At 71.7% G+C, this 102,585-nt stretch carries 100 protein-coding genes and 1 pseudogene; 59 read left to right on the forward strand and 42 right to left on the reverse strand.

All coding sequences use genetic code 11. The features are described from left to right. The 4 genes and pseudogenes from ACIGFK_RS35880 to ACIGFK_RS35895 form a co-directional block, all read left to right on the forward strand. A pseudogene (locus ACIGFK_RS35880) lies at window positions 1-111 on the forward strand (dTDP-glucose 4,6-dehydratase); the annotation flags it as partial. Further along, on the forward strand, window positions 108-1,448 hold the full coding sequence (locus ACIGFK_RS35885) for a lipopolysaccharide biosynthesis protein (RefSeq protein ID WP_386472949.1): 1,341 nt from the start codon (window positions 108-110) through the stop codon (window positions 1,446-1,448). The pseudogene ACIGFK_RS35880 and the gene ACIGFK_RS35885, both read left to right, overlap by 4 nt. A gap of 61 nt (window positions 1,449-1,509) precedes the next feature. Beyond that, a complete protein-coding gene (locus ACIGFK_RS35890) occupies window positions 1,510-1,740 on the forward strand; it encodes a hypothetical protein (RefSeq protein WP_376662376.1) in 231 nt (76 codons plus the stop codon). Window positions 1,741-1,903: 163 nt separating this feature from the next. After that, a complete protein-coding gene (locus ACIGFK_RS35895) occupies window positions 1,904-3,370 on the forward strand; it encodes a flotillin family protein (RefSeq protein WP_376662375.1) in 1,467 nt (488 codons plus the stop codon). A gap of 205 nt (window positions 3,371-3,575) precedes the next feature. Here ACIGFK_RS35895 and ACIGFK_RS35900 read toward each other — a convergent pair whose 3' ends face one another. After that, complete coding sequence (locus ACIGFK_RS35900; RefSeq protein ID WP_376659227.1) at window positions 3,576-4,595, reverse strand: WD40 repeat domain-containing protein; 1,020 nt, start codon at window positions 4,593-4,595, stop codon at window positions 3,576-3,578. A gap of 76 nt (window positions 4,596-4,671) precedes the next feature. Here ACIGFK_RS35900 and ACIGFK_RS35905 point away from each other — a divergent pair, with 76 nt between their 5' ends. Beyond that, window positions 4,672-5,340: a GDSL-type esterase/lipase family protein gene (locus ACIGFK_RS35905; RefSeq protein ID WP_376659228.1), complete on the forward strand. Its 669-nt coding sequence runs from the start codon at window positions 4,672-4,674 to the stop codon at window positions 5,338-5,340. 9 nt (window positions 5,341-5,349) lie between these two features. On the opposite strand, the gene ACIGFK_RS35910 is transcribed toward ACIGFK_RS35905, so the two are convergent. Next, complete coding sequence (locus ACIGFK_RS35910) at window positions 5,350-5,562, reverse strand: hypothetical protein (protein ID WP_376659229.1); 213 nt, start codon at window positions 5,560-5,562, stop codon at window positions 5,350-5,352. A 107-nt stretch (window positions 5,563-5,669) separates the two neighbouring features. Then, the gene (locus ACIGFK_RS35915; protein ID WP_376659230.1) at window positions 5,670-6,035 is read right to left on the reverse strand and encodes a hypothetical protein; all 366 of its coding nucleotides are present in this window, start codon (window positions 6,033-6,035) and stop codon (window positions 5,670-5,672) included. A gap of 146 nt (window positions 6,036-6,181) precedes the next feature. Between ACIGFK_RS35915 and ACIGFK_RS35920 the strand changes: the two genes are divergently transcribed. The 5 genes from ACIGFK_RS35920 (at window position 6,182) to ACIGFK_RS35940 (ending at window position 11,639) form a co-directional block, all read left to right on the forward strand. Continuing rightward, complete coding sequence (locus ACIGFK_RS35920; protein WP_400055218.1) at window positions 6,182-7,180, forward strand: LuxR C-terminal-related transcriptional regulator; 999 nt, start codon at window positions 6,182-6,184, stop codon at window positions 7,178-7,180. A 596-nt stretch (window positions 7,181-7,776) separates the two neighbouring features. Then, entirely contained in the window at window positions 7,777-8,931 is a 1,155-nt protein-coding gene (locus ACIGFK_RS35925) for a DUF692 family multinuclear iron-containing protein (protein ID WP_376659232.1), read from the forward strand. Next, complete coding sequence (locus tag ACIGFK_RS35930; RefSeq protein ID WP_376659233.1) at window positions 8,931-9,749, forward strand: DUF692 family multinuclear iron-containing protein; 819 nt, start codon at window positions 8,931-8,933, stop codon at window positions 9,747-9,749. The genes ACIGFK_RS35925 and ACIGFK_RS35930 overlap by 1 nt, the downstream gene beginning before the upstream one ends. Continuing rightward, complete coding sequence (locus ACIGFK_RS35935; RefSeq protein ID WP_376659234.1) at window positions 9,688-10,230, forward strand: hypothetical protein; 543 nt, start codon at window positions 9,688-9,690, stop codon at window positions 10,228-10,230. Before ACIGFK_RS35930 ends, ACIGFK_RS35935 begins: the two co-directional genes overlap by 62 nt. Further along, on the forward strand, window positions 10,227-11,639 hold the full coding sequence (locus tag ACIGFK_RS35940) for an MATE family efflux transporter (protein WP_400055220.1): 1,413 nt from the start codon (window positions 10,227-10,229) through the stop codon (window positions 11,637-11,639). The genes ACIGFK_RS35935 and ACIGFK_RS35940 overlap by 4 nt, the downstream gene beginning before the upstream one ends. Here ACIGFK_RS35940 and ACIGFK_RS35945 read toward each other — a convergent pair. After that, window positions 11,581-11,868, reverse strand: coding sequence for a hypothetical protein (locus ACIGFK_RS35945; protein ID WP_400055222.1), 288 nt, complete (start codon window positions 11,866-11,868; stop codon window positions 11,581-11,583). The two genes, ACIGFK_RS35940 and ACIGFK_RS35945, sit on opposite strands and share 59 nt — an antisense overlap. 261 nt (window positions 11,869-12,129) lie before the next feature. Between ACIGFK_RS35945 and ACIGFK_RS35950 the strand changes: the two genes are divergently transcribed. Then, the gene (locus ACIGFK_RS35950) at window positions 12,130-14,718 is read left to right on the forward strand and encodes an NACHT domain-containing protein (RefSeq protein WP_400055224.1); all 2,589 of its coding nucleotides are present in this window, start codon (window positions 12,130-12,132) and stop codon (window positions 14,716-14,718) included. Window positions 14,719-14,746: 28 nt separating this feature from the next. Further along, complete coding sequence (locus ACIGFK_RS35955; RefSeq protein WP_376659238.1) at window positions 14,747-15,736, forward strand: aldo/keto reductase; 990 nt, start codon at window positions 14,747-14,749, stop codon at window positions 15,734-15,736. A 149-nt stretch (window positions 15,737-15,885) separates the two neighbouring features. Here ACIGFK_RS35955 and thpR read toward each other — a convergent pair whose 3' ends face one another. From thpR to ACIGFK_RS35970, 3 genes are all read right to left on the reverse strand, one after another. Next, on the reverse strand, window positions 15,886-16,485 hold the full coding sequence (thpR, locus tag ACIGFK_RS35960; protein WP_400055226.1) for an RNA 2',3'-cyclic phosphodiesterase: 600 nt from the start codon (window positions 16,483-16,485) through the stop codon (window positions 15,886-15,888). A gap of 282 nt (window positions 16,486-16,767) precedes the next feature. Next, the gene (locus ACIGFK_RS35965) at window positions 16,768-18,120 is read right to left on the reverse strand and encodes an MFS transporter (protein WP_376659240.1); all 1,353 of its coding nucleotides are present in this window, start codon (window positions 18,118-18,120) and stop codon (window positions 16,768-16,770) included. A gap of 25 nt (window positions 18,121-18,145) precedes the next feature. Beyond that, window positions 18,146-18,583, reverse strand: coding sequence for a MarR family winged helix-turn-helix transcriptional regulator (locus ACIGFK_RS35970; RefSeq protein WP_376659241.1), 438 nt, complete (start codon window positions 18,581-18,583; stop codon window positions 18,146-18,148). A gap of 129 nt (window positions 18,584-18,712) precedes the next feature. Here ACIGFK_RS35970 and ACIGFK_RS35975 point away from each other — a divergent pair, with 129 nt between their 5' ends. Next, window positions 18,713-18,895 (forward strand): hypothetical protein, encoded by a 183-nt coding sequence (locus tag ACIGFK_RS35975; RefSeq protein ID WP_030156886.1) that lies wholly within the window; start codon window positions 18,713-18,715, stop codon window positions 18,893-18,895. 30 nt (window positions 18,896-18,925) lie between these two features. On the opposite strand, the gene ACIGFK_RS35980 is transcribed toward ACIGFK_RS35975, so the two are convergent. Continuing rightward, window positions 18,926-20,392, reverse strand: coding sequence for an NCS2 family permease (locus ACIGFK_RS35980; protein ID WP_376659242.1), 1,467 nt, complete (start codon window positions 20,390-20,392; stop codon window positions 18,926-18,928). A gap of 128 nt (window positions 20,393-20,520) precedes the next feature. Between ACIGFK_RS35980 and ACIGFK_RS35985 the strand changes: the two genes are divergently transcribed. Then, on the forward strand, window positions 20,521-20,793 hold the full coding sequence (locus tag ACIGFK_RS35985; RefSeq protein WP_386472927.1) for a DUF2530 domain-containing protein: 273 nt from the start codon (window positions 20,521-20,523) through the stop codon (window positions 20,791-20,793). A 167-nt stretch (window positions 20,794-20,960) separates the two neighbouring features. Next, window positions 20,961-23,429, forward strand: a complete 2,469-nt coding sequence (locus tag ACIGFK_RS35990; RefSeq protein WP_376659244.1) for an HAD-IC family P-type ATPase — start codon at window positions 20,961-20,963, stop codon at window positions 23,427-23,429. Window positions 23,430-23,459: 30 nt separating this feature from the next. Here ACIGFK_RS35990 and ACIGFK_RS35995 read toward each other — a convergent pair whose 3' ends face one another. Continuing rightward, window positions 23,460-26,600, reverse strand: coding sequence for a sacsin N-terminal ATP-binding-like domain-containing protein (locus ACIGFK_RS35995; protein WP_400055229.1), 3,141 nt, complete (start codon window positions 26,598-26,600; stop codon window positions 23,460-23,462). Window positions 26,601-26,804: 204 nt separating this feature from the next. After that, window positions 26,805-27,923 carry a phosphoserine transaminase gene (serC, locus tag ACIGFK_RS36000; protein ID WP_400055231.1) on the reverse strand — a complete coding sequence of 373 codons (1,119 nt, stop codon included), beginning with the start codon at window positions 27,921-27,923 and terminating at the stop codon, window positions 26,805-26,807. A gap of 200 nt (window positions 27,924-28,123) precedes the next feature. Here serC and ACIGFK_RS36005 point away from each other — a divergent pair, with 200 nt between their 5' ends. Next, window positions 28,124-29,074 carry a DMT family transporter gene (locus ACIGFK_RS36005; protein WP_376659247.1) on the forward strand — a complete coding sequence of 317 codons (951 nt, stop codon included), beginning with the start codon at window positions 28,124-28,126 and terminating at the stop codon, window positions 29,072-29,074. 1,604 nt (window positions 29,075-30,678) lie between these two features. Then, window positions 30,679-30,951 carry a DUF1876 domain-containing protein gene (locus ACIGFK_RS36010; protein WP_376662120.1) on the forward strand — a complete coding sequence of 91 codons (273 nt, stop codon included), beginning with the start codon at window positions 30,679-30,681 and terminating at the stop codon, window positions 30,949-30,951. A 45-nt stretch (window positions 30,952-30,996) separates the two neighbouring features. On the opposite strand, the gene ACIGFK_RS36015 is transcribed toward ACIGFK_RS36010, so the two are convergent. Both ACIGFK_RS36015 and ACIGFK_RS36020 read right to left on the reverse strand, forming a co-directional pair. Next, complete coding sequence (locus tag ACIGFK_RS36015) at window positions 30,997-31,749, reverse strand: ABC transporter permease (RefSeq protein WP_376662119.1); 753 nt, start codon at window positions 31,747-31,749, stop codon at window positions 30,997-30,999. After that, on the reverse strand, window positions 31,746-32,684 hold the full coding sequence (locus ACIGFK_RS36020; protein WP_376662118.1) for an ATP-binding cassette domain-containing protein: 939 nt from the start codon (window positions 32,682-32,684) through the stop codon (window positions 31,746-31,748). Before ACIGFK_RS36020 ends, ACIGFK_RS36015 begins: the two co-directional genes overlap by 4 nt. A 122-nt stretch (window positions 32,685-32,806) precedes the next feature. On the opposite strand from ACIGFK_RS36020, the gene ACIGFK_RS36025 reads away from it, so the two are divergent. Continuing rightward, window positions 32,807-33,598, forward strand: coding sequence for a TetR/AcrR family transcriptional regulator (locus ACIGFK_RS36025; RefSeq protein WP_376662117.1), 792 nt, complete (start codon window positions 32,807-32,809; stop codon window positions 33,596-33,598). A 2-nt stretch (window positions 33,599-33,600) separates the two neighbouring features. On the opposite strand, the gene ACIGFK_RS36030 is transcribed toward ACIGFK_RS36025, so the two are convergent. Next, entirely contained in the window at window positions 33,601-34,560 is a 960-nt protein-coding gene (locus ACIGFK_RS36030; protein WP_376662116.1) for a hypothetical protein, read from the reverse strand. 124 nt (window positions 34,561-34,684) lie between these two features. Then, window positions 34,685-35,080 (reverse strand): hypothetical protein, encoded by a 396-nt coding sequence (locus ACIGFK_RS36035; protein ID WP_376662115.1) that lies wholly within the window; start codon window positions 35,078-35,080, stop codon window positions 34,685-34,687. 187 nt (window positions 35,081-35,267) lie between these two features. Here ACIGFK_RS36035 and ACIGFK_RS36040 point away from each other — a divergent pair, with 187 nt between their 5' ends. Next, on the forward strand, window positions 35,268-35,765 hold the full coding sequence (locus tag ACIGFK_RS36040; RefSeq protein ID WP_400055235.1) for a hypothetical protein: 498 nt from the start codon (window positions 35,268-35,270) through the stop codon (window positions 35,763-35,765). A gap of 113 nt (window positions 35,766-35,878) precedes the next feature. Here ACIGFK_RS36040 and ACIGFK_RS36045 read toward each other — a convergent pair whose 3' ends face one another. Continuing rightward, the gene (locus ACIGFK_RS36045) at window positions 35,879-36,400 is read right to left on the reverse strand and encodes a DUF3995 domain-containing protein (RefSeq protein ID WP_376662113.1); all 522 of its coding nucleotides are present in this window, start codon (window positions 36,398-36,400) and stop codon (window positions 35,879-35,881) included. A 171-nt stretch (window positions 36,401-36,571) separates the two neighbouring features. After that, on the reverse strand, window positions 36,572-38,341 hold the full coding sequence (argS, locus tag ACIGFK_RS36050) for an arginine--tRNA ligase (protein WP_376661832.1): 1,770 nt from the start codon (window positions 38,339-38,341) through the stop codon (window positions 36,572-36,574). Window positions 38,342-38,520: 179 nt separating this feature from the next. On the opposite strand from argS, the gene lysS reads away from it, so the two are divergent. Beyond that, complete coding sequence (gene lysS / locus ACIGFK_RS36055; RefSeq protein WP_376661833.1) at window positions 38,521-40,260, forward strand: lysine--tRNA ligase; 1,740 nt, start codon at window positions 38,521-38,523, stop codon at window positions 40,258-40,260. Window positions 40,261-40,336: 76 nt separating this feature from the next. Here the strand turns inward: lysS and ACIGFK_RS36060 are convergent, their stop codons facing one another. The 3 genes from ACIGFK_RS36060 to ACIGFK_RS36070 form a co-directional block, all read right to left on the reverse strand. Next, the gene (locus tag ACIGFK_RS36060) at window positions 40,337-41,680 is read right to left on the reverse strand and encodes a DUF2637 domain-containing protein (RefSeq protein WP_376661834.1); all 1,344 of its coding nucleotides are present in this window, start codon (window positions 41,678-41,680) and stop codon (window positions 40,337-40,339) included. Between the two features lie 151 nt (window positions 41,681-41,831). Then, on the reverse strand, window positions 41,832-42,644 hold the full coding sequence (locus ACIGFK_RS36065) for a DUF3558 family protein (RefSeq protein ID WP_400055238.1): 813 nt from the start codon (window positions 42,642-42,644) through the stop codon (window positions 41,832-41,834). Between the two features lie 114 nt (window positions 42,645-42,758). Beyond that, a complete protein-coding gene (locus tag ACIGFK_RS36070; RefSeq protein ID WP_400055240.1) occupies window positions 42,759-43,613 on the reverse strand; it encodes a DUF3558 domain-containing protein in 855 nt (284 codons plus the stop codon). Window positions 43,614-43,771: 158 nt separating this feature from the next. Between ACIGFK_RS36070 and ACIGFK_RS36075 the strand changes: the two genes are divergently transcribed. Continuing rightward, window positions 43,772-44,965, forward strand: coding sequence for an RtcB family protein (locus ACIGFK_RS36075; RefSeq protein ID WP_376661837.1), 1,194 nt, complete (start codon window positions 43,772-43,774; stop codon window positions 44,963-44,965). Between the two features lie 58 nt (window positions 44,966-45,023). Here ACIGFK_RS36075 and ACIGFK_RS36080 read toward each other — a convergent pair whose 3' ends face one another. Then, window positions 45,024-45,842, reverse strand: coding sequence for a hypothetical protein (locus tag ACIGFK_RS36080; protein ID WP_400055242.1), 819 nt, complete (start codon window positions 45,840-45,842; stop codon window positions 45,024-45,026). 269 nt (window positions 45,843-46,111) lie between these two features. On the opposite strand from ACIGFK_RS36080, the gene ACIGFK_RS36085 reads away from it, so the two are divergent. From ACIGFK_RS36085 to ACIGFK_RS36100, 4 genes are all read left to right on the forward strand, one after another. Beyond that, window positions 46,112-47,329: an NAD(P)/FAD-dependent oxidoreductase gene (locus ACIGFK_RS36085; RefSeq protein WP_400055244.1), complete on the forward strand. Its 1,218-nt coding sequence runs from the start codon at window positions 46,112-46,114 to the stop codon at window positions 47,327-47,329. Between the two features lie 32 nt (window positions 47,330-47,361). Next, window positions 47,362-48,258, forward strand: a complete 897-nt coding sequence (locus tag ACIGFK_RS36090; protein WP_376661670.1) for an RNA polymerase sigma-70 factor — start codon at window positions 47,362-47,364, stop codon at window positions 48,256-48,258. Between the two features lie 221 nt (window positions 48,259-48,479). Beyond that, window positions 48,480-49,445 (forward strand): hypothetical protein, encoded by a 966-nt coding sequence (locus tag ACIGFK_RS36095; protein ID WP_400055246.1) that lies wholly within the window; start codon window positions 48,480-48,482, stop codon window positions 49,443-49,445. Window positions 49,446-49,501: 56 nt separating this feature from the next. Next, entirely contained in the window at window positions 49,502-50,218 is a 717-nt protein-coding gene (locus ACIGFK_RS36100; RefSeq protein ID WP_400055248.1) for a polysaccharide deacetylase family protein, read from the forward strand. 5 nt (window positions 50,219-50,223) lie between these two features. Here ACIGFK_RS36100 and ACIGFK_RS36105 read toward each other — a convergent pair whose 3' ends face one another. Then, window positions 50,224-50,991: an SDR family NAD(P)-dependent oxidoreductase gene (locus ACIGFK_RS36105; RefSeq protein ID WP_386470051.1), complete on the reverse strand. Its 768-nt coding sequence runs from the start codon at window positions 50,989-50,991 to the stop codon at window positions 50,224-50,226. 92 nt (window positions 50,992-51,083) lie between these two features. Next, on the reverse strand, window positions 51,084-51,419 hold the full coding sequence (locus ACIGFK_RS36110; protein ID WP_376661674.1) for a YnfA family protein: 336 nt from the start codon (window positions 51,417-51,419) through the stop codon (window positions 51,084-51,086). 130 nt (window positions 51,420-51,549) lie between these two features. Here ACIGFK_RS36110 and ACIGFK_RS36115 point away from each other — a divergent pair, with 130 nt between their 5' ends. After that, window positions 51,550-52,026, forward strand: a complete 477-nt coding sequence (locus tag ACIGFK_RS36115; protein ID WP_376661675.1) for a hypothetical protein — start codon at window positions 51,550-51,552, stop codon at window positions 52,024-52,026. A 35-nt stretch (window positions 52,027-52,061) separates the two neighbouring features. Here the strand turns inward: ACIGFK_RS36115 and ACIGFK_RS36120 are convergent, their stop codons facing one another. Further along, window positions 52,062-52,826, reverse strand: a complete 765-nt coding sequence (locus ACIGFK_RS36120; RefSeq protein WP_376661676.1) for a Mut7-C RNAse domain-containing protein — start codon at window positions 52,824-52,826, stop codon at window positions 52,062-52,064. Window positions 52,827-52,867: 41 nt separating this feature from the next. Continuing rightward, complete coding sequence (locus ACIGFK_RS36125; protein ID WP_376661677.1) at window positions 52,868-53,293, reverse strand: winged helix-turn-helix transcriptional regulator; 426 nt, start codon at window positions 53,291-53,293, stop codon at window positions 52,868-52,870. 137 nt (window positions 53,294-53,430) lie between these two features. Between ACIGFK_RS36125 and ACIGFK_RS36130 the strand changes: the two genes are divergently transcribed. Further along, window positions 53,431-54,327, forward strand: coding sequence for an NADP-dependent oxidoreductase (locus ACIGFK_RS36130; protein ID WP_376661680.1), 897 nt, complete (start codon window positions 53,431-53,433; stop codon window positions 54,325-54,327). 132 nt (window positions 54,328-54,459) lie between these two features. On the opposite strand, the gene ACIGFK_RS36135 is transcribed toward ACIGFK_RS36130, so the two are convergent. Then, on the reverse strand, window positions 54,460-55,005 hold the full coding sequence (locus ACIGFK_RS36135) for a potassium channel family protein (RefSeq protein WP_376661678.1): 546 nt from the start codon (window positions 55,003-55,005) through the stop codon (window positions 54,460-54,462). A 111-nt stretch (window positions 55,006-55,116) separates the two neighbouring features. On the opposite strand from ACIGFK_RS36135, the gene ACIGFK_RS36140 reads away from it, so the two are divergent. Together ACIGFK_RS36140 and ACIGFK_RS36145 are read left to right on the forward strand one after the other, a co-directional pair. Beyond that, the gene (locus ACIGFK_RS36140; protein WP_376661679.1) at window positions 55,117-55,506 is read left to right on the forward strand and encodes an SHOCT domain-containing protein; all 390 of its coding nucleotides are present in this window, start codon (window positions 55,117-55,119) and stop codon (window positions 55,504-55,506) included. 219 nt (window positions 55,507-55,725) lie between these two features. Continuing rightward, window positions 55,726-57,573, forward strand: a complete 1,848-nt coding sequence (locus ACIGFK_RS36145; RefSeq protein ID WP_376656880.1) for a protein kinase — start codon at window positions 55,726-55,728, stop codon at window positions 57,571-57,573. Here the strand turns inward: ACIGFK_RS36145 and ACIGFK_RS36150 are convergent. Continuing rightward, window positions 57,539-57,958 carry a hypothetical protein gene (locus ACIGFK_RS36150; protein ID WP_400055252.1) on the reverse strand — a complete coding sequence of 140 codons (420 nt, stop codon included), beginning with the start codon at window positions 57,956-57,958 and terminating at the stop codon, window positions 57,539-57,541. The genes ACIGFK_RS36145 and ACIGFK_RS36150 overlap by 35 nt on opposite strands. Window positions 57,959-58,092: 134 nt before the next feature. Between ACIGFK_RS36150 and sigJ the strand changes: the two genes are divergently transcribed. Next, the gene (gene sigJ, locus ACIGFK_RS36155) at window positions 58,093-59,049 is read left to right on the forward strand and encodes an RNA polymerase sigma factor SigJ (protein ID WP_400055254.1); all 957 of its coding nucleotides are present in this window, start codon (window positions 58,093-58,095) and stop codon (window positions 59,047-59,049) included. Window positions 59,050-59,076: 27 nt separating this feature from the next. On the opposite strand, the gene ACIGFK_RS36160 is transcribed toward sigJ, so the two are convergent. Next, on the reverse strand, window positions 59,077-59,514 hold the full coding sequence (locus ACIGFK_RS36160; RefSeq protein WP_329390718.1) for a hypothetical protein: 438 nt from the start codon (window positions 59,512-59,514) through the stop codon (window positions 59,077-59,079). A 310-nt stretch (window positions 59,515-59,824) separates the two neighbouring features. Between ACIGFK_RS36160 and hemL the strand changes: the two genes are divergently transcribed. From hemL to ACIGFK_RS36200, 8 genes are all read left to right on the forward strand, one after another. Beyond that, window positions 59,825-61,147, forward strand: coding sequence for a glutamate-1-semialdehyde 2,1-aminomutase (gene hemL / locus ACIGFK_RS36165; RefSeq protein WP_386470066.1), 1,323 nt, complete (start codon window positions 59,825-59,827; stop codon window positions 61,145-61,147). Next, window positions 61,144-61,833, forward strand: coding sequence for a histidine phosphatase family protein (locus tag ACIGFK_RS36170; RefSeq protein WP_376656884.1), 690 nt, complete (start codon window positions 61,144-61,146; stop codon window positions 61,831-61,833). The genes hemL and ACIGFK_RS36170 overlap by 4 nt, the downstream gene beginning before the upstream one ends. Before the next feature lie 148 nt (window positions 61,834-61,981). Next, window positions 61,982-63,202, forward strand: a complete 1,221-nt coding sequence (locus ACIGFK_RS36175; protein WP_386470144.1) for a hypothetical protein — start codon at window positions 61,982-61,984, stop codon at window positions 63,200-63,202. Window positions 63,203-63,279: 77 nt separating this feature from the next. Further along, window positions 63,280-63,918: a TlpA family protein disulfide reductase gene (locus tag ACIGFK_RS36180; protein ID WP_376656885.1), complete on the forward strand. Its 639-nt coding sequence runs from the start codon at window positions 63,280-63,282 to the stop codon at window positions 63,916-63,918. A 10-nt stretch (window positions 63,919-63,928) separates the two neighbouring features. Next, window positions 63,929-64,666, forward strand: coding sequence for a cytochrome c biogenesis CcdA family protein (locus ACIGFK_RS36185; RefSeq protein ID WP_376656886.1), 738 nt, complete (start codon window positions 63,929-63,931; stop codon window positions 64,664-64,666). Window positions 64,667-64,679: 13 nt separating this feature from the next. After that, a complete protein-coding gene (locus tag ACIGFK_RS36190; RefSeq protein WP_376656887.1) occupies window positions 64,680-66,389 on the forward strand; it encodes a cytochrome c biogenesis protein ResB in 1,710 nt (569 codons plus the stop codon). Next, window positions 66,386-67,495 (forward strand): c-type cytochrome biogenesis protein CcsB, encoded by a 1,110-nt coding sequence (gene ccsB, locus ACIGFK_RS36195; protein WP_386470070.1) that lies wholly within the window; start codon window positions 66,386-66,388, stop codon window positions 67,493-67,495. The genes ACIGFK_RS36190 and ccsB overlap by 4 nt, the downstream gene beginning before the upstream one ends. Window positions 67,496-67,565: 70 nt before the next feature. Next, window positions 67,566-68,078 carry an SRPBCC domain-containing protein gene (locus ACIGFK_RS36200; RefSeq protein WP_376656889.1) on the forward strand — a complete coding sequence of 171 codons (513 nt, stop codon included), beginning with the start codon at window positions 67,566-67,568 and terminating at the stop codon, window positions 68,076-68,078. A gap of 74 nt (window positions 68,079-68,152) precedes the next feature. Here the strand turns inward: ACIGFK_RS36200 and ACIGFK_RS36205 are convergent, their stop codons facing one another. After that, window positions 68,153-68,620, reverse strand: a complete 468-nt coding sequence (locus tag ACIGFK_RS36205) for a MarR family winged helix-turn-helix transcriptional regulator (RefSeq protein WP_400055258.1) — start codon at window positions 68,618-68,620, stop codon at window positions 68,153-68,155. Between the two features lie 91 nt (window positions 68,621-68,711). Here ACIGFK_RS36205 and ACIGFK_RS36210 point away from each other — a divergent pair, with 91 nt between their 5' ends. Together ACIGFK_RS36210 and ACIGFK_RS36215 are read left to right on the forward strand one after the other, a co-directional pair. Next, entirely contained in the window at window positions 68,712-69,077 is a 366-nt protein-coding gene (locus tag ACIGFK_RS36210; protein WP_386470074.1) for a cupin domain-containing protein, read from the forward strand. Between the two features lie 121 nt (window positions 69,078-69,198). Beyond that, window positions 69,199-69,639, forward strand: coding sequence for a hypothetical protein (locus ACIGFK_RS36215; RefSeq protein ID WP_400055260.1), 441 nt, complete (start codon window positions 69,199-69,201; stop codon window positions 69,637-69,639). Window positions 69,640-69,646: 7 nt separating this feature from the next. Here ACIGFK_RS36215 and ACIGFK_RS36220 read toward each other — a convergent pair whose 3' ends face one another. Next, window positions 69,647-69,940: a PLD nuclease N-terminal domain-containing protein gene (locus ACIGFK_RS36220; protein WP_376656893.1), complete on the reverse strand. Its 294-nt coding sequence runs from the start codon at window positions 69,938-69,940 to the stop codon at window positions 69,647-69,649. An 89-nt stretch (window positions 69,941-70,029) separates the two neighbouring features. On the opposite strand from ACIGFK_RS36220, the gene ACIGFK_RS36225 reads away from it, so the two are divergent. The 4 genes from ACIGFK_RS36225 to ACIGFK_RS36240 all read left to right on the forward strand — a co-directional run bounded on the left by ACIGFK_RS36225 (window position 70,030) and on the right by ACIGFK_RS36240 (window position 74,706). Then, window positions 70,030-71,487, forward strand: a complete 1,458-nt coding sequence (locus ACIGFK_RS36225; protein ID WP_386470078.1) for a menaquinone biosynthesis decarboxylase — start codon at window positions 70,030-70,032, stop codon at window positions 71,485-71,487. Further along, on the forward strand, window positions 71,484-71,954 hold the full coding sequence (locus tag ACIGFK_RS36230) for a hypothetical protein (RefSeq protein ID WP_400055263.1): 471 nt from the start codon (window positions 71,484-71,486) through the stop codon (window positions 71,952-71,954). The genes ACIGFK_RS36225 and ACIGFK_RS36230 overlap by 4 nt, the downstream gene beginning before the upstream one ends. A gap of 31 nt (window positions 71,955-71,985) precedes the next feature. Continuing rightward, on the forward strand, window positions 71,986-72,909 hold the full coding sequence (gene mqnP / locus ACIGFK_RS36235) for a menaquinone biosynthesis prenyltransferase MqnP (RefSeq protein WP_386470084.1): 924 nt from the start codon (window positions 71,986-71,988) through the stop codon (window positions 72,907-72,909). Window positions 72,910-72,981: 72 nt separating this feature from the next. Then, entirely contained in the window at window positions 72,982-74,706 is a 1,725-nt protein-coding gene (locus ACIGFK_RS36240) for an FG-GAP repeat domain-containing protein (RefSeq protein ID WP_376656897.1), read from the forward strand. Here ACIGFK_RS36240 and ACIGFK_RS36245 read toward each other — a convergent pair. Next, entirely contained in the window at window positions 74,703-75,332 is a 630-nt protein-coding gene (locus ACIGFK_RS36245) for a rhomboid family intramembrane serine protease (RefSeq protein ID WP_400055266.1), read from the reverse strand. The two genes, ACIGFK_RS36240 and ACIGFK_RS36245, sit on opposite strands and share 4 nt — an antisense overlap. A gap of 86 nt (window positions 75,333-75,418) precedes the next feature. Between ACIGFK_RS36245 and ACIGFK_RS36250 the strand changes: the two genes are divergently transcribed. Further along, window positions 75,419-76,090, forward strand: a complete 672-nt coding sequence (locus ACIGFK_RS36250) for a UbiX family flavin prenyltransferase (RefSeq protein ID WP_376656899.1) — start codon at window positions 75,419-75,421, stop codon at window positions 76,088-76,090. Here ACIGFK_RS36250 and ACIGFK_RS36255 read toward each other — a convergent pair. After that, window positions 76,087-76,221 carry a hypothetical protein gene (locus ACIGFK_RS36255; RefSeq protein ID WP_365170129.1) on the reverse strand — a complete coding sequence of 45 codons (135 nt, stop codon included), beginning with the start codon at window positions 76,219-76,221 and terminating at the stop codon, window positions 76,087-76,089. The two genes, ACIGFK_RS36250 and ACIGFK_RS36255, sit on opposite strands and share 4 nt — an antisense overlap. Window positions 76,222-76,342: 121 nt before the next feature. Between ACIGFK_RS36255 and ACIGFK_RS36260 the strand changes: the two genes are divergently transcribed. The 5 genes from ACIGFK_RS36260 to ACIGFK_RS36280 all read left to right on the forward strand — a co-directional run bounded on the left by ACIGFK_RS36260 (window position 76,343) and on the right by ACIGFK_RS36280 (window position 80,748). Continuing rightward, complete coding sequence (locus ACIGFK_RS36260) at window positions 76,343-76,798, forward strand: Lrp/AsnC family transcriptional regulator (RefSeq protein ID WP_030009228.1); 456 nt, start codon at window positions 76,343-76,345, stop codon at window positions 76,796-76,798. A 58-nt stretch (window positions 76,799-76,856) separates the two neighbouring features. After that, entirely contained in the window at window positions 76,857-78,020 is a 1,164-nt protein-coding gene (mqnE, locus tag ACIGFK_RS36265; RefSeq protein WP_376656900.1) for an aminofutalosine synthase MqnE, read from the forward strand. A 97-nt stretch (window positions 78,021-78,117) separates the two neighbouring features. Further along, the gene (locus ACIGFK_RS36270) at window positions 78,118-78,642 is read left to right on the forward strand and encodes a GNAT family N-acetyltransferase (RefSeq protein ID WP_400055269.1); all 525 of its coding nucleotides are present in this window, start codon (window positions 78,118-78,120) and stop codon (window positions 78,640-78,642) included. An 84-nt stretch (window positions 78,643-78,726) separates the two neighbouring features. Further along, window positions 78,727-79,038, forward strand: a complete 312-nt coding sequence (locus ACIGFK_RS36275) for a DUF4229 domain-containing protein (protein WP_376656901.1) — start codon at window positions 78,727-78,729, stop codon at window positions 79,036-79,038. Window positions 79,039-79,419: 381 nt separating this feature from the next. After that, the gene (locus tag ACIGFK_RS36280; protein WP_376656902.1) at window positions 79,420-80,748 is read left to right on the forward strand and encodes a dicarboxylate/amino acid:cation symporter; all 1,329 of its coding nucleotides are present in this window, start codon (window positions 79,420-79,422) and stop codon (window positions 80,746-80,748) included. Between the two features lie 328 nt (window positions 80,749-81,076). On the opposite strand, the gene ACIGFK_RS36285 is transcribed toward ACIGFK_RS36280, so the two are convergent. From ACIGFK_RS36285 to ACIGFK_RS36300, 4 genes are read right to left on the reverse strand one after another with little or no spacing between them, the layout of a single operon-like run. Next, on the reverse strand, window positions 81,077-81,391 hold the full coding sequence (locus ACIGFK_RS36285) for a hypothetical protein (RefSeq protein WP_400055271.1): 315 nt from the start codon (window positions 81,389-81,391) through the stop codon (window positions 81,077-81,079). Next, on the reverse strand, window positions 81,388-81,708 hold the full coding sequence (locus ACIGFK_RS36290; RefSeq protein WP_400055272.1) for a hypothetical protein: 321 nt from the start codon (window positions 81,706-81,708) through the stop codon (window positions 81,388-81,390). Before ACIGFK_RS36290 ends, ACIGFK_RS36285 begins: the two co-directional genes overlap by 4 nt. Continuing rightward, the gene (locus ACIGFK_RS36295) at window positions 81,705-83,093 is read right to left on the reverse strand and encodes a hypothetical protein (protein WP_400055273.1); all 1,389 of its coding nucleotides are present in this window, start codon (window positions 83,091-83,093) and stop codon (window positions 81,705-81,707) included. The genes ACIGFK_RS36290 and ACIGFK_RS36295 overlap by 4 nt, the downstream gene beginning before the upstream one ends. Next, window positions 83,090-83,530 carry a hypothetical protein gene (locus ACIGFK_RS36300; RefSeq protein ID WP_400055274.1) on the reverse strand — a complete coding sequence of 147 codons (441 nt, stop codon included), beginning with the start codon at window positions 83,528-83,530 and terminating at the stop codon, window positions 83,090-83,092. The genes ACIGFK_RS36295 and ACIGFK_RS36300 overlap by 4 nt, the downstream gene beginning before the upstream one ends. 142 nt (window positions 83,531-83,672) lie before the next feature. On the opposite strand from ACIGFK_RS36300, the gene ACIGFK_RS36305 reads away from it, so the two are divergent. Continuing rightward, window positions 83,673-84,320, forward strand: coding sequence for a hypothetical protein (locus ACIGFK_RS36305; protein WP_400055275.1), 648 nt, complete (start codon window positions 83,673-83,675; stop codon window positions 84,318-84,320). Between the two features lie 16 nt (window positions 84,321-84,336). On the opposite strand, the gene ACIGFK_RS36310 is transcribed toward ACIGFK_RS36305, so the two are convergent. Beyond that, the gene (locus ACIGFK_RS36310) at window positions 84,337-84,528 is read right to left on the reverse strand and encodes a DUF397 domain-containing protein (protein WP_386470107.1); all 192 of its coding nucleotides are present in this window, start codon (window positions 84,526-84,528) and stop codon (window positions 84,337-84,339) included. Then, entirely contained in the window at window positions 84,525-85,382 is an 858-nt protein-coding gene (locus ACIGFK_RS36315; protein ID WP_386470110.1) for a helix-turn-helix domain-containing protein, read from the reverse strand. Before ACIGFK_RS36315 ends, ACIGFK_RS36310 begins: the two co-directional genes overlap by 4 nt. Before the next feature lie 154 nt (window positions 85,383-85,536). Between ACIGFK_RS36315 and ACIGFK_RS36320 the strand changes: the two genes are divergently transcribed. The 7 genes from ACIGFK_RS36320 to ACIGFK_RS36350 all read left to right on the forward strand — a co-directional run bounded on the left by ACIGFK_RS36320 (window position 85,537) and on the right by ACIGFK_RS36350 (window position 93,944). Then, complete coding sequence (locus tag ACIGFK_RS36320) at window positions 85,537-85,944, forward strand: ATP-binding protein (protein ID WP_386470113.1); 408 nt, start codon at window positions 85,537-85,539, stop codon at window positions 85,942-85,944. A 325-nt stretch (window positions 85,945-86,269) separates the two neighbouring features. Further along, window positions 86,270-87,052 (forward strand): helix-turn-helix domain-containing protein, encoded by a 783-nt coding sequence (locus tag ACIGFK_RS36325; RefSeq protein WP_386470116.1) that lies wholly within the window; start codon window positions 86,270-86,272, stop codon window positions 87,050-87,052. A gap of 213 nt (window positions 87,053-87,265) precedes the next feature. Continuing rightward, complete coding sequence (locus tag ACIGFK_RS36330) at window positions 87,266-88,645, forward strand: hypothetical protein (RefSeq protein ID WP_400055276.1); 1,380 nt, start codon at window positions 87,266-87,268, stop codon at window positions 88,643-88,645. Window positions 88,646-88,773: 128 nt separating this feature from the next. Further along, window positions 88,774-89,121: a GntR family transcriptional regulator gene (locus ACIGFK_RS36335; RefSeq protein ID WP_376656913.1), complete on the forward strand. Its 348-nt coding sequence runs from the start codon at window positions 88,774-88,776 to the stop codon at window positions 89,119-89,121. After that, a complete protein-coding gene (locus ACIGFK_RS36340; protein WP_400055279.1) occupies window positions 89,118-90,104 on the forward strand; it encodes a DUF1648 domain-containing protein in 987 nt (328 codons plus the stop codon). The genes ACIGFK_RS36335 and ACIGFK_RS36340 overlap by 4 nt, the downstream gene beginning before the upstream one ends. Before the next feature lie 135 nt (window positions 90,105-90,239). Then, window positions 90,240-92,093, forward strand: coding sequence for an AMP-dependent synthetase/ligase (locus tag ACIGFK_RS36345; protein WP_376656915.1), 1,854 nt, complete (start codon window positions 90,240-90,242; stop codon window positions 92,091-92,093). A 330-nt stretch (window positions 92,094-92,423) separates the two neighbouring features. Next, complete coding sequence (locus ACIGFK_RS36350; RefSeq protein WP_400055281.1) at window positions 92,424-93,944, forward strand: alpha/beta hydrolase; 1,521 nt, start codon at window positions 92,424-92,426, stop codon at window positions 93,942-93,944. A 30-nt stretch (window positions 93,945-93,974) separates the two neighbouring features. Here the strand turns inward: ACIGFK_RS36350 and ACIGFK_RS36355 are convergent, their stop codons facing one another. After that, the gene (locus tag ACIGFK_RS36355) at window positions 93,975-95,132 is read right to left on the reverse strand and encodes a lipase family protein (RefSeq protein ID WP_386470132.1); all 1,158 of its coding nucleotides are present in this window, start codon (window positions 95,130-95,132) and stop codon (window positions 93,975-93,977) included. Window positions 95,133-95,554: 422 nt separating this feature from the next. Between ACIGFK_RS36355 and ACIGFK_RS36360 the strand changes: the two genes are divergently transcribed. Further along, window positions 95,555-98,992 (forward strand): hypothetical protein, encoded by a 3,438-nt coding sequence (locus ACIGFK_RS36360; protein WP_400055283.1) that lies wholly within the window; start codon window positions 95,555-95,557, stop codon window positions 98,990-98,992. Between the two features lie 59 nt (window positions 98,993-99,051). On the opposite strand, the gene ACIGFK_RS36365 is transcribed toward ACIGFK_RS36360, so the two are convergent. From ACIGFK_RS36365 to ACIGFK_RS36380, 4 genes are all read right to left on the reverse strand, one after another. Continuing rightward, window positions 99,052-100,062, reverse strand: a complete 1,011-nt coding sequence (locus ACIGFK_RS36365; RefSeq protein ID WP_400055284.1) for an AraC family transcriptional regulator — start codon at window positions 100,060-100,062, stop codon at window positions 99,052-99,054. A gap of 64 nt (window positions 100,063-100,126) precedes the next feature. Next, window positions 100,127-101,044, reverse strand: coding sequence for a hypothetical protein (locus tag ACIGFK_RS36370; RefSeq protein ID WP_400055286.1), 918 nt, complete (start codon window positions 101,042-101,044; stop codon window positions 100,127-100,129). Further along, a complete protein-coding gene (locus ACIGFK_RS36375; RefSeq protein ID WP_376656921.1) occupies window positions 101,041-101,964 on the reverse strand; it encodes an ABC transporter ATP-binding protein in 924 nt (307 codons plus the stop codon). Before ACIGFK_RS36375 ends, ACIGFK_RS36370 begins: the two co-directional genes overlap by 4 nt. Before the next feature lie 137 nt (window positions 101,965-102,101). Further along, the gene (locus tag ACIGFK_RS36380; RefSeq protein WP_376656922.1) at window positions 102,102-102,377 is read right to left on the reverse strand and encodes a hypothetical protein; all 276 of its coding nucleotides are present in this window, start codon (window positions 102,375-102,377) and stop codon (window positions 102,102-102,104) included. Window positions 102,378-102,585 lie beyond the last annotated feature (208 nt).

The raw sequence follows: 102,585 nt of genomic DNA on the forward strand, positions 1-102,585 counted from the left end.
TACGCCCCGCAGGTCACCTTCGAGGACGGCATCACGTCGACCATCGCGTGGTACCGCGAGAACCGCGCCTGGTGGGAGCCGCTCAAGGCGAAGGCCGCACAGCAGTCGTGAACGCCCCGGACGCCGCGGCGACCGCGACGGTGAAGCGGTCGCCGCTGTCGAGGATCCTCAGCACCCTGCCCCCCGGCACCACACTGGTGATCAGCGGCACGGTCGTGCTCGGAGCCGCCTCGTACATCCACCTGATGGCGGCCGGCCACAGCCTCGACACGGACGGCATGGCCGCCCTCTCGGTGCTGTGGACGATCCTCATGTCCGTCGGCATCGGCCTGTTCTTCCCGGTCGAGCAGGAACTCACCCGGATCGTCGCCGCCCACCGCGTCGCCGGCACGGGCGTCTCCGGCGTCCTGCGCCAGATCGCCGGACTCACCCTCGGCATCATCGCCCTGATGGCGGCCGGGATGGCGTGGGCGACCCCGCTCCTCGCCGACACCTTCTTCTACGGCCACACCGAGATGGTCGGCGCCCTCGGCCTGGCCTTCGCCGCCATGGCCGTCAGCAACGTCTGCCGCGGCGTCCTGGCCGGCCTCGGCCGGTTCGGCCCCTTCGGCTGGCAGCTGGGCATCGACGGCGTCCTGCGCATCGGCCTCGCCGTGGGCTTCGCCCTCGCCGGGGTCCGCTCCCCGCTGGCCTTCGCGCTGATCCTCACCGTGGCCCCGCTCGTCGGAGCCCTGGCCACCTGCGGCCCCGTGGTCCGCGGGCTCGGCAGGGGCCCCCTGGACCGCTGGTCCGGACTGGTCGCCGGCCTCGCGCCGCTCATCGTGTCGACCCTGCTGTCCCAGGTCGTCGTCAACGCCGCCGTGGTCAGCACCAAGCTCCTGGCACCCCAGGAAGGCGCACTCGTCGCCGGCCTGCTGAACGCCATCGTGCTGGCCCGCGTACCGCTCTTCGTGTTCGGATCGCTCCAGGCCTCCCTGCTCTCGGGACTGTCCACCGCCGGCGCCGCCGGAGACCGGGCCGGCTTCTCCCGGCTGCTGCGCCGCACCTCCCTGGTCGTCACCGCGCTCGGCCTGGCCGGCGGCATCCCCGCCACCCTGCTCGGCCCGTGGCTCATCCAGGTGCTCTTCAAGGCCGAGGACGGGCTCGGCCACGCCGAGTTCTTCTGGATCTCCGCAGGCACCCTCTGCTACATGCTGGCCATGGTGCTCGGCCAGGCCCTCCTGGTCCTGCACAAGCACCGGCTGCAGCTGCTCGGCTGGGCCGTGGCCACCCTCGTGCTGATCGGGGTGACCCTGCTCCCCGGCGACGTCGCCACCCGCGTCTGCCTCGCCTACACCCTGTCGTCCCTGACGGCGGCCCTCGGCATGGCGGCGGCCCTGTGGCTGACCTTCCTGCGCCGGCCCGCGGCCACGCCCGCCGCCGCCGAATCCGCCCCCGCCCGCGTCTGAGCCGCACGCAGTCCGGTCCGGAACGGGTTTCCGGCCCGGCCCGGCGGCGTACCCTCCCGACATGGGGGACACCGACATGGACATGGTGGGGATGACCGGCCGGGTGACCGGGACGGTCGGGCCGGGCCTCGTGGGCGAGGTCATCGTACGGATCCGCGGCGGGGCGGAACACTTCCTCGCGCACCCGGTGCCGGGTGCGGGGCCGGAGCGGCTGGGCGTCGGCACGGTGGTCACCGTCGTGGAGTACCAGCCGCCGCGCACGGTGTACGTGATGGCCGCCTACGACGGCTGAGCCGCGGCCCGGACCGTGGCCGCCGAGTTGCGGCCGGGCCCCGGCCCACCTGTGTGTATCAAGATGGCGATAAGAATGCGCCAACGCCTTCCCGGCCGGACCGGGCAGGCGCAGACTCGCCCTCGTCGGTGCCGAACGGCACCGGAATAAGGGGGCGTTGCCGATGTCCATCGGCGTCGTGGCGGGAATCGTTCTCGCCGCAATCGTGGCTCTGATCGGCCTGTTCAAGCTCATGTGGCGGGTGGCCGAACCGAACGAGGCACTCGTCATCTCCGGCTCCACCCACAAGACCGAGGGACTCGGCGAGGGAATGGGGTTCCGGATCGTCACCGGGCGCGGAACCCTCGTCGTCCCGGGCGTGCAGGCCGTGCGGAAGCTGTCCCTGGACCTCAACGAGACGCAGCTCGTCGTCGACTGCGTCACGCACCAGGGCATCCCGCTGCGGGTCAAGGGCGTGGTCATCTTCAAGATCGGCGACGACCTCGTGTCCATCGCCAACGCGGCGCGCCGCTTCCTCGACCAGCAGAAGATGATGCCGGAGCGGGTGCACATCGTCTTCGCCGGCCACCTGCGGTCCATCGTCGGAGGGCTGACGGTCGAGGACATGATCCGCGACCGGGAGAAGCTGACCGGGCAGACCCGGGCGGCCTGCGGTACGGAGATGGAGAAGCTCGGCCTCATCGTGGACTCGCTCCAGATCCACGAGATCGAGGACCCGACCGGCTACATCAAGAACCTGGCGATGCCGCACGCGGCCGCCGTGCAGCGGGACGCGCGGATCGCGCAGGCCGAGGCGAACCGGCTGGCGACGGAGGCCGAGCAGACCGCGTTCGCGCGGATGGCGGAGGCCACCCGGGACAGCGAGATCCTCCAGGCCGGCTACCAGGCAGAACGCGACAAGGCGGCGGCCACCGCCCGCCAGGCGGGCCCGCTGTCGGAGGCGGCGGCGCGCCAGGAGGTCGTGGTCCAGGAGACCAAGGTCGCGGAGCTGGAGGCGCACCGGCGGGAGCAGCAGCTCCAGGCGGACGTCCGCAAGCCGGCCGACGCGAAGGCGTACGAGATCAGGACCCGGGCCGAGGCGGAGCGCGACGCGCGGATCTCGTCGGCGCAGGCGAAGGCGCGGGAGACGGAGCTGGCGGCGGCCGCGGAGGCGACCCGCGTCACGACGGCGGCGACCGCCGACGCGGCGGCCACGGAGGCCCGCGGTCTGGCGGCCGCGACGGCGACGCGGGCGACGGGTGAGGCGGAGGCCGCGGCGACGCAGGCCCGTGGTCTCGCGGAGGCGGCTTCGGCGAAGGCGCGGGGTCTCGCCGAAGCGGAGGCGATCAAGGCGCGGGCCGCCGCGCTGGCGGAGAACCAGGAGGCGGTGGTCGCGCAGCAGCTGGCGGAGAACTGGCCGGCGATCGTGGAGGCGGGCGCGGGGGCCTTCGGGAACGTGGAGCACATGGTGCTGCTGAACGGGGCGGAGGGCATGTCGGAGATGTTCGCGAAGGCCCTCTCCATGGGCGGCGCAGGTCTGGGCGTGGCCCGCCAGCTCCTGGCCTCCATGTCCCAGCCGCCGACGGCTGCCCCCGCCCCTGCCGAGGCGGCCCCGTCCCTGAACGGCCGGGTCCCGATCCACGAGGAGTGACCGCCCCCGGGTCTGGGCGGAGCCGAGCTGCCGCTGCGCGGCACCCTGGGCTCCGCCCAGACCCGCTCCTCAAACGCCGGAGGGGCTGGATTCGGCTGCTGCCGTCCGCCAGGTGCGGCTGGATTGCCCGGAGGCAAACCCAGCCCCGCCGGCGTTCGAGGCGCGGGGTCTGGGGCGGAGCCCCGGGAGGGCGGCCCGCAGGGGGTCAGGCGGCCGGGCCGCGGCGGCGGAGCAGGCGCTTCGCGGCGAAGACCAGGGCGAAGGCCACCGCCAGCACGGCGGCCCCCTTCGCGAAGCTGCCCGGCGGCTCCGCCGCGGACGACGCACCCGGCGCACCCGGTGCCGCGGAGGCCGAGGCGGAGGCCGAGGGCGACGGAGTCGCGGCCGGCACCGGGACGGCCACCACGCGGCTCCCCTCACCCTCCGCCCCGAACATCAGCGTCCGCCCGTCCGGCGTGTACGTCACCGACTCCGCCTGCCCCTGCCACGGCGCGTCCACCCGCTCGCCCTCGCCCTCCGGCCGCCCGTCCTTCCACGGGTACGTACGGGCCAGGAAGTACCCCCGCAGGGTCAGCCGGGTCCCGTCGGGGGAGAACGCCCCGTCCGTCACCCACGGCACGGCCGCGACCCGCCGGAACACGTTCGCCGAGCCGGTCGACAGCTCCGCGGGGCCCTCGTACAGGCCGCCCTTGCTCTCGTCCTTGCTCGCGATGTACACCCGGCCCGTCACCGGATGCACCATCAGTGCCTCCGCGTTCCGCGGCCCGTCCGCGTACCGCACGGTGAACTGGGTGGCCTTGACCGTGACATCGGCCAGTTCCTTCGGCTCCTCGAAGCGGTAGATCCACACGTGGTCCCAGGTGCCGTTCAGGTTGTCGCCGATGTCCCCGACGTACAACTGCCCGTCCGGGCCAAGGGAGATGGCCTCGACGTCGCGCGGCTTCCCGATGCCCGTCAGCGTGACCCGGGCCACCGTCCTACCGGTCGCCGAGTCCACGCCGTAGACGTACGGGCCGTCGTCGCTGTCGTTGTGCGTCCAGTACACGCCCGGGTGGATCCGGCTGGCCGCGAGCCCGCTCGACTCCTTGATCCGGGGGTCGGTGATGGTGAACGAGGACGCCCCGGGCGCCCCGGGCGTGCCCGAGGCGAACGCCGCCGGGGGCAGCACGGCGAGGGCGACGGCGGCGCCGGCGACGGCGGCGGATGACAACGGCAGCATGCGCATCCCCCCAGCGTGCCAGCCCGGGCCGCGTGTCCGGCATCACAGCTGCTCACGGCGGGCGATCCGCGATGATGACCGGATGCGTTTCATGTTCGTCGGCGACTCCATGACCATCGGACGCGCCGGCGATTACACCTGGCGCTACCGGATGTGGCAGCACCTCGACACCACCTTCGGCGGCCCCTACGAGATCGTCGGCCCGCGCCACGAGTTGTACGAGGGCTCCACCGCGTACGCCGGCCGGGCCTTCCCCGAGCACGCCCGCCGGCACCTCGCCGGCTGGGGCGAGGGCTGGCAGCACATGGCCCCGCTCATCGGGCCCGCCGTACGGGACTGCGGGGCCGACGTCCTGCTCGTCTCCCTCGGGCTGATCGACCTCGGCTTCTACACGAAGTCCGACGAGACCGCCGCCAACGCCCGCCGGTTCATCGCCGAGGCGCGCGCCGCCCGCCCCGGGATACGGATGGTGCTCCTGCCGGTGATCCCGAACGTCCGGGCCGAGGAGGACGAGCCGTTCGCGGCCGAGGTCGACCGCTTCAACGAACTCCTGGCGAAGGCGGTCGCCGACCTGACGACCGACGCCTCGCCCGTCCTGCTGGCCGCGCGCCCGGCCTCGTACGACATCCACAGCGACACCTACGACGGCACGCACCCCAACGCCTCCGGCGAGCACCGGCTGGCGGGGGAGTTCGCGGCGGTGCTGCACCAGGCCTGGGGCATCGGCGGTCCCTACCGGCCCCTGGCCTGACGACCGCCGTCAGTGGCCCCAGGTGACATCGGTGGGGTCGGACTTGTGCTGCGGCGCCGGGTCCAGCGGAATGGTCACCGAACCGAAGTCGACGGACGAGGCGGAGGAGTGGCGTGCCGCAGGCGGCTCCTCCGTGGTGAACGGGTGCGCCGCGCCCAGGGCACAGGCGGCGATGACGGCCGCGGCAGCGGTCTTGGCGATACGAGTGACGAGCGTGGACATCGGTCTCCCCCTGAGAGCGCAATCACTTCTGTCATGGCGCCGGGCACGTGCCCGGTTCCGGGTCCCGGCCGGTTCCCCCCGGCCGATGGCCCTACTCTGCTGGGCCGTCAGAACGGGTGGAAGAGGTTCGTGGTGGACGGATCCTGCATCTGCATATCCCGTCCATCGGATCGCAGGAGCGCGTTCCAGTGCTGCGGGACCAGGGCTGCACCGGAGGACACCACGTTCACCTCGGCCAGCGAGGGGTGTGCGAGGAGCGCACGGCGACAGACGGCCGACGCGGCCCGCTCCGCGAGGGCGAGCGAGGGCGCGTTCAGGTAGAAGCCCACGACCGGACCGCCCACCGCATCGCCGTGTGCACTGACGTGTTCCAGGCCTTCCCCGTCGAGGGCGCACTCCAGGAACAGCTGTGCCGCGTCCGGGGGAAGGGAGACGTGATCCGGGGCCAGAAGTCGGACATGCACGAGATACATGCGGCCATCCTGGGCAGCGCCCACCACAGCAGTACAGGCCACGGCAGGGGACTGTTTATGCCAAAACAGGAACCGACCAGGGGGCACTTCGTGCCTTCGTATGGTTCCCTGCAGGCGCACGTGTACAAATACCTGGGGGTATCGCCATGCTGGAACTGCTCGGACTCGACGCCGAGGCCGAACGCGTCTACCGGGCACTGCTCGTCCACCCCGGGGACGGGGTGACCGCACTCGCCCAGCGGCTCGGGCTTCCCGAGAGCGACCTGCGCGGCTGTCTCGACCGGCTGAGCGGCCTCGCCCTGGTCCAGCCCTCGTCCCGGGAAGGCGTCGGCTTCCGCGCGCTGAATCCCGAAGACGCCATGGAACTGCTGCTGGCCCGCCAGCAGGCCGAACTGGCCGCCCACCAGCAGAAGGTGGAAGCCTCCCGGGCCGCCGCCGCGCAGCTCATCGCCGAATGCTCGGCGATGCGGCCGCGGGGCGCCACCGCGGGGGCCGAGAGCCTGCAAGGGCCGGAGGAGATACGAGACAGGCTGGCACGGCTGGCCGCCAACACCCGCCACGAGATCATGACGTTCGCGCCCGGCGGGGCCCACAGCGCTGCCGACCTCGCAGCCAGCCGCGGCCCCAACGCCGCGCTCCTGGACCGGGGCATCACCATGCGGACCGTCTACCTCGACAGCGTCCGGAACCACCAGCCCACCCTCGACCACGTGGACTGGCTGCACCGCCACGGAGGACAGGTCCGCACCGCTCCCACCCTGCCGGTGCGGATGATCATCTCGGACCGTCGTGAGGTCGTCCTGCCGCTCGACACCAACGACGCCCAGAGCGGAGCGGTCGTCCTCACCTACGAGGGGACCATCGCCGCCCTGTGCGCCCTGTTCGAGAGCGTCTGGCAGAGCGCCAACCCGCTGGGCACCGCCGTGGAACGCAATATGGACGGACTGACCCGCCAGCACCGGGAGTCCCTGCACATGCTCCTCCAGGGCCTCACCGACGAGGCCATCGCCAAACGACTCGGTGTCTCCCCGCGTACCGCCCGCCGCATCGCCGCCGAACTCATGGAGGCCCTCGAGGCCCGCAGCCGCTTCCAGGCCGGCGCGCACGCCGTCCAGAACGGCTGGCTCCCCGCCACCCGCGTCTGAGCCCCGCTCCGGCCCCCGCTACGGCCCCCTTTCCGCCCCTGTTTTCACTCGCTGTACGGAAGCCGCGTCCCGACGGGACGCGGTTTTTCGTCGTTCAGTGGCCCTTTCCTCCGCTGCGCGGCAGGTGGAGGTGGACGGGATATGCCACTGCAGATTCCGTCCACCGGAAAACCCTTCCAGTGGTCTTGGGGAACCGGCAGAGTAGAGGCATCGGCAGGGGAAACCGGCCGGAAACGGAAAAGCCGGGGGCCGTAAAAGGAACCCCGAATGGTTTCGCTCCGCTCGTATGCCACAGCCGGAAAAGAGGTGAAAGAAATGATCGACATCCAGGACATCGAGGTCATGGCCGAGGCTCTGACCTGCGGCAACTACAACAAGGGCTGAGTCCGTGCAGGGTAATCCCTGCCGACACTCGTGCGCCCAGTACAGCGAATTCAGGTGAGGGGGTGAAGGAAATGATCGACATCCAGGACATCGAGGTCATGGCGGAGGCCCTGACCTGCGGCAATTACAACAAGGGCTAAGTAGTCGTGTGGGCGCGCTCCGGGTTCGGAGCGCGCCCGCGCCGTACGCGAAACAGGGGGAGAGGAAGAGAAATGCAGGCGACAGTTCAGCCGGTCCGCGACGACCTCCTGCGAGTGGGTGGGGCATTCACTCCGGGGCTCATCGACCCGGACCCGTCCAGGAGGCTCGCCCTCGTCGGCGAAAGCCCCTTCCTGGAGTTCGGGTTCAACGAGTGGCGGAAATGGGAGGGCCTCGACGACGTGCCCGAGATCCCGGAATTCTCCCTCCACCTCGGGCGTACGGCGATCTGCGAGGGCCCGCGCGAACAGGCCCGGTACATCGACTACGTGATGGACCAGTCGGCCACCCGCCGGAACAAGCCGACCTCCATCGGCGTGCACGTGACCGGCGACCGGGCCCTGGGCGGCGGTTCCTTCGGACTCCACTCCTACTTCGCCGGCACGAAGGAGGAGGAGGAGCGAGCCGTCCGGTTCCTCACCGACCTCCACCGGACCTCGGGCCTGCCCGTCTGGGTGGAGAACGCCAACTGCTACTCCGCTTCCCCCCGGGGCATCCTGGACGCCTGGCAGGCGGTGACGCGGATCTGCGAGAACACCGGCTCCGGCCTCATCGTCGACCTGGCCCACCTCTACATCGACGCCGTCAACTGCGGTGTCCCCGTGGAGGTGCTGCTCGGGGCGGTCCCCTGGTCCCAGGTGGTCGAACTGCACCTGTCGGGCGTCCGTACGGGACGGGACGGGACCCTCCACGACGGCCACTCCGTGGCGGTCCACGAAGGTGTGTGGTCGCTGCTGGACACCGTGCTGGACCAGCGGCTGATCACGGAGACCGAGCCCGTCACCGTGATCGTCGAACACGCGGACATCACCTGGACGGACCGGGCGGACCAGTACTACGCCGACTTCGCCCGGACGGCATCGGCCCTGGAACGCCACCGGCAGGCGGGCATCACGGGAGCCAAGGACAAGGAGCCGCACGACTACGGCGTCCCCTACTGCCGCGCCTACCTCCGCCAGCTGTGCAAGGGCTGGATCCCGCGCCTCGCGGAGGCATCCGAACAACGCGGCCTGTCCTACACCGACCTGTTCGACCAGTGGGTGGACGACGTCCGCGCCCGCGGCAAGCGCATCGTCCTCAGCCTCGACGAGGTCCCGCCGGCCGAGCGATCCGGCGCAGTCAGCGCCCCCGAGGACCTGCTGGCCTACGCCAAGGAGAAGCTGCGCTGATGCTGATCGGTGTCAACGTGACCTCGCCGGACACCCTCGAGATGGCCTGCCGGCTGCGCGACTCGGGGCACATCGACTTCGTCGAGGTCCTGATCGACGGCTTCGCCCACCTCGACCCGAAGGAGTTCCGCCGCACGGTCGGCGACGTCCCGGTCGGCTGCCACATCATGCTCTCCCGGTTCCTCGACCCGGACAGGGCACGCCTCGACCACTACCTGAACCTGGTGAACCGGTGGCAGGCGGACTGCGGTTTCCTCTACGTCAGCGACCACATCGCCCACTTCTCCCACAACGGCCAGCCGCTGCCCGTCGCCCAGGAGGTGGACTACAGCGACTGGCAGCCGGTGATCGACTCAGTGCGCGCGTGGCAGGAGGAGCTCGGCACCACCCTCGCCGTGGAGAACTTCCCGTCGCAGACGGCCTCCGGCATCCCGCAGGCCCGCGCCTACGCCGAGCTCACCGAAGCGACCGGGTGCGAAGTCCTCATGGACGTGTCCAACGCCGTGGTCGCCGAGCTCAACACCGGTCAGCCCGCCGCCGCGTGGGCCGACGTGCCGGGGGTGGGCCGCAGGTTCCACCTGGCCGGCTACAGCCCCTCCCCGGCCGCCCCCTCGCTCATCGTCGACAGCCACGACGCCCCCGTCAGCGACGACACCCTCGACCTGGTGGCGCTGTTCGCCGGCCGCGCCGCACCGGACGCCACGCTCGTCGTCGAACGCGACGCCAACCACGACCTGGACGAATGGAGAACGGACCTTGACCGCACGCGCGCCGCAGTCGTCGCGGCTCAACGCCTGCATCAGCCCCACCGCACGTGACTCCCTCACCCCGGGATCCCGTGACCGGCTGATCGCCCAGGAATCCCTCCGCATCCGCTGGCACCAGCTCTTCGACCGCATCCCGCACCTGGCCGAACGCCTGCCGGACACCACCGATCTCTACGAGGCCTTCCTGGAGCGGGCGGTGGCCGCGGGCAGGCGGCTGGACTGGCGCATGCACCTGCACTTCCTCGAATTCCTGGACGGCGAGGGCATCGCACTCCGGCCGCAGGACCACATCGAACTGCTCGCGGCCTCGGCCGCACGCTGGTTCGCCTCACCGGAGCACCCGCAACGAGGGCTGGCCGTCACCACCGGGACCACCGCCCCCAAGGTCGTCGTGGCACTGAAGGGGCGCTCGCCCCTGGAACGCGGCCGCGTGAAACTCGCCGAGGTGCCGGGGCTGGAGCCGGTACCGGGCATCCGGTGGTCGCTCTCCCGTTCCGGCGATTTCGCCACCCTCGACTGGAGCCCGCTGTGACCGCTGTGACCGGTGCGACCACCGCCGTCCCGTCGCTGGGCCGACGCGTCCTCGCCCTGATGGGCCCCATGGTGGTGGCGTCCGTCATGGGCCAGGCCATCGCCCAGACCGATCTGTGGGTGATCAGCACCCTGGGCGAACAGGCCGTGGCCGCCGCGGCCGTACCGCAGCGGCTGCTCCTCCTGGACTCGATCACCGCCATGGCCATGGGGCCCGTCGTCGGGCTGTCCGTGGCCGGGGCCGCATCCGCCCACGCCCGTCGGCGCGCGGTGCAGGGCGGACTGGTCGGTGCCACGGCCGCCGGGCTGCTCATCGCAGCCGTCGGCCTGGCCGTGCTGCCGTACCTCGTCGATGCCCTGGTCGCCGCACCGGGCATCCGCGACAACACGCAGTCGGCCCTCTTGTGGCTGTTGGTCGCCACCCCGGTGCGCCTCGCGCAGTTCGTCGGCGCCATGGCGCTCTTCGCGCTCCGCCGTTCCCGCCCGCTCCTCACCCTGTACGCCGTCGCCGTCGTCGCCAATGCCGCGCTCGACTGGTTCTTCGTCCACGGGGCCGGACTCGGGTTCGCCGGGGCCTACGCCGCGACCTCGGTCATCGCCGCCCTCGAATGCGCCGTCACCCTATGGCTGCTGCGTGATCACCTCTCCGTCTCCCTGCGCCTCCGCGACAGCGCACGCTGGCTGCGCCAGGTGGCGCGCAGCATGATCACGGAGTGGGGGCACATGCTCTCGGTGATCGGCTTCGAACTGCTCCTGGTCCTCGCCCTGACCCTCAACGCCTCGTGGGCGGACCGGCTCGCCGCGTTCTCCGCAGGGGCCGTGCTCACGGCGACGCTGCACATCCCCATCACGGCGCTCGTCAACGCCACCGGCATGGTCTGCAAGGACGGGGCCCCCTCCCCCCGGGAATGGCGGAGCCTGAGCGGAGGCGTCCTGGCCGTATCCGCAGCCGTCTGCGTACTCGTCGCGACCGCGTCCTGGACGGTGCTCCCCGGGCTCTACGACCTGCACGGCACGGCCGCGACGTGGTTCACCTGGCTGATGGCCGCACAGGCCGTCGCCTTCCCCTTCCGCCTCCTGGCCGCCACCGCCGAAGGCCGGCACAAGGCCGCCGACCGCTTCGGCGTGGTGCTGCGCCTGCGTCTGCTCCAGGAGTTCGGCATCGCCCTGCCCCTCTTCCTCGTGGGCCTGCTGACGGACAACGGGGCCCTCGCCTGGTCGGGCATCGCGCTGGGCTGTGCGGTCAACTACTGGCTGCTGCAGGTCCGCTGTCCCACACGGCTCCCGGCCACGCCCGCCCCGCCGGTGGCTCTGCCCTCCGGCGACGCCCGAAGCCACTCCGGCGGCGGTCCTAAACCGTCTCCTGCGCACCCGCCTCGGCGCCCGCCTCCGGCCGACGCGCCTGCCTGACCTCCCTCAGGTAGTCCAGGGCCTGCTTCCGGGACACCTCGCCCAGCAGCCGGTCCTCGTGCAGCCCGCGGCGCGCTTCGTTGCGGGCGTTGACGAGCGCCTCGGCCCGCACGACCAGCAGGCCGCCGAACACCAGGGTGCCGGTCACCCACCAGGGCGCGTCGGCGACGACGCCCAGCGCGGCGGTCGACAGGCCGCCGAGGGAGGCGAGAAGACGGGAAGCGGGCATCGGGGAACTCCTCGAAGGACGGGCGGGGCAAGGGACTTCGGCGGATCCGCCAACGCATCACTCGAACATGGCAGTTGGCCGTACAAGCGCGGCCCGGCTCGCCAAGATGGGTGTTCCGGGCAGCGGCGGAACCCCGGCAGCAAGGCCGGCGACGACTTCCGCCGAGAACGTTTCTATGCCCGCCACAAGCCTCTGACCAGGGGCTTCGGGCATCCGTGAACGCGTGAACGCCCATGAACGGTCCTTGAACGAGGAGTGTGAATGGCAGGAGCCGGAGGCAACCGCCCGAAGGGCCCGCAGCGCCCGGACCCGGTGGCGGCCGCACCCGACAAACGGCCCTGGGCGGTCCTCATGCGCCGGGTCTACGACGAGCTCTGGACGGCGCCGCCACCGGCCGAACGCCTGTCGGTCAGAGCGATGGCCCGCGAGGCGCACATGGCCGTCGGCACCGCGTCGCAGATCTTCTCCGGCAAGAAGGCTCCGGAGCTGGCGTACTTCCTCCCGCTGGTCGAGGCGCTCGGCGGCGACCCCGGCGAATGGGAACCGCGCTGGCACCGCGCCGCCGCCCAGGCGGCGGGGGCCGAGGCCGGGGAGCCGCCGTCCGAGCGGCTCCCCGGCGTCGAGGACGCCGACCCCGGGGCGGAGGTGGCGGCGGAGCCCCTGACCGGTCCCGGTACGGAGCTGCCCCGCTATCCGGTCCGCCGCTTCCTGCGGGCCGTGCTCGCAGGAGTGGCCGCGGTGTTCACCTTCCCGGGGCGCCTGCGCAGGGACAGGGCCGCGGTGAAGATGCAGCGCCGGCTGATCAAGAGGTTCATGGAGAGGGCGGCCAAGGACTTCCAGCGGGCCGGGGCCCACTACTACCTCGAACCGCGGTTCGTGATCCTGGAGGAGGCGGAGGAAGCGGCGGCCCCCCGGACCAGACGGCGGGCCAGGAGCGTGCGGCGGGCCGCGCCCGAGCGGGTCGAGACCGACGTGACCAACGTCCGTGCGCTGTACGGGGCCAGGGACGAGCTGGTGGTGCTGGGCAAACCCGGCATGGGCAAGACCACGCAGCTCGCCCGGCTCGCCCACGCGCTGGCCGAGGAGGCCCTGGCCGGCGGTGACGGCACGGACCCCGCCTGCATGCCGGTCTACCTGCGCCTCTACAGCTACCGCGGCGAGGCGATCGAGGACTGGCTCGCCGCCGAGATGAGCAAGATCCAGGGCGTCTCCGCGGTCCTGGTGCGCAGCTGGCTGGACCAGCACCTGCTGCTGCCGGTGCTGGACGGTCTGGACGAGGTCCCGCGGGTGCACTGGCGCAAGTGCGTCAAGGAACTGCGCCGGCTGCGGGAGCTCTGCCCGGGCATGGCCGTCGGCTGCCGCACGGACGAGGGCGATCTGCAACGTCTGGCCCAGAGCCTGCGCGCGCTGCGCTACGCCGAGATCCAGCCGCCTGAGCGGGAGGAAGTGGAGGCCTTCCTCAACGCCAACAGGGCGGCCCTCGCCGATGTCCGCGAGGCGCTGAAGGAGCGGCAGGACCTGTGGCAGCTGCTGCAGTCGCCGATGATGCTCAACATCATCTGCGTCACGTACGCCAACCGGTCCGCGGACGACCTGCGCCTGGAGGGCAGCCTCGAAGACCGCCAGAGCCGGATCTTCGACGCCTACGTGGGGACCTGCCTGCGGCGCGAGCGCCCGCGGCCGGACGACGCCCCGCACCGGACGCTGACCTGGCTGACGTGGCTGGCGCGGACGCTCACCGACCGCAAGGAGCAGGTCCTGTACCTGGACCGGCTGGACCTGAGCTGGCTGTCGCGCCGGGAGGCGATGCTGCCGAAGATCGTCCCGACCGTGGTCATGGCGTCCTGTTCCCTGGGGGTGCCCGTGCTGTGGCTGGCGGCGGCGAACCGGGCCGGGGTGCTGCACGCCGACGTGCCGGCCGCCGCGGTCGTGGCCCTGGCCATGGTGGCCAACACCGCGACGCAGGCGTACAAGTCGGAGGAGCACTTCCTGACGCTGCCGGAAGAGACGAGGGTCGGTGAGAAGCACCGAGGGGCCCTTGTGATCCCGATGGTGAACAACGGCGGGGCGATGATGCTCATCCTGGCTCTGATGCTGCTGACGGGCGTCAACCTGGCGTCGTCGTCGGCGTTCGTGGTGGGGCTCGCCTACCTGTGGGTCAGCACCACCCAGTGGGAAGGGGCGCTCACCGACGTGTTCTCGCCCGTGGAGCAGTTGCGGTGGACGTGGCGCAGGAGCGAGCGGGCGATGTCGGACGGCGTCATCCCCGTGAAGCGCATGATGCTGTCCGCCGTCATGTGGATGTCCATCGGGCTCCTGACCGGGCTCGTCGTCCACCTGGTCTGCCCGGAGCCCGGCTGGATCGCCCCCGTCGCGGCCTTCGTCCTGGGCACCTTCTACATCTTCGGCAACCAGTTCGAGCCCTCCTTGCAGGACCGGCGCCCCCGCCCCAACGAGGGCATCCGCCGGACGGTCCGCTTCTCCCTGGTCCACGGGTTCGCGGGCCTGGCCGTGGCGGCCGTGTTCGTGACGACGCTCATCGCGCTGGCCTCACCCGACCAGGACCTGCGCCGCGCGGGCTTCGTCGCCGGCCTGCTGGGCACGCTGGTCGCGGTGGTCCGCGGCTTCCGCTACGGGGGCCTGGCGGTCGTACGCCACTGGACGATCCGCGCGGTCCTCGCCCACCGGGGCCGTACCCCGTACCGCTACGGGCGCTTCCTGCACACCGCCGAGCAGCGCGTCCTGCTCTTCCGCACGGACAGCGGATTCTTCTTCCCGCACAGCCTCGTCCAGCGCCATCTCAACACCACCGCCGACAAGTTGATGGAGCGCGTGGGACCCTTGCCTTGAGTGCACTCGAAGCGTTTGTCTGGTGCCCATGAAGTACACGCAGCTCGGACGCACCGGACTCAAAGTCAGCCGACTCGTCCTCGGCACGATGAACTTCGGTCCCCAGACAGACGAACCGACGAGCCACTCGATCATGGACTCCGCGCTCGACGCGGGTCTGAACTTCTTCGACACGGCGAATGTGTATGGGTGGGGTGAGAACAAGGGCCGTACCGAGGAGATCATCGGCACCTGGTTCGCGCAGGGCGGTGGCCGGCGCGAGAAGACGGTCCTGGCCACCAAGGTCTACGGCTCCATGTCCCGCGAGGGCGAGACCTGGCCGAACGAGGACCGGCTGTCGGCGCTGAACATCCGACGGGCCGTCGAGGCCAGCCTCAAGCGACTCCAGACCGACCACATCGACCTGTACCAGTTCCACCACATCGACCGCCGGACCCCCTTCGAGGAGATCTGGCAGGCCGTGGAAGTGCTGATCCAGCAGGGCAAGATCCTGTACGCGGGCTCCTCCAACTTCCCTGGCTACAAGATCGCCCAGGCCAACGAGACCGCCGCCCGGCGCGGGATGCTCGGACTGGTCACCGAGCAGTGCCTGTACAACCTCTCCGAGCGGCGCGCCGAGATGGAGGTCATCCCGGCGGCCCAGGAGTACGGCCTTGGGGTCATCCCCTGGTCCCCGCTGCACGGCGGTCTGCTGGGCGGGGTCATCAAGAAGGAGACCGAGGGCGGCCGCCGCGCCTCCGGGCGGGCCGCGGAAGCGCTGGCCGACAGCAAGGCGCGGGCGCAGCTGCAGGCGTACGAGGACCTGCTCGACAAGCACGGCCTGGAGCCCGGCGAGACCGCTCTGGCCTGGCTGCTCACCCGGCCGGGCGTGACGGGCCCCATCGTCGGCCCGCGCACCCCCGGGCAGCTCGAGAGCTCGCTGCGCGCCCTGGAGCTGGAGCTGAGCGAGGAGCTGCTGGCCGCGCTGGACGAGATCTTCCCCGGTCCGGGGCCGTCCCCGGAGGCCTTCGCCTGGTGATCAGCGCGGGGGAGCAGGGGGCGTAGGGGTCGTGGCGGGCGCGCCGGCCGTCACTGGCCGACGGCGGCCGCCACGGCCACGACGACGAACATCAGCACGAGCACACCGGCCATCACACGGTTTCTGGTCTTGGGATCCACCCGTCGAGCCTAACCGCTCCCCTCGGGCCGTCCTTCCAGGGGCCAGGCCGCGACGGTCTCGTAGCGGGGCTGCTCACCGGGGATCCCGCTCGTGGGCAGGTTGCTGCGGACCAGGCTCAGCTCGGTGACCGGCCAGGCGGTCCCCTCGAAGGAGGCGAGTCCCTCCAGGTAGGGCCGCAGGCCGTCGCCGGAGCCCTGCTCGTGGTGGTCGCGCCGGATGTCGCGGCTGCGGCCCAGGGTGAGGTGCGGGGTGTACCGGTGGTGCTGCCCCATCGGCACCCCGGACCGCCGGGCGGCGGCCTCGGCCCGTTCGGAGAGCATCCGCATCGCGTCGATGCCCCCGGCGGCCCCGACCCACAGCGCCCGGTCCCCGAAGTGGCCGGCGCCGTGGAGGCGCAGCGAGAACGGGGCCGTGCGGTGGGCGGCGCGGGCGAGGCGGGTGTGCAGCTCGGGGAGCACCTCGTCCCGCACCTCGCCGAGGAAGGCGAGCGTGAAGTGCCAGCCGGCCGGGCCGGTCCAGCGCAGCCGGTCGTCCCGGAGGCCCTGGAGCGCCTCCTCGAGCTCCTCCGCCGCGGAGGCCGGCGGCAGCACGGCGACGAACAGTCTCATGGCCCGAGCGTAGCCGCGCCGCGGGCCCCGCTGAAGATGCCGCTGCGCGGCACCCCGGGGCTCCGCCCCGGACCCCGCACCTCAAACGCCGGCGGAGCTGGGTTTTCCCGGCGGGGCTGATCTCGCCCTTCGGGCAATCCAGCCGCACCTGGCGGCCGGCAGGAGCGAGATCCGGCCCCTCCGGCGTTTGAGGAGCGGGTCTGGGCGGAGCCCAGGGTGCCGTGCAGCGGCATCTCCGCCCGGCCGGGGGAGAGGCGGGGTCCCGGGGAGGTGGGCCGCAGGCTACGCCGCCGGGACCAGTTCGCGGCGGTGCGAGGAGGTCGGGACGAAGGCCACACCGTGGCGGGAGACGCTCAGCCGGAGGTTGCCCACCCGGGCCAGAACCACCGCGATGGCGACGGACGCGGCCAGCGACACCGCTCCGCCCGCCGCCATGCCGACCCGCGCGCCGTACGTGTCCGTGATCCAGCCCACGAGCGGCGCACCCACCGGCGTGCCGCCCGTGAACACCATCATGAACAGGGCCATCACCCGCCCCCGCATCTCCGGGTCGGTGGCCATCTGCACGCTGGAGTTGGCCGTGACGTTGACCGTCAGCCCGAACAGCCCGATCGGCACCAGCAGCGCCGCGAACAGCCAGAACCCCGGCGCGAAGGCCGTCACGATCAGCAGGACCGAGAACAGCGCGGCGGCCGCGGTCAGCAGCCGCAGCCGGGAGAGCCCCCGCCGGGCCGCGAGCAGCGCGCCGGCCAGGGAGCCGGCCGCGATCAGGGTGTTGAAGAGGCCGTACGTGCCCGCGTCCCCGTGGAAGACGTCGTCGACGAACGCCGACAGCCAGATCGGGAAGTTGAACCCGAAGGTGCCGATGAAGCCGACCAGCACGATCGGCCAGATCAGTTCCGGCCGCCCGGCGACGTACCGCAGGCCCTCGCGCAGCTGCCCCTTCGTACGGGGCTGCGGCTCGACCGGGTGCAGTTCGTCCGTGCGCATCATCAGCAGGCCGATGACGGGGGCGGCGAAGGAGAGTCCGTTCAGCAGGAAGGCCCAGCCGGAGCCGACGGCGGTGATCAGCACGCCGGCGATCGCCGGGCCGACCAGCCGCGCGGACTGGAAGTTCGCCGAGTTCAGGCTGACCGCGTTGGCCAGCTGCTTCTTGCCGACCATCTCGGGGACGAACGTCTGGCGCGCCGGGTTGTCGACGACGGTGACGAGGCCGAGCAGGAAGGCGGCGAGGTAGACGTGCCAGACCTGGACGTGGCCCGCCAGGGTGAGCGCGGCGAGCGCGATCCCGGTGAGGCCCATCGCGCTCTGGGTGCCGATCAGCAGCGGCCGCTTGGGCAGCCGGTCCGCGAGTACGCCTCCGTAGAGGCCGAACACCAGCATCGGCAGGAACTGCAGGGCGATGGTGATGCCTACGGCGGAGGCGGAGCCGGTCAGGGAGAGGACCAGCCAGTCCTGGGCGATGCGCTGCATCCAGGTGCCGGTGTTCGAGACGGCCTGGCCCGTGGCGAAGAGCCGGTAGTTCCGGATCCTCAGCGAGCTGAACATCGAGTTCCGGCCCGCGCGTGCATCTGCAGGGGTAGAGGGGGTGGATGTGTGGCCGGGTGCGGAGTCTGCTCCGTTTCCCGTACTCAAAAGCGTTCGCCTCCTGGCGTCGTCCTTATAGGTGCGCGAGCTTCTCCAGGACGGGTGCGGCCTCGCGCAGCTTGGCCCACTCCTCCTCGGTCAGCTCGGCCGCGAGCCCGGCCAGGAAGGCGTTGCGCTTGCGACGGCTCTCTTCGAGCATCGCTTCGGCCTCCTCGGTTTGGCGGACCACCTTCTGTCGGCGGTCGTCGGGGTGCGGCTCCAGCGTGACCAGGCCCTTGGCCTCCAGCAGTGCGACGATGCGGGTCATCGACGGCGGCTGTACGTGTTCGCGCCTGGCCAGCTCACCGGGGGTGGCATGGCCGCAGCGGGCGAGGGTGCCGAGGACCGACATCTCGGTCGGGCTCAGCGACTCGTCGACGCGCTGGTGCTTGAGGCGCCGGCCCAGCCGCATGACGGCGGAGCGGAGGTCGTTCACGGCGGCAGCGTCGTCGCCATGGGTAAGGTCACGCATGTCTTTAGAATAACTCATTACTCTCGCTAAGGAACACCGGGTTTCCCGTTCGGCCCCTCGTCACTCATAAGGGTGAGAGGGGCGCGGAAAGTGACACGCGTACACGCCCTCTGCCCCGACTCTTTCGGCATGGGGACACATGTGCTGAGCATGCGCATAGACGGGGAGCTCCTCGACAGGCTCCGGACTCATGCCGCCAAACGCGGAATGAGCGTCCAGGACTACGTGGTCCGGACGCTCATCCGCGATGACTTCGACGAGCGCTTCAAGGCGGCCGTCGACGAGACAGAGAAGTTCTACGGGCTGACGTGAGCCCTGTGCGGGCCCCGTGCGGGTCCTGCGTCAGCCCTGCGTGAGGCCCAGGGCGGGCATCGCGTAGTAGAAGACGAACACCGCCGACACGACGTACATCGCCACCGGGACCTCGCGGCCCCGGCCGGTCACCAGCCGCAGGACGCTGAAGCTCACGAAGCCGATGCCGATGCCGTTGGTGATCGAGTACGTGAAGGGCATCATCACCATGGCCAGGAAGGCCGGGACGGCGATGGTGAAGTCGCTCCAGTCGATGTCCTTGACCGAGCCCGCCAGGATCAGGAAGCCGACCGCCACCAGGGCGGGAGTGGCCGCCTGGGACGGGACCATCGTGGCGAGCGGGGTGAGGAACAGCGCCACGGCGAAGAGACCGCCCGTCACGACGTTCGCCAGACCCGTGCGGGCGCCCTCGCCGACACCGGCCGTGGACTCCACGAAGCAGGTGGTCGCCGACGAGGAGGTCGCGCCGCCCGAGGCGACGGCCAGGCCGTCGATCAGCAGGACCCGGTTGATCCCGGGGAACTCGCCGGTCTCCTTGTCGATCAGTTTCGCCTCGTCGCCGACGCCGAGGATCGTGCCCATGGCGTCGAAGAAGCAGGACAGCAGCACGGTGAAGACGAACAGGATGCCCGTCAGCGCCCCGACCTTCCCGAAGCCGCCGAAGAGGCTGACCTGGCCGACGAGCCCGAAGTCGGGGGCGGCCACGGGGTTGCCCGGCCACTCGGGGACGGTCAGGCCCCAGCCGGAGTCCGGCAGGCCCACGACCAGCTGGACGACGACCGCGACGACGGTCATCGCCACGATGGAGATCAGGATCGCGCCGGGCGTCTTGCGGATCAGCAGCGCGAGGGTGAGCAGCACGCCGACCGCGAAGATCAGGACGGGCCAGCCGTGCAGGTGGCCGTCGGAGCCGAGCTGGAGCGGGACCGTGGTGTGCGCGGCGTCCGGGATGCGGGTGACGAAGCCGGAGTCGACCAGGCCGATCAGCATGATGAACAGGCCGATGCCGATGGCGATGCCCTTGCGCAGGCCGAGCGGGACGGCGTTCATGACCCGCTCGCGCAGGCCGGTCGCGACGAGCAGCATCACGACGAAGCCGGCGAGGACCACCATGCCCATGGCGTCGGGCCAGCTCATGCGCGGGGCGAGCTGGAGGGCGACGACCGTGTTGACGCCGAGTCCGGCGGCCAGGGCGATCGGGACGTTTCCGATGACGCCCATGAGGAGGGTGGTGAAGGCCGCCGTCAGGACGGTCGCCGTGACCAGCTGGCCGCCGTCCAGCTGGTGCCCGTACATGTCCTTCGCGCTGCCGAGGATGATCGGGTTCAGCACGATGATGTAGGCCATCGCGAAGAAGGTGGCGAAGCCGCCGCGGATCTCGCGGCCGATCGTCGAGCCGCGCTCGGAGATCTTGAAGTAGCGGTCCAGGCCGCCGGAGGGTTCCCGGGGGGAAGGCTCCGGACGGATGGCTTCGGGGGCGGGGGCCGAGCTGTTCATACGGTCCTCAAATGGGGGTTCATACGAAGAAAATGGGCCTGGCCCAAACCGTTTCAGTATGAACACATGAACGAAGGGGCGTCCATCTCCGCGCGTAGACCCCGAATTGCGGCGCCTAGACTTGGCGCATGGCGAAATGGACTCCGAAGCACGAGGCACCCGAGCCCCTGGAGGGTCCGGTCGTCGCGACCATCGTCGGCGGCACGATCCTCTGGTTCGCCATGTTCCTCGCCCAGCTCCCCTTCTACGGCTGGTTCGCGGACCGGGGCCTGCTGTGGTGGGTCTGGACCTGCGCGGCCGGCGGCTTCCTCGGCCTCATCGGCATCTGGTACGTCCGTGGCCGCGACGCAGCGCTCAAGCGCCACGCGGCGGAAGCCGAGGCTGCTGCGCCGGAGGCGTGATCCAGCCCCGCCGGCGATTGGGGCGCGGTCCGGGGCGGAGCCCCGTGAAGCGGACCTGCACCCGGTCGCGAGCAAGGGCTACCAACGGACGATTCAGGTCATCCCGAAGTCGGATCTTCGATCCGCTCGGCGGGTAAAGCGTCCGAACCGCGCTTAACGTCGAAACCATGACGCAGCGGGCAGACATCGACCACGACGGGCCGGAGCGGCGCACCGCCGCCGTCGGCGGGGCCGCCATCGACGCGGGCGCCGAGCTCGACCCCGTGCACCCCGTGCGGCCCCCGGCCCCCCGGTTCAAGCCCGCCGGACTGACCACCGCCGAAGTCGCCGAACGCGTCGCGCGCGGCGACGTCAACGACGTCCCCGTCCGCAGCAGCCGCTCCACCGCCGACATCGTCCGCGCGAACGTCTTCACCCGCTTCAACGCCATCATCGGCGTGCTCTGGGTGGTCATGTTCATCGTCGCGCCGATCCAGGACACCCTCTTCGGCTTCGTGATCATCGCGAACACCGGCATCGGCATCATCCAGGAACTGCGGGCGAAGAAGACCCTCGACGGCCTCGCCGTCATCGGCGAGGCCAAACCCAGCGTCCGCCGCGACGGCCGCACCGCCGAGATCTCCACCTCCGAGATCGTCCTGGGGGACGTCATCGAACTCGGCCCCGGCGACAAGGTCGTCGTCGACGGCTCCGTCGGCGAGGCCGAGGGCCTGGAGATCGACGAGTCCCTGCTCACCGGCGAGGCCGACCCCGTCCTGAAGAAGCCCGGCGACCCGGTCATGTCCGGCTCCTTCGTCGTCGCCGGCGGCGGCGCGTTCACCGCCACCAAGGTCGGCCGCGAGGCCTACGCCGCCCAGCTGGCCGAAGAGGCCTCCCGCTTCACGCTCGTCCACTCCGAGCTGCGCTCCGGCATCTCCACCATCCTCAAGTACGTCACCTGGATGATGATCCCGACCTCGATCGGCCTGATCATCAGCCAGCTCGCCGGCAAGGACTCCAACCTCAAGGACGCCATCGCCCGCACCGTCGGCGGCATCGTCCCGATGATCCCCGAGGGGCTCGTCCTCCTGACCTCCGTCGCCTTCGCGATCGGCGTCATCCGCCTCGGCCGCAAGCAGTGCCTGGTCCAGGAGCTCCCCGCCATCGAGGGCCTCGCCCGCGTCGACGTGGTCTGCCTCGACAAGACCGGCACCCTCACCGAAGGCGGCATGGACGTCACCGAGCTCCGCCCGCTCGGCGGCGCGGAACCGGCGTACGTCAAGAAGGTGCTCGGCGCCCTCGGCGAGTCCGACCCCCGCCCCAACGCCAGCCTCCAGGCGATCATCGACGCCTACCCCGACAGCGCGGAGTGGCGCTGCACCGAATCGCTGCCCTTCTCCTCCGCCCGCAAGTACAGCGGCGCCAGCTTCAGCGAGGGCGACGGAGAGAACAACACCTGGCTGCTCGGCGCCCCCGACGTGCTGCTGCCCGCCGGGGACCCGGCGCTCGACGAGATCAACGACCTCAACGAACAGGGCCTGCGCGTCCTGCTGCTCGCCCGCTCCGCCCGCGAACTCGACGACGAGGCCGTCGCCACCGGGGTCAGGCCGACCGCCCTCGTCGTCCTGGAGCAGCGGCTGCGCCCCGACGCGGCCGACACCCTGCGCTACTTCGAGGACCAGGACGTCAAGGCCAAGGTCATCTCCGGGGACAACGCGATCTCCGTCGGCGCGGTCGCCGGGAAGCTGGGGCTGCCGGGCGCGGACAACACGGTGGACGCCCGCAAGCTCCCCACCGAGCAGGCCGGCATGGCCGAGGTCCTGGACGGGAACACGGTCTTCGGCCGCGTCACCCCGCAGCAGAAGCGGGACATGGTCGGCGCCCTCCAGTCCCGGGGCCACACGGTCGCGATGACGGGCGACGGCGTCAACGACGTGCTCGCCCTCAAGGACGCCGACATCGGCGTCTCGATGGGATCGGGCTCCGAGGCAACGCGCGCGGTCGCCCAGATCGTGCTCCTGAACAACAGCTTCTCGACGCTCCCCTCGGTGGTGGCCGAGGGCCGCCGCGTCATCGGCAACATCACCCGCGTCGCAACCCTCTTCCTGACGAAGACCGTCTACTCGGTCCTCCTCGCCATCCTGGTGGTCTGCTCACGGGTCGAGTACCCCTTCCTGCCCCGGCACCTGACCCTGCTGTCCACCCTCACCATCGGCATCCCGGCCTTCTTCCTGGCCCTGGCCCCCAACAAGGAACGCGCCAAACCGCACTTCGTGAGGCGCGTGATGCGGTACGCGATCCCCGGCGGCGTGATCGCGGGAACGGCCACCTTCGTCACGTACCTGATCGCCCGCGCCTACTACACGGGCCCCGACTCCCTCAAGGCGGAGACCAGCGCCGCCACCCTGACCCTCTTCCTCACCTCGATGTGGGTCCTGGCGATCATCGCCCGCCCCTACACCTGGTGGCGGCTCGCCCTGGTCGGCGCGATGGGCGGGGCCTTCCTGATCGTCCTGGTCGTCCCGTGGCTCCAGGACTTCTTCCAGCTGAAGCTGGTGGGCACCACGATGCCCTGGATCGCCGTGGCCATCGCCGCAGCGGCGGCCACCCTGATCGAATTCACCTTCCGCTGGGTGAACCGCAGGTTCCCGGCGTAGGGGGCCCGGCCCCGGGCCCCCGGCCGGATCTCAGTCGAACCAGCGGTCCCGGGCCAGTTCGGCGGTCCGGGACGGGTCCTCCAGGAGGGCTGCCACCTCGAAGCGGCGGGGCCACTGGCCCGCCGACCAGGCGAGGCCGGCGGCCACGCCTTCCAGGGTGGCGGCGTGGAGGGTGCCGTCGGGGGTGCGGCGCCAGTCGAGTTCGGTGCCGCCCGCGATCAGTTCCTCGTGCTCGAGGTACGTCAGCGGGGTGGCGGGGCCCAGGAGGATGCGGACCGATTCGGGTACGTCGTGCTCCTCGCCCGGCGTCGTGACCTCCGCCGGGACCGTCTCCGAGAGGCGGCGGACCTGCAGGAGGTCCGCCAGGTCCGCGGCCCGGGACGGGGGGACGGGCAGCAGCGGGAGGCCCGCCGTGAGGGGGAGGAGGTCGGGGGCGTCGGCGATGACCGCGTCGGCCGCGTCCACCACCACGACCTCGCCGTCCACCACCGCGCGCAGCTCGTCCGGGAGGGTGACCTGCTCGGGGTCCAGGTCGGCCAGCGCGCCGTACAGGCCGTGCAGCTGGCGGCCCGTCACCTCGCGGTCCGGGTCGGCGAGGCGGCCCAGGAGCTCGGCTGCGCCGCCGGGCTCGTCGAGGAGGGCCGGGACCGTGGTGCGTACGCCCAGGGCGCGCAGGACCTGCTCGTCCTCGAAGCCGGTGGCGTCGGCCGACGTGTAGAGGCCTTCGAGGAGCGGATCGCCGCCCGCCGCCCGCAGGCCCGCCGGGCGGCGGCCGTCGAGCACCGGGTGGTCGCGCAGCCACCAGGCGGTGTACGGGCGCACGGACTGCGTGGTGCCGTCCGGGAGGAGGATGCGCACGGGCTGGGTCAGGGCGTCGCGCAGCGGGGGCTGCGCCAGCATCGCGAGGGCCTGGGGCCAGCAGTCGTCGTCGACCAGGTCGAGGTCGCGGACGGCGACGATTTCCGTGGCCACCGGGGGGACGGGCAGGTCGGGGAGCTGGTCGAGGACGTCCTCGCACCACACGTCGACCGCGTCCAGCAGCCCCGCGTCGTCGGGCTCCGCGAAGTCCCCCTCGCGGGGCTCCAGTTCGTCCGGGTCGAGGACCACGTCGGTGGCGCGGACCAGCTGGAACGTGGCCAGGACCCCGCAGGCCGTGAGGGTGTCGGCGTCCCAGCGGGCGGCGAGCTCGGCGTCCACGTACGGGACCTCGTCCTCGCGGATGACGGAGGCCAAGGGGCTCCCGGGCAGCAGCAGTTCGCCCGCCGGGGTCAGCTCGCCGTCCTCGTCGGGCAGGGCCAGCGCACCCAGCCAGGGCTCGTCACCGGGGGCCAGCTCGGCGTCGCGGACCAGCGTCAGGACGATCTCGGCCAGCTCGTCGGCGTCCGGGGTGTCCGCGTCCTCGTCCCAGATCTCCCCCGCGTCCAGGGAGGCCGCGACGGCCGCCCGCACCTGCGGGGTCGTCAGCACGGCCCGCGCCGTGGCGGGGAGGGCGCCGAGCTTCTCCAGCAGCGGGTGCGCCGCGTCCGGGTGGGCCACCTTCAGCCCGAGGCGGGCCAGGTCCGCCGGGGTGTCCGCGTACGGCAGCAGGACGTGGCGCGGGCCGATGGTCGTACGGCCGTCGGCGAGCGGCACGGGCAGCCCGGACAGCCGGTCCGGGTCGACGCCGGCGAGGCTGTCGTAGAGCCGGTGCCACCAGTCCGGGGTCCGCTCGATGCCCGCGATCCGCTCGATGGCATCGCCCAGCGGGAGCCGGCCCACGCCCAGGGTGCGCAGCTCGGCGCGGCGCTCCAGACCCGCCGGGAGCAGCGTCGGCAGCACCTCCGCGAGGACCCGTACGGTGTCGGCGCCCGCGCCCTCCACCACCTCTGCCTCGAACGGGCGCAGCGCCGACAGCTCCTCGGAAGGGGCCGCCGGGGCGAGGAACGCGGTGCGGGGGAGCCGCTTCAGCACGGCCACGCGCAGGGCCCCGTCCAGCTCGCCCTTGCCGAGCGGGCCCGGTACGAGGTCCACGAGCCCGGGGCTCACCGGCTCCCACCCGCCGAGGAGTTCGGCGTACGCGTCCGCCGCGCGCTCCACGAGGAAGTCGGTCAGCGGCCCCGGGGCGGGGTGCCGGCGGGAGGTGTCCAGCGGCAGGGTCGCGATGAGCAGGGCGGGGATACCCAGCGGCTCGTCGGTCGGGGTCGGCGCGTGTACGACGGGCGCGGTGGCGGGGCGTACGGGCGCGCCCTCGGCGTCCACGGGCACCGCCCAGGACACCGCCCAGGCGGGCCGCAGCCGCTCCTCCACGGGCCGGTCGGCGAGCAGCGCCCGCTCGATGGGGCCGCCGTGGCGGACGGTGCGCCAGCGGTTGGTGGTCGTGGCACCGCCGAGCGAGTCCTCGATGACGGTGTACGGGCCCTCGTCGCGGCGGTACAGGGTGCGGGTGCCGCCGGCCGTGCTGCTCGACGGGGTCTCGACGACGACCTCGCGCAGCCCCGGCAGGGTCAGCAGCAGGGCGTCGTCGATGCCGGCCAGCAGCCGCTCGGCGAGGCCCTCGGCGGCGGCGTCGCGCAGCGGGAGGACGACCACGGTGTCGTAGCCCTCGGGCGCGGTGCCCTCGGCGGGTAGCGGGAGCCGCAGCAGCGGGACGTGCCCGTCGCGGCGGCGCAGTTCGTCGCCGAGGCCGGGGCTGCCGACGGCGGCGCCCCGCGCCAGTTCGCGGGCCTCGGCCAGGGACCAGCGGACGCCGCCGTGCCGGCCCAGCACCGCGGGCTCGTCGCAGACGGCCAGCACGGCGGCGAAGCCGACGCCGAAGCGGCCGACGCTGTCGTGCGCGGACTCCCGCTTGGCGGAGGCACGCAGGGTGGACAGCGACTCCACGCCCGTCGCGTCCAGCGGGGCGCCGGTGTTGGCGACGGCCAGCACGGCGTGCCCGTGCTCGCCCTCGCCCGGGTGCAGGGTGAGCCGCAGCCGGCCCGGCACCCCGGCGCGGGCGGCGGCGTCGGCGGCGTTCTGCGCCAGTTCGACGACGAGCCGGTCGCGGTAGCCGCCGAGCGCGAGGTCCTCCTCGGCGTTGGCGTCCTCGCGGAACCGGGCCGGGCCCGCGCCCCACGCGTCCAGCACCCCCCGCCGCAGGCGGGCCGTGCCGAAGGGGTCCACGCCGCTCTGGGCCGCCGTCACTCGCACGCTCACGCCGCTGCCTCCAAGTCGCTTCCCGGGGTGCTGACCCCGGAGCCCTGAAGGTATCGCGTACGGGGCTGCGCCTTGCCCGTGAGGTGGGCGAACACGAGGTTGGCGTCCCATTGACCTCCTCGCCCCATGAAATTGAGCGGGCTCCTCCGAAACACCGGAGCCCCCGACCACAGGTGGCCGGGGGCTCCGCGTCGTCAGGTCAGGTCAGAGCTGCTCGATGACGTAGTCGATGCACGCGGTCAGCGCCTGCACGTCCGCCGGGTCGATCGCCGGGAACATCGCGATGCGGAGCTGGTTGCGGCCGAGCTTGCGGTACGGCTCGGTGTCCACGATCCCGTTGGCGCGCAGCACCTTCGCGACGGCCGCCGCGTCGATGTCGTCCGAGAAGTCGATCGTGCCGATGACGGCCGAGCGCTTGTCGGCGTCCACGACGAACGGGCTCGCGTACTTCGAGGCCTCCGCCCAGCCGTACAGGTTGCGCGCGCTGGCAGCCGTACGGCCGGTGGTGAACTCCAGACCGCCCTGGCTGTTCATCCACTCCAGCTGCTCGTTCAGCAGGAAGAGGGTCGTCAGCGCCGGGGTGTTGTACGTCTGGTTCTTCAGCGAGTTGTCGATCGCCGTCGGCAGCGAGAAGAACTCCGGAATGTGCCGGCCCGACGCGTGCACGCGGGCGGCGCGCTCCAGGGCGGCCGGGGAGAACGCGGCCAGCCACAGGCCGCCGTCCGAGGCGAAGGACTTCTGCGGGGCGAAGTAGTAGACGTCGGTCTCGGTGATGTCCACCGGCAGACCGCCCGCGCCCGAGGTCGCGTCCACCAGGACGAGCGAACCGGCGTCGGCGCCCGCGACGCGCTTGATCGGCGCCGCGACACCGGTCGAGGTCTCGTTGTGCGTGTACGCGTACACGTCCACGCCCGCCTCGGCGACCGGCTCGGGGTGCGTGCCCGGCTCGGAGGAGATCACCGAGGGCTCGTCCAGCCACGGCGCGAGCTTCGCGGCCTTGGCGAACTTGGAGGAGAACTCACCGAAGGTCAGGTGCTGGGACTTCCGCTCGATCAGACCGGCGGTCGCGATGTCCCAGAAAGCGGTGGAGCCGCCGTTGCCCAGGATCACCTCGTAGCCCTCGGGGAGCGAGAAGAGGTCCCGGAGGCCCTGGCGCACCGAGCCGACCAGGTTCTTGACCGGGGCCTGGCGGTGGGAGGTTCCGAGCAGGGAGGTACCGGTGGCGGCGAGGGCGTCCAGCGCCTCGGTCCGCACCTTGGAGGGGCCCGCGCCGAAGCGTCCGTCGGCGGGCTTGATGTCAGCGGGAATCTGGATCTCAGCCACGGGCGGAGCGTATCGGGTCCACGTGGGCGCCACCGCCGCGCGTCCACCCGGTGAGACGCCGTGGCGGACACCCGGAGGCGTTTCGCGGGGTTATGCCACCACTACGGCACGTGAACATCACACGGCCCGGAACCGCTCAGCGAACACCCTGTAAGGAAAGACACGCGGCAACACTCCTTACCCCCGTCTACCCTGGGAAGATGACCGCGCCCGCGCCCTCCTCCACGAACACCGCCACCCCGGCAGCCGCGCCCGCCGCACCGACTGCTTCCGCCGCTTCCCCCGCCCGTGGCGGGGCGGCCCGTTTCGGGCCGGTCGCGCTGGTGATCTCGGCGGGCATCTCGGTCCAGTTCGGCGCCGCCCTCGCCGTCACGATCATGCCCAGGGTCGGCGCGGCAGGCGTGGTCACCCTGCGGCTCGCGGCCGCCGCCATCGTGCTGCTGCTCCTGTGCCGGCCCAGGCTGCGCGGCTACTCGCGCTCCGACTGGCGCACCGTGATCGCCTTCGGCATCGCCATGGCCGGCATGAACGGCCTCTTCTACCAGTCCGTCGACCGCATCCCGCTCGGCCCGGCCGTCACCCTCGAGGTACTCGGCCCGCTCGCGCTCTCCGTCATCGTCTCCCGCCGCCTGGTCAACCTCCTCTGGGCGGGCCTCGCCCTCGCAGGCGTCGTCCTCCTCTCCAGCCACGGCGGGGGCGGCTTCGGCGGCCTCGACCCGCTGGGCGCCGGCTTCGCCCTGGGAGCGGGCGCGATGTGGGCCGCGTACATCGTCTTCAGCGCGCGCACGGGCCGCCGCTTCCCGCAGGCCGACGGCCTGGCCCTGGCGATGGCGGTGGCAGCGGTGATCTCGCTCCCGCTCGGCGTCTTCGAGGCGGGCTCGGACCTGCTGCGCCCGAGCACCCTCGCACTGGGCGTCGGCGTGGCCGTACTGTCCTCCGTCCTGCCGTACACCCTGGAACTCCTGGCCCTGCGCAAGCTGCCGGCCCCCACCTTCGCGATCCTGATGAGCCTGGAGCCGGCCATCGCGGCCACGGCGGGCTTCCTCGTCCTGCACCAGGCGATGTCTGCCCTCGACGCCCTGGCCATAGCCCTGGTCATCGCGGCAAGCATGGGCGCGGTCCGGTCGCAGGTGGGGAAGCGGGGGGAGTAGGGGGCGGGGGTACGCCCCCCCCCGCGGGACCATCACCCCCTCGGGCCCCGCTCCCGGGCAGCGCCTGCCCACCCGCCCCCGGGTGCGGGTGGGTGGGTGCCGGCGCCCGCACGGGAGGGGGTCTTGCCTGTTCGGGCCCCGCTCGGGGGGGTTCTCGCGAGCCGTCTCCCCAGGTGGGCGGGGCCGGGGGAAGGCGGGACTTGCGCCGGGCGGAATCAGAGAGGCCTTGGGGGGTTCCCGGCTGTCCCATCGTCCTTCCGGTTCGGGCCGGTCCGTCAAGAGCGCTCCTTCGTCGCGTCGCTTCGCGATCGCCTACGGCGACCCTTGACCGACCGTCCCGACCCGGAAAGACAAAGGACAGCCGGGAACCCCCCAAAAGGACGGGCCGGTCCGAGGACAGAACACGGCCGTGTCGACGATGCCCGACCCCGCTCCGGCCCCCACTCTCCCCTCGGGCCCTCCCAGACCGCTCCCCGGACCGGCCGGGCGCAACAGATCGCTACGCGCTTCGCCCGTCTCGGCGTCTGCGACCCGTCTGGGGCTGGTCCGACGCCCCAGATCGCTACGCGCTTCGCCTTGACGGCGTCCGACGGCCGCCTGGGGCTGGTCACAGGCCGCCCAAGGCCCCAAGCGCTCCTCCAGGACCGCGTCTGACGGTCGCCGAGAGGAGAAAGGGACTCAAACAGCGGCTATGTCGAGCTGTACTCACGTCAGAGCCGGTGGGCGACCAGAATGCTTGGCGTTATGCCCCAATTGAGGGCATTTGGGGGTGGGTTTGTGGAGACGGTCTCGTCCTGACATGAATACACCTCAGCCAGGGCGAGCATTCGCCCCTTTGAGCCGCTGATCGGCCCCACTTCGCGTCTCTCAGCCCCAGGCGGGGGTCGGTCGCCGTCGTCGAGAAGCGCGTAGCGATCGTTGGCGGCTTGACCGGCCCCGGACGGCCGTCGGACGCCGTCCTGGAGGAGCGCGTAGCGATCTGTGGCGTCGGATCAGCCCCGGACGAGTCGCAGACGCCGAGACGGGAGGAGCGCGTAGCGATTTGGTGCGCCCGATCTGCCCCGAGGGTCTTGTGGTCGAGGTTCGGGGATGGGTGGCCGCCTGCCCGGTCCGGGGAGCGGGCTGGGAGGGCCCGAGGGGAGAGTGGCGGGCCGCAGCGGGGTCGGACATCGCTGACATGGCCGTTTGTCCTTGTCTCCCCCGGCCCGTTCTTTTGGGGGTTTCCCGGCAGTCCTTGTCTTTCCGGGGCGGGACGGCCTGTCAAGGGCGGCCGAAGGCCGTCGCGAAGCGACGCGACGACGAAGGAGGAGCGCCCTTGACAGGCCGTTTCGACACGGAAGGACTATGGGACTGACGGGAAACCCCCAAGCCCTCCCCGATTCCGGCAAGCGCAGATCCCGCCACCACCCCCACCCCGCCGTACCCGGCGGTCCGCCCCCGCCCCCACCCCCGTGAGAGGCGGGTGGGCAGCCGCCGGGTGCGGGCGGGGGTCGCGGGGGCGATGGCCCCGCACGCGCGTGAACCCGTACCCCCGCCCCCCGCTCGCGCTCCACCCCCCGCGGGCGCACCCTGGAAGCAGGGTGACCCCCTGGAGGTGATGCACCATGACCACACTCGTCGGGTGGCACGTGGAGCTCGAATTCACCGAGGAGGGCCACCGCACCAGTGCGGCGGCCCTGGTCAGGCTCGGGGACGGCTCCGAGATCAAGGCGCGCGGCTATGCCCTGCGCCACCCCTCCGACCCGGAGCAGCTGAGGGTCGGGGAAGAGATCGCGGGCGCTCGCGCGCTCATGGATCTCGCGTCGCAGATGCTGCAGAAGGCCCACAGCGAGATCGACGAAGCCACCGGCCGTCATTCCTATCCGCTCAATCGATGACGGACGGGCCCGCTGACGGGCTCCACGGGTTCAGCCCGGGGTTCGTCAGCGGGTCCGGCTGCGGAACAGGACGCCGGCCAGGGTCACGGCCACCGCCGTGATGCCGGCGCACCAGGCCAGGGCCACCCAGGGGGAGTTCCCCGCGGGCTGCGCCAGCAGCAGCGCGCGCAGGGATTCGATCACCGGGGTCAGCGGCTGGTGCTCGGCGAAGCCGTGCAGCCAGCCCGGCATGGTCCCGATCGGGACGAACGCACTGGACGGGTACGGCAGGAACATCATCAGGAAGGTGAACCCGCCCGCCGCCTCCGGCGACTTGGCCAGCAGGCCGAGGACGGCGGCCAGCCACGAGATCGCCGTGATGTACGCGAACAGCAGCCCGGCCGCCGCCAGGAAGGCGGACGGTCCGGCCTCGGGCCGGAAGCCGATGGCGAGGGCGACGGCGAGCACGAGGGCGGTGGACAGCAGGTTCCGCAGGACGGACGCCGTCACGTGTCCGGCCAGGATCGGGACGCCGCCGATGTCCAGGGAGCGGAAGCGGTCGACGACCCCGTTCTTCATGTCGTCCGCGACGCTGACGGCGGTGCTCGCCGCGCCGAAGCCCGCGCACAGCAGCATCGCGCCGGGAACCACGTACGTCACGTACTCGGTCCCGGTGTCGATGGCCCCGCCGAAGAAGTAGACGAAGATCAGCATCAGCATCACGGGGAGCATCAGCGCGGCGATCAGCGCGTCGGGGCTGCGGCGGCTGATGCGCAGGCTGCGCCCGGCCAGGGAGAGGGCGTGGGCGGCGGCGGTCATCGGTCGGCTCCCGTCAGGGCGAGGAACACGTCGTCGAGGGTGGCGGTGCGGACCGCGAAGCGGTCGACGGCGGTGCGGTCGGGGTCGAGTTCGTCGAGCAGCGCCCGCACGTGCGCGGCGCTCCCGTCGGTGGCCAGGCCCAGGGTCAGCTCGTCCGGGTCGAGGTGGACCGCGCGCGGGGCCAGCGCCTCGTAGGCGGCCCGGTCGGTGAGCGTGAGGTCCAGCCGGTGGCCGTCGACACGGGACTTGAGCTCGGCGGGAGTGCCTTCGGCGGCGATGCGCCCGTCCGCGAGGACGGCGACGCGGTCGGCGAGCCGGTCGGCCTCCTCCAGGTACTGGGTGGTGAGCAGCACGGTCGTGCCGTCCGTGCGCAGTTCCCGTACGAGGTCCCACAGGTCCTGGCGGCTGCGCGGGTCGAGCCCGGTCGTCGGCTCGTCCAGGAAGATCACCTCGGGTCGGGAGACGAGGCTCGCGGCGAGGTCGAGGCGCCGTTGCATGCCGCCCGAGTACGTCTTCGCCGTACGCGCGCCGGCCTCGGCGAGGCCGAAGCGGTCGAGCAGCTCGTCGGCCCGGGTGCGGGCCGCGCGCGGTCCCAGCCCGCGGAGCCGGCCCATCATGCGGAGCGTCTCGGCGCCGGTCTGCAGTGCGTCGACGGCCGCGAACTGCCCGGTGAGGCTGATGGCGCGGCGTACGAGAGCCCGCGCGGAGGCGGTGTCGTGTCCGGCGATCCGGGCGGTCCCGGCGTCGGGCTCGGTGAGGGTGGCGAGGATCCGGACGGTGGTGGTCTTCCCGGCGCCGTTCGGGCCGAGGAGGGCGAGGACGCTGCCGCGGGGGACGGCGAGGTCGATGCCGTCGAGGACGCGCAGGGCGCCGTAGGACTTGGTGAGGCCGGTGGCGTGGATTCCGAGGTCCGTGCCGGGGTCGTACGTGGTCATCACGGACCACGCTCCCTTCTGCGTATGGGTTACGCGCTACTGCGTAAGTAATACACAGAACTAGGATGTGGGTCAACGGCCCATGACGGAGCGGGCGGCGGACGCACGGAGAGGGGGCGGCCATGGCGGACGAGGAACAGGCGGCGGACGGCACCGGTCTCCCGGCGAGCCTCGAGGTGGCCTGGGGCCTGCGCGAGCGCCCCGGCAAGGGCCCGCGCCCCGCCCTCACCGTCCCGCGGATCGTGGAGGCGGCCGTCGCGCTCGCCGCCACGGAGGGGATGGAGGCCGTCTCCATGGGCCGGGTGGCCAAGGAGCTCGGCGTCTCGACGATGTCCCTCTACCGGTACGTCGCGGCCAAGGAGGAGCTGTACATCCTGATGTCGGACGCGGGAGTCGGCACCCCGCCACCGCTCCCCGCGGACACCGGCACGGACGCGGACGGCACCCGCTGGCGGGAGCTGCTGTCGGACTGGGCGTACGCGCAGCGCGCCCTGCTCATGGCCAAGCCGTGGATCCTGCGCATCCCGATCACCGCCCCGCCGGCCACCCCGAACCAGCTCGCCTGGATGGAGCGCGGGCTCGCCGCCCTCGCGGGCACCGGGCTGGCGGAGAGCGAGAAGCTCTCGACGATCATCCTCATCGGCGGCCTCGTGCGGAACGAGGCGACCATGGCCGCCGACATGATGGACGCCATCGTCAAGAGCGGCGTCTCACCGGACCAGGTCGTGGGCCAGTACGTCCGCACGCTGCGGCTGCTCACCGGCCCGGACAGCCACCCGGCGGTGACCAGGCTGCTGGAATCCGACGCGTTCACCGGCTCCGACGAGCCGGACTTCCAGTTCCGGTTCGCCCTGGCCCGGCTGCTCGACGGCCTGGCCGGACTCATCGACGGGCGGAGCGGGTCCGGCAGCTGACCTCAGGCCCCGGACGCCTGCAGGGTCGCCGCCAGCTTCATCCGCTCGTCCAGCTGCTTCTTCGCCAGGTCCAGCGTCTCCGCGTGCCGCTCGATCGCCCGCTGCTGGTAGGCGACTTCCACCGTGTACCAGACGCCCACCAGGTTGGTCTCCTTCTTGCAGGCCACGTCCTGGGTGGCCATGGTGATCGCCTGCGGGCTGCCGAAGCCGGTCTCGTCGAGGCCCGGCGGCAGGCCCGTCGGGTCGGCGAACGCGGCGTAGCCGTGCTTGGCCATGCACTCGCTCCACGACTTCGTCGCCGCGACGACCCGGCTGTCCTTCTGGGCGCGGCCGTAGGCGTCGAGTCCGTAGCCCTGCGCGACCATGGTGTCCACCGTGTCCTTGGTGGGCGTGAACAGCTTCAGGGCGCTCTCGCGCAGGCAGCCGCCCGCCGGGACCTTCTGGCCGCCGACGACGGTGGTCGCCACGTCGGACTTCTCGGCCTCCTCCTGGCTCATCGGCACCGGGAGGGACGGGTCCACCTCCAGGCCGAACAGCACGAGCTTCTCGTTGGGCCCGAAGGGCTGTTGAGGGGGCTTCACGGTCTGGCCGACCTGCGGGTTGGCATAGCCGACCCGGGCCACCTCGGCCGGGTCGGAGACCCCGTACCGGCGGTTCTCGTCCTGTTTGACGGCCGTGTCGGCCTTCCGCCGCTGCTGGTAGCGGAAGCCGTAGCGCTGCATGCACTGGTCGATGAGCACGTCCTGCGCCTCGTCGAGCACTGCGAGCTGCCGGTTGTCCGGCATGTAGCCGGCCAGCGGGAACGCGAGGCTCCGGCTTTCGAGGAGGGCCGGCACGGCGCCGATCCCGGGTTCCGCCTCGGAGTCCTTGCCGTCGCCCGACTGCGTGCACCCGGTCAGCAGGAGTGCCAGTACGGCTGCGGAGGCCGCCAGGAAGGGGCGGGGGGCGTGCGGCGAGGACATCGTGGCTCCGTGCGGGCTCGACGGGGGCGGCTGCGGTGCGGGCGCGACGCAGCCCCGCCCGGTTGCTGCGGGCGGAGCTGCGGCTGCGGCCGGGTGCGGGATCCGCGCGATCCCGCCGTCGGGCCTAGTTGAAGTAGGCCGAGGAGATCTGGTTGAAGAAGGTCGTGTTCAGGTTGCCCCTGGTGCCGACGCCGAGGTTGAGGTGGTAGCCCGCTCCGGCGGAGCCGGTGTGCACGTTCCACGTGTAGGTGTCCCGGTTCGACCAGGACTCCGTGTTGTTGTCGACGTAGTTGTTGGCGCAGCTCCGCGTTCCCGTGAAGTAGTCGTTCACGAAATTGCTGTCGCTCGCCCAGAGGTCGAAGACCGAGTTCGACTGGTCCTGCCAGCAGAAAAGGCCGAGTTCGCCGTCGGTGAGCCAGCCGTCCTTTCCTTCGGCGGAGGCCGAACCGGCGCCGAACGCGAGGGCGCCGAGTACCAGGCCGGCGGCCGCGACGGTGCGCAGGGAATTACGAAGCTTCATCAGTCACGCCTTTCGGGCAAACTGTCGCAATTTCGGGGGCGGGATCGTGGCCTGTGCGGATGGGGCTTCGACCGCCAAGGAGTGGATCACGTCACGGTGGGTCTGGCAACTGTCCGTGAGTACAGGAATTCGCTCTGCGGCTTGGCCTAGGGTGTCGGGCGATACGAGGTGCCCTAGGAGGAATGCCGTGCCCTTTCCGCGTGCCCGATCGCTTTCCGTACCCGTCACATTGGCGCTTTTGGCACTGGCCGGTTGCACAGGGGCGGATTCCGCTTCCTCGTCCGCCTCTCCGGGGACTGCTTCCTCCGTTCCGGAATCCGCCAAGAAAAAGGGGCGGATTGCCCCCGAAATGGCCGACTTTTTCCAGTGTCTCGTGGAGAAGGGGCTGCCGGTGCGGGGCAGCGCCGACGGGATTCCGCTCGTGGATTGGGACAATGCCGATCCGGCCAAGGCGAAGGACGCCAAAGCGGCTTGTGACAGCCGTCTTCCGGTTCATCCGCTGGACCCCGCGGTGCTCGCGCAGGCGCAGCAGTTCACGGCGTGCATGCGTGCGGAAGGCTTCGCGGACTTCCCCGATCCCGATCCGCGGACGGGCGATCACGAGGGCGCCATCGAAGGACTCGGCCTGAAGGAATCCCCGGAGGGCTTCGCGGCCCTGAAGAAGTGCGGCGGCAGATCCGGATAGCCGCGCCGAACGGCAGCAGCGGCAGCGGCGGCAGCGGCGAACGCCGGGCGGACGGCAACGGCCCCCGGCGGCCGCGTCGAGCGGCGGCACGGGGGCCCGGGGGTGCCGGTCCGTCAGACGGTGCGCGCGCGACGGCGGAGGCGCCGTGCACCGCCCGCGAGCGGTGCGGCTCCGCCGCCGGGCGTCTCCCCGCCGGCCGTCTCCCCGCCCGTCGCCGCCAGCCGGGCCGCCGCCCATCCGAGGCCCAGGCACACCGGCGTGTAGAGCAGCAGGTTGAGGGCACGGAACGGGCCGTCCGCCGGGGCGGCCACCAGCCCGGCCGCCCAGCCGAGCCCCACGATGCCCCGCACGCACAAGCCGGACGCCACCGCACCCGTGACCAGACGCCCCGCCCGGCCCCCGCGCCCCCGGGAGTGCGCCAGTACGGCCCCGGCCCCCGTCAACAGCAGGCCGGCCAGCGGGACCACCACCCGCGGGGTGAACGGCGCCTCCATGCCGAGGACGGCGAGCGACAGCGCCCGCACGTCGGCGGCGGGCCAGGTGGCCCCGGTCGCCCAGTACAGGTGCACCACCCCGTCGAAGGCGAGCACCCCCGCCACCGCCAACCCGCTCCGGCGTCGTGTCGTGGTCTTCATGTGAGCCCCCTCGGCCCTCGGTGCGCAAACTCCGTCACCGGAAGGAGCAGGGGCGCGGCGGGAACATTCCTGTGGGCTGCACCACACGCGCGGCGGCCGCGCATGCGCGAAGGCCCCGCCCCGGTGCGTGCGCCGGGGCGGGGCCTTCGTCCGTGTGGTCCTACGTGCGGGTCAGAGCTTCTCGGGCGTCCGGATGCCCAGGAGGGACATGCCCTTCGCCAGGGTGCGGGCCGTCAGGTCGCACAGGAACAGGCGGTTCTCCGCGACGACCTGCTCCGGCTCCGGCTTGATCACCGGGCACTCGGTGTAGAACGTCGTGAACAGCGACGACAGCTGGTAGAGGTACGCCGCCACCTTGTGCGGGGCGTACTCCGCCGCCGCCTCGGCGATCAGCTCGCCGAAACCGTCCAGGTGCAGACCCAGCGCACGCTCCGACGGCGCCAGCTCCAGCTCCGCGTGCGCGACCGGCTGCCGCTCGCCCGCCTTGCGGAGGATGGAGCGGATACGGGCGTACGCGTACTGGAGGTACACCGAGGTGTCGCCGTTGAGCGAGACCATCTGGTCCAGGTCGAACTTGTAGTCACGGGCCGCGGACGTCGACAGGTCGGCGTACTTCACCGCGCCGATGCCCACGTACTGGCCGTTCTCGACGATCTCCGCCTCCGTCAGGCCCACCTTCTCGGCCTTCTCCCGCACCACCGCCGTCGCCCGGTCCACGGCCTCGTCGAGCAGGTCCACCAGCCGGACCGTCTCGCCCTCACGGGTCTTGAACGGCTTGCCGTCCTTGCCCAGGACCGTGCCGAACGCCAGCTGGACTGCCTTGACCTCGTCGTTCAGCCAGCCCGCCCGGCGCGCCGTCTCGAAGACCATCTTGAAGTGCAGCGACTGCCGCGCGTCGACCACGTAGATCAGCGACGTGGCGCCCAGGTTCGACACACGGTCGCGGATCGCCGACAGGTCGGTCGCCGCGTAGCCGAAACCACCGTCCGACTTCTGCACGATCAGCGGCGTCGGGTTGCCGTCCGGGCCCTTGACGTCGTCGAAGAACACGCACAGCGCACCGTTGGAGCGGACGGCGACGCCCGACTCCTCCAGCAGCTTGCACGTCTCGACCAGCATGTCGTTGTAGCCGGACTCGCCGATCACGTCCGGGTCCTGGATGTCCATGTCCAGCTTGTTGAAGACGGAGTAGAAGTAGATCTTCGACTCGTCCACGAACCGCTGCCACAGCGCCAGCGTCTCCGGCTCGCCCGCCTGGAGGTCCACCACCCGCGCCCGGGCCCGCGTCTTGAACTCCTCGTCGGAGTCGAAGAGCGCGCGCGAGGCCTTGTACAGCCGGTTGAGGTTGGACATGGCCTCCTCGCCGGACGCCTCCCCCTCCGACTCGTGGTCCAGCTCGTGCGGGTGCTCCATCAGGTACTGGATGAGCATGCCGAACTGGGTGCCCCAGTCGCCGATGTGGTGACGCCGCACCACCTTCTCGCCCGTGAACTCCAGGATCTCCACCATCGCCGCACCGATCACGGCGGACCGCAGGTGGCCGACGTGCATCTCCTTCGCGACGTTCGGCTGCGCGTAGTCGATCACCGTCGTACCCGCGTTCGGGGCCAGCGGCACGCCCAGACGGTCGTCGCCCGCCCGGGCCGCGAGCGTCTCGACGATCGCCCGGTCGGTGATGGTGATGTTGAGGAAGCCCGGACCCGAGACCTCGATCTCCTGGATCAGGTCACCGGTCGGGATGCCCTCGACCACGGTCGTCGCCAGCTCGCGCGGGTTGGCCTTCGCCTTCTTCGCGAGCGCCAGGATGCCGTTGGCCTGGAAATCGGCCCGGTCGCTTCGTCGCAGCAGCGGGTCGGCGCCACCGGCCTCCGGCAGGGCCGAGGCGAGGGCGTCCGCGACGCGCTGATGGACGGAAGAAGCGAGGGAAGGGACCGAGGCCATGAGCTGCCGTTCCTGTGAGGTCGTGCCGGTGGGTGCACTTGGTTGTTCCGACAAGTGCCGAGTATCCCACGTGGGGCCCCTGCGTTTCGCGGCATATCACTGGACGGAAGCAACCCCGGAGTGGCCCGTTCCGTCTGGGAGAATGGCCCAAGCCAGCATTCGAGATAGAAGGACGTGTCGTGGCTCAGAGCGCGCAGAGCAGCACCGAGACCGACTGGGTCTCCCGTTTCGCGGACGAGGTCATCGCCGAATCGGAGCGCCGAGCCCCGGGCAAAGCGGTCGTCGTCGCCTCCGGACTCTCCCCCTCCGGCCCCATCCACCTCGGCAACCTCCGCGAGGTCATGACCCCGCACCTGGTCGCCGACGAGATCCGCCGCCGCGGGTACGAGGTCCGCCACCTCATCTCCTGGGACGACTACGACCGGTACCGCAAGGTCCCCAAGGGCATCCCCGGCGTCACCGAGGAATCCCACGCCCAGCACATCGGCCGCCCGCTGACCGCCGTGCCCGCCCCCGAAGGCTCCCCGTACCCGAACTGGGCCGAGCACTTCAAGGCCGCCATGGTCGAGTCCCTGGCCGAGCTGGGCGTCGAGTACGACCCCATCAGCCAGACCGAGCAGTACACCGCCGGCACCTACCGCGAGCAGGTCCTGTTCGCGATGAAGCACCGCGGCGACATCGACGCGATCCTCGACCAGTACCGCACCAAGCAGAAGCCGGGCGGCAAGAAGCCCCAGCAGAAGCAGGTCGACGAGGCCGAACTGGAAGCCGCCGAAGGCTCCGGCGCGGCCGCCGAGGACGACGGCAGCAGCGCCGAGGGCGGCTACTTCCCGTACAAGCCCTACTGCGGCGAATGCGGCAAGGACTTCACCAAGGTCACCTCGTACGACGACGAGACCACCGAGATGACCTACGTCTGCACCGAGGACGAGTTCACCGAGACGGTCAAGCTCAGCGAGTTCAACCGCGGCAAGCTCGTCTGGAAGGTCGACTGGCCCATGCGCTGGGCCTTCGAAGGCGTGATCTTCGAGCCCTCCGGCGTCGACCACTCCTCACCCGGCTCCTCCTTCCAGGTCGGCGGCCAGATCGTCGGCATCTTCGGCGGCGAACAGCCCATCGGCCCCATGTACGCCTTCGTCGGCATCAGCGGCATGGCCAAGATGTCCTCCTCGAAGGGCGGCGTCCCCACCCCGGCCGACGCCCTGAAGATCATGGAACCGCAGCTGCTCCGCTGGCTCTACGCCCGCCGCAAGCCCAACCAGTCCTTCAAGATCGCCTTCGACCAGGAGATCCAGCGGCTCTACGACGAGTGGGACAAGCTGGAGGCCAAGGTCGCCGACGGCACCGTCCTGCCCGCCGACGCCGCAGCCCACGCCCGCGCCGTCCGCGTCGCCTCCCACGAGCTCCCGCGCACCCCGCGCCCCATGCCGTACCGCACCCTCGCCTCCGTCGTCGACATCACCGCCGGCCACGACGAGCAGACCCTGCGCATCCTCTCCGACCTGGAGCCGGACAAGCCGCTCGCCTCCCTCGACGACGTACGCCCCCGCCTGGACCGCGCCGAGAACTGGATCACCACCCAGGTCCCCGCCGACCAGCGCACCCTCGTGCGCGACGAGCCCGACACCGAGCTGCTGTCCTCCCTCGACGACGAGGGCCGCGCATCGCTCCGCCTGCTCCTCGACGGACTCGACTCGCACTGGTCCCTCGACGGGCTCACCACCCTCGTCTACGGAGTCCCGAAGGTCATGGCCGGCCTGGAGCCCGACGCCAAGCCCACCCCGGAACTCAAGGTCGCCCAGCGCACCTTCTTCGCGCTCCTCTACCGGCTCCTCGTCACCCGCGAGACCGGCCCGCGCCTGCCCACGCTGCTCCTGGCAGTAGGCGCCGACCGCGTGCGCAAGCTGCTCGCCGTCTGAGGCGGGCCCCCGGGCCCCTGACACGGCGAAGGGCCCGCACCGGGGGGTGCGGGCCCTTCCGCTTGCGCGGAGCCGGCTACGCGATGTGCTCGTTCTCCAGATCACGCTGGTAGCGCTGCTTCAGGTCCGGCATCAGCCGGGAGATCGTCGTGAAGCTGCGCGGGTGCACGATCCCGTGACGGTCCGAGAGGTATATGTCCACCTGCTCAGGGCTCGGGACCTTGCCGTTCTCCTCGATGTACTGGCGGAAGACCTCGTACGCCGCCTCCGCGAACTTCACCTCGTCGATGTCGGCCTCGGGGACCTCCGCCTCCTCCTGCCGCGGAGCCGGCATCGGCAGCTGCTCCTGCTGCGGCAGCTGCTCCTCGTCCGGACCCGCCGGAGGCATGACCGGAGTCGGCTCCAGACCCTCCACGTACTGGGGGTTGTAACCGCCCTCGTACGCCGCCTGCGGCGCCAGCGGCGCAGCGAACCACGCACTGTTGTGCGCCGCCGGCATCGCCGTCGGATCCACCGCGAACGCCGGCGGGACGTGCGCCGCGGGCTGCACCGGCACCTGCTGCTGGGCCTGCTGCAACGCCTGCACCTGCGCGAGGGCCAGGGCGAGCGCCTCGGCCTGCTCGTGGGCCTGCGGCGGCACGGCCGCGGCCGCCTCCAGCGCCGGCGCGCCGGCCGGCCCCGCCTGCGCCTCCACTGCGGCCTGCACCCCGGCCCCCGCCTCCACCGGAGGCAGCAGCGCCGGCTCGATCCCCGCCGCCGCCAGCCCCTCCGGGGCCGTCTGCGACAGCGGAACGCCGATCCGCGCCAGCCGCAGCGGCATCAGCGCCTCCACCGGCGCCTTCCGCCGCCAGCTGCGCCCGTACCGCGCCTGCAGACGCGCCTGGTAGATCAGCCGGTCCTGCTCCATGCCGACCGCCTGCTCGTACGAACGCAGCTCCCACAGCTTCATCCGCCGCCACAGCTTGAACGTCGGCACCGGCGACAGGAGCCACCGCGTGATCCGCACGCCCTCCATGTGCCGGTCCGCCGTGATGTCCGCGATCCGGCCCACCGCGTGCCGGGCCGCCTCCACGGTCACCACGAACAGGATCGGGATCACCGCGTGCATGCCCACACCCAGCGGGTCCGGCCACGCAGCGGCACCGTTGAACGCGATCGTCGCCGCCGTCAGCAGCCACGCCGTCTGACGCAGCAGCGGGAAGGGGATCCGGATCCACGTCAGCAGCAGGTCCAGTGCCAGCAGCACACAGATGCCCATGTCGATGCCGATGGGGAACACCAGAGAGAAGTTGCCGAAGCCCTTCTTCAGCGCCAGGGCACGCACCGCGGAGTACGAACCCGCGAAACCGATCCCCGCGATGACCACGGCACCGGCGACCACGACGCCGATGAGTATCCGGTGGGTACGAGTCAGCTGCATCGCGGCCACCCGTGATCCCCTCCCCTTGTCGAGAACTTACCGAGCCTTTACCGAGCCACGGCAGGCACAGCGTAAGCCCGAGCGGAAGTCACCGCTCCCCTGGCCCCGTTACCACGGAAGGGCGGGACCAGGGGACGACCGGGACGGCCGGCTACTGGGCCTGCGGCGCCTGCGACTGGGGCTGCTGGCCCTGGCCCTGGCCCTGGCCCTGACCCTGACCCTGGGGCTGCTGCCCCTGCTGGTTCGCGGCGTCCACCGCGGCCACCGCTTCCTTGGCCGCCGCGATCCCGTCCTGCAGCAGCTTCGCCTGGTCCGGCGCGCCGGCACCCTCGTAGGCGGCACCGTTGTAGTCGAGCGTGATCACCACGTTGTGCGTGCGCGCCACGATCGTCGTGTTGAAGGAGTCGACGTTGTCCTTCTTCACCGTGTAGACGACCGACATCCCCTGGTCGCCGACCCCGCCCGCCTGCTCGGCCTTCAGGTTCTCCGCACCCTCGGTCGCCTTCGCGAGCTCGACCTGCTTGTTGAACTGCTCCTCGGCGCGCTTGTCGGCGCTGCCGAGGGAGGCGTGCGAGTCGGAGCGGGAGAAGTTGACCGCGAGCCAGCGGTACTGCGAACCCTTCAGGCCGTCCGCGTCCAGGCCGTTCCAGGAGCAGCCCGCCCGGCTGGCCAGGTCGTTCGACTTGGCCGCCGTACCGTTCTTGTCCTTCACCTTCGGGACGAGCGTGTCGAGCGTCGCCGACTGGAGCACCTTGCAGGGATCCGGAAGCGCGGCGAACGTCGCCTTCTCCAGGGCGGCCGAAGCCTTCCCGCTGGGCTTCGCAGACGCGGACGAACCGGACTTCTTGCTGCTGCCCGAGCTCGACTCCTTGCCCGAATCGGAGGAGCATCCGGCGACGGCGAGGACCACCGGGACGGCTGCGCAGGCGAGAACGCGGGTGAGGCGCGAGGCAGATCGGTGCATGTTTCCTTCTGGTGCGATGGTCGGACTAATTCGGACGCGAACCCGAGCAACGGTAGCCCGACCCGACGCCTGCATGCTGTGCGCGCCGTCACCTGCGGCCGCGCCGAACCGCCTTCACTCGTTGAAGCGCTCGACCAGAGCCTGCGCCAACTGCCGTGTCTTTTCCTGGGTTTCACCGCTCGGCGGGACCACGCCGGGCAGGGCGGGCTGCACGCTGTACTCCACCGTCACGATGACGTTCGAGGTGCGGAACACAATCCGCACCGTCCTCGACTGCGCCGCACTGGCCCCCGCGGGGCTCAGCTTGTCCTCGACGAAGGCCTCGGTCCCGAGACCCTCCAGCACCCGAGACCCGAGCTCGACGGGCATCGAGGGAGTGGGAGTCGCAGCCGCACTCGCGCCCGGCGCGGGCGCCCCGGCGGCGGGGGGCGCCGCCGCGCTGCCGGACGGCGTCGGCGCCGGCACGGCCGTGGGTGCCGTGGTGGGGGTGGGGAAGGGCAGGTGCGCGTCGGTGATCCGCCGCACGTACACCTGCTTCGCCTTGTCGTCGTCGCTGGTTGCGGACCGGTCGTACGAGACCACGCGCTCGAAGACCACCGACAGCAGCCGGGTCTCGTCGGGCGTCTGAGCGTTCCAGCGGCAGCCGACGTGCCGGTCTCCGTCGTACGAGGTGTCCGCGACACCCGCGTACATCTGGTCGCGCTGCGGGGCGGGCAGCGTCTCCGCGACCGGCAGCATCCCCTTCAGCCGCTTGCTGTCGACGCCGGCCCTGCAGGGCGAGGGCAGGCTGCGGTACTTCCCGGGCTGCGCGGGCGCGGCCTGGTTCCCGCCGCCCTTCGCGTCGCTGCCGCCGCCGGGGTTGCCCCCGCTGGTGCACCCGGTCAGCGCGCCCGCGCCGGCCGCGAGCGCGGCGAACATCGCGATGCCGGGCAGGACTCGCCGTACCGCCGCCGTGCGCTGCACGTCCACTGGCCCCCTTAAATACGTTGCCGCGACTCGGACGCGGATGGACACAATGTCTACCGCACACGCTGGTGCCGACGCCGGTCCCCTGTCCCATTCAGGGCCAAGAGCGAGGCTTTTTGCGCATTCCAACTTTTCTGTGTTTTTCGGGGGATTGATTCCGTATGTCGTATGTAGAAGTGCCCGGGGCGAAGGTTCCGATCCGGATGTGGACCGACCCGGCGTCGGTCGAGGACAGCGCGATGCGCCAGCTGCAGAACACGGCCGGCCTCCCGTGGATCAAGGGCCTGGCCGTCATGCCGGACGTCCACTACGGCAAGGGTGCGACGGTCGGCTCGGTCATCGCGATGAAGGACGCGGTCTGCCCGGCGGCGGTGGGCGTGGACATCGGCTGCGGCATGTCGGCGGTGAAGACGTCCCTGACGGCGAACGACCTCCCGGGGGACCTGTCGAAGCTGCGGGCGCGGATCGAGTCGGTGATTCCGGTCGGGGCGGGGATGCACCGCGAGGCGGTGGATCCCGGGCGGCTGTACGGGTTCCCGGAACGGGGGTTCGGGGACCTGTGGGAGCGGTTCGACTACGTCGCGGATGCGGTGAAGTTCCGGCGAGATCGGGCACTGCGACAAATGGGGACATTGGGGGCCGGGAATCATCATTCAGAGGTCAATATCGATCAGGAAGGGGCAGTGTGGCTGACATTGCACTCAGGCTCCCGTGGCATCGGTAACCAACTGGCCGAACACCACATAGGGATCGCCCGGGGGCTGTCGCACAACCAGGGCCTGATCGACCGGGACCTCGCAGTCTTCCTGGCGGAGACCCCGGAGATGGCTGCGTACCGGCATGACCTCTACTGGGCGCAGGAGTACGCGCGGTACAACCGCGCCGTGATGATGAGCCTGATGAAGGAAGCCGTCCGGAAGGAGTTCCGGAAGGCGAAGGTCTCCTTCACGCAGGAGATCAGCTGCCACCACAACTACGTGGCGGAGGAGCGGTACGACGGCATGGACCTGCTGGTCACCCGCAAGGGCGCGATCCGCGCCGGCAGCGGTGACTACGGGATCATCCCCGGCTCGATGGCGACGGGTACCTACATCGTGAAGGGCCTCGGCAATACGGCTGCCTTCAACTCGGCCTCCCACGGCGCGGGGCGCCGGATGAGCCGGAACGCGGCGAAGAAGCGGTTCACGGTCCGGGATCTCGCGGAGCAGACGCAAGGCGTGGAATGCCGGAAGGACTCCGGCGTCGTGGACGAGATCCCGGCGGCGTACAAGCCGATCGAGCAGGTCATGGAGCAGCAGCGCGACCTCGTGGAGGTCGTGGCCAAGCTCAGGCAGGTCGTCTGCATCAAGGGCTGACGCCCTGTACGCGAAGGGCCCGGACCGTTGTCGGTCCGGGCCCTTCGCGTCAGGGGGCTCAGATCCTCCCGGTGCGCAAGCGCCAGAGGCGCATCTTGCAGCTCTGCTCGGTCCGATCGAGGGCGATGCCTGCGACTGTGGGGTCATTCAGACGGAGCAGTTCCTGGTCCTCCCGGGCGGTCCAGCGGCGGCGGGGCGGAGCGACCTTCATGTTCGAAGGGCGCACCCAGGACTGGATCGCGTCCGCGTTCGCCTTCTTATGGGCGATGGCGAGGCAGCCGTCGTAGTAGAAGTGCGCGGCGAGCTGCTGCGCTGTCTCTTTGTAGTAGCAGACGTTGTAGACGCCGTCCCGCCTGTTGCGGGAGATGGTGCGGGCGGTGCCCGTGACCTTCAGGCCGTAGTGGCAGAGGTAGGCGGAGATCGCGGTGCTGGCCGACGTCAGGGACAGGAAGGGCCATCCTTGGGCGGTCCAGCCCAGGGAACCGTCGGCGTCGATGATCCCGCGCAGGTAGTCGGGGCGGGAGAACTCGGTGCGGGGCGGCCTGATCGTCAAGGACTTCTTGCCGTAAGGGATTCCGAGCTCGTTGACGATGGTCCGGGCTTCGAGGGCGCAGACGGACCAGGTTGCCGAGTGATGCCTTTCGGCGAAGTTGGTTTGCCTGACGCGCTCCGTGATGGAGCTGTAGTAGGGCGTTAGCTGTTGGAACTCGCGGAGGATGTCGATGTCCCGTGCGTTGAGCTCGGCGGCGAGCTGCCCCTTCTGCCCCCTGCCTCGGGCGAGATGTCCATCGGCTTGGAGGAAGCCGAACATGTAGGCGTATCGAGGGTCCTGGAGGTCCATGAAGCGCACGGCGGCGCTAGGGTCCTGTTCAGCCATGAGGAAGTCCTTCTTCCCTGTTGGTGAGGCCCTCGGCCGGGACTGCCATCCCGGGCGGGGGCCGTTCGTGTTGTGGTCGAACGTAGGTGCGCCCCCGGGGCTCCGACGGGCCGAATGGGCGGCGTTCGCTCGAACGTATGGCGGAATGTCACATGGTCTCCGATAGCGCCTGCGAAGTGATCCGGGTCACATGCCGCTTCCGGCTGTCACAGGGTCCGGGGGCGCGGTGTCTTGTGGTCGACCCGATGGGGACGGACCTAGGAGACACCATGAGCGGCAAGACGAACGTCGTAGTGATCGGTGGCGGGTACGCCGGTGTCATGGCGGCCAACCGGCTGACGCAGCGTGGCGATGTGAGCGTGACGCTGGTCAACCCGCGGCCGGAGTTCGTGCACCGGATCCGGCTGCACCAGCTGGCGGCCGGGACCGGGGAGGCGGTCGTCCCGTTCCGGGAGGTGCTGGCGGACGGGGCGCGGCTCGTCGTGGATGCCGTGACGCGGATCGATGCGGCCGGGCGGCGGGTGGAGCTGGCGATGGGGGACACGGTCGGTTACGACTACCTCGTCTACGCGGTGGGCAGTGGGAGTGCCGACCCGAAGGTGCCGGGGGCGGCCGAGTTCGGTTACCCCGTCGCGAGCCTGGAGGACGTGCAACGGCTGCTGCCGGTGCTTGGCGCGGCACCCGCCGGCGCGGCGGTGACGGTCGTGGGGGCCGGGCCGACCGGGATCGAGACCGCGGCCGAGCTGGCGGAGCAGGGGCGGGCGGTGACCCTGGTGTGCGGCGGGGTCCTCGGGCCGTACCTGCACGCGCGGGGCCGGCGTTCGGTGGCCGGGCGGCTGGCGGCGCTCGGGGTGAGCGTGCTGGAGGGCGAGGGCTCGAAGGTGGTGGCCGTCGCGCGGGATGCGGTGGAGCTCGCCGACGGGCGGGTGCTCCCGAGTGCGGTCACCATCTGGACCGTCGGGTTCGGGGTGCCGGACCTGGCGGTGCGCAGCGGGCTGAGCACCGACGCGCTGGGGCGTCTGCTCACGGACGAGACGCTGACCAGCATCGACGACGACCGCGTCTTCGCGGCGGGGGATTCGGCGGCGCCGTCGGGGCAGCCGCTGCGGATGAGCTGCCAGACCGCGATGCCGATGGGCGCGCGGGTCGCGGACACGGTGCTCAGCCGGATCGCGGGGGAGCGGCCCGAGGAACTGCACCAGCCGTTCGCGGCGCAGTGCATCAGCCTCGGGCGGGGTACCGGCATCTTCCAGTTCGCCAACAGGGCCGACGTCGCGGTGTGGGCGCACATCGACGGCCGGCTGGGCGCGAAGGTGAAGGAGGCCGTGTGCACGGGCGTCGTCAGGCACCTGGCCGAGGAGGGTCACCGGCCGGGCGGGTACAAGCTGCACCGCGCCGGGAGCGCCGCCAAGCGCCAGGAGCTGGTGCGGGCCAGGGTGGCGGCCGAGGGTGCGGGGGTTCGAGCGGTAGTCGAGCGGATTGCCTAGTGCGCGTCGACCGAGCGAGAGATGATCAAGGCATGAGTGATCAGGCAGCCGACGATGCGACCGAGACCTTCGTCGCCCACCGCAATCTGCTCTTCACCGTCGCCTACGAGATGCTCGGCTCGGCGGCCGATGCCGAGGACGTGCTCCAGGAGACCTGGCTGCGGTGGGCCGAGGTCGACCTCGATCAGGTGCGGGACCAGCGCGCGTACCTGGTCCGGATCACGACCCGGCAGGCGTTGAACCGGCTGCGCAGCATGTCGCGCCGCAAGGAGTCGTACGTCGGGCCGTGGCTGCCGGAGCCGCTGCTGACGGCGCCGGACGTGGCCCAGGACGTCGAGCTCGCCGAGAGCGTGTCGATGGCGGTGATGCTCGTACTGGAGACGCTGTCGCCGACCGAGCGGGCGGTGTTCGTGCTGCGCGAGGTGTTCGACGTCGGGTACGAGGAGATCGCGGAGGCCGTCGACAAGACCCCGGCGGCCGTCCGCCAGATCGCGCACCGGGCCCGCAAGCACGTCGATGCCCGGCGTCCGCGCGAGGTGGTGTCGCAGAGCGAGACGCGGGCGGCCCTGGATTCGTTCTGGGCCGCGGCGAACGGCGGGGACATCCAGAGCCTCCTCGACGTGCTCGCGCCGGACGTGGTCCTGATGAGCGACGGCGGCGGCATCAAGCAGGCCGCGGTGCGGCCGATCGTCGGCGCCGACAAGGTGTCCCGCTTCTTCATCGGCGGGTTCAGGAAGAACCGGATCCCGGTCGCCGTCGGCCACACCCTGGTCAACGGGAACCCGGCGCTGGTCGTGCACGTGGACGGCGAGCTCGACGGGGTCATGGCGGCGCGGGTCGAGGACGGCCGGATCGTGGGGCTGTACTACGTGCGCAACCCGGAGAAGCTGTCCCGCGTCGAGTCGGAGACCCCGCTGACCCTGCGCTGAAGGCCGCTCGTACGGTATTCGCAGTCGGGGCCGCAACGGTGCGGTCCTGATGGGTGAGTGCTGTGGGGGGGGAATGGTTCGTGATGGGGCTTTCGGCTGGTCAGCGGCGGCTGCGGGTGGGTGTTGCCGCTGTGGCGGCGGGGTGTGCCGTCGGGCTCGCCGGGTGTACGTCCGCGAAGACGGACGGTAAGGCTCCGGCGAGCGGGCCGACCGTGCCGGTGGTGCCGATGGTGATCGGCAAGGAGCAGGCCGAGACGGTGTTCAACCGGTACGCCTGGGAGCGCCGGGACGCGGTCGCCCGGCGGGACAGGGAGGCCCTCGCGGCGGTGGAGACGGGGCCGCTGCTGGCGGAGAACCAGGCGTGGGTCGATCTGCTGAAGGCGCGGGCGGGCTGGGCCGGCTGGGTGGACTCCTTCGGGCGGCCGGAGTTCCTCATCCCGGCGGAGAAGGACCAGCAGGGCCATCCCCGGTCGTTCGCCGTGCTGAGCCGCGAGTTCGCGGGTTCCGGGAAGAGCCGGGCCAGCGCCGTGCACTACTTCGTCCAGGAGGCGCCGGGTGGGGAGTGGAAGGCGGCCGCCATGTCGTGGGTGAACGACCGGGCGGCCGCTCCGGACCCGGCGCGCACGAACGAGGTGGGCGGTTTCCGGCTGAGGGACAAGGAGATCGCGGCGCCCGTGCGGGATGCGGCGGGTGTGGTGACCCTGTCGCCGACGGCTGCCGCGGACCGGGAGGTGTGCGGGAAGTACGCGAAGTACATGAGCTTCTCGTTGCCCGACGGCGAGCCGGTGAGCGAGCACTTCGTGCCGGGTGTGCTGACCGGTGGAGTGGTCGGCGATTACAACAGGCTGGGCGAGGGACTGGAGCTCGTGGACAAGCGGGTGTCCTTCGAGGCGGCCGGCGGGGAGTTGCCGGTGGTCCGGCTGGCGGACGGGAAGTCCCTGGTCACGTGCACGTTCGTGCGGACCGACTTCTGGGAGGGCCGCAAGGCGACGTTCAAGTACGGGAGCACCGATCTCGGTGATGTCGGTGCGGTGATCGGCGGCATGGACAAGTGGTGGCGGGACTCCACCGTGCGCCGCAGTGTGACCGTGTCGTTCGAGGTTCCCGCGGGCGGGGGTCCGGCCGATGTGGTCGGCAGCAACGCGCATGTGGCGCGGGTGCTTTCGGCGGAAGGAACGCCCAAGTAGGGGGTTGACGACGCGAGTTGGTCTAGACCAAGGTGTGCCGCATGTGGAGATCTCGCGTGCTTGCCGCCGCTCTCGCGTCGTTGTCGCTCGCCCTCGGGGCTGCCGGGTCCGCCGGGGCTGCCGGGTCCGCCGGGTCTGCCGGGGCCTCGGAGGGCGCCGGTTCGGCAGGCGCCGCCGGGGTCGGGCTGCCGCCCGTCGTGTCGCACGTGCCGACCGCGGAGAAGGTCGTCTTCATCACCATCGACGACGGCTGGAACCACGATCCCGAGGCGGCCCGGATCCTGCTGGAGAAGCGGGTGCCGGTCTCGCTGTTCCTGCTGCCGGGGGCGACCTCGTACGACACGCAGTACTTCACGGCCCTCACCGAACAGGGGCGGGCGAGCGTCGAGAACCACACCGTCAACCACCCGGACCTGACGGCGCTCGACGCCGCCGGGAAGGACGCCGAGGTGTGCGGGGCCGGGGAGCAGCTGCAGGCGGCGTTCGGGCGGACGCCGAAGCTGCTGCGGCCGCCGTACGGGGCCGTGAACGACGACGTGCGGCTCGCGGCGAAGGCGTGCGGGGTGAAGGCGCTCGTGACGTGGACGTACGACTTCACGACCTGGAGCCAGACGCCGCCCGTGCCGCAGCTGAAGGCCGGTGACATCGTGCTGCTGCACTTCACGCCGACCCTGGCGGCGGACCTGCAGCGGGCGCTGGACGCGGCGAGGGCGGCCGGGCTGAAGCCGGCCGCCCTCATGCCGCACCTGAAGGCGGCCGGGCTGGTCCCGTAGCGGCCTTACAGCTCGCGGTGGAGCTTCGTGTTCGAGGCCTGGGCGCGGGGGCGGACCACCAGGAGGTCGATGTTGACGTGGCTGGGGCGGGTCACCGCCCAGGTGATGGTCTCGGCCACGTCGTCGGCGGTGAGGGGCTCCGCGACGCCCTCGTAGACCTTGGCCGCGCGGTCGGTGTCGCCGCGGAAGCGGGTCTTCGCGAACTCCTCGGTCTTGACCAGGCCGGGGGCGATCTCGATGACGCGTACGGGCTGCCCGACGAGTTCCAGGCGGAGGGTCTCGGCGAGGACGCGGGCGCCGTTCTTGGCGGCGACGTAGCCCGCGCCGCCCTCGTAGGTGGCGTGGCCGGCGGTGGAGGACAGGACGACCACCGTGCCGTCGCCGGAGGCGGTGATCGCGGGGAGCAGGGCCTGGGTGACGTTGAGGGTGCCGATGACGTTGGTCTCGTACATCGTGCGCCAGTCGGCCGGGTCGCCGGTGGCGACGGGGTCGACGCCGAGGGCGCCGCCGGCGTTGTTGACGACGAGGTCGCAGCGGTCGAGGGTGGCGGCGAAGGCGTCGACGGCGGCCCGGTCGGTGACGTCGAGGGCGTGGGCCGCGGCGGAGTGGCCGGCCGCGGTGATCTCGGCGGCGAGGGTCTCGATGCGGTCCTTGCGGCGGGCGGTGAGGACGACGTGGTAGCCGGCCGCGGCGAGCTGCCGGGCGGTGGCCGCGCCGATGCCGCTGCTCGCTCCGGTGACGACGGCGGTGCGGATGGCCGTGGTCGTGCTCATGCGGGGGCTCCTCGGTTCGTTCAGCCGGCCGGTCGTCCGTCCGGTCGTTCGTACGGTCGAATACTCGCCAGCATAGGCGGGACGGGCGGGGCTCAGCGGCCGCGCGGGGCGTACATGATCACTGCCATGCCGGCGAGGCAGACGAGGGCTCCGGCGATGTCCCAGCGGTCGGGGCGGTAGCCGTCGGCGACGACGCCCCAGGCGAGGGATCCGGCGACGAAGACCCCGCCGTAGGCGGCGAGGACGCGGGCGAAGTCGCCCTGGGGCTGGAGGGTGGCGACGAAGCCGTAGAGGCCGAGTGCGATGACTCCGGCGCCGATCCAGGCCCAGCCCTTGTGTTCGCGTACGCCCTGCCAGACCAGCCAGGCGCCGCCGATCTCCAGGAGGGCGGCGAGGGCGAAGAGGGCGATGGAGCGGGTGATCGGCATGGCGGGAAGCCTATGCAGGGGGCGGTGGGCGGATGGGGGTATGCCCCGCCCTCATTCGTGTGATGGTCCGACCGGACGGGGTCGCCGCTGGCTAGCCTCCGCGCGAAGACGCGAAGTGGAGGTGGTGGCGATGCGCCGTATTGCCGTGTCGAGTGTGGTGGTGGCGGGGTTGTCCGGGCTGCTGGCGTGGGGGCCGGTGGCCCCGGCGGGCGCCTGGGGCGGGCCGGAGGCGGACGTCTCGTACCACGGCCGGGTGGTCCTGTCCGGGGAGCAGCTGCGGATCTGGCTGGTGCCGGAGAACGACGGGCCGGCGGCGGTGCCGAACGCGACGCTGCGGGTGCGGCTGTCGGCCGATCTCGCCGACCGGCAGCAGCTGCCGTCCGGCTGTGCGCGGGCGGGGCTGCGCGAGGTGGTGTGCGAGACCGGGCCGATGGCGGTGCACGGGAGCGGCCGGCACATCGGGATGGCGCTGGGGCTGCGGGAGCGGGCGTCGGAGGTGGTGGTGCGGGTGGACACGTGGTGGAACGGCGGCGCCACCGACCGGGACAGCGCCGGCGGCGAGCACGTGGTGCTCGCGCTGGACACCGGTGACGCCTACGCCTTCTAGGCACTGTGCCTTCTGGGCACTGTGCCCTCTGGTCCCTACGCCTCCTGGGCCTGGGCCCGGGCCCCGGTCTGCTCCGCGGTGCCGAATTCGGTGAGGGCCTCTTCCACGATCCGCTCCAGGCGGGCGTGGTGGGCGCCGCGCCAGTAGACGCGTTCGCAGTCGGTGCACTGCGCGAACACGTCGTAGGAGCGGTGCGTGCCCTGTTCCAGGCGGTCGCCCACGCTGTCCTTGTCGGCGTCGCGGAGCGGCCCGTTGCAGGCGGTGCAGCGGGTCCACGGCGCGAGGGCGGGTGCGAACCGACTGAGGACGTCACGCAGTTGCTCGTCCGGGTTGTCGCTGTAGACGTAGGCGCCGGCGAAGAGCTCGCGGCGGCGCAGCAGTCCGCGGTCGCGGGAGAGCAGTACGCGCTGTTCGGCGGCGGAGCGGGTGGCGAGGGCGGGGTCGCCGATGTCCTCGTTCTCGTAGGCGGCGTCGACGCCGAGCAGGCGCAGGCGGCGGGCGAGGGTGCCGAGGTGGACGTCGAGGAGGAAGCGGAGCGGGGCGCCGTTGACGTGCTGGGGCCGCTCGACGCCGAACACCTCGACGTTCTGGCCGTCTTGGGGGACGTAGGAGACGGGGACCTCGTGGCCGTCGACGAGCAGGCGGCCGACTTCGGTGAGCGGGACCCCGGCGGATTCGACGACGTGTCCGAGGCTGGAGGCGCCGTCGGTGGCCGTCGGTACGCGGTCCGCACGCCTGCTGGGTGCGGCGAAGAGGCGCAGGTCGGGGGAGAGGGTGAGCTGAATGCCGGGTCCGTTCACCTTGTCAGCATGCCACTGCGGGGGTGCGGGGCGCCGGGGATTTAGGAGGCGGCGGCGGTCTCGGCGGCGGCGTCGTAGGCCTGGCGGTGGGCGGTGACCTTGTCGAAGTGGTTCTCGGCCCACTGTTTCACCGAGGAGAGCAGGCAGGCGAGGGTGCTGCCGAGTTCGGTGAGCCGGTAGTCGACGCGGGCGGGGACGGTGGGGGTCACGGTGCGGGTGACGATGCCGTCGCGTTCCAGGGAGCGCAGGGTCTGGGTGAGCATCTTCTGGCTGACGCCGGGGATCTTGCGGCCGAGGTCGCTGTAGCGCATGGAGCGGTCGTCGGCCTGGGCGAGGGCGCTGACGACGAGGCCGACCCACTTGTCGCTGATGCGGGCCAGGAGCTGTCCGGTGGGGCATTCCTTGAGGAAGGCGTCGTAGGCGTGGCGGGCTTCTTCGCGGCGGGCCGCGGCGGTGCGGGTGGCCATGGGTGCCCCACTTCCGGGTCGGGTACGCACCCCGAAGTACGTACTTACGAAAAGAGAGTACCTCTCCCTAGGTTAGTGCTCACGAGGAACGAACGACTCGACGAGAACCACGGGGAGAGATCATGAGCGGCGCAACGATGAAGGCAGTGGTCGTGGACGGCTTCGGCGGGCCGGAGCAGGTCCGGGTCGCCGAGGTGGCGGTGCCGGGCCCCGAGGCCGGCCAGGTCCGGATCCGGGTCCGGGCGGCCGGACTCAACCCGGTCGACGGCGGGGTCCGCGCCGGCGTCTTCGGCGGGGAGGGGCAGCGGATCGGCCTCGGCTGGGACGTGGCGGGGGAGATCGACGCGGTCGGCGCCGAGGTGGCCGGCTGGACCGCCGGGCAGCAGGTCGTCGGGCTGCACTACGGGACGGTGAAGCCGCTGGGCACCCACGCGGAGTACGTCGTCCTCGACGCGACGGCGATCGCCGCCGCTCCGGCCGCCGTGGACACGGTGACCGCGGCGGGCCTCCCGCTCGCCGGACTCACCGCGGCCCGCTCCGTGGAGCTGCTCGGCCTCGCCGCGGGCTCGTCGGTGCTGGTCACCGGCGCCGCCGGGGTGGTGGGAGCGCTCGCGGTCCAGCTCGCGGCGCGGGCCGGGCTGGTGGTGACGGCCCTCGCGGGCGCCGATGACGAGGCGTACCTGCGCTCCCTGGGCGCGACCGGCTTCGTACGGCGCGGAGAGGGCCCGGCCGAGCCGGTGGACGGGGTGCTGGACACGGCCGTACTGGGCGGGCCCGCGCTCGGCTTCGTCCGCGACGGCGGCGTGTACGTCGGCGTGATCCCGGGCGCGGCCCCGGCTGCGGAGCGCGGCGTACGCGTGGTGGAGCAGGAGGTCGCCGCGGACGGGGAGCACCTGGCCCGCCTGGTCTCCCTGGTCGACGCGGGCGACCTCGCGCTGCGGGTCGCGGAGGTCTTCGACCTCGCGGACGCCGCCAAGGCGCACGACCGGCTGGCGACCCCCGGGGTGCGGGGCCGGATCATCCTGACGCCGTGACGGCAGGGCTCGCGGGGGCTTGCAGGGCGCGCGGGTGCGTGGGGCTTGCGGGGCGCGCAGGGCTTGCGGCGCTTGCGGGGCGCGACGGATGTGAGGGGCGCGAGGGGCGTGGGGGCCGTGCGGGGGCGGCCCTCACTCCGGAGGCGGTCCGGATTCCTCGTCACCCTTCCGCCGCAGTCCGACCTCGACGGCGCCGAAGAGCACCCTGGCGACGAGGCCGACCACGACCAGGTCGGCGATCATCTGGAAGGTGACCAGAGCCCGGGTGCTCTCGGAGACGGGCGTGATGTCCCCGAAGCCGACGGTCGCGAACACCGTGACCGTGAAGTACAGGGCATCGGTCCTGTCCATCGGCTCCGAAAAGGTGGCCGGGTACTCCTGCGCGATCAGGAAGTAGACCACCGCGAACAGCACCAGGAACAACGGCACGGCGGTGGCCAGGGCTTCGACGGCACGCAGCCTCGGATACTCCGAACGGGTGATGGCGTTGACCTGCCGGTAGACCACCAGGCCGAACACGGCCAGCCCTGCGACCAGCACCACGAGGGTGTCGACGCCCACTCCCTGGTCCATCGGGGTCAGGTAGTAGAGCAGGGTCAGCAGGGCGATCGAGGCCGTCGAGCGGAGGATGTGACCGATGACGGCACGGCCTTGGTGCCTGTCGTCCGGGGGGCTCATGTGCCCATCGTCAGGGGGGTTCCGCTCGGCGTGCGAGTTCGATCACCCGGCTGTATCAAGGATGGGAAGGGTGAAAGATCCGCATTCGGGCGGAAATGATCGGAGTCGAGCATGGACGATTACCCGCTCCTCAACCTCTTCTGGACGATGCTGTGGCTGTTCCTCTGGATCCTCTGGTTCTTCCTGCTCTTCAAGATCATCACGGACATCTTCCGTGACCACAGCATGAGCGGGTGGGGCAAGGCCGGATGGCTGATCTTCGTGATCATCCTGCCGTTCCTCGGCGTCTTCATCTACCTCATCGCCCGCGGCAAGAGCATGGCCGAGCGGGACGCGAAGCAGATGAAGGAGAGCGAGGCCGCCTTCCAGGACTACGTCCGCAAGACGGCCGGGAGCGGCGGCGGTTCGGCGGACGAACTGCACAAGCTCGCCGCGCTCAAGGACAAGGGCGACATCACCCAGGAGGAGTTCGACCGCGCCAAGGCGAAGCTCCTGGCGTGAGCGGGCGGCGCCCGATCGCTCCGGTCGGCCCGTGAGGCCGCTCGGCCCGTGAGCCGGGCCGGCGGCCTCACGGGCCGCGTCGAGCCGGGTCCGGCGGGGGGTGGCGGGAGGGCTCACCGCCGCAGCACAGGTGTACCCGTCTCAGCCGCCGAAGGGTTTTGGATCGCTTGTGGTGAACCCCTATACGATCTCGACTTCGTGATCATCTAGGGGGAATTGATGGCGACCGCCTCGAACGCCGAACAGTCCGTGCTGAGTCCGCTGGGTCCGGACGATCCGCAGGAGATCGCCGGCTACCGGCTGCTCGCACGGATCGGCGAAGGCGGCATGGGATCGGTCTACCTCTCCCGGACCCGGGGCAACCAGCCGGTCGCGCTGAAGGTCATCCGGCGCGAGTTCGCCCAGGACCAGGACTTCCGCGCCCGTTTCGAGCGCGAGGTCCAGGCAGCGCGGCGCGTGCAGGGCTACCACATCGTGCCGGTCGTGGACCACGACACCAGCGGCGAACAGCCCTGGCTCGCCAGCGCCTACGTACCGGGACTGGCGCTGGACGACGCGCTCGCCGCCCACGGGCCGCTCCCGCTCCCCGCCGTGTTCCAGCTGATCGGCTGCACCGCGCAGGCCCTGCACGCCGTGCACGCCGCGTCGGTGATCCACCGCGACCTGAAGCCCAGCAACATCCTGCTGGGCTCGAACGGCCCCTGGGTGATCGACTTCGGCATCGCCCGCGCGACCGACGCCACCCAGCTCACGCGCAGCGGCGGGTTCATCGGGACGCCGCAGTACATGTCGCCGGAGCACGCGCTGGGCCGCGAGGTCACCCCGGCGACCGACGTGTTCGCGCTGGGCCTGATCGCCGCGGTCGTGGCCACCGGACGCCACCCGTACGGCGACGGCTCGGGGCTCTCGATCGCCGCTTCGATCGCCAACACCCCGCAGCAGGCGCCGGACCTGAGCGGCTACCCGGATCCGCTGCGGCCCCTGCTGGAGCGCTGCCTGGCGGCCGATGCCTCCCGGCGGCCGGGGACCGCGGAGCTGTCCGAGTGGTGCGAGCGGGTGGCGGGGCGGCCGCTGCGCGACTTCAACGGCTGGCTGCCCGAGGCCGTCACGGCGGAGATAGCCCGGCGGGAGCGGCTGGCCGAGGCGCAGCCGCAGCCGCAGCCGCAGACCCCGCCCCTGCCCGCGCAGCCCGCCCCGCCCTCGTACGCGCCGACGCAGGCCCCCGCACAGTCCGCCCCGCCGTCGTACGCGCCGACGCAGGCGCCCGGGCCGGCCGCCCAGCAGCCGTACGCCCCGACGCAGGGTCCCGCGCAGGCTCCCGGGCCCGCCGCCCCGCAGCCGTACGCGCCGACGCACGCGGCGACGGGTCCGCAGGCGGTGGTCTACGGAGCCGCCCCCGCACCGGCTCCGGCCCCCGCCCCCGCGACCCGTGGCCGCAGCCGGGTGCCCCTGATGGCGGGCGCGGGCGTCCTGGCCGTCGCCCTGGTCGCGGGCGGCGCCTGGTACGTCACGCGCGACGACGGCAAGGGCAAGGCGGAGGCCAAGAGCGAGGGCAAGGCGGCGGACCAGCCGAACGCCTCCCCGTCGGCCGCGCAGGACCGGGCCCCGGCGTCCGCCGCGCCCCAGACCCCTGCCGCCCCCGCCTACACGGTGGTGTTCAAGGACACCCCGGTGAAGTTCCTGGCCCCCAGGGAGTTCGGCAAGTACAACGAGGTCGACCTCGACTTCCCGAAGGTGGCGCCGTTCCTCGATATGCCCAGCAGCAACATCGAGTTGACGATGGGGTTCGACGCGGTCAAGAGCGGGACGCCGTTCGGCAAGAGCAAGGGCCCCACCCCGGAGGAGTGCGCGACCGGGGCGGCCACGAACCCGATCCCCGGCAAGCTGGGTTCGGAGTCCCTGACCGGAGCGGACAGCACCATCGTCAAGGGCGATCTGCTCTGCACGGTGACGACCAAGGGCAACCTGGCGATGGTGAAGATCATGGCCGTCGAGCCCTCGACCGACAAGGTCCACGACATCCCGACCTATCTCACCGAAGTGACGCTCTGGAAGAAGCAGTCGTAATCAGGACCCGGCCCAGGTCCAGCACGGTCAGGCCGAACATCAGGACGCCGAGGGGGACGTGCAGAGCGGGCTCGTGCGCTATGCCGAGGACCACCTGCACCGAGGAGAGCACGAGGAAGCCGGTCGAGTAGAGGATCGGGCGGGGCGATCCCCCGCCCGGCTTCCACGCCAGGACCGCGGCGATGACGTACAGCATCGTCGCGCCGTACGTCACGCGTGCGCCGACGGCGTGCAGCGTCTCGCCGTAGGAGGTGGACAGCAGCAGACCGGCGCTGACCGCCTGGAAGAAGAGGGTCAGTGCCTGCAGGCCGATGGAGACCCTGAGGAAGGTGGATCCGCGCGTCGCGGTCGTCGCGGTCGTCGCGGTCGTCGTCTCAACGGCCATGGTGGGAACCCCTGTTCTGCCTCGCGGCGGTGATCGGTAGTGTCTCGACCGTTCGACGGAGCAGGCCCGCGAAATGTGAGGCGGGGAGCCGGCGACGGGGAAGAAGAGGAAGGGCACGGGGGGCGAACACGACCATGGGGACCGTCATCGAGGAGCGCCGGCACCTTCTCAACGTCGCCTACCGGCTGCTCGGTTCTCTGGCCGAGGCCGAGGACGCCGTGCAGGAGACCTACGCCCGCTGGTACGCGCTGTCGCGGCGGCAGCAGGAGGCGATCGAGTCGCCCGGTGCCTGGCTGACGACGGTCGCCGGCCGCATCTGCCTGGACGTGCTCGGCTCGGCGCGGGCCCGGCGCGAGCGGTACGTCGGCGCGTGGATCCCCGAGCCGCTGCCGGACCGTTCGGAATGGACCAGCGTGCGGGCGGACGGCGGCGAACCGGCCGACCCCGCGGACCGGATCACCCTGGACGAGTCGGTGAACATGGCCTTCCTCGTCGTCCTGGAGTCGATGACGCCGGCCGAACGCGTGGCGTTCGTCCTGCACGACGTCTTCCGCTACCCCTTCGCCGAAGTCGCCGGGATCGTCGGCCGCACGCCCGCGGCCTGCCGGCAGCTGGCGTCCTCGGGCCGCCGGCGCATCGGCGCCGCGCGGACCGGGGCGGCTCCGGCGGCCGGACGGGCGGGACAGGACGGACAGGCCGGACGGGCGGGACAGGCCGGACAGGCCGGACAAGCCGGTCTGGTGCGGGATTTCAAGGCGGCCTGGGAGGCCAAGGACATCGAGGCCCTCGTCGGTCTCCTCGACCCGGACGCCACGATGACCGCCGACGGCGGCGGCATGGTCGGCACCGTCCTGCGTCCGGTCGTGGGCGGCCGGAGCATCGCCCAGTACCTGATCCACATCGCCGACAAGGCCCCCGGACTGACCCTCCTGGAACGGACGGTCAACGGACGGCCCGGACTGGTGGCCCAGCACACCGGCATCTCGGTGACCGTGGCCGCGTTCGAAGTCACCGGCGGACGCGTCTCGGCCATCTGGGCGGTCCGCAACCCGGAGAAGCTCCGCGCCTGGAACGAGCACGCGGAGGACTGACCCGGCGCCCCCGCCGGAACGGCCGGATCAGGGCCAGACCAGGCAGTAGGCCTGGTGGCCGTTCTCGTGGAGGCGGTGGGAGAAGTCCTGCCACTCGTGGAGCAGCTGGTAGACGTTGAACGCGTCGCTCGGGCCGCCTCGGTCCGGGACCGTGGACCAGATGAAGGCCGCCGCGCCCACCGACTCCTCGCCGATGCCGCGCAGCGGGTCGACCACCGTCATCGGCAGTTTGACCACCGCGTAGTCGGGGTGCAGGACGACCAGCTCCAGCGGCGGGACCTTGTGCAGGGGTATGCCCTCGATGCCGGTCAGGACCATCGCGGCCACCGTCTCCGGCTTGATCTTGCTGAAGAGCCCGCCCATGCCGAGCTCGTCGCCGCCGAGTTCCTCCGGGCGCATCGTGACCGGGACCCGGGCGGCGGTCGCGCCGTCGGGGGCGCCGAAGTACTTGTAGGTCACTCCCATGCCCCGGCCGCCCTTGGGCAGGTCGTCGTCCGACGGCAGGGCCGGCCCGGGTACGGCGTCCGCGGCCTCCGCCGCACGGCGGCGGTGCTTGCCCCGGCGGCGTGCCTCGCGGGCTTCGCGGGCGCGCTGCGGGTCGAGGTCGCCCGTACCCTCGCCCGGTCCACCACCGCGTTGCATATCTCCACCCGACTGGTCTTGCTCGCCCCGGCCCCGCGGCCCCCGCCGCGCAGCCTGATCATCATGGCAGTGACCTCCCCCGCGGCGACGCGGTGAAACGCCCGCCCGCAAGTCTGTCGCGGCCTCTGAGACCATGGCTGTTGTGAGCTACCCGTACCCGTATGAAGCCCCAGTTTCGCAGACGCTCTTCGAGCGCGCCTCCCTCGTGACCCCCGGCGGCGTGAACTCTCCCGTCCGCGCCTTCCGCGCCGTGGGCGGTACGCCCCGGTTCATGGTGTCCGGGACCGGTCCGTACCTCACCGATGCCGACGGTCGCGAGTACGTCGACCTCGTGTGCTCGTGGGGACCGATGATCCTCGGCCATTCCCACCCCGAGGTGATCGAGGCCGTCCAGGCCGCCGTCGCCCGCGGTACCTCCTTCGGCACGCCCGGTGAGGGCGAGGTCGCGCTCGCCGAGGAGATCGTCGCCCGGATCGAGCCGGTCGAGCAGGTCCGGCTGGTTTCGTCCGGTACCGAGGCCACGATGTCGGCGATCCGCCTCGCGCGCGGCTTCACCGGCCGGGCCAAGGTCGTCAAGTTCGCGGGCTGCTACCACGGCCATGTGGACGCATTGCTGGCCGCCGCCGGTTCCGGCCTCGCGACCTTCGCGCTGCCGGACACTCCCGGTGTCACCGGCGCGCAGGCGGGCGACACGATCGTGCTGCCCTACAACGACCTCGAAGCGGTACGGGCGGCCTTCGCCGCGCACCCCGGTGAGATCGCCTGCGTGATCACCGAGGCCGCGCCGGGCAACATGGGCGTGGTGACCCCGCTCGACGGGTTCAACCAGGGGCTCGCCGACCTCTGCCGCGAGAACGGCGCCCTGTACATCTCCGACGAGGTCATGACCGGCTTCCGCACCTCCCGCGCCGGCTGGTACGGCGTGGACGGGGTCAAGCCCGACCTGATGACCTTCGGCAAGGTCATGGGCGGCGGCTTCCCGGCGGCCGCCTTCGGCGGCCGGGCGGACGTCATGGGCCACCTCGCGCCCGCCGGGCCCGTCTACCAGGCCGGCACGCTCTCCGGGAACCCGATCGCCACCGCCGCCGGCCTCGCACAGCTGCGGCTGCTGGACGACGCGGCGTACGACAAGGTCAACGCGGTCTCGAAGGAGATCCAGGGCCTGGTGACGGCGGCGCTGGCCAAGGAGGGCGTGGCGCACCGCCTGCAGACCGCGTCGAACATGTTCTCCGTGTTCTTCACCGAGGACGAGGTCCGCAACTACGACGACGCCAAGAAGCAGGAAGGCTTCCGCTTCAACGGCTTCTTCCACTCGATGCTGGCGCAGGGCGTCTACCTGCCGCCGTCCGCGTTCGAGTCCTGGTTCGTGTCCACCGCCCACGACGAGCAGGCGATCGAGCGGATCGCGGCGGCCCTGCCCGCCGCCGCCCGGGCCGCCGCGGAGGCCACCGCATGAGCACAGCCCCCACGAACGGCATCACCGTCGTGCACCTGGTGCGCCACGGCGAGGTGCACAACCCGGACGGGGTCCTGTACGGGCGTCGCGCGGGCTACCACCTCTCCGATCTGGGCCGTCAGATGGCGGACCGGGTCGCGGAGCACCTGAAGGGACGGGACATCACCTATGTGGTGTCCTCCCCGCTGGAGCGTGCGCAGGAGACGGCGGAGCCGATCGCCAAGGTGCACGGTCTGGACCTGGCGACGGACGCGCGGCTGCTGGAGGCGGAGAACGTCTTCGAGGGCAAGACCTTCGGCGTCGGCGACGGCGCGCTGCGCAAGCCGGGCAACTGGAAGCACCTGACGAACCCGTTCAAGCCCTCCTGGGGCGAGCCGTACGTCGACCAGGTGGTCCGGATGATGAGCGCGCTGGAGGCGGCGCGCGACGCGGCCCGCGGGCACGAGGCGGTGGCGGTCAGCCACCAGCTGCCGATCTGGATCGTGCGCAGCTGGGCGGAGAAGCGCCGGCTGTGGCACGACCCGCGCCGTCGGCAGTGCACGCTCGCCTCGCTGACGTCGTTCACCTTCCAGGGCGACAAGCTGGTTTCGGTGGGCTACAGCGAGCCGGCCCGGGACCTGGTCCCGGCGCACCTGCTGGCCGGGGCGAAGCCGGTGAAGGGTGCGTCGAAGGCGTTCGGCGCCTGATCGACGGTCTGTTACGAACCGTTACAGCTTTACCTAAATAAATATAAGTTGCGCCGGGAATCACCGTTCCAGTGCCGCAAGTTCTGACGAATTGTCCGTTTATATGGGCAATGGCATGAGCTGTGCGGGTGACGACGGGGACGGTGAGATGCGCAACTTCACGCGAAGGGGAGTGCTGGGACTCGGACTCGGGGCCGCCGCGATGGGCATCGCGGGCTGCGGTTCACCCGACAGGGCCGAGCCCGGCAACCCCGGGCCGATCAAGAACCCCAAGCCCGAGAAGCCCGCCGCCAAGCTGATCGGCGACGGCTCCACCTCCGACACCGGCCCGCAGCCCAACCAGCCGGCCGGGCCGGTGCCCCTGCAGCCGGGCGAGACGCCGCCGCAGTTCGTCGTCTTCAGCTGGGACGGCGCGGGAGAGGTCGGCAACGGACTCTTCCCGCGCTTCCTCAAGCTCGCCAAGGACCACGGCGCGGGCATGACCTTCTTCCTCTCCGGCCTCTACCTGCTGCCCGAGGCGAAGAAGAGCCTCTACCAGCCGCCGAACAACCCCGTCGGGGCCTCGGACATCGGCTACCTCAAGGACGAGAACGTCCGCGCCACCCTCACGTACGTCCGCGAGGCCTGGCTCGACGGGCACGAGATAGGGACCCACTTCAACGGCCACTTCTGCGGCGGCTCCGGTTCCGTCGGCAAGTGGAGCCCCGCCGACTGGCAGAGCGAGATCGACCAGGCCGTGTCCTTCGTCACCAACTGGCGGACGAACACCGGCTTCACCGACCTGCCGCCGCTGCCCTTCGACTACCGCAAGGAGCTGATCGGGGCCCGCACCCCCTGCCTCCTGGGCCAGGGCAGCCTGCTCGAAACCGCCGGGAAGCTCGGCTGGCGCTACGACTCCAGCTCGCCCGGCGGCCTCCAGCAGTGGCCGGTCAAGCGGGCCGGGGTCTGGGACCTGCCGCTGCAGTCGCTGCCCTTCCCCGGGCACTCCTTCGAGGTCCTCTCGATGGACTACAACATCCTCGCCAACCAGTCGAAGAACACCACGAAGGGCGTCCCGGCCAACTACCCGGCCTGGCGCACCCAGGCCACCGCCACCTACCTCGGGGGCTTCCGGCGGGCCTACGAGACCAACCGCGCCCCGCTCTTCATCGGCAACCACTTCGAGGAGTGGAACGGCGGCATCTACATGGACGCCGTCGAGGAAGCACTCAAGGGCATGGCGGACAAAAGGGATGTAAGGCTCGTATCGTTCCGTCAGTTCACCGACTGGCTCGACGTCCAGGACCCCAAGGTGCTGGCCAAGCTCCGGGGCCTGCGCCCCGGCCAGTCGCCCGCCGGCGGCTGGAGCGCCTACATGACCGCGGCCTGACGGCCGCCTGACCAGCACGTTGGCATCCCGCCGGGGGGTGCGGCAGAGTCGGAAATTGCTCATGCGAAACTTTTCACATGAGCCTTAGCCGCGCGCGTGTCCGTCGAAGTAGCCGCCGCTCGACCAGCGGCCGCGCCCTCCTGCTCACAGCGGTGTCCCTCGCGAGCGCCCTCACCCTCACGGCGTGCACCGACGCGGACGGCAAGCCGAACGGCAGCTCCGGCGGCGGCTACGTCACGGGCTCCGGCGGGATCTCCCGCGTCGCCCAGGGCGAGCGGACCGAGGCCCCCAAGCTCGACGGCGAGACCGTCGACGGCTCGGCCCTCGACGTGTCCACCCTCAAGGGCAAGGTCGTCGTCCTCAACGTATGGGGATCCTGGTGCGCGCCCTGCCGCGCCGAGGCCCCGCACTTCGCGAAGGTCTCCAAGGAGCTCGCCGACGCCGGCAAGGACGTCGCCTTCGTCGGCATCAACACCCGCGACAGCAGCAAGCAGACCGCGGCCGCCTTCGAGACGGACTTCGGGATCACCTACCCGAGCATCTACGACCCCGTCGGCAAGCTGATGCTCCGCTTCCCCAAGGGCACCCTCAACCCGAGCGCCATCCCCGCCACCGTCGTCCTCGACCGGGAGGGCAAGATCGCCGCCCGCGCCCAGATCGCGATGGACGACGTGGCGCTGCGCTCGATGATCGACCCGCTCCTCGCGGAGAAGTGAGCGGACCGGCGTGAACACGACGGTCCTCAGCGGAGCCCTGCTGCTCGCCCTGCCCATCTCGGTCCTGGCCGGGCTGGTCTCCTTCTTCTCCCCCTGCGTGCTCCCGCTCGTCCCCGGTTACCTCTCCTACGTGACGGGCGTGAGCGGCGCCGACCTCGCCGAGGCCCGGCGCGGGCGCATGCTGGCGGGCGCGAGCCTGTTCATCGCGGGCTTCACGGCGGTCTTCGTCTCCACCGGAGCCCTCTTCGGCTACTTCGGATCCACCCTCCAGGAGAACAAGGAGCTCATCTCCCGGGTGCTCGGCGCCCTGGTGATCCTCCTCGGCCTCTTCTTCATGGGGGCCATCCCGGGGCTCACGATGCGGGAGTTCCGCTTCCACAAGAAGCCGACGGCCGGGCTCCTCGGCGCGCCCGTGCTGGGCGTCCTCTTCGGCGTCGGCTGGACCCCCTGCATGGGTCCGACCCTCGCCGCGGTCAACACCCTCTCCCTCGACCAGGCGAGCGCGGGGCGCGGGGCACTGCTGACCGTCGCCTACTGTCTCGGCCTGGGCCTGCCCTTCATCCTCGCCGCGATCGCCTTCCGCAAGGCACTCGGGGCATTCGGCTGGGTCAAGAAGCACTATGCGTGGGTGATGCGCATAGGCGGCGGCATGCTGGTCCTCACCGGGCTGCTGCTCGTCACAGGTTTGTGGGACAGCATCATCAGCGACATGCAGAGCTGGACCCAAGGCTTCACGGTGGGGATCTGAGGACTAAACGGACATGAGTACGACAGACAACGCGTCCCCCGAGGCGTCGCACGACCCGGCGGCGGCCACCGCGGCCGCCGACGCCGTGGAGGCCGCGGCCGGCTCCCAGCTCTCCACCGCCCCCGAGGAGGACAGCGGTCCCGTCGGCATCGGCGTGACCGGCTGGGCCCGCTGGACCTGGCGGCAGCTCACCTCCATGCGGGTGGCGCTGATCCTGCTCTTCCTGCTGTCCCTCGGCGCCATCCCCGGCTCCCTGATCCCGCAGAACTCCGTCGACCTGATGAAGGTCGCCGAGTGGAAGCGCGCCCACGCCTCCTGGGTGACGGTCGCCGAGAAGCTCCAGCTCTTCGACGTCTACACGTCGTTCTGGTTCTCCGCGATCTACCTCCTGCTCTTCGTCTCCCTCATCGGCTGCATCCTGCCGCGCACCTGGCAGTTCGTCGGCCAGCTCAAGGGCCGCCCGCCGGCCGCCCCCCGGCGGCTCCACCGGCTCCCCGTGCACACCACCTGGCGCACCGAGAAGTCCCCCGAGGAGGTCCTCCTCCACGCGAAGACCCTGCTCGACGGGCGACGCTTCCGCACCGAGGCGGGCGAGGGACACGTCGCGGCGGAGAAGGGCTACCTCCGCGAGGCCGGGAACCTGATCTTCCACGTCGCGCTCATCGTGATGCTGGTGGCCTTCGCCTGGGGCAAGCTCTTCATGTCCGAGGGCGGCAAGCTCGTCCTGCGCGGCGGCGGCTTCGCGAACACGCTCACCCAGTACGACGACTTCAAGTCGGGCAGCATGTTCGACCCCGACGACCTGCCGCCCTTCAGCTTCACCCTCGACGAGTTCGACGCCACCTTCGAGGCGAGCGGCCCGCAGAAGGGCACCCCGCGCGACTTCAAGGCGTACGTCACCTACAGCGAGGGCGCCGACGGCAAGCCGAAGAAGGCCGAGATCGAGGTCAACAAGCCCCTCGAGGTCGACGGCTCCAAGGTCTACCTGCTGGGCCACGGCTACGCGCCGGTCGTCTCGGTGACCGATCCCACAGGCAAGGTCGTCTTCAAGGACGCCGTGCCGATGCTGCCCCAGGACAAGAACCTCACCTCGCGCGGGGCCATCAAGGTCACCGACGGCTACAAGAACAAGAACGGCGAGAAGGAGCAGCTCGGCTTCTCCGCCCAGTTCGTGCCGACCTTCGCGGGCAAGGGCCAGGGCACGATGCTCTCCCAGTTCCCGGACGCGAACTTCCCGGTGATGGCGATCAACGCCTTCCACGGCAGTCTCGGCGTGGACTCGGGCCTGCCGCAGAACGTGTACCAGCTGGACACGACCAAGATGCAGCAGTTCAAGAAGGAGAACGGCGACCCGCTCGCCAAGATGCTGCTGCCCGGCGAGTCGATGGAGCTGCCCGACGGCGCGGGCTCCGTGAAGTTCGAGGGCATCGAGCGCTGGGCCACCTTCTCCGTCACCCACCAGCCCGGCAGCGGCCTCGCCCTCGCGGGCGCGATCGCCGCCATCGCGGGCCTGGCCGGATCGCTGTTCATCCAGCGCCGCCGGATCTGGGTCCGCGCGGTGACCGGCAAGGACGGCGTCACCGTCGTCGAAATGGCGGGCCTCGGCCGCAGCGAGTCCGCCAGGCTCCCGCAGGAGCTGTCGGACCTCGCGGCCACGCTCCACCAGCAGGCGCCCAGCACGCCCGATCCTGTCGAAGAAACCGTTGAAGGAGAGCGCGGATGACGCCGCTCGCAGCCGCAACCAACGAGAACCTGGCCCAGATCAGCAACTACCTGGTCTATTCGTCGATGGCGGTCTACATGCTCGCCTTCTTCGCGCACATCGCCGAGTGGACCTTCGGCAGCCGCAGCAAGGTCGGCCGCACCGCCGCCGCGCTCACCGGCGCCAAGGAGGCCCCCGCCGTGCAGGTGCGCCAAAAGGGGGCGCGAAGCTCCAGTGGAGCCGGTGAAACCGGGGGGGCCACGGCCGTCCTGGACCGGCCCAAGGTCACCACCCGCTCCGCCGCCGGCACCCGCGACGTGCCGGACGGCCCGGGCGCCGCGGGCGGCACCGAGCAGGGCGACCTGTACGGGCGGATCGCGGTCTCGCTGACCGCGCTGGCGTTCCTCATCGAGGCGGCCGGTGTCGTCACCCGCGCGCTGTCGGTGCAGCGGGCCCCCTGGGGCAACATGTACGAGTTCTCGATCACCTTCTCCACGGTGGCCGTCGGCGCGTACCTGGTGCTGCTCGCCCTGAAGAAGAACGTCCGCTGGCTCGGCCTGATCCTGGTCACCACGGTCCTGCTGGACCTCGGCATCGCCGTCACCTGGCTCTACACCGACAGTGACCAGCTCGTGCCGGCCCTGCACTCGTACTGGCTGTGGATCCACGTCTCCACCGCGATCTTCTGCGGCGCCGTCTTCTACATCGGTGCCGCGGGCGCGGTCCTCTACCTCTTCCGCGACTCCTACGAGAGCCAGCTCGAGGCGGGCCGCACCCCGGGGAAGTTCCGCAGCTCGATCCTGGAGCGGCTGCCCTCGGCGGCCTCCCTCGACAAGTTCTCGTACCGGATCAACGCGGCCGTCTTCCCGCTGTGGACCTTCACGATCATCGCGGGCGCGATCTGGGCGGGCGACGCCTGGGGCCGCTACTGGGGCTGGGACCCCAAGGAGGTCTGGTCCTTCGTGACGTGGGTGGCGTACGCCTGCTACCTGCACGCCCGTGCCACCGCCGGCTGGAAGGGCCGCAAGGCCGCGTACCTGGCGCTCTTCGCCTTCGCCTGCTGGATCTGGAACTACTACGGCGTGAACATCCTGCTCAGCGGCAAGCACTCGTACGCGGGCGTCTGACCGACCCCCGCCCGACCGACCCCCGCCCGACCACCGGGCGTCCGGCGGCGGGGAGTGGGACGCTGGTGGTATGTCTCTCGTGAGCCATGCCACCAGCGAGCGCCGCGGCGAGAACCGCTGGCTGCTCCGCTTCGAGCTGCACCTGCCGTACTCCTACGAGGTGCTCTGGCCCGCCCTGACCAGGGCGAGCGGGCTGCGCACCTGGCTGGCCGCGGCCGACGTACTGGAACGCCGGCTCGGCGGGGCCGTCATGCTGCGCTGGCTGAACACCGGGACCGTGGTGACCGGCCGCGTCACCGCCTGGGACGTCGAGCGGGTCGTGGAGTACACGGTCACCGAGCACGGGCGGATCCGCTTCCACCTGGAGGCGGTCGGCACGGACTCCACGGTGATCCGCTTCGTGAACGAGCGGGGCGGCCCGGAGGCCGAGCGCCTGGACTGCCTGGCCGGCTGGCACGAACACTTCGAACTGCTGAACTCCGCCCTGTCCGGCCACCCGGCGGACTGGTCCACCTGGTCCGACACCCGCTGGTCGGAACTCCGCGAGGCCTACGCCTCCTTCTCCCGGGCCCCGGCGGCCTGACCGAGGCCCCGCCCGCGCCCGCTGTCCCGCGGGGTCACCGCTGCTCGTACCGCCCGCCGCCCCGCGAGGCAACGTCACCACACCGGCCGCAGTGGCGGCAGTGGGCCCTCCCCGTTGAGGGTCCGTACCAGGCGGCCGAGCTCCCCGCGCAAGGTGCCGAGGTCGACGGCGCTGCCCAGCTCGGCCTCCAGCTCGTGCAGGATCCGCCCCGCCACGGCCAGGTGCTCGTCGGCCGCGGCGGTCAGCACCACCAGCTTGCGCCGGCCCCCTTCGGGGTGCGGCTCGCGGCGGACGTAGCCGCGCTTCTCCAGGTCGTCGACGATCTGCCCCGCCGCCTGCTTGGTCACCCCGAGCCGCTCGGCGAGCTCGCTCGCGGTGGCGCCCGGCCCCTTGAGGACCTGGAACGTCATGCCGTGCGCGGGGCGCAGGTCCGCGTACCCGGCCTCGCCGAGCCGCCTGGTGAACTCGCCCAGCAGCAGCTGGAAGCCGAGGCCCAGCAGGAATCCCAGCTCGATGCCGTCGTCGTCGTGTCGATTGGTCACGGAAACATGGTGACACGCTCAAGACAAGCTGCTTTACTCATCTCAGCGAGTAAAGTTACTTGACTCAATGGAACGAGGACTCCCCTTGCGCGTGATCACCACGTCCCCCGAGCACGTCACCGCCACCCCGAACGCCACCATGACCGGCCTCGCCGCCCCCAGCCGGGGCAGCGCCGAGCTCAGCACCTGGCACGTCGACATGCCCGCCGGAATCACCGGCCCCGAGCACTCCGTCAGCCGCGAGCAGGTCTGGACGGTCGTCGCCGGTTCCCTCGAGGCCACCTGCGACGGCCGCACCGAGAAGGTGGCTGCCGGGCAGACCCTGGTCCTGCCGCCCGACGTGGTGCGCCAGATCCACGCCGCCGAGCCCTTCCGGGCGTACGTGGCCATGCGCGCCGACGGCGTCGCCTCCGTCCCGGGCACCGAGGGCACCCGCGTCCTGCCCTGGGCCCAGTAGGCGCCCGGGGCCGTCGTCAAGTCGCGGGCATCAGGGGCATGACCGGGGTGCGCCCGCCGGGGCGCAATGGAGGCACGGCCCCGCCCGCTGGGGCCGGCCGACCCCAGCAAGGAGCGCCACCATGTCCCGCACCCGCACCCGCACCCGCACCCGCACCGACCGCCGCACCCGCAGCCACCGCCGCACCCGCACCGGGTGGATCACCCTCGCCGCCGTGTCGGCCCTGGTCGTGGGAGGGGGCTCGCTCTCGTCCGCCTTCGCCGACACGCCCGGCCCGGCCCCCGCCCCGCGACCGAGCCCGAGCGCCCCACCGGGGCAGTACGCCCCGCCCGGGCGGTACGCCCCGCTCACCGACATCGGGGACCTCCCCGTCAACAAACCGCGGCCGCGCCCCAGCACTCTCCGAGTGGGTCCGCCGTACGCGGACATCGACGACCTCGGGCATTCGTACGACCTGGGGGACGTCTTCGGCCGCGGAGGCCACGGCGGCAAGGGAAGTGAAACGGCCGTCAAGGACTTCCCGCAGAGCCCCTGGTACCTCTCCGACCTTTCCGCCCGCTGAGCCCCTGTCAGTCCTGGTCCTTGTCCTTCTTCTCCTGCTCCTCGCGCAGCGACCGCAGGAACTCCGGATTGTCGTCCGGCGCCACCCACTGGGTGCGCGCCGCGCGCCCACCGCCCACGGCGGACCGCTTCTTGCCCGCGAACAGCCACACCACCGGGCCGACGATCGAGAAGAGCAGGATGATGATCACCCAGACCACCTTGGGGAGGTGCTTGACCTCCTCCTCCGGGGTGTTCAGGCAGTCGATGAAGGCGTAGATGGTCAGCGCGATGATCAGCAGGAAGGGCAGATAGCGCAGCACGGTGTGGGACCGACTCCCGGGCAGTGGCGGCGGGCCCGCGCGGGGCCCGGTGACAACCCCAGAGTAGTTGTTGACGGATACTTGCCCCTATGGCTTACGACGATCTCCGCTCGCTGCTCCGGGCTCTGGAGCGAGAAGGCGACCTCAAGCGCATCAAGGCCGAAGTCGACCCGTACCTGGAGGTCGGGGAGATCGTCGACAGGGTGAACAAGGCGGGGGGTCCCGCGCTCCTCTTCGAGAACGTCAAGGGCTCGGCGATGCCGCTGGCCATGAACGTCTTCGGCACCGACCGCCGCCTGCTCAAGGCCCTCGGCCTGAAGTCCTACGGCGAGATCAGCGAGAAGATCGGGGGCCTGCTCAAGCCCGAGCTGCCGCAGGGCTTCATCGGGGTCCGCGAGGCCTTCGGCAAGCTCGGCTCGATGGTCCACGTCCCCCCGAAGAAGGTGAAGGGCGACTCCGCACCCGTGCAGGAGGTCGTCCTCACCGGCGACGACGTGGACCTCGACAAGCTGCCGGCCCTCTTCACCTGGCCGAAGGACGGCGGCTCCTTCTTCAACCTCGGCCTCACCCACACCAAGCACCCCGAGACGGGCGTGCGCAACCTCGGCCTGTACCGCCTCCAGCGCCACGACAAGCGCACCATCGGCATGCACTGGCAGATCCACAAGGACAGCCGCAACCACTACGCGGTCGCCGCCAAGCGCGGCGAACGGCTGCCGGTCGCGATCGCCTTCGGCTGCCCGCCGGCCGTGACGTACGCGTCCACCGCGCCGCTGCCGGGCGACATCGACGAGTACCTCTTCGCCGGGTTCGTCGCGGGCAAGCGGATCGAGATGGTCGACTGCAAGACGGTCCCACTCCAGGTCCCGGCCAACGCCGAAGTCGTCATCGAGGGCTGGCTGGAGCCGGGGGAGATGCTCCCGGAGGGCCCCTTCGGCGACCACACCGGCTTCTACACCCCGCAGGAGCCGTTCCCGGCGCTGAAGATCGACTGCGTGACGATGCGGAAGCGTCCGCTGCTGCAGTCGATCGTCGTCGGCCGCCCGCCGACGGAGGACGGCCCGCTGGGCCGCGCCACGGAGCGGTTCTTCCTCCCACTCCTCAAGATCATCGTGCCGGACATCGTGGACTACCACCTGCCCGAGTCGGGCGGCTTCCACAACTGTGCGATCGTCTCGATCGACAAGAAGTACCCGAAGCACGCGCAGAAGGTCATGCACGCCATCTGGGGCGCGCACATGATGTCGCTGACCAAGCTGATCATCGTGGTGGACTCCGACTGCGACGTCCACGACCTGCACGAGGTGTCCTGGCGGGCGCTCGGCAACACGGACTACTCCCGCGACCTGACGGTGGTGGAGGGGCCGGTCGACCACCTCGACCACGCCTCGTACCAGCAGTTCTGGGGCGGCAAGGCGGGCATCGACGCCACGAAGAAGCTCCCCGAGGAGGGCTACACCCGCGACGGCGGCTGGCCCGACATGGTCGAGTCCGACCCGGCCACGGCCGCGCTGGTGGACCGCCGCTGGAAGGAGTACGGCCTGTGATCCGCAAGGTGGAAGGCCCGGCCCTGATGATCGGCAGCCTCACGGCGTTCGTGATCCTCGACCGCCCGAAGCTCGACCCCGCCGACCCGGGTGTCCGCGAGGCCGCCGAGCGTGCGGGCGTCTCGCCCGAGGAGTTCGCGGGCCCCGGCGACGTCTGGAACCTGTTCTGGGAGGACGAGCACGGCGAGGGCGACGGCTTCGAGCTGCCGGGCCTGCGCGACGCCGAGGCCGAGCACTTCGCCGAGCAGCTCCGCCTCGCGCTGGGCAGCGGCGAGCCGTTCACGATCGAGGCCGGCTCCGTGCTCAGCCTCGCGGCCCGCCCGGCCGGCGCCGACGGCCACGCCTTCACGGCCCACGTCACCCCGCCCGAGGGAGAGGACATGGATCCCGTGACCCTGGACCTGGGTGCTCTGCCCACCGCCGACCTGCTGGCCGACATCCAGGACTTCCAGCGGAGCCTGGCGTGACGGTCCTCGAAACCCTCCGTAGGAGCCTCGCATGATGACCACCGCCGACGGAGTGGTCGGACCCGGCCCCGCACCCGAGGCCACCAACAAGGTCAAGGCGTTCCTGCGGCTCGTGATGATCGAGCACTCGGTCTTCGCGCTGCCCTTCGCCTACATCGCCGCGCTCACCGCCATGTTCCAGCTCGACCGGAACGTGCACTGGGGCACGCTGCTGCTCGTCACCGTCTGCATGGTGGGGCTGCGGACCTTCGCGATGGCCGCGAACCGGATCATCGACCGCGAGATCGACGCCCGCAATCCCCGCACCGCCGGGCGCGAACTGGTCACCGGGGCGGTGTCGGTGCGGTCCGCGTGGACCGGGGCCGGGATCGCGCTCGCCGTGTTCCTCGGCTCCGCGGCGCTGCTGAACCCGCTCTGCCTGGCGCTGGCGCCCGTGGCCGTCGTACCGATGGTCGTCTACCCGTACGGCAAGCGGTTCACGAACTTCCCGCACGCCATCCTGGGCCTCGCCCAGGCGATAGGGCCCGTCGGGGCCTGGCTGGCCGTCACCGGCGAGTGGTCCTGGGACGCGGTCGTCCTCGGCCTCGCGGTCGGCGTGTGGATCGGCGGCTTCGACCTGATCTTCGGCAGCCAGGACGTGGCGGCCGACCGCGCCGAGGGCGTCAAGTCGGTCCCGGCCCGCTTCGGCGTCGCCGCCGCGCTCTGGGGCGCCCGGGGCGCGCACGTCGTCACCACGGCCCTGCTGGTCTGGTACGCCCTGGCCACGGACGCGGGGATGTTCTTCTGGGCGGGCCTGCTGATCGTGGTCTGCGCCTTCTTCTACGAGCACAGCATCGTGACGCCGCACGACCTTTCCCGCCTGAACCGGGCGTTCTTCACGGTCAACGGCTTCATCGGGATCGCCCTGTTCGTGTGCGCCCTGCTGGACCTGCTGGTCCGGGGGCTGACCTTCTAGAGCACCTGCCTGAGCCCAGTGGCGGTGGCGCGTGTTAGCGTCCGCCGGTTGATCCACTGCTTGGGGGGAAATTTGAGAAGGCTTCTGGGGGCCGGCATCGCGGCGGCTCTGGTCGTCACGGGCGGGATCGCGGGTACGGGGACGGCCATGGCCGCCGGGGACCCGACGTTCTACCTCGGCCCCGTCCAGGACAAGGTCCTGATGCCGGGTGAAGGCTGGACCTGGCTCTCGCCGCAGACCAGCGGCGGGCAGCAGGGAGGGCAGCCGGACGGCACGTTCGTCTACGTGCTGAGCACCAAGCCGCTCACCGACGCGGCCTGGTCCGGAGGCGGGGTGCCGGCGGGGCTGAACGTGGTGTCGCCTGACGGCTGCGCGCCGAAGGCCGGCGTGAACGGCGTGTACCTGTGCGACGTGAAGGACTGGGACAGGCCGGGTCCCGACGTGTCGGCGTCGGCCACCGCCGCGGACGGCGCGACCGCCTACTACGCCCTGGTCTACGTGCCGCGCGGGGAGAGCATCGACGCGGGCATCAAGGAAGCGCAGACCGCTGGCTCCAAGCCCATCGGTCCGCGCCGGTCGCACGCGACGGTCACGGCGAAGACCAAGGAACACGTCGCGCAGAACACCATGCAGCTGTCGACGCCGACGCTGCCCGCGGGCGGATCGGTGCAGCACACGGTGAAGCTGCACGCCGTCGACAAGGGGCGGCTGCAGATGAGCCTGTCCCCGGCGCCGGGCTTCCGGCGGTGGGACTCGGACGAGCTGAAGGTCTCCGCCGACGGTGTCGACGCGGCCGGGGCCGCGGGCGCCACGTGCGACCACTCGCTGGGCGAGCCGGGCATGGGCAACGAGATCCGCTGCGCGATCACGAAGCCCGGCGACTACACGGTCACCTACAAGCTGAAGGCCGAGGCGACCACGCCGGCGTGGCGGCTGCGGAACACGGCCGTCTACGAGGTGTACGACTTCGGCACCGGGAACCCGGAGACGGCGTCGGACTTCGCGATCAGCAGCCCGATCCCGGTGACCGAGCGCTTCCGGGTCGTGGGCCGCACGGCGGGCGGCGACCTGTACGACTACCGGGGCACGGGCAACGGCTCGAAGCCCTTCGGCGACTGGGCCGAGCTGGTCGGCGGCGCCCCGGACTGGAACCAGTACTCGGCACTGACCCGGCTCGGCCCGGTGACCGTCCAGAGCACCGGGCCGGGCGCGGTGGCGCGGGACAAGGGCGGGGTGCTGTGGTACCTGCCGATGTCCGGTGACGGCGGCATCTTCAAGGACCGGCTGAAGGTCGGCGGCGGCTGGAACATCTACGACTCGCTGACCGGCGCCTCCGATCTGACGGGGGACAAGAAGGCGGACCTGCTGGCGCGGGACAAGGCCGGCGTCCTGTGGCTGTATCCGGGCACGGGCGTGGCGACCAGGCCGTTCGGCACCCGGGTGCAGGTCGGCGCCGGCTGGGGCGGCTACAACGCGCTGGCGGGCGGCACCGATCTGACCGGTGACGGCAAGGCCGACCTGGTGGCGCGGGACGCGGCGGGCACGCTGTTCCTGTTCCCGGGCACGGGCGTGGCGTCGAAGCCGTTCGCCGACCGGGTCCAGGTCGGCGGGGGTTGGCAGATCTACAACTCCGTCCTGACGCCGGGCGATCTGAACTCGGACGGCAAGGCGGACCTGGTGGCGCGGGACGCCTCGGGTGCGCTCTGGTACTACCGGGGCACGGGTGTCGCGGCGAAGCCGTTCGCGGCGCGCGTGAAGGTCGCCACCGGCTGGCAGCAGTACAACCTGCTGTTCTAGGCCTCGAGGCCCGCCCGTGCCCGGTCGGCGCGGGCGGGCCTGCGGAAGTACAGGGCCGTCACGACGCCCGCCGCGAGGCCGCAGAGGTGGCCCTGCCAGCTGACCTCGGTGTTCGTGGGCAGGATGCCGAGGAAGAAGGAGCCGCCCCAGATCGCGGCGATCACCACGCCCACCACGATGCCGAGCGCCCGCCGCTCGACGAAGCCGCGGACCACGAGGTAGCCGAAGAGGCCGAAGATCAGGCCGGAGGCGCCCGCGGTCATCGTGTTCGGGGGCGAGATCAGCCAGATGCCGATCCCGTCGGCCAGGATGATCAGCGCGCTGACGGCGAGGAAGCGGCGTATCCCGCTGAGGGCCGCGACGAAGCCGAAGATCAGCAGCGGGACGCTGTTGGCCGCCACGTGCCCGAAGCCGAAGTGCAGGAACGGGGCGGTGAGGATGCCCTCGAGTCCGTCGGGGTCGCGCGGGGTGATCCCGTACCGGTCCAGTGCGTGCCCCGTGGCGTAGTCGACCGCCTCCACGACCCACAGCAGTGCCACCCAGCCGAGCATCAGCTTGGCCGCTGCCTTCGCGCGGTCGCCCTGAGTCCAGGTGCCCCCGGTCGTCGTCCCCGTGCCCGTGCTCATCTTCGCCCCCCGTGCCGTCCCACCCTCTGGAACGTGCGGCCACCTTAGCGAGTGCCCGCCCACGGTGGCCGGATAGTCTCGGAGGTATGACTGAGCGCAAGCGCACCCCGTGGGTGGTCGGGGTTTCCGGCGCCTCCGGGACGCCGTACGCGGCGGCGGTGCTCCGCGGGCTGCTCGCGGCCGGAGAGAGCGTCGACCTGGTGGTGAGCCGGGCTTCGCGGCTCACCCTGCTGGACGAGACCGGGATCGCCTTCCGGGACGCGCACTGGCGGGAGGACCTGGGGGAGTGGCTGGAGCGGGGGGCCGACGGGAAGCCCGCGACCTTCGCGCGGCCGGAACTGGACGACGTCCGCTACTGGGGCGCCGGGGACCTGGCGGCCGGGCCGAGCTCGGGCTCGTACCCCGTGAAGGGGATGCTGATCGTGCCGGCGTCCACGGCCTGCGTGGCGGGGGTGGCGCTCGGGCTGTCGAAGGACCTGCTCCAGCGCGTCGCGAGCGTGACGCTCAAGGAGCGGCGCCGGCTGGTGGTCGCGGTGCGGGAGACCCCGCTGAACGGGCAGACGCTGAAACATCTGGTGGCGCTGGACGAGGCGGGCGCGATCGTGCTGCCCGCCTCTCCGGCGTTCTACGCGGGTGCGACGCACATCCAGGACCTGGTGGATTTCGTCGCGGGGCGGGTGCTCGATGCGGCAGGGGTGCCGCACCGGCTGTACCGCCGCTGGGAGGGGGAGCTCGGTGGAGCCCGCCCTGCTGACTAGCGCTTCTTGGCGGTGCGCGGCTTGCGGGTCTTGTCGACCCGGTGCGCGGCGGACGGCTGGTCGGTGCGGGATCGGTTGGCCAGCTCCTGGAGCTGTCGCATGTGTGCGTAGGCCATCTCGATCGTGTACACGGTGAACCACTCCTGAAGATCGTCATTGATCTGTTGAAAGATTCACAGGGTGTTGACCCTGTGCGCCTTTGATTCTATACCTAGACTTGCAGGATCGCCGAATAATGGAAGGCTCCACGTAATGGACACGGTGGACAGGCAGCTCATCCAGGCACTCCGGGAAAACGGCCGTGCCTCGTACGCGGAGCTGGGCCGTCTCGTGGGCCTCTCCGGCCCCAGCGTCACCGACCGCATCAACCGGCTGGAGACGGCCGGCGTGATCACCGGCTACCGCGCGACCGTGGACTCGGCCTCGCTCGGCCTCGGTGTCACGGCGCTGATCGGCATCTCCCTCTCGGACGCCGCGGACCACGAGGACGTGGCCCGCCGGCTGCGCGACCTCGCCGAGATCGAGGACTGCTGGTTCATCGCCGGTGACGACTCGTTCATGCTGAAGGTCCGCGCCAACGACGTGGACGGCCTGGAGAAGATCATCCGCAAGCTCTCCGGCACCAAGGGCGTCTCGCGCACCCGCACCACCATCGTGCTCTCCACCAAGTGGGAGAACCGGGTCGGGGAACTGCCCGAAGAGGCCTGAGAGTACGGTGGGTGACGGTTCCAGGACAGGTGAAGGCATCTAGGGAGGCGACCGGTACATGGACGCTGGGCTCAAGCGCGAGCTGGAGGAGAAGGTCCGCTCCGGCGAGCGGCTGACCCGTGAGGACGGCATCGCCCTCTACGAGTCGGACGACCTGGCCTGGCTCGGTGGCCTCGCCCACGAGGTGCGCACGCGCAAGAACGGTGACGTCGTCCACTTCAACGTCAACCGGCACCTCAACATGACCAACGTGTGCACCGCCTCGTGCGCGTACTGCTCGTTCCAGCGCAAGCCGGGCGAGAAGGATGCGTACACGATGCGCATCGAGGAGGCCGTGCGCCTGGCCAAGGCCATGGAGAACGAGAACCTCACCGAGCTGCACATCGTCAACGGCCTGCACCCGAACCTGCCGTGGCGCTACTACCCGCGCTCGCTGTCGGAGCTGAAGAAGGCGCTGCCGAACGTCTCGCTGAAGGCGTTCACGGCGACGGAGATCCACCACTTCGAGACGATCTCGGGCATGTCGGCCTCCGACATCCTCGACGAGCTGATCGAGGCCGGCCTGGAGTCGCTCACCGGCGGCGGCGCGGAGATCTTCGACTGGGAGGTGCGCCAGCACATCGTCGACCACCGCACCCACTGGGAGGACTGGTCGCGCATCCACCGTCTGGCGCACGAGAAGGGCCTCAAGACCCCTTCGACGATGCTCTACGGGCACATCGAGGAGCCGCGCCACCGCGTGGACCACGTGCTCCGGCTGCGCGAGCTCCAGGACGAGACCGGCGGCTTCCAGGTCTTCATCCCGCTGCGCTACCAGCACGACTTCGTGGACATGAAGGACGGCAAGGTACGCAACAAGCTCCAGGCGCGGACGACGATGGCGACGGGCGCCGAGGCCCTGAAGACCTTCGCGGTCTCCCGGCTGCTCTTCGACAACGTGCCGCACGTCAAGGTGTTCTGGGTGATGCACGGCGTGCAGACCGCGCAGCTCGCGCTCCAGCACGGTGCGGACGACATGGACGGCTCGGTCGTCGAGTACAAGATCACGCATGACGCGGACAACTACGGCACGCCGAACAAGCTGGGCCGCGAGGACCTCCTCGACCTGATCCGCGAGGCGGGCTTCCGCCCGGTCGAGCGCAACACGCGGTACGAGATCATCCGCGAGTACCCCGGCCCGGAGGCCGGCCTGCGCGAGACGCCGCAGGCGATGCGCGTCTGACCTCCCGGTCTGCCGCAGGACGACGAAGCCCCGATCCGTCCGGATCGGGGCTTCGGCATTGCTGGACCGGCATGCATGTAATAGATAAACTGCGGTTGTGTCTCTTACCTTTACCTTGGATCCGGCCGTCGACCCCGCCCTGCACGACGGCATCCTCGACCTGTGGGCGGACGTCACCAACGCGGGCGGCGCCGTCGGCTTCGTCGCGCCGGTGACCCGGGACGCGATCCGGCCGCAGCTGGACAAGCAGCTCGCCGCGGTCGCCGACGGCGGGATGCGGCTGCTCGTCGGGCACGACGAGCGGGGCGGGGTGGCCGCCACCGCCTTCCTCGCCCACAACACGCACCGGCTCCAGCTCCACTGGCTGTGGGCGTACACGGTGATGGTCCACCCCCGGCACCAGGGCAAGGGGTACGGCCGCGACCTGATGGCGGCGACGGAGGCCGCGGCCCGCTCCATCGAGGGCATCGAGGCGATCCGCCTCGGCGCCCGCGGCGGCATGGGCCTGGAGCACTTCTATGCGGCCTGCGGCTACAAGGAGGTCGGCCGCGTCCCCGACGCCATCAGGGTGGCCCCGGGCGACGACCGCGACGACATCACCATGCTGCTGCCGCTGCACTGACCCCGCGGGGAGGGGGCGGGGTCCCGGCGTGCTTCACTGGACGGGCACGTACCGACGCAGGACGACGAGAGAGAAGGGGTCACCGTGTCCCTCAAGCCGAGCGCAACGATCCGCTACACCGCGATGCGCCTGGGCATCTTCGTCGGATGCCTCGTCGTCGTCGCCGGGCTCGTCCGCCTCGGCGTGGTGCCCTCCGGGCTGGGCGACTCCAACCCCATCTGGCTGGTGCTGCTCGCCCTGGTGCTCTCCGCACCGCTCTCCTTCGTCCTCCTGCGCAAGCAGCGCGACGAGATGTCCGTGCAGATCTCCGGACGCGTCGCGGGCGCGAAGCAGAAGCTGGCCGACAACCGCAGCCAGGAGGACGTGGCCGACGACGCCGCGCGCGCGAGCTCGTAGGACCCCAGTTAGGTTCATCACACACCTAAACGCCCCGGCACCGGGTACACCGCCCGCAGTGCTGGGGCGTCGGCGTTTTCCGGCGCCGCGCAAGGGGGCCTCGCGCGCCCCTGTCTCAAAGTACGCCTTTGAGATTCCCAAAGGCGAAGTGTTAGCGTGTTCAACATGTTGACCACAGCTGCGCACCCGATGGCCATGAGCGTCCCGCTCGTGGCGCGCCTGCACGTCGACCTCTGCCGCCGCGCGTCCGCGGCCTGTTGCTGTTGAGCTGAACACGCACAGCAGCGGTCCCGGCCGGCCCTTTTTCTGGCTGCTGCCGCACCGCATCACCACGCAGAACGTCCCCCTTTTCTTCTTGTGCGCCATCACCGGAGAGTGTCCGTGTCCGCGACCCCCCACGCCCCCGGCAGCCCTGCCAAGGCCTCGTTCAAGTTCCCCTTCTGGGCCCAGATAGTCGCCGGTCTCGCCCTCGGCGTCCTGTTCGGCTGGATAGCCCGCAGCCAGGACGTCAGCTGGCTCGGGACCACGCTGGAGAAGGTCGGCGACATCTTCGTCCAGCTGCTGAAGCTGGCCATCGCCCCGCTCGTCTTCTTCGCGATCCTGGTGTCCATCACCAACCTGCGGAAGGTCAACAACGCGGCCCGCCTGGCCTCCCGCACCCTGCTCTGGTTCATGATCACCTCGCTGATCGCGGTCGGCATCGGCCTCGCGATCGGCCTGCTGACCGACCCGGGCGCCGGCACCGGCCTCACCGCCGCCGACGGCAAGGACCCGAAGAAGACCGGCTCCTGGATCGACTTCCTGACCGGCATCGTGCCGACGGACATCGTCACGCCGTTCACCGAGCTCAAGGTCCTGCAGATCGTCTTCCTCGCCGTCGTCGCCGGCATCGCCGCCCTCCAGCTCGGAGCCAAGGCCAAGCCCGTCCTCGACCTCGCCGAATCCGCCCTGGAACTCCTCCAGAAGGCCCTGTGGTGGGTCATCCGCCTCGCCCCGATCGGCACCATCGGCCTGATCGGCACCGCGATCGCCACGTACGGCTGGGAGCTCATCGGCAAGTACGCGACCTTCACCGCCGACATCTACATCGGCTGCGCGCTGGTGCTCTTCGGCGTCTACCCGCTGCTCCTCGCCACGGTCGCCAAGGTCAGCCCGGTCCAGTTCTTCAAGGGCGCCTGGCCCGCCATCCAGCTGGCCTTCGTCTCCCGCTCCTCGGTCGGCACCATGCCGGTCACCCAGAAGGTCACCGAGCGCCTGGGCGTCCCGAAGGAATACGCCTCCTTCGCCGTCCCGTTCGGCGCCACCACCAAGATGGACGGCTGCGCCGCGATCTACCCGGCCCTCGCCGCGATCTTCATCGCGCAGATCTTCGACGTGCAGCTGGGCATCAAGGAGTACCTGCTCATCGTCTTCGTCTCGGTCATCGGCTCCGCGGCCACGGCCGGCCTGACGGGCGCGACGGTCATGCTGACGCTGACCCTCTCCACCCTGGGCCTCCCGCTGGCGGGCGTCGGCCTGCTGATGGCGATCGACCCGATCCTGGACATGGTTCGCACCGCCACCAACGTGGCGGGCCAGGCGCTGGTCCCGGTCATCGTGTCGGCCCGCGAAGGCATCCTCGACAAGGAGGCCTACGCCACCGCCTCGGCCTCCGCATTCGACGAGCCGGCCCCCGCCGCCGCCGAGCCCCCGGTGGCCGTGGCCGCGTAACCCTCCCGCACTCACCGCAGCCCCCGCCCCCGTCCGGGCGGGGGCTGCGGCGTGCCGGAAGCGCTAGTCGCCGGCCGAGGTGTCGTCGGGGACCAGGGAAACGATCGCGACGGAGAATCCCCAGGCGGGGCGACCGCTCCAGCTCGGCCCGGAGATGCACGACGAGACCCCTCCGCCGTGAGCTGCTGAGTCAGGTCGAAGCCCTCGGCCAGCGCTGCCTCGAAGCCGGGGTCGGAGCGCAGCAGGATGCGTCCGCGGTAGTCCCGGATGACGTCGGCGACGGCGCCGAGGTCGAGATCCGTGGTCACCACGCAGCAGCAGACGGAGATCAGATCGTGACCGACCGGACGTACGCGACGGCCGCGAGCAGCAGCGGCAGGATGTACCACCACTTGCCCATGGTCCGGCGGAACACCGGGGTAAGGGTCATCAGCAGGCCGATGGCGCAGAGGGTGATGGAGAAGTAGGCGAGGTACTGCATGTCCGAACGCAACGGGTCATCGCGCGGGCTCGGCCGCGAAGCCAAGGCCAAGTAGCAGAAGTAGACGGCGGGGGCGTAGATCAACCCGAGCGGCACGCCCAGCACCCACTGCAGGCATCCCCGGTCCTCGGGCAGGTCGATGTTCTCGCGCGGCAGCCTCATTCGAGCGTCGCGATACGCACCCACGTGATCACCCCCAGGATGACGGGCGGGAGGAGCCACCACAGGCCGAGGGCCCGGCGGACCGGTGGGATGAGCGTGATGAGGACCCCGATCACGCTGAGCACGATGGCGAGGAGGGCTCCCGCCGCAGTACCGGCGTAGCCCGCGTCGTCCCACTCGCCTGCTGGTCCGGCAGAGACGATGGCGTACACGGTCGCGGCGTTCAGCGTGTGCAGGAGCCCGAGAGGAACTCCGAGTACCCAGCGCACCCACCGACGTTGCCTGGGCAGGCCGATGGCCTCGCCGCCGTGTGTCATCGCATCGCTTCCTTCACCTTGCCGAGATTGTCGCCGAAGTCGTTACCGTAGGTCTGCGCCTTCTCTGACTGCCAATAGGGGCCCCCGTTGTAACGGGCGGCGATCTCCCGCATCTGGGCATCGGTCATCTGCTCGGGGGGAATGTCGCCGTAACCCGCCTCGGCCTTGATCTGAGCGAGGAAGCCTGCGGCGATGTACGCGTTCTGCGCAGGGTCCTGGAGCGACTCCTCCACCAGGTCTCGTTGGTCCTCGGTGAGGTGGGCCGGGTCATAGCCGAGAACCTCGGCGGCGCGACGGAGCTGGATGGACATCGGGCCGAAGGAGGTCTCGTCCGGTGACCCGCCCAGCCGCCAGAAGAGGTTCTCCGGAGTGATGGGACTCGACGGCGAATCAGCCCATTGGCGAGCCGTGTCGGTGATGTCGTCGAGGATCCCGTACTGCCCGGGGATTTCCTTCCAGGCGATGCCCGCAACCAACTCCTCGGGCAGTCCGGCGTGCTCGGCGGCGTACCGGAGCACCCATTTGTTGGCGGAGATCCACTCGGCCCTCTCCTCCAAGCCGTCCTTCGGGTCCCAGTACATGTCCACCGCTTCGGGCAATCCGGCGACCCGCATCCGTATGTCCCGCAGCTCCGGTGACATTGCGGTGTTCCCCAGCGGCCCCGTCACCTCCCGCTTCGGAGCGCTGCCCGGCAGGTGGATGAGGGGGCTTGCCGAAGCCTCCGCCGCCTCCCTGCGAATGTCCGTCATCGCCGCGTACAGGTCCGGCCGCTTGGCATCGCCCGACAGCTTGAACTCGGGCAACAACTCGTACGCCTGCTTCAGCGCGTGCACGCAGGTGCTGCGCGCCTCCTGCTCGACCGTCTTCGCCAGGCCGAAGCTGCCGCCGGCGGCGTCGTGGAGCCGGTTCGCCTCGTCCCGGATGTCGTCCACGTCCATGGTGAGTTCGGCGAAGAAGTCGAGGACGCCGGTCGTGGCCCGCATGTCCTCCCACTGCCGCATGGGCTCCGCCTCCTGCGCGGTCTTCGTGATCGCGGTGCCCTTGGTGCCGATCAGCGTGGCGAGCGCCCGCTCCGAGCGCTTGCCGTCGCGGAAGTGGGTCTTGGCGGTGTTGAGGGCGGCGGCGTACGCGTTCAGGGCGCTGGCAGCCTTGTCGTACCCCTCGGCCATCTCCGCCACCAGCTGACGCGCCTCGGTGAGGCGCTTGGTGTACGTATGACTGCCGTCGCTGTGCCACTCCGTACGCGTCTCGGCGCGCCGGGCGGGTTCTTCGACCTGCACGAGAAGGTCGCGCAGCCGCCGGAACTCCGCGGCGTTGCGCTCGACGAGGGGCGGGTTCGCCTCCTCCAGGAACGCGACGTCCTTGTGGTAGCTGAGCCCGCTCACTTGCACTCCGGAGGTACGTACTGGCCCGATTCGAGGAGGTTGTCGAGGAAGGACCGGGCCGTGCCGTCATCCACCTGGGCGAAGCTGGTGCCGGTGGTCTTCAGGCGGGTGGCCAGGCCGGCGAACAGGGCGATGGTGTCCTGGAACTGGTCGTTGGCGAAACGGGCGAAGCGGAGGGCTTCCTTCGAGACGTCCTCGTGCGCACGGGGCGCGCGGGCCATCGTGCTCGCGTCGCCGTCCGGGCGGCCCTCGTGCAGGAGAGCGGCGATCTCGATGAGGAGGTTGGCGTTGCCGTTGATGGACGGGGCTCCGGCCACCAGGGTCCCGGCCGCGCTGCCGCCACCCGCGTCGGGCGCCACGTGGTTGAGCCGCATGGCGGGCGACTGCCCGGCCTGGGCGGCGGCCTTGTGGCCGGCCCATTCTTCGTCGAACGACATCTATCCCCTGGAGAGTTGTATGCCGGACGTGACCGCAATCCGATGGTCATGTCCATGCATGGGGGACGCTCAAAAGGATCACGTGGTTCCGCAACCGCCGTGTACGGACGCCTTATAGTCGACGGCTGTTGATCAACTTGGCTTGCTCGGAGGGCAGATGGCGGTACGGGAGATACGCGCGGCGGCGCAGATCATCGGGCGGCGCAACGCGCTGCGCTACCTGGCGATCGGAGTCACCGGCTCACTGGTCACGGCGTGCGGCGGCAAGGGCGAGGGCAGGGCTCCGGCGGCGGGGCCGTCCGCCGGGCCCGCATCGGCCTCTCCGGTTCCGGCCCCCGCGCCGACGTCCGCGAGCCCGATCGCCCGGGCCTTCGACGCGTTCATCGGGGGCACCTGGAAGCTGGAGTCGACCACGCCGGGCAGCAAGACGGTCCACGGAACGGCCACGGTGATGGCCCCGCCCGGCGGCAACGGCGGCTTCACCATCGTCTGGGACGCCGACGGCGAGTCGGTCACGTGGACCGGACAGTGGCTGCTGCGCGGCGGCCACCTGAGCTACCAGCTCTTCGTGGGGGAGAAGGAGATGACGAAGCTGAGCGGCGGCGAGGCCCTGACCGTCCCGGGGACGGTGGAAGACACCGCCTCGCTGACCTTGCCGTGGAAGCCGCCGGGGTCGCACGGCATGGTCGACGGGCAGAAGCTGGCAGTGACCTACAAGAACAACGTCCTGCGGATCGTCCACGACAACGGCCACGGCAGCGAGTCGGTGCACGTGTGCACGCGGGCCTGACGGTTGTCGGCCCTCGTCAGTTGCCGGACGCGTGGGCCACGAACCCGGCCCATGCGTGGCGGCCGATGGTGAGGTGGGGGAGTCGGGTGTCCTTGGAGTCCCGGATGAGGACGGTGGTGCTGGCGGCGGCCACCTCGACGCAGGAGTCGCCCTCGCTGCCATCGCTGTAGCTGCTCTTGAACCAGTGCAGCCCGGTGGTGTCGGTCATGTTTCTCCCAGCAGTCCCTCGATGAAGCCCTGCGTCTCCCGGGGTGTGAGCGCCTGGGCTCGGATCATGCCATAGCGCAGCTCAAGGATCCTGAGCTGCCGCGGGTCGGAGACCGGGCGCCCTGCGAAGGCGCCATCTGAGCGGCCGACGGCCGAACCGTCTCCGAACTTCAGTACCTCGATCCCACCATCCATGCCGGCATGCACCTCACGGTTGGTCGGCATCACTTGGAGGGCCACATGACGCAACCGGCTCACCCCCAGTAGGCGTTCGAGCTGTTGCTGCCACACCATTGTGCCCCCGATGGGGCGGCGCAGGGTTGCCTCCTCCTGGACGATGCTGAGCGATGGGGCGGGTTCCCGCGCGAAGATGGCGTGCCGGGCCATTCGGGCAGCCACGTAGCGCTCAACCTCGTCCTGGCTGTAGGCGGGCTGCCGCATCTCGAAGAGTGCCCGGGCGTAGTCCTCCGTCTGCAGGAGACCGTGTATCCCGTGGACCCGGTAGGCCCCGATTTCGACGGCCTGACGTTCGCGGTTCGCCAGGTCTCGGACCTTCTTCGGGTAGCGGACCTGTTCCATGTCCGTCTTCATCGCGACGATCTTCCCGCCCGCCCGCAGGGCCTCGTCCACCTTGTCCAGGTACTCCGGGCGAGGGATCCGCTTCCCCGCTTCCACCTTGCGGACCAGGTCTTCTCCGTACCCGATCTCCGTACCGAGGTCGGGGGCCCGGATGCCGGCCTCCTCGCGCCAGGCCTTGAGCTGGCGGCCGAGCGCGGCCAGGACGGCCACTCCCTGTTCGTCGTCGGGGTCGACGTCCCAGCCCGCGTCTTCCGTTCCGTCACTGTCCACGCTCATGCGCACCCACCTCCGCCGGACCGAACTCCTCAACGCCCCGTTCCCCGGGCCTGGGCAGGACAGCCGGGACAGGACCGGACAGCGCCCGGACAAAGGCCGGACGCAAGGGCGTTGTCACTTCTCACGGTACGCACGCGTCGCCACGCTGAGTGACGTGATTCTTCAACTCGCCGACTTTCACGTCCAGCTGTCCTCCACTCCTCGCGGCGCCCGACTCGGCCGCATGCTCGCCGTCGAGCAACTCCGCTCCTGGGGGCTTCCCTTGGAGGTCCCGGCGCAGATCGTGGCCGAGCTCACCGCCAACGCGGTGACCCATGGCCGGGTCGCCGGGCGGGACTTCCGGCTGGCCCTCAGTGTCACCTCCGGCACGCTGCTGATCGAGGTGACGGATACCCGGGGTGACCGGATCCCGGAGATCCGCGACCCGGGGCGGGGGCTCGTGATCGTCGAAGCGCTCGCGGACCGTTGGGGCGTAAGGGAAGGGCCGGTTCCCTGCAAGGTGGTGTGGGCGGAGGTGGTGCTGGGCGCCGTGTCCCGGGGGCCCGCGACCCGGCGTGCTTAGACGCATAAGGCTTCAAAAAACCGGGAGAAAAAACCAACCAACCCAACCCCACCGGCCCGCGTCCCTCGGTCGGGTGAATCGGGCCAACTGGACTGGATTTCGGGCCGGTTGCCGGGCATATGCTCGGCCCGACAACAGCAGACATGAGACGGCCCCCGGCGGGACTGGCATCCCGGTCGAGGGCCTGACCAAGCAGGAAGTAACAGGCTTCCCCATGGCTCTCCAGCACCCTAGCGCGCCTTCGCGCGCCTCGTCCCGAGTTCACGCCGGGACCGCTCGATCCGGTGTCATCCACGTCAACTCGCCGCACGCGAGTCACTTCACCGTGGTCGGCAACCACCTCCTCCAGCACCGCGCGCTGTCGGCGACTGCGATCGGGATCGCTGCGTACATCCAGTCGCTGCCCGAGGGGTCCCCGGTCGGCGTGAAGGCGCTCGCCGAGCGGTTCCCGGAGGGCGAGATCCGCATCGGGTCGGCGCTGCGGGAGCTGGAGCGGCACGGGTACCTGGAGCGGCGGCGCGTGCGGCTGGAGTCGGGGCGGGTGGTGACGCGGACGTACTCGTACAACAAGCCGGGAGCCCCGTCGGGCGGCCCGCCCCCGCCCCCGGAGCGTGAGCCCGTACCGGCTCAGGTGCCCGTACCGGTGCCCGTGCCGCAGCCGCAGCCCGAGCCGCCGGCGGCTGCCGAGCCCGCCCCGGCCCCCGAGCCCGCCCCGCCACCAGCTCCGCAAGACGCCGTCCACCCGCAGGCCGCCGACGTGCTCGCGGGGCTGCGGCGGCACGATCCCCGGCTGCTGCTGTCCGAGCGGGACGTGGCACGGCTCGCGCCCGGGATGTCGGCGTGGCTGGAGCGCGGGGCGGACCCCGTGGCCATCGGGCAGGCCCTGTCGGGGAACCTCCCCGAGCCGATGCGCAACCCGGCCTCCGTGGTCGCGTACCGGCTGAACGCGCTGCTCCCGCCGCACCTGCCACCGGCCCCGGCGAGCGGCAAGCAGGACAGACCGCGCCCGCACCCGCTCCAGAACTGCGACGGCTGCGACCACGCCTTCCGCTCCCCGCACCCGGGCCGCTGCGGCAGCTGCTCCCCGGGGGTCGGCGCGGCGGCCTGATCGTGGATCAGGTGTGCCGGTGGCCGGGTGGGTTGCCCACGTGCGACCCCGGCCGCTGCTCGGCCGAACGGTCCATCACGGGCGGCGGGCGGCGGGAGGACGTGTTCGGCTCGTTCCGGCGACCCACGTCGACAGCCCTGCGCAAGGGCGGAGCGGGCTCGTCGTCGGAGTGCGCCGCCGGGGCGCCTCCCGATACCGGAGGAGGAGCTCCAGATGGTCCTGATGGCCTGGCAGAACGTCCGCACGGGGACCCCGGGCCGGTTCGCGGCCCTGGCCGCGATGGCGGCCGGCGCCGTGGTGGCGCTTCCGGCGCCCCTCGCCCATGCCGCCACCATCCCCGTGGCCTGCACCGTCCCGGCGCTGGTCGCGGCGATCAACACGGCCAACGAGCAGGCGGGCCCGGACACGCTCAGCCTGGCCGGCGGGTGCACGTACCGGCTGGTCACCGCCGACAACGGTCCCAATGGCCTGCCGGCCATCACCAGTGAGATCACGGTCAACGGCAACGGTGCGACGATCACGCGGGCCCAGACCGCCCCGGCCTTCCGCATCCTGTTCGTGGCCGCCACGGGCAAGCTGACGCTGAACAGCGCCACCATCAGCGGCGGCCGGGCGGAGACCGAGTGCCAGGGCACCACGGACTTCGCCTGCGGCGGCGGCATCTCCAGCCTCGGCACGCTGACGGTGAACAACAGCCGGGTGCGCGACAACACCGCCGCGCACGATGCCTTCGCCCTGGGAGGCGGCATCGACAGCACCGGCACCGTCACCCTGGACAACGTGGAGGTCAGCGGCAACGCCGCGACCTACACCGGTACTTCCCCGGAGGGCGGCAGCGCAGGCGGAGGGGTCGCCGGCGAGGGCCCGCTGACCGTCAACAACAGCCGACTGCACCACAACGTTGTCACCAACGCCGAGATCACCGAGAGTCTGGCGTTCGGCTCCGGCCTCGCCGCCTTCGCTCCGACAACGGTCAAGAACAGCATCATCAGCGACAACCGTGCCAGCGCCCCCGGCGGCCTCGCACGCGGTGGTCTGACCAGTGGCGCCCCGATGACCGTGACCGGCACCGTCATCCGCAACAACACCGCCAGCGCCCCGGGCGGCACCTCCCAGGGCGGCGGAGCCGCGACCAACAGCACGCTGTCCTTGACCGCGACCCAGGTCAGCGGCAACCTGTCCACCGCTCCGGGCGGCACCGCCCTGTCCGGTGCGATCCAAGTCGCCTCCACGGGCGCCCTCACCCTGACCAGCAGCACGGTGCAGGGCAACACCGCCAGTGTCACGGGAGGCGGCACGGCCCAGGGTGGCGCCATCTCCAACGCCACCGGCGGCACGGTGACGACCGTTCAGTCGACCATCGCCGGCAACACCGTCAGCTCGCCCGGCGGCACCGCCCTGGGCGGCGGCATCTTCACCGGCGTCGGCTCCACCACGCTGACCCGGAGTGCCGTCACCGCCAACCGCGCCGGTGACGGCGGCGGCATCTTCGAGGCCTCCGGCGGCACGGTCACGCTGAACCAGACGCCGGTCACCGGCAACACCCCGAACAACTGCCGGCCATCCGGCAGCGTCCCGGGCTGCGCCGGCTGACCCGACTCGTGGACAGGGCCCGCACCTTGCGTGGTGCGGGCTCCGGTGCGTGGACTACCGCGCGGTGAAGCGAAGTTGCTGCTCTGGCGTATCGTCCGGGAGTGCATGGTGCTAGCTTCATTGGCACCATGTTGCTCAGGTTGAACATCAACGACAGTCGGCCCCTGCACGAGCAGGTGGCCGGGGCGATCCGGCGGGCCATCGCCGAGGGCGAGTGCGCGCCGGGGGACCGGCTGCCGCCCGCCCGGGATCTCTCGCAGGCGCTGGGCGTCAATGCGAACACCGTCCTGCGCGGTCTGCGCGCCTTGCGCGACGAGGGGTTGCTCGAGTTCCGGCGCGGCCGCGGGGTCACCGTGGCCGGCGGGGCGGACGGGCGGTCGGCGCTGCTGGAGCGCGTGCGGGCGTTGGTGGCCGACGGTGCGCACCTGGGGTACAGCAGGGCCGATCTCATGGAAATGATCAGGGAGGTGCGGTGAGCGACCGTGCGGGCGGGACAGGCCGGACGGGCGGAGCGGGCGCGACCGCGTGGGCTGCTGTCGGCTGGGCGGCCGGGGTCGCGGCGTTACTCGTGGCGCTGCCCCTGGCGGCGAGCGGGCGACTGCCGGACCGTCTGGCCACCCACTGGGGCAGCGGCTCAGGAGCCCCTGACGGCTCCATGCCACTGTGGGCCGCGGCGTTCTTCCCGGCGCTGATCTGGGCAGTCCTCGTCCTGGTCGTCGCGCTCGCGCGGCGCTGGACCGGGGCCGGGGGCTGGGTGGCCGGCACGCTGGTTTCCGGCGCTGTGGGTCTGGCCGGTGCCCAGGCGTCGATCGTGCGGGCGAATCTCGGCCACGAAGACTGGCGGCAGGCGGATTCGGTGACCGTCCGGGTCGTGGTGGTGATCGCGGCGGCCGCACTGGCCGGTTTCGCCGCGGCGCTCGCGGGTCGTCGGAAGGCGGAGGGGGCCGGAGCGCCGACGGGTGAAGGCCCCCGCCTGGAGATCCCGAGCGGCGAGCGGTTCGTATGGCTCTCGTGTGCGTCCAACGCCTGGCTCCAGCTCATCGCGACCGGTACCGGACTCGTCGCGGCGGCCGGTGCGCTCGCCGGGTTCGGTGGGCTGATCGGTGCGGAGTGGGCGTTGGTCGCGCCGTTCGCCGCCGCCTCCCTGCTGACCCTCGTCTTCTCCTCCGTCCGGGCGCGCGTCACCGGGCAGGGCCTGGAAGTGGCCTTCGGGCCGCTCGGCCTGCCGGTGCGGCGGTGGGCCGCCGGGGAGATCGAATCCGCCCGGGTGGAGCACCGTACGGCCGCACAGGTCGGCGGCTGGGGGTACCGGCTGAGCGGGCTCGGTACGACCGTGATGCTGCGCGGCGGCGAGTGCCTTGTCATCCGCTCCAAGGGCAAGGACTTCGCGGTGAGCGTGGACGACGCCGAGCGTGGCGCCGCCCTCCTGAACTCGCTGGGCGCCCGCCGCTCCGGGTGAGGCGATGTGCGCGGTGTAGGCGATGCGCGGCGATGTGGGGGGTATGGAAAGGAGCCGTGCAGAGGGGTGGTCGTCAGAGGTGGGGCATGTCTAGATTACCGGCGGTAACACCTGACTGACGCAGGAGGACACGCCTTGGACGCCGCCGAGCCCAAGCTGGTCGAGCCCGTCAAGACCGTGGTCGACGGGGTCGTACGCGAGGTGTACGTGCCCGCGCTCGCCGCAGTGCCGGAGCGGGGGTCCCTCGGGGACATACCGTTCGAGAACGCCCGCCAGGCCCCCGCCGAGCCGGTGCTCGCCCGCAAGGAGGAGGACGGGACCTGGCGCGACGTCACCGCAGCCGAGTTCGCGGCCGAGGTGCTCGCCGTCGCCAAGGGCCTGATCGCCGAGGGGCTGCGGGACGGCGACCGGCTCGCCATCATGGCCCGCACGACCTACGAGTGGACCCTGCTCGACTTCGCTGGCTGGGCCGCGGGGCTGGTCACCGTACCGATCTACCCGACCTCCTCCGCCATCCAGGCCCGATGGATCATCCAGGACTCCGGCGCCGTCGCGTGCGCCGTCGAGGACACCGCGCAGGCCCGCATGATCAGCGTCGAGCGGACCAACCTGCCCTGGCTGACCCACCTGTGGGCCTTCGACACCGGAGCGGTGGGCCGGCTGGTCAAGGCCGGGGAGCACCTGCCCGACTCGGTGGTGCACGAGCGGCTGGTCGCCCGTACGCCGGACTCCGTCGCGACGCTCATCTACACCTCCGGCACCACCGGGCAGCCCAAGGGATGCGTGATCACCCACGCGAACTTCTTCGCCGAGGTGGACAACGCGGTGGAGCTGCTGCACCCCGTCTTCAAGTCGGTGAGCAGCGATCCGGCGTCCACGCTGCTCTTCCTGCCGCTGTCGCACGTCTTCGGCCGGATGGTCGCCATCGGCTGCATGCGGGCCCGGGTGAAGCTGGGGCACGCGCCGAGCATCCGCACCGAGGACCTGCTGGAGGACCTCGCGGGCTTCAGACCGACGTTCCTGCTCGCCATCCCCTACGTGCTGGAGAAGGTCTACAACACCGCCCGCGCCACCGCCGAGAGGATGGGCCGCGCCTCGTCCTTCGACCGGGCGGCCCGTATTGCGCGCAGCTTCGGGGAATCGGCGGAGGGCAAGGCGCCGGGGCTCGGGATGAAGGCGGCGCGGGCGCTGTACGACCCGCTCGTCTACCGCCGGATCCGGACCGCGCTCGGCGGGCGCGTGCGGTACGTCCTGAGCGGCGGCTCCCCGCTGGGGCGGCGGCTCGCCGCCTTCTACACCGGGGCCGGAATCGAGGTCTACGAGGGGTACGGACTCACGGAGACGACCGGCGCCACCACCGTGACCCCGCCGCAGCGGCCCCGCCTGGGCACGGTGGGCTGGCCGCTGCCCGGCACGTCGGTGCGGATCGCGGACGACGGGGAGGTGCTGCTGGGCGGGCGGCACGTCTTCGCGGGCTACTGGAACAGCGGGCAGGGCGTCCCGTACGGCAGCTGGCTGCCGACCGGCGACATCGGGGAGCTCGACGCGGACGGGTACCTCACGATCACCGGCCGCAAGAAGGACGTGATCATCACCTCGGGCGGCAAGAACGTGGCCCCGGCCCCCCTGGAGGACCGGCTCCGGGCCCACCCGCTGGTCGGCCAGTGCATGGTGGTCGGCGACAACCGGCCGTACGTCACCGCGCTCATCACCCTCGAGCCGGACGGGCTCGCGCACTGGCGGCAGATGCACAAGAAGCAGGACGTGCCGATGCGGGTGCTGGTGGAGGACGAACAACTGCGGGCGGACCTCCAGCGGGCGGTGGACGACGCGAACCAGCTGGTGTCGCGGGCGGAATCGATCCGGCGGTTCGCGGTGCTGCCGGGGGAGTTCACGGAGGCCAAGGGGCATGTGACTCCGTCGATGAAGCTGAGGCGGGGGGCTGTCGCGCGGGACTATGCGGAGCGGATCGAAGCGCTCTACCGATAGCTCGCGGTGCGGTGCGGTGCGGGTCGGATGCGGGCCGCGTACACGGGGCTCCGCCCCGGACCCCGCTCCTCAAACGCCGGAGGGGCTGGAGATACTCCGTGCGGCGCCGCTGTCGGGGGCTCCGCCCCCGAGCCCCCGGGACGGGTCCGGGCGGAGCCCGGGGAACGGTGGAAGGGCGGGTAGGGGACGGCTCCGCGCAGCGGGAGCGGGGAGGCTCCGGGCGGCGGGGAAGGGGGGCTTCGGGTGGTGTCACCCGGGGGAGCGGGTGGGCGTGCTGTCGGGGCGGGCCGCGCCTATCGTGGGCCGGGGGGTCGCCCGGAGGAGGGTTCCGTGCCCCGCACCCGCACCCGTACCGCCGCATCCGTCGCGCTCGCCGCGCTCGGCGTGCTGGCGCCGGCAGCCGCACCGGGCGCAGCCCCCGCGCAGCAGGACCGCGGGCTCCCCTGGGGCGCCTGCCCCGAACCGCACGTCCCGTCAGGGATGCAGTGCACGACCCTCGACGTCCCCCTCGACCACAGCGGCGAGCGCCCCGGCCACGTCCGCCTCGCCCTCGGCCGGATACCCGCCGCCGAGCCCCACCACCGGCTCGGCTCGCTCGTGATCAACTACGGCGGCCCCGGCGCCCCCGGCATCGCCAACCTCGCCGCCGACCCCACCGCCTTCGCCGAGCTCGGCAAGCGCTACGACCTCGTCGCCTTCGACCCCCGCGGCGTCGGCCGCAGCGAGCCCGTCTCCTGCGGCGGAGCCCGGAGCACGGGGAAGGAGACCGCCGAGACCGCCACCGCGCAGCTCGCCGCCCTGCGCGCCGAGATCCGGCGGTGCGAGCTGGCTTCCGGGCCCGTGCTCCCGTACATCGGGACCGTCAACGTCTCCCGCGACATGGACATGATCCGCCAGGCCCTCGGCGAGGAGAAGCTCGACTTCCTCGGCTTCTCCTACGGGACCCGGCTCGGCGCCGTGTACGCCGCGCAGTTCCCGGACAAGACCGGCCGCATGGTGCTCGACGGCGTCGACACCCTCACCGAACCGCTCACCGAGCAGGCCCTCGTCTCGGCGCGCGGCCAGCAGCGGGCCCTCGACAACTTCCTCGTCTGGTGCGCCCACCAACCCGGCTGCGTCTACGGGACCAACACCCGCACCGCGAAGGAGAAGGTCGCCGCGCTCGTCGACCGGCTCGACAAGGAGCCGCTGACCGGCGACGACGGCGCGCCCGTGACCGGGCAGGACGCGGTCCGTGCGATCGGCGCGGCCCTGTACTCGAAGAGCGCGTGGCCCGGCCTCGCCGAAGCGCTCACCATGGCCGAGCGGGACCACGACCCGGTCGGGCTGCTCCAGCTCGGCGGCCCGGTGCAGGAGGGCGGGCGGGACGGCCCCGCCACCGTGCCCGCCGACAACTCCCGGGCCGCCCTCACCGCCGTGAACTGCGCCGACGACCCCGACCGGCCGAAGATCAGGGCCAGTGCCAGTCCGGGCGCCGTCGCGCGGGCGCTGCACGACCGGCAGGAGGAGCTGCGGGAAGAGTTCCTGGAGGCCTCGAAGGTCTTCGGGCCGTACCAGCTGGGGACCGTCCTCGAATGCTACGGCCGCCCCGCCGGCACCGACTTCATCCGCAGGATCGACCACCCCGGCGCCCCGCGGATGCTCCTCGTCGGCACCCGGGGCGACCCGGCCACCCCGTACGAGTGGACGGAGGAGACGGCGGAACGCCTCGGCTCGGCGGTGATCGTGGACTTCAAGGGCGACGGGCACACCGGCTACTCGTCCTCGAAGTGCGTGCAGGAGTACGTGGACCGCTTCCTGGTCGACGGCCGGCTGCCGTCCGGGACGCGGTCCTGCCCCGCCGAGGAGTGATCCCCCGACGGGGCGACGCGGGCCGAGGGCTCAGCAGTCGGGGTGCGTGGCGCGGCCCGCGAAGCGGTCCGCCATCCAGTTCGCGACCTCGAGCGAGTGGGTGATCACGCCGCTGACGTGTTCGCCGACCCAGATGGTGTCGAACTCGACGTCCGCGCCCCGCGCGCACCACTCGGAGCGCAGCGCGCGGCCCACGGCGTAGGGGATCAACTCGTCGCCGAGGGCGTGGTACTGGTACACGGGAGCGGCGGGGGCCGTCCGGCCGAGCCTGCTCTGGTTGAGGCGGGCCTGCCAGTCCGGCTGGGCGAGCGGGTCGCGGGTGGTGAGGTCGGAGATCCGCTTGAAGGAGCCGGCGATCGCGTCGATGGCGACGCAGTTCTCCTTCATGCCGTCGACCAGGAGCCGGCCCGCCGGGTTGAGGTAGGAGTCCAGCCGGAGCTCCGGGAAGGCGGCGTCCTGCCCGGCCGCCGCCATGAAGATGAGCCCGGAGCCGTAGGAGCCGTTGTTGAAGGCGGCCACCTTGAGCAGGTCGGCCGGGACCCCGCCGGTCGCGGTGCCCTTCACCTTCAGCTCGGGGGCGTACGAGCCCTGCAGCTCGGCCGCCCAGCTGCCGGCCTGGCCGCCCTGCGAGTAGCCCATGATGCCGACGGGGGTGTCGGCCCCCAGCCCGGCCTCGGGGAGGCGGATCGCGGCGCGCGCCGCGTCGAGGACGGCGTGCCCGGCGGAGGGGCCCACGGTGTAGGTGTGCACGCCCGGGGTGCCGAGGCCCTCGTAGTCGGTGACGACCACGGCCCAGCCGCGCAGGGTGTACTGCTGGATGAGGTTGGCCTCCATGGCGGTGCCGCCCGGGAGGTTGTTGCTCGGCGCGCAGGAGTCGCCCATGCCGACGGTGCCGACGGCGTAGGTGATCAGCGGGCGCGGCCCGGTGCGGCCGTCCTGCGGGACGATCACGGTGCCGGAGACGACGTTGGGGGCGCCGTCGGCGGTGGTGGAGCGGTAATGCACCTTCCAGGCCTTGGTGTTGGTGGGCTGTCCGGGCAGCGGGTGGAAGGCGGAGGGCTCGGCGCCGACGATGTCGCCGGGCCGGACGGTGGCGGTGGTGGCCTCGTCGGCCTGGGCGGCGGGTGTTCCGGCCGCGAGGGCGGCCAAGGCGGCCACGGAGGCCAGGACGGTGCTTCGGACGCGCATGGGCGGCTCTCCCGGGGTTCCGTGTGGGGGCAGGTGAGGAGAAGGTAGTGACCGACCGGTAGGAAGGTCGCTGACCGCACAGCTCACCTTTACTGACCGGGGGTCGCAGGCCGCGTCCGTTCCGGAGTGCGGGCCGCTGCCGGCTGGGTGCGGCGCCGTGCCGGGGGCGCTGCCCCCGGACCCCCGCTCCTCAAACGCCGGAGGGGCTGGATTCCGCTCCTGCCGTCCGCCCAGCGCGGCTGCGTCTGCGCGGCAGATCTCAGCCTCGCCGGGGGCAACTTCAGCCCCTCCGGCGTTTGAGGAGCGGGGTCCGGGGCGGAGCCCCGGGATGCGGCGCGGCACTTGCAAGCCGGCCGGCCCGCGCGGGCGGGTGGGGAAAAACCGGTGGGCGTTCGGGGCGGCCGCACGCAGAATGGCCCGCGATGACCGATACCGCCGAGCAGTTGCTCGCCGCCGTGGCCCCGCTCCCGCACGCCGCCCGGCTCCGCCTCACCGCCGTCACCGCACGCCGCCTCGCCGACCGCGGCGAACTGCCGCCGCTGCTCGCCGCATTGGACGCCGCCGGCCCGTACGGACGCCGCCTCGCCGCCCTGGCCGCCCTGACCGGCGGCGACGTACCCCACCTGGCGGCCCGGCTCGCCGATCCCGATCCCGTCGTACGGCGGTACGCACTCCGCGGCGCACGGCGGCTGCCCGTGCCCGACCGGGCGCTCGAGTCCGCCTTCGACGACGCTCCGGCCGTGGTCCGCAACGACCTGGCCCGGCTGCTGTGCGAGGGCGAGGGGAGCCGGCCGGCGCTCGCCGAGCGGCTCGTGCCGCGCCTGCGCACCGAGTACGGCGACCGGGACGCGGCCCGCCTGCTGCCCGGCTGCTCCTCGGAGTTCGCGACGCGGATGCTGCCGGAGCTCGCCGCCGCGGTCCCCTTCGAGGGCTGGGGGCGGCTGGGCCTGCGCCATCCCCTGGCCGTTCTCGACCACGCGGAACGCGAACTCGCCGACCTGCGCGGCGGCCACCGCGACGCCTGGTGGACACGGCACGCCACGGGCATCGGGGCCGCCCTGCCCGCAGCACCGGAACGCGTCCTCGAACTGCTGGAACGCCACGGCCCGGACCGGCTGCCGGGACCGGTGCACGACCGGCTGGGCGAGCTCGTCTCGGTGGACGCCGAGCGGGTCACGCGGTGGCTCGCCGCGCCCGAGCGCAGCACCGCCCGCTGGGAGCGGACCCCGAGCCGGCGGGTCCTGCGGCAGCTCGTCGACGCCGAGCCGCCCTCGCTGCCCCGGTACGCCGCCCGGTGGTTCCACCGGCAGGCCTTCACCACCCTGCTCACCCTGGTGCCTCCGGCCCGCCGCCACGCGTTCGCCACGGCCGTCTCCGCGTACGACCGCTACCACCAGCGGGCCGGGCTGCGTGACCACGTCATCGCGCTGCTCCCCGCCCCGCAGCGGTACGCCGAGGCCGCCGCGAAGCTCGAGGCGGTCCGGGCCGGGGGCGGGACGGACTGGGAGGTCTGGTCGGCGCTGGGCCTCCTGCCGCCCGAGCAGGCCGGACCGCAGCTGCTCGCGGCGCTCACCGGTGCCGAAGCCGATGACCGCGAGTCGATCTGGTACTGGCTCGTCTCCAACGCCGAGCGCAGCGGGGACGCCGTCGCCGTGGCCGAGGTGATGGCCCTGGCGGCGGCCCGGCTGGGCAACGAGCGCGACCCGGTGCGCTGGAACGTCCTGGACGACTTCCGAAGCCTGCCCGACGGGCTGCTGGCGAGCGCGGTGGCGAGCGCCGAGGCTGCGGGAGCCGGTGCGGCGGGGCCGATGGAGCGGCTGTGCCTCGACGGACTGGGCGCCCGCGACTGCTCGGACATGACCCGGTCGATCGTGGGCGACCTGGCCCTGAAACTGCTGGGCCATGCCGAGGAGGCCGCCACGGCAGCCGCCGCCCGCATCATCGAGGCGCTCACCGCGCACACCGGCACCCTGGAACTCGGCGTATCGGCCCGCAAGCTGCTCGAGGGCCGGGAGAGCGCCGTCCTCGAAGCACTCCTGCCATGGCTGGACCGGGCCGGCGCCCGCGGCGACGCAGAGCCCCTGATCGCGACGGCGGAGGCCTTCGGCCGTCGCGCGCACCGGCTCCCCGAGCTCCAGGAACGGCTCGCCCGCGCCCTGCGCTCCTGCTCCGACACCGACTTCCCCCGGCTGGCGTCCCTGTGGCTCGGCGAATCCGCCACGCGCGGCGAACGCGCGGTGCAGCTGCTGGCGCTGGAGCCGTCGGCGGTGTTCACGGCGCTCGTGCTCGCCGTACTGGCCGCCGAACGGACGGACGTCCTGGACCTCGCCCTCGTCGGGACGCCGCCCCCGGGCCGCTTCCCGCTGCCGGGGGCGCCGCGCGAACTGCCCGGGCTGCGGCGCGCCGACCGGTGGACGCCCCACCAGCAGGAGGCAGCCGTACGGCTCGTCCGGGAGGCCCTCGCCGACGACGCCCGGAGCCTGGACGAGCGGGCGGCACTGCTGCGTGCCGTGGCCTCCGTACCGGAACACGGGCACGCCCTCGTCCGGCGGTACCTGCCCTCCGAGCAGCCCGAAGGGGAAGCCGCCCCGCCGGTGCTGGCGCGTGCCGCGCTGGAGGCCTCGGGCCACGGCGGAGCCCCGGGCGACGGCCTCACGACCCTGCTCGACCACGCGGGGACGGACGCGGCGCCGACCGCCTGGGCCGCGGCGGGACGCATCGCGGACCGCGCACGTCCCAGCCTGCTCGCCGCCCTGCTGCGCGATCTGCTGACCCGCGAGAGCGGGGTGAAGGTGACCGTCCGCAAGGCGGCGGCCCGCCTGGCGGCCCGGCACCTGCCGCCGGAAGCCGCCGCCGAGCTCCTCGCCACGGTGGCACGGGACCCCCGCAGCCATCCCGACGTACAGGTCGCCGTCACCGGCCTGGCCGTGTCCCTGCTCCCGGAGCCCGGTGCGGTGGAGCTGATGGAGCGGGTCGTCACCGACGGACCGGCCGGGGCCCGGAAGGCGTTCCTGGAGCGCTCGCCCCTCGACGTCCCGGCATCCCACCGCGCGCGGTACGGGGCGCTGGTCGGCCGGCTGGCCGTCGTCGAGAACAAGGAGGTGGCCGCCGCGGCGGCGTCCGCCCTGGAGCGCTGGATCCGCCACGCACCCGAGCTCGCGGAGGTCCTGAGCGGTCTCTGCACGGACCCTGCGGTCGACCGGGACGTCGCGGGGCGCGCCCACGGCAGCCTTCGGGCCGTCGCCATGTCCGACCTGCCCCATCCCGTGGGCGGCGCGGAGCCGGGCAGCCTGCTGCACGGGGCCGTCGCCCGCCTCGTGGAGATCGTCACCGCAGGTGAGGAGGAGTCCCGGGACCCGGCCGGCCGACAGGGCGCCGACCTGCCGGCCCGGCGGAGCCTGGAGGCTCTCGCCCGCCCCTGGTACGGCTCGAACCCTGCCCGGCTGAGCCTGCCCCTGGCCCGTCAGCTGGCGGGCGTGCCGGCCCTGACGCCCCTGCGGGCCGCACTCCTCGTCGACACCCTGGACCTCACCGCGTCCGCGAAGGAGATCACGGAGGCCCTGCGCGCGATCGCGCAGGCGGTCGGGGGGCGTCCCGTGCTCGCGGGGCAGACGGCCCGGGCCCTGCAGGAACACCACCGGTACGGGGATCCGCTGGAGACCCCGGAGCCCGTGTTCGCCGCCGTCGCCGCCATGGGCGACGGCCTAGCCGAAGGCCTGCTTGCGGTCGCCCTCGCGCACAGCCTCGGAATCCGCCAGAGGTGGACGGAACCCTGCCGCGAGGGAGTCCTCGCGCTGCGCGGCCACCCCGAACCGGAGGTGCGCGATGCCGCGTACGCCGTGGTGGTGGGCCGGCTCTGAGCCCGCGGGGCCCGGGGCTCGGACCCGGCGGGGTGCGGGCTGCCCCGGACCCGCCGGGCCTACCCGCCCGAGGCGATCCGGTACGCCCCCGGTGTCGTCCCCGTCCACCGCCGGAACGCCCGGTGGAAGGCGGTGTCCTCCGAGAAGCCCAGGCGGGCCGCGAGTTCCGCGATCGGTTCGCTGCCCTCGGCCAGGCCCGCGATGGCCGCGTCCCGGCGGACGTGGTCCTTCAGCTCCTGGAACGAGGTCCCCTCCTGCCCGAGCCGGCGCCGCAGCGTCGCCGGGGACACCGCGAGCAGCGCCGCCACTTCGGCCAGGGCGGGCAGCCGGGGCGACGTGCGCAGCCGCTGAGTCAGGGTCCGGCGCACCTGCTCCGCGACCGTGGTCCCGTACTCCGGGCGGGACAGCAGGTCGAAGGGGGCCCGGCGCAGCATCGCGTCGAGCGCGGCCTCGTCCCGTACGAGCGGAGCCGTCAGCCAGTGCGCGTCGAACACGGCACCCGTGCGGTCCTCCCCGAAGCGGACCGGGCAGCCGAAGAGGATCTCGTACTCGTCCTTGTGCGGCGGCGGGGGATAGGTGAAGGCGGTGTACGCGAGGGGGATGCGCCGCCCGACCATCCAGCTGCTCAGCCGGTGCCAGATCGCCAGCACGCACTCCGTGAGGAACCGCTCCTCGTCGCGGGACAGGTCGCCCAGCACCGTGAACCGCGCCTCGGAGCCGCTCACTTCGAGCGCCAGCTCCGGGCCGCCCGGGAACAGCCCGTAGAAGGCGGCGGCGCGTTCCGTGGCCGCGCCCAGGTCCCGGCAGCCGAGCGAGGCGTGGCACATCATCGCGAAGGTGCCGGGACGGCTGGGCACGGCGCCCAGCCCGAGGAACTCGTCCTGCGTGGTCCGGTACAGGGACCGGAACAGCCGGGCGAACTGCGCGGGAGTGATCCGCGCCCGGTCGTCGCCCAGCAGCAGGGGAGGGATCTGCGCCTCCTGGAGCATCGGCACCGTGTCGATGCCGCCGCTGCGGGCCCCCGCGAGCACGGCCCGCACATGGTGCACGGTGATGGTCCGCCTCCCCATGGTCCGACGGTAACCCCGCCGGGGCGCCGGGCGATACGGACGTGCGCGGGGTGAGGGACGGGCCTCACCCCGACGTGGCGTCCCGGCGGCAGTAGGCCCAGCACCCCGCCGCCGCGATCAGCGCGGTGTAGAGGCAGAACAGGCCCGTGGCCGGGGCGGTGGCGAGGTCGGAACCCACCAGCGCCCGGGCGAACGGCCGGTCGTCCGCCGGGTACGCCGACACGTCGGTCAGCATCGCCCGGCCCGCCGCGAACGGCAGCCACCCGCCGACCCCGTCCAGCCCCGGCAGCCGGCCCAGCAGCCCGCCCAGCAGGCGCTCGACGATCAGCGGCCACATGCACAGGAACAGCACCGGGACGATGCGGCTGCGGATCAGGGACACCAGCGCGAGGCAGAGCAGCGCCCAGCAGCCCATCCACAGGCTGAACCGCAGGGCGGGCACCACCACCCGGCCCCACTCGGGCTGCGCCCCGCCGGCCGTGGCCAGCACGAGGGCGGAGGACAGGGCGCCCAGCAGTGCACTGGCGGAGGCCGTTGCGGCCCCCACCAGGAAGCCCACCAGGCACTTCGCGGCGTAGGCGGTACCGCGGCCGTTGACCGCCAGCCAGGTCGTACGGGCGGCTCCGCGCACGAGGTCGGTGGAGACCGGGCCGGTGCCGAGGACGAGCAGGAAGAAGCACAGCGCGGGGACCTGCGTGGCCAGGGAGGCCCAGGTGATCACGTCGGCCATGGCGGCCGCGGTGACGGGCGGCTCGACCTCGCCGGGGTCGAGGTCGAGCAGGACCGTGACCCCGGTGAGCAGGCTCAGCACCCCCGCGACGCCGAGCAGCACCCACGTGGAGCGCAGCCCGGCCAGGTGGCGCCACTCGTAGCGGCAGGCCCGGCGGAACGCCTCGGCGCGGGTCACGGGGGTCAGGGGGGCGGTCCCGGCGTCCGGGGTGACGGTCGCGCGGGGCGACGGGTCGGCGACTGGAGACCTCACGAGATCTTGAACTCCTCTTCCGCGATGCCCAGGTAGAACTCCTCCAGCGACGGCCCCGCCTCGTGCAGCCAGTACAGCGGCAGCCGGTTCTCGGCGGCCAGCGTGCCGATCCGGACCCGGTCGAGGCCGGTGATGCGCGCACTCTGCCCGCCCGTGGGCGAGAGCAGGCCGCCGGCCGCCTCGACGAGCGCGGCGAGCCCCGGCAGGTCCGGCGACTCCACGGTCACCACCCGCCGGTCGGCCGCCCGTTCCAGCAGGTCGGCCATGGGGGAGGCCGCCACGACCCGGCCGCGCGACAGCACCACCACGCGGTCGGCCAGCTGCTCCATCTCCCCGAGGAAGTGACTGGACACCAGGACGGCCCGGCCGCCCTCCTCGGCCTGCCCGCGCAGGAACTCCCGCAGCCACCGGATCGAATGCGGGTCGAGCCCGTTCGCCGGCTCGTCCAGAATCAGTACGGGCGGATCCCCCAGCAGGGCCTGCGCGATGGCCACCCGCTGGGACATCCCGAGGGACAGCTGGTCCAGGCGCAGCCCGGCCGCCCCCGTCAGGCCGACGGTCGCCAGGAGCTCGTCGACCCGCCGGTCGTCGGCCGCGCTGCCGGCGGCGACCATGCGCAGGTGGGTCCGTACGCGGTGCCCGGGGTGGCCGGCGACCCCGCCGAGCACCGCACCGACGACCGACCCCGGGGCGCCCCACGCGTGCAGGGGTCGGCCGAGGTAGCGGGTGCTGCCCTCGCCGTGCAGGAGGCCCAGCATCAGCTGGATGGTCGTGGACTTGCCCGCGCCGTTGGCGCCGACGAAGCCGGTCACCTCTCCGGCGCGGAGGGTCAACGAGACGTCGTCCAATACCCGCTTGGAGCCGAACGACCGGCCCAGCCCTTCCGCCTCGACCACCGTATTCATGGGGTGGCGGTTCATGTAGGGTCTCCCTGCGTTATCGCAAGGGGGAGGAAGCCCGCACTCGACGGCCTGAACAGGCGTGGAAACCGAAAGGTCGTCACCCGCGGGCTTCTTCCCCCGATGAGCATGTTCATGAATTGCGGCCCGACGTCACGTCAATTCCGTACGAGCCACATCACCTGCACCGCGAGAACCGCGTGTGCGAGAACACACGTGACCCAGGCGCTGGGGCCGCGCATTCCGTGGCGGAACACCGTCACCCATCCCGCCGCCAGAAATATCGCGGACAGGGCGCAGAACACCCAGGAAATGGCGAGCCCGGGGGTGGAGGGTTCGGTGAGATACCGGACGGCCGCCGCCGGGGCCAATGCCAACAGGGGCAGGACCCACGTGCCTTCGCCGGCGGATCGGGCGGACTTGGTTTCGGTCATCCCGGGTACTCCGTCTTCGTTCTGGGGTGGTGCTGAGGTGGTGCTGGGGTGGTGCCGGGTGGTGGCGGGTGCTGCTGGGTGGTGGCGGGTGGTGGCGGGGCCGGGGCCCCCCGCCGGGCCCCCCCCCGCCCCCCCCCCCCCCCAAACGACAACCCCCCGAGGGGGGTTTTTATAAAAGAGGGGGACGGCGCCGGGGAGATGGGCGCCA

The organism is Streptomyces sp. NPDC085524, from assembly GCF_044541755.1.
GTDB lineage: Bacteria > Actinomycetota > Actinomycetes > Streptomycetales > Streptomycetaceae > Streptomyces.

Bases quoted from the DNA above. Each gene is read 5' to 3' on its own strand.
- ACIGFK_RS36060 (WP_376661834.1), bottom strand. From the start codon at position 41,680: ATGCAGCTGACTCGTACCCACCGGATACTCATCGGCGTCGTGGTCGCC.
- ACIGFK_RS36315 (WP_386470110.1), bottom strand. From the start codon at position 85,382: ATGAGCGTGGACAGTGACGGAACGGAAGACGCGGGCTGGGACGTCGAC.
- ACIGFK_RS36140 (WP_376661679.1), top strand. From the start codon at position 55,117: ATGGACGATTACCCGCTCCTCAACCTCTTCTGGACGATGCTGTGGCTG.
- ACIGFK_RS36285 (WP_400055271.1), bottom strand. From the start codon at position 81,391: ATGAGGCTGCCGCGCGAGAACATCGACCTGCCCGAGGACCGGGGATGC.
- ACIGFK_RS36300 (WP_400055274.1), bottom strand. From the start codon at position 83,530: ATGTCGTTCGACGAAGAATGGGCCGGCCACAAGGCCGCCGCCCAGGCC.
- ACIGFK_RS36090 (WP_376661670.1), top strand. From the start codon at position 47,362: ATGAGTGATCAGGCAGCCGACGATGCGACCGAGACCTTCGTCGCCCAC.
- ACIGFK_RS36360 (WP_400055283.1), top strand. From the start codon at position 95,555: ATGACCGATACCGCCGAGCAGTTGCTCGCCGCCGTGGCCCCGCTCCCG.
- ACIGFK_RS36330 (WP_400055276.1), top strand. From the start codon at position 87,266: ATGGTCCTGATGGCCTGGCAGAACGTCCGCACGGGGACCCCGGGCCGG.
- ACIGFK_RS35975 (WP_030156886.1), top strand. From the start codon at position 18,713: ATGGGGACACATGTGCTGAGCATGCGCATAGACGGGGAGCTCCTCGAC.
- ACIGFK_RS35970 (WP_376659241.1), bottom strand. From the start codon at position 18,583: ATGCGTGACCTTACCCATGGCGACGACGCTGCCGCCGTGAACGACCTC.
- ACIGFK_RS36150 (WP_400055252.1), bottom strand. From the start codon at position 57,958: ATGGCCGTTGAGACGACGACCGCGACGACCGCGACGACCGCGACGCGC.
- ACIGFK_RS35915 (WP_376659230.1), bottom strand. From the start codon at position 6,035: ATGTATCTCGTGCATGTCCGACTTCTGGCCCCGGATCACGTCTCCCTT.
- ACIGFK_RS36260 (WP_030009228.1), top strand. From the start codon at position 76,343: ATGGACACGGTGGACAGGCAGCTCATCCAGGCACTCCGGGAAAACGGC.
- ccsB (WP_386470070.1), top strand. From the start codon at position 66,386: ATGACGCCGCTCGCAGCCGCAACCAACGAGAACCTGGCCCAGATCAGC.
- thpR (WP_400055226.1), bottom strand. From the start codon at position 16,485: ATGAGACTGTTCGTCGCCGTGCTGCCGCCGGCCTCCGCGGCGGAGGAG.
- ACIGFK_RS36115 (WP_376661675.1), top strand. From the start codon at position 51,550: ATGCGCCGTATTGCCGTGTCGAGTGTGGTGGTGGCGGGGTTGTCCGGG.
- ACIGFK_RS36105 (WP_386470051.1), bottom strand. From the start codon at position 50,991: ATGAGCACGACCACGGCCATCCGCACCGCCGTCGTCACCGGAGCGAGC.
- ACIGFK_RS35945 (WP_400055222.1), bottom strand. From the start codon at position 11,868: ATGCCCGCTTCCCGTCTTCTCGCCTCCCTCGGCGGCCTGTCGACCGCC.
- ACIGFK_RS35980 (WP_376659242.1), bottom strand. From the start codon at position 20,392: ATGAACAGCTCGGCCCCCGCCCCCGAAGCCATCCGTCCGGAGCCTTCC.
- ACIGFK_RS36110 (WP_376661674.1), bottom strand. From the start codon at position 51,419: ATGCCGATCACCCGCTCCATCGCCCTCTTCGCCCTCGCCGCCCTCCTG.
- ACIGFK_RS36030 (WP_376662116.1), bottom strand. From the start codon at position 34,560: ATGTCCTCGCCGCACGCCCCCCGCCCCTTCCTGGCGGCCTCCGCAGCC.
- ACIGFK_RS36335 (WP_376656913.1), top strand. From the start codon at position 88,774: ATGTTGCTCAGGTTGAACATCAACGACAGTCGGCCCCTGCACGAGCAG.
- ACIGFK_RS35910 (WP_376659229.1), bottom strand. From the start codon at position 5,562: ATGTCCACGCTCGTCACTCGTATCGCCAAGACCGCTGCCGCGGCCGTC.
- argS (WP_376661832.1), bottom strand. From the start codon at position 38,341: ATGGCCTCGGTCCCTTCCCTCGCTTCTTCCGTCCATCAGCGCGTCGCG.
- ACIGFK_RS35955 (WP_376659238.1), top strand. From the start codon at position 14,747: ATGAAGTACACGCAGCTCGGACGCACCGGACTCAAAGTCAGCCGACTC.
- ACIGFK_RS35905 (WP_376659228.1), top strand. From the start codon at position 4,672: ATGCGTTTCATGTTCGTCGGCGACTCCATGACCATCGGACGCGCCGGC.
- ACIGFK_RS36365 (WP_400055284.1), bottom strand. From the start codon at position 100,062: ATGGGGAGGCGGACCATCACCGTGCACCATGTGCGGGCCGTGCTCGCG.
- ACIGFK_RS36020 (WP_376662118.1), bottom strand. From the start codon at position 32,684: ATGACCACGTACGACCCCGGCACGGACCTCGGAATCCACGCCACCGGC.
- ACIGFK_RS35890 (WP_376662376.1), top strand. From the start codon at position 1,510: ATGGGGGACACCGACATGGACATGGTGGGGATGACCGGCCGGGTGACC.
- ACIGFK_RS36010 (WP_376662120.1), top strand. From the start codon at position 30,679: ATGACCACACTCGTCGGGTGGCACGTGGAGCTCGAATTCACCGAGGAG.
- ACIGFK_RS36025 (WP_376662117.1), top strand. From the start codon at position 32,807: ATGGCGGACGAGGAACAGGCGGCGGACGGCACCGGTCTCCCGGCGAGC.
- ACIGFK_RS36245 (WP_400055266.1), bottom strand. From the start codon at position 75,332: ATGAGCACGGGCACGGGGACGACGACCGGGGGCACCTGGACTCAGGGC.
- ACIGFK_RS35950 (WP_400055224.1), top strand. From the start codon at position 12,130: ATGGCAGGAGCCGGAGGCAACCGCCCGAAGGGCCCGCAGCGCCCGGAC.
- ACIGFK_RS35920 (WP_400055218.1), top strand. From the start codon at position 6,182: ATGCTGGAACTGCTCGGACTCGACGCCGAGGCCGAACGCGTCTACCGG.
- ACIGFK_RS36035 (WP_376662115.1), bottom strand. From the start codon at position 35,080: ATGAAGCTTCGTAATTCCCTGCGCACCGTCGCGGCCGCCGGCCTGGTA.
- ACIGFK_RS35925 (WP_376659232.1), top strand. From the start codon at position 7,777: ATGCAGGCGACAGTTCAGCCGGTCCGCGACGACCTCCTGCGAGTGGGT.
- ACIGFK_RS36145 (WP_376656880.1), top strand. From the start codon at position 55,726: ATGGCGACCGCCTCGAACGCCGAACAGTCCGTGCTGAGTCCGCTGGGT.
- ACIGFK_RS36160 (WP_329390718.1), bottom strand. From the start codon at position 59,514: ATGGGAGTGACCTACAAGTACTTCGGCGCCCCCGACGGCGCGACCGCC.
- ACIGFK_RS36225 (WP_386470078.1), top strand. From the start codon at position 70,030: ATGGCTTACGACGATCTCCGCTCGCTGCTCCGGGCTCTGGAGCGAGAA.
- mqnP (WP_386470084.1), top strand. From the start codon at position 71,986: ATGATGACCACCGCCGACGGAGTGGTCGGACCCGGCCCCGCACCCGAG.
- ACIGFK_RS36180 (WP_376656885.1), top strand. From the start codon at position 63,280: ATGAGCCTTAGCCGCGCGCGTGTCCGTCGAAGTAGCCGCCGCTCGACC.
- ACIGFK_RS36075 (WP_376661837.1), top strand. From the start codon at position 43,772: ATGTCGTATGTAGAAGTGCCCGGGGCGAAGGTTCCGATCCGGATGTGG.
- ACIGFK_RS35930 (WP_376659233.1), top strand. From the start codon at position 8,931: ATGCTGATCGGTGTCAACGTGACCTCGCCGGACACCCTCGAGATGGCC.
- ACIGFK_RS36355 (WP_386470132.1), bottom strand. From the start codon at position 95,132: ATGCGCGTCCGAAGCACCGTCCTGGCCTCCGTGGCCGCCTTGGCCGCC.
- sigJ (WP_400055254.1), top strand. From the start codon at position 58,093: ATGGGGACCGTCATCGAGGAGCGCCGGCACCTTCTCAACGTCGCCTAC.
- ACIGFK_RS35900 (WP_376659227.1), bottom strand. From the start codon at position 4,595: ATGCGCATGCTGCCGTTGTCATCCGCCGCCGTCGCCGGCGCCGCCGTC.
- ACIGFK_RS36085 (WP_400055244.1), top strand. From the start codon at position 46,112: ATGAGCGGCAAGACGAACGTCGTAGTGATCGGTGGCGGGTACGCCGGT.
- ACIGFK_RS35990 (WP_376659244.1), top strand. From the start codon at position 20,961: ATGACGCAGCGGGCAGACATCGACCACGACGGGCCGGAGCGGCGCACC.
- ACIGFK_RS35895 (WP_376662375.1), top strand. From the start codon at position 1,904: ATGTCCATCGGCGTCGTGGCGGGAATCGTTCTCGCCGCAATCGTGGCT.
- ACIGFK_RS36125 (WP_376661677.1), bottom strand. From the start codon at position 53,293: ATGGCCACCCGCACCGCCGCGGCCCGCCGCGAAGAAGCCCGCCACGCC.
- ACIGFK_RS35985 (WP_386472927.1), top strand. From the start codon at position 20,521: ATGGCGAAATGGACTCCGAAGCACGAGGCACCCGAGCCCCTGGAGGGT.
- ACIGFK_RS36190 (WP_376656887.1), top strand. From the start codon at position 64,680: ATGAGTACGACAGACAACGCGTCCCCCGAGGCGTCGCACGACCCGGCG.
- ACIGFK_RS36135 (WP_376661678.1), bottom strand. From the start codon at position 55,005: ATGAGCCCCCCGGACGACAGGCACCAAGGCCGTGCCGTCATCGGTCAC.
- ACIGFK_RS36375 (WP_376656921.1), bottom strand. From the start codon at position 101,964: ATGAACCGCCACCCCATGAATACGGTGGTCGAGGCGGAAGGGCTGGGC.
- hemL (WP_386470066.1), top strand. From the start codon at position 59,825: ATGGCTGTTGTGAGCTACCCGTACCCGTATGAAGCCCCAGTTTCGCAG.
- ACIGFK_RS36170 (WP_376656884.1), top strand. From the start codon at position 61,144: ATGAGCACAGCCCCCACGAACGGCATCACCGTCGTGCACCTGGTGCGC.
- ACIGFK_RS36250 (WP_376656899.1), top strand. From the start codon at position 75,419: ATGACTGAGCGCAAGCGCACCCCGTGGGTGGTCGGGGTTTCCGGCGCC.
- ACIGFK_RS36130 (WP_376661680.1), top strand. From the start codon at position 53,431: ATGAAGGCAGTGGTCGTGGACGGCTTCGGCGGGCCGGAGCAGGTCCGG.
- ACIGFK_RS36175 (WP_386470144.1), top strand. From the start codon at position 61,982: ATGCGCAACTTCACGCGAAGGGGAGTGCTGGGACTCGGACTCGGGGCC.
- ACIGFK_RS36310 (WP_386470107.1), bottom strand. From the start codon at position 84,528: ATGACCGACACCACCGGGCTGCACTGGTTCAAGAGCAGCTACAGCGAT.
- ACIGFK_RS36080 (WP_400055242.1), bottom strand. From the start codon at position 45,842: ATGGCTGAACAGGACCCTAGCGCCGCCGTGCGCTTCATGGACCTCCAG.
- mqnE (WP_376656900.1), top strand. From the start codon at position 76,857: ATGGACGCTGGGCTCAAGCGCGAGCTGGAGGAGAAGGTCCGCTCCGGC.
- ACIGFK_RS36005 (WP_376659247.1), top strand. From the start codon at position 28,124: ATGACCGCGCCCGCGCCCTCCTCCACGAACACCGCCACCCCGGCAGCC.
- ACIGFK_RS36215 (WP_400055260.1), top strand. From the start codon at position 69,199: ATGTCCCGCACCCGCACCCGCACCCGCACCCGCACCGACCGCCGCACC.
- ACIGFK_RS36045 (WP_376662113.1), bottom strand. From the start codon at position 36,400: ATGAAGACCACGACACGACGCCGGAGCGGGTTGGCGGTGGCGGGGGTG.
- ACIGFK_RS36380 (WP_376656922.1), bottom strand. From the start codon at position 102,377: ATGACCGAAACCAAGTCCGCCCGATCCGCCGGCGAAGGCACGTGGGTC.
- ACIGFK_RS36065 (WP_400055238.1), bottom strand. From the start codon at position 42,644: ATGCACCGATCTGCCTCGCGCCTCACCCGCGTTCTCGCCTGCGCAGCC.
- ACIGFK_RS36015 (WP_376662119.1), bottom strand. From the start codon at position 31,749: ATGACCGCCGCCGCCCACGCCCTCTCCCTGGCCGGGCGCAGCCTGCGC.
- ACIGFK_RS36290 (WP_400055272.1), bottom strand. From the start codon at position 81,708: ATGACACACGGCGGCGAGGCCATCGGCCTGCCCAGGCAACGTCGGTGG.
- ACIGFK_RS36200 (WP_376656889.1), top strand. From the start codon at position 67,566: ATGTCTCTCGTGAGCCATGCCACCAGCGAGCGCCGCGGCGAGAACCGC.